Here is a 115,343-nt window from a genome sequence, read left to right as displayed (position 1 = left end):
CGTAAAAAACAAACTTTCGACTTAGAATTGTAGCACAAAACCAGCGTCTTCCCAAATACATTAATCCATGTGCACAAAATAAAAGAAAAATCGAAGGAAGCGGTATTTTATAGGAGACAAAATTTTTGGAATTGTTTTATTATATCCGGAGGGGTATGGTGTTTTTGTGACATGTTTTAATGGATACGTGTGAGGGAAGTGCCCTGTATATTCTCGAAAATATCATGGTGGTAATCAGTTGTTTTCATGCGCTGGAGGGGAGCTTGTGGACGACAGGGGCGGAAGAGGTTTCTGGGTGAAATGTCTGTTTCAGGAAAATTATCGGCTGTAAATGGTGGGTCAGCTCAGCAAAAATCTAGTGTGTACGATTATATCGTGTTATCGAAGCCGCGAGTTATGTCGCTTGTTGTGTTTACGGCTTTTGTTGGATTAGTTGCGTCGCCTGTTTCGATGAATCCATTGTATGGGCTTTTGGCCGTTTTGTGTATTGCTGTAGGCGGTGGCGGCGCGGGTGCACTGAATATGTGGTATGATGCTGATATTGATGCAGTGATGGAACGTACCAAAAATCGTCCTATTCCCGCTGGTAAGATCAGCTCTGGGAGGGCATTGGCTTTCGGTCTGGTTCTCTCTGTGCTTTCGGTATTGGTTATGGGGAGCTTTATTAATTGGATTGCGGCGTTTATCCTTGCGTTTACAATTTTCTTTTATGTCGTGATTTATACAATTTGGTTAAAGCGAGCGACGCCGCAAAATATCGTCATAGGTGGTGCGGCTGGTGCTTTTCCGCCCATGATCGGGTGGGCTGCGGCAACGGGTACAGTGAGTATGGACAGCTTCCTGTTGTTTTTGATTATCTTTATGTGGACTCCGCCACATTTTTGGTCTCTTTCCTTATTTTCAGCTCTCGATTACAGTGCTGCAGGCATTCCTATGATGTCCAATGCTCGGGGCGAGCATTCCACAAAAAAACATATCTTATTTTATACTATTCTTATGGCGGTATGCGTCGTTTTTCCTATCATTACTGGTTTTGCGGGTGCTCTTTATGCTATTTTTTCAACAATTTTGAGTGCTATCTTTGTCTATCTTGCTTACCGTTTGTGGAAAGCTGATGCGCGAGATGAAACTATTTTTATGGCAAAGAAAATGTTTTTCTTTTCGCTATTTTATTTGGCTGCTATATTTGGGGTACTTCTGATTGAATCTCTTGTTTGGTGTCTTACTGTCATCTAGTGCGATGGGATTGAGGATAAAATTTAAAATGGCTTTAACTAGATGAGATATTGGGGCGTATCGCTGTCACAGGGGATAGTTTTCTTGGCTTTCTTCTTCGCGTTGTTTTTCGGAGCGTGTGGCGGCTCGTTGGGTGTATGGTTGGGGCTGTAAATATTGAGGGTATTTTATGTCTGTGCTTCCTCCTCTAACGATACGCCTTTGCGTTCCGCGCGGGTTTTGCGCGGGGGTTGATCGTGCTATTCAGATTGTTCTCCTTGCACTGAAAAAATACGGTCCCCCGGTGTATGTGCGCCACGAGATTGTGCACAACCGCTACGTGGTTGAAGGGTTGCGACAACGGGGGGCCATCTTCGTGGAAGAGCTTGATGAGATTCCGGAAGAGCATCGCGGTCAGCCCGTTGTATTTTCCGCTCATGGTGTACCAAAGTCAATACCGGAAGAGGCTCAGCGCTATAATCTGTTTTATCTTGATGCGACATGTCCGTTGGTCTCTAAAGTTCATAAACAGGCGATTCGGCATCAGCGTTATGGCCGCCACGTTATCTTAGTTGGCCATTCTGGTCATCCTGAAGTGATAGGTACAATGGGGCAGCTTGAAAAGGGCGCCATTACGTTAATCGAAACAGTAGAAGATGCGTTGCATTATCAGCCAGATGATCCAGATAAATTGGGATTTGTTACGCAAACAACACTTTCTATTGAGGATACGGCAGAGATTCTTGGTGTGTTACAAAGACGCTTTCCTATGCTGCAAGCGCCAACTGCAGAGTCAATTTGCTATGCTACTACGAATCGTCAGAATGCTGTCAAAGCAGCTGCATTGGGGAGCGATTTATTTTTAATCGTTGGTGCACCGAACTCTTCTAATTCACGGCGTTTGGTGGAGGTTGCTGAGAAGTTTGGGGCACGGCAGCCTGTTTTGGTTCAGAGGGCCGATGAAATCGATTTTGATTGCCTGGGTCCTCTTTCTGTTGTGGGCCTTTCTGCGGGGGCATCTGCTCCTGAAATCATTGTAGATGAAATCATTTCAGCTTTTCGTGACCGCTACGATGTTAAGATAGAGCTAGCTGAAACTGTCCTAGAAATGGAAACGTTTCTTGTAAATCGCGAATTACGCGATGTTATTTTAACTCCCCAAGATATGGCGTTTGTTAATGGTAAAGCTGAGGCAATAAAAAGCGAGAATCAGGGTGCTCATGTATCTACAATGAAAGCGAGATAATGGCGGTTTATACAGACATTCATCCAAATGATTTAAGGTCGTTTTTGACGCGTTACTCGATAGGCTTGCTTGTATCTTATCAAGGTATAGCGGAGGGTATCGAAAATACTAATTTTATGCTGCAGACAACAACGGGAAAATTTATTCTAACACTTTATGAAAAGCGTATTTCGAGAGACGATTTACCCTTTTTTTGTAATCTTATGCAGCACTTAGGGAAGCGTGGGATTCCGTGTCCTACACCAATAATTCAGAATGATGGGACGATCATCGGTGAATTAGCAGAACGTCCTGCTGCCATCATTACTTTTTTGGAAGGGATGTGGGTGCGCCATCCCAGTGAGCATCACTGCCGTGAAGTGGGCAGAGGCTTAGCGAAGTTGCACTTAGCAGGACAGGATTTTTCATTTAGTCGTAAGAATATCCTTTCTTTTGCGGATTGGAAACCATTATGGAAAAGTTGCCAAACGACGGAAAATACTCTGCTTGACGAGTTTGGAGAAAAGATTGATACAGAGTTGACTTTTTTAGAAAAGAATTGGCCATCTGATTTGCCGGAAGGCATCATTCACGCTGATTTATTTAATGATAATGTGCTTTTTTTGAACCACCGTTTATCTGGAATCATAGATTTTTATTTTTCTTGTAATGATTTTCTTGCCTACGATTTGGCTATTTGTTTGAATGCTTGGTGTTTCGAGAATGATGACTCTTATAATTTCATCAAGGCACGTAGCTTATTGGAAAGCTACCAGGAAATCAGGCCACTAGAATCTTTAGAACTGGATGCACTCGCCCTTTTGGCACGCGGTGCGGCTTTGCGCTTTTTGCTTACACGTCTTTATGATTGGTTTCATACACCATCTGAAAGTTTTGTAGTAAAGAAAAATCCACGAGAATATTGGCATAGGCTTTGCTTTTTTGGTAATGCATGTTCATTGAGTGATTTAGGTTTTTAATTTTATGTTAGCTCAACAAAAGGTCGTTGAAATTTATACAGATGGTGCTTGTTCGGGTAATCCTGGCATTGGAGGGTGGGGGGCGGTTTTGTGCTGGAATGGTTATGAGCGGGAGCTATATGGTGGAAAAGAACGCACAACCAATAATCAAATGGAATTAATGGCAGCGATTTGTGCGCTGAATAAACTTAAAGAATCTTGTTCGGTCGATATCTACACAGATTCAGCTTACGTCAGCAACGGTATATCAAGGTGGCTTGATGTATGGAAAAAGAATAATTGGCGTACTTCATTAAAAGAGCCTGTTAAAAATATGGAATTATGGCAGGCCCTTGAGGATGTTTGTTCTCGTCACACTGTTAGGTGGCACTGGGTAAAAGGGCATTCTGGCCACCCAGGTAACGAACGTGCGGATGCGCTTGCGCGCAAAGCGATTACCGAGTACCGTAAAAATGGATGTTTTTCAGTGTAACTCAAGTTTAACAGTTCCTTCTATTATATCATCACAGGGGTGGTGTGTTGGCCTGTGGTGTGCGGAGTTTGAACGTTCCACTAAAGGCGCGTTCGTTAAAGGAAATTACGTAAAAAACTGTTTGATTTTTTCTGTTTTGTGTAGAGAAGACGGGGGCTCTGAAGAGTGTATACTCTGCGTTGTCGTTTATTTTTTTCGCTGGTCCAATCTGCATTTCTCCTCCATCTAAAAATAGAGATGAGGGTGTGGTTTTTTTGTTATTCCGTATTTTTATGAAAAGGGCGTTTACATTCATTGTAGCGTTTATCTCAAATTCGTGATTTGCTGCATCGGGAAGAGAGGATTGAGCGTCTTTTAGCAAAGATACGGGAAGGTGTTCATTTTTTGAAACAGACGGTGAAAAATTAAAGTGAAGGGTAAGCGGAATGCAGATTTCGTTGCATAGTCCAAGAGTTAAAAAACCGCTTAGATTCTTGCTTGAGTTTGAAACGCGAAATGGAAACATAACCCTATTTTCATAGCCGAACGACCAATCATCTTCTGTTTCATAAAGTTTTGGTACGGGATAGAATATTTCATAAAAGACTTTTTGGTCAAAACTAAAAGATGGCGCCATCCCTGAATTCCCCGGATTCCGCCAGTAAGTTTTCCATCCTGGTTTCAGTACAATTTCAATAACACCGTCGCGGGATCCAGAGGGAGATGGTTTTGTCGCTGCTAGTCTGATACGGCCACCAGCTGCTTCATACCAAGGTGTTGCAAAAAGGTACGATTTTTGCTTTGCTTGGGTATTAGCGGAGAAAATAACCAATCCTAAAAACACGAAAACTGCGCTCGAATTGACAAAAAATTCTCTACGGAAGGAGGAGAAAACGCTTTTTGCGTTTGCGAATATTTGGATTTTTCTCATTTGAGCTTTATGTTTCTGTATTAATCGAACTCTAAATGTAAATTACGGAGGATAATAGTCTGATGAATCAGTGCGGTGGCTTCCTGAGCGGACAATTACTTATAGCAATGCCCGGAATGAATGACAAATGTTTTATTCGTTCGGTTATTTACATTTGCGCACACTCTGACGCCGGCGCCATGGGAATTATCCTTAATCAGCCGCATCACATCGATTTCCCAGACCTTTTGTTTCACATAGGCGTAATACAGGAAAAGCAAAAAACACACCTACCCGAGCCAATAAAGAAGTTCCCCGTACGCTACGGCGGCCCTGTCGAACCCTCCCGCGGCTTTGTTCTCCATTCAGACGATTATATTTGCGAGGAAACCATCCCTGTTACAGACAAAATCTGCTTCACCACAACCATCGACATACTAAAGGCGATCAGTCGCGAACAAGGCCCACAACGTGCACTCATCGCACTAGGCTACACCGGGTGGAAAGCGGGGCAGCTCGAGGCAGAAATCTCCGCTAACAGCTGGCTCATCAGCCACACATCACAGAATTTCCTCTTCGAGGGGAATCTAGATCATAAATATGATAAAAGTTTGATCCGCATGGGAATTAATCCGACCTGCCTTGTTTCTGAAGTTGGTCACGCATAGCGATTTCCGTTTATGATTTATGTTTATTTTCAATATGTTAATTAGATACTTTTTTATGTTTTTATTTTATAAGGAAAATGATTTTGGACGAGAGTCATTAATTCTTCGAGGGCGATTGGTTTTGTGACGAGCGTACTTTGAACGTATTTACATCCTTCTTCGTTCAAGAAGATCGCTTCTTTTTCATTTTCGACACCTTCTGCGATGATCTGGAGATTAAGATTTGTTGCTATGTTGATGATAGACTTAAGAACAAGTTTTTTCTTAGGCGAGGTGATTGAAATGATAGAACGGTCCAGTTTTACCGTATCGAATGGATAACAGATGAGATAGGAAAGTGATGAATAACCTGTTCCAAAATTATCCAGCGCAAGATTTATTCCCAGTGCTTTAATTTGTTCGAGAAAATACGCTGATTGTTCAGGATTTTTTCTCAGAACAGATTCAGATACTTCTACCATCAAACGTCCTTTATCGATCGGGTGGCGAAGCAAGGTGGAGCGTAGCTGACTTATAAAGCTTGGATGAATCATCTCTGGACTTGGCAAATTGATAGAAATAAAAAAGAACCGCTGAGAAAATTTTTCTTGTATATTTCTAAGGTCAGCAACGGCATTGTCTATGACAAATTGTGCTAAATTTGTCACCAGTTGCTCATTTTCTACTGTTTCGATAAAATCATAAATGTTTAAATTTCCGTAATTTGGGTGATGCCATTCTATGATTGTTTCAAATCCAATGACTTGTCCATCTGATAAACTCAGGATTGGGTGGTAGAGGATCTTTATTTGGTTGCGTTTTATAGCATGATGGATATCTTTCTCCATGCTGTTATGCTCGAGTCCCAAGGTGCGAAAACTAGGACGAAAAGGCTCGATGCGATTCCCTCCCATTTGTTTAGCGTGGATCATTGCTAATTCACTGTCACGAAAAATATTTTCAGCTGTTGATCTGCTTTCACTCCATGTAACCAATCCGATCGATGTTGAGAGCGTTATTTTTTTTTCTGAAAGTGAGATGGGTGCTGAGATTGTTTTATGTAAGTTCTCTGCAAATGCTGCAATTTTTTGTGGTTCGGTTTCACTTAACAAAATGATTGCGAAACGATCTGCAGAAAGACGTGACAAGGTGTCCTGAAAATTAATGAGGCGACTTAAACGGCGTGCAATTATGAGCAAAACGGTGTCGCCGATAGCTATGCCCAATTTGTGATTAATTTGACAAAAATTATCAAAATCAATCATAAAAACTGTTGGCCTGATTTTAATATTTGCTTTTGCTAAAGAGGTATAACTTTGTAATCTATCGAAGAAAATTTGTTTATTAAGAAGTCCCGTTAAACTGTCATGGATAGAGTCGTGTAATAGGCGTTCTTCGGCTTTTTTATGGTTTGTGATATTGACAATGGTTCCAATGATGCGAGTGATTTTTCCATCTTTTTGCATAGCAGGGCGTGCGCGAAGAGAAAACCACTGATAGTAGCCACCACCGGAAGAAAGACGAAAAATTTGGTCAATGCGTCCTTTTTTATTTTTAAGTATGATGTCTAATATTGACCGAAAGCGCTCACGGTCGTCGTAATGCAAAGCTGAAATCCAGCTGCTCATGGTGCTATTGAGTTTGCAAGTCTCAGTTCCAAATAGGGTTGCCATATCTGGATGAACGATAATTTTGTCACGTTCAACATTCCAGTCCCAAATGATATCTCCAGCCCCCCTTGCTGCAAGCGCTTGCTGTTCAAGATCTGAAAATATTCCTTCGTGGAAAGCGTCATTGGAAAAAGTTTGCTGCATGACAGTAAAGCTGATAAGGAGAACGATAAGCACTAGTCCTCCAGCTAAGGCCGGTTGAATGATATCATTATTCAAGTATCCTGCTATGCAGGCGTATGCTCCAAGGCACCAGAAGCTGATTAGCAGCCATGTCGGGATAAGCATGATCGCGCGATCATAGTGCCGGACTGAAAGGTAACCAATTAAGAGTATACCAATTATGGTTATAAGACCAAACGACAAACGTGCAATTCCAGCGGCTCTAGTTGGATCATAAATAGCAAGCGCTCCCAGGATGCAGAGAGCTATAGTCCAGGCAATCGCACCATAACTGAAACGATAGTGCCAGCGATTAAGGTGCAGATAAGTAAAAAGAAAGATGAAGAGCGTGGTGGAAAGGGCTACTTCTGTGCTTGCGCGCCAAAATGGCTGCATCGCCGGTGTGATAGCAAGGAGTTTATCCAAAAAATTGAAGTCGATTCCGATATAAAAGAGAACAGCCCAGGCAACAGCGGCTGTTGCAGGAAAAAGACCTATTCCACGAACGACAAAGAGAACAGTTAGCAAGAGTGCCAAGAGTCCTGATACACCGAGAAGGATACCATGATAGAGTGTGTAAGAATTTATGGCATCTTTATAAGCTTCTGGCTTCCACAAATAAATTTGTGGTAGAGTTTCAGAATTAAGCTCAGCAATAAATGTAACGACAGCACCAGGATTAAGTGTGATGCGAAAGATATCTGAACTCGCGCTGGCTTGGCGGTCAAGAGAAAAGCCTTCACTCGGGGTGATAGATTGAATTCTAGCCGATCCTAAATCTGGCCAAAGAAAGCCTGAGTGGGCCATACGATAATGAGGTGCGACGATGAGACGGTCAACTTGCTCGTTTGTTGGGTTTGCGAGGGAGAATACTGCCCAGTTTCCGGAAAATTTTTTACTTTTAGCCTGCACTTCAATGCGCCATACGATACCGTCTGGTCCGGGCGCTGTACTCGTCTGAAATATAGAGCTGTTTGTATGGTGAATTTCGACTGCTTTTGAAAGGTCAAGGGCAGTATCTTGTGAAGAAATTTGGATTGGCTCAATTGCTTGCGCAAAGGTGATATAGATTAAAGAGCTAACAATTATAATAAAAATGGTATGAATTAGCCTACGTAAATTCTTCACAATGTGTCACTCTCTGTATTTTTGTCTGTTTAACTTTTACTTAGATTTTTAGAAAATACATCCACTTTTTGCAATTTATTTTGTGTAACCACGTAGCTATCATTTTCTTATGAGAGAATCGTACGATACTATATTAAGTGTAAATTGGGTGTTTGATAAGCGCGATGAGGCCTGAACCAATAAATCTTATATTCGCGGAGGGAGAAATAGAACCGTTAATTCCTAAATATTCACAAATATACATTTTCTCATAAATTTATCTATTATGTGCAATTTTGATAATCTTTTATGCTCTTCGGAGGAGTATTTCGCGAACTTATTTGGTGAAAAAAGTTTCTGTAATGAGTTTCTAAGAGAATTACTATGTGTCGTGAAGACTCTTTTATGGATGTCCGCGTTAGATGCAGGGTGTGCATTAAAGTATTTAGGAGGTACTGCATTCAGTTTCGCTTTATCTTTGTATTGCGCGAGAGAGCTGATGTTAAATCGTCGAAATTCATGAGGGGGCCAACAGGTCCGACAGCCGCTAGTGTTGGGATGGAGTTAATAAAGAGATGATTGGCTAAATCGGCCAGTTTTTTTGGTGTTATGAGCTCCAGACATTCTATTATCTCAGATATTGGGATCAATCTACCATAGAGAAGAATTTGTCGAGCAATGAGGTGTGCTTTGCTGGATGGGTTTTCTTGTGACATTATGAGATTTGCACGATATTGCGCTTGTGCGCGTTGGAGTTCATTAGTGTGGATATTTTTTCCAGGTTTAGATATCTCATCAAGAATTACAGGTAGCAATTCTTTTAGTCTTTCTTGTCCGGTGGCGGCATGAATGCCAAAGAGTCCAGTATCTGAAAAACCCCAGTGGAAAGCATAGATAGAATAGCATAGTCCACGTTTTTCTCTTATTTCCTGAAAAAGACGCGACGACATGCCACCGCCAAGAATAATTGAAAGAATTTGGGCAGCATAAAAATCATGTGTGTGATGAGCATAACCCTCAAAACCAAGAACGACTTGTGTGTCTGCCAAATCCCGATATTCACGAAAATCACCACCGACATAATTGGCAAGACTAGAAAAGGATTCCGTCGGATGGGAGCGAAAAGCGCTGAGACGACTTTCGATTTCTCTAAGAAATTCTTCGTGTTGTACGGCACCTGTAGCGACCACTATCATACGATCCGCGCTGTATTGTTTGTTCATGAAATCATGAAGGTCAGAAGATGTAAATGATTGAACTGTTTTGGGTGTCCCTAAAACGGAGCGACCAATGGATTGATGACGAAAGGCAGTTTCAGTGAAATGATCAAAAACAATATCGTCGGGGGTATCACGGGAAGCACCAATTTCCTGGAAGATTACTTGTTTTTCTCGTTCTAGTTCACCTTCATCAAATTTTGAATGCATTAAAATGTCAGCCAAAATATCAACAGCGAGCGGGACATCATTTTTGAGTACACGCGCGAAATAAGCCGTTATTTCAGTGCTTGTTGTGGCGTTAATTTCCCCTCCTACATCTTCAATATCGGCTGCGATTTGAAAAGCTGTGCGATTTTCTGTCCCCTTAAAGATCATATGCTCAAGAAGATGGGCAATACCATGTTGTGAGAAAGATTCACTGCGTGAGCCGACTTTAACCCATACACCAAGTACTACACTGTCGATTTGTTGCATTGTGTGCGTGGCGATAGTCAAGCCGTTGCTGAGATGACTGATATTTACGCTCATATTTATAACCCCATCATATAATCCAGAAGCTCTATTGTAATAGCACCGGAAGTCTTTTAATTCGCATAACGCAACAAATCTCAGTGAGATGTACGCGATTTTGAAGAAATGTAATCTTTTATTATTTTTTCATCATTAGCAAGACTCACAAAGTGCTCTTTACGTTCCATTAAATCGTTCAGGCAAGGTGGATGCGGCGGACAAGCGCCACAGGCATTTTGGATTGTACCAGGAAATTTTGCAGGATGAGCGGTGGCGAGAGCTATCATCGGAATATGCGGTTTCTTGTTCTCTCGCGCGACCTTAAGAGCAACGGCTGTGTGCGGATCAACGAGGTAACCATTTTCATTGTAAATGTTATTAATCGTTTGTGCTGTTTCGGAGATATTACTTTTTCCAGCGGAAAACAGGGAGCGAATATCTTTAAGCTGTTTTTCATCAAGGCTAAAACGTCCTGATCTTTTCAAGTTTTTCATTGCATTACGAATTCGCGTGGGATCACGGCCTCCGCTTTCGAATAATAGGCGTTCAAAATTGGAAGAGATTTGAATGTCCATGGAGGGTGATGTTGTATGAGTTATGGGGCGTATTTCATACGTGCCGCTAGTTAATGTGCGTGCAAGGATGTCGTTATCGTTTGTTGCAATTACCAGTTGCGCGATGGGCAATCCCATACGAGCAGCTACGTAACCTGCAAAAATATTGCCAAAATTCCCTGTGGGAACGGCAAATGAGATGGCCCTATCTGGGGCACCTAAAGAGAGTGCAGATGAAAAATAATAGACAATCTGTGCCATGATTCGTGCCCAATTTATAGAATTAACTCCTGAAAGTGCTCTTTTTTGGCGAAAATCATGATCATTGAATATTGCTTTGACGAGTGCTTGGCAATCATCGAAATTTCCTTCTACGGCTATGACGTGAATATTTTCACTTTTATTTGTTGTCATTTGTCGCTGCTGAATGGGTGATATACGCCCTTTGGGGAATAGAATAAAAAGGTCCGCGCGTTCTTTTCCAGCAAAAGCTTGCACTGCAGCTCCTCCTGTATCTCCCGACGTAGCTCCAATAATCGTTGCACATGTATTTTTTTTGGTAAGAATGTAGTCCATCAGTTTGGAAAGAAACTGCATTGCAATATCTTTGAATGCTAAAGTAGGACCATGAAAAAGTTCGAGAATGAATTCGTCAGGGCCAGTTTGCAGTAGCGGACAGATTGCTGGGTGATGAAAGGCAGTGTAGGATTCGGTTATTATCGTCTCGAAAGATGTGTACTCGACCTCATTATCTACAAAGGGCCAAAGGACGGTTTTGGCGATTGTTGCGTAAGGCTGTCCACGGAGAGCGCGCAATGCGTCCGGTGATAAGCGGGGGAATTTTTCCGGAAGATAAAGACCACCATCACTCGCTAATCCGGACATGACGGTTTCGATAAACCTTAAAGCAGGGGCCTCGCCCCTCGTGCTGATGTACTTCATATATTTTTTCTCTCACTTTATTTTTGGAAAACTAACAAAACATTTTCCCCATACGCTCAACAATATTGAATTGATTCAGTGAACAGGAATCCACATCTGCTTATTTAGTACTGACTTCTATAACTCTCCTTATTCGATTAGATTGTTTTAACAATGATATAACAAGGCACCATTTTGCGAAGCCTCTATACTACAGATTTTTGGCTGTTATGTTGTTGCTTTGGTTGACAATTTACTGAAAAAAACACCTTCCCCACGCTCATAATTCGGGTGAAGAACCAACACGCCGGGCGTCACTTCAACGACGCTACGCCACAACACTTATGTGCCTGATAAAAGCCTGTCTATATGGGAAACCATTGTAGACTATGTGTTTTCGGATTGCAATTTAAAGCCTGTCTGATTCCCATGGCATCTCATTGTTATTGAAGGGGATAGTGAAATTGCTTACCTTTTGCTGTCGTTAGTTTTTGCTTAATTTTGGCTAAACAATACGAATGATTTGCTGTGTTTGATGTTGTACCTCAGGTGTTTGTTGCATGTAGTGAGTGTGGCGTGGTCTTTATCCAATAAATGCGTTTAAACACGTCGGGGAAGGAGTATTTTAATTTAGAAAGACTTACTAGTTGGTGCGCACTTAGGAAGACTATCACGGTAAATCTTGCCATATTTCCATTGCTTCTAAAACTTCCAGTAAATGGGCGTGTTTTGTCATAGATGTTTCTGCGCCGGCATCTACAAGCGCATTAGAATGACCAAAATAACTGTGTGACCCGCCAGTAAATCCAATAACTCGCATGCCCGCTGCTTTTGCAGCATGCACACCGTGGATTGAATCTTCTATAACGACGGTGTTTCTTGGTTTTGCGTCTAATTGTTGTGCAGCGAAGAGGAAAACGTCAGGGGCCGGTTTGGTTTTTCTTGTCCCGACCTCTGGCGCAGAAAATATTTTATCTTTATTGTTAAAAAGGTCATAAAGTCCAACGGTGGTGAGCATTTCTTTTATATCTAGGCTTGCGGCATTAGAACAAATACAATAAGGGTAGCGGGATTTAATGGCTTCTATCGCTTCTTTTATACCATCGATAGCTTGTAATTCATCTTTAATTTTTGACCGGAAAAGGCCTCTCATTTCATCTAAAAGGTGGGCAGAAATCGGTTTCTCTATCTTTTGTTCGATTTTTTTCAAAATATCAAGAAAAGTCAATCCTGCATAAAGTTGTCCAAATTCTTCAGTTGATATTTCGTATCCTGTTTTCTTTAGCAATTGAGACCCAATTTTTGCTGAGAGATATTCAGAGTCCACCAAGACTCCATCACAATCAAAAACAACAAGATCTATTTTAGGCATGAAATGTTCCTTTACATGTTACTGTATCTCAAAAAAAAACGCACGAAGAGGATACCAAGGAGGTTTTCGTGATAAAAGGATACTCCAAAGCTGATTCCCATCCGTTTTATGAAAAAAAGATACGCCAACAGCATAGTTGAGGAAAGAAAAATAAAAATTTGCGGATGTAGAGCGGATTTATTCTTCGTGAGAGAAAAAACGAGCATCAATTTTAAACGAGCTTAACGATACATTTACTCTATTTTGTGAGTATGGGCCAGAAATGCGAGCCTATAAAGCATTCTGGTTATGTGGCAATTTTAGTTTGTTTCGTTGGGTATTTTATGACAGTTCTTCAGCTTAAAAAAGATTCGGTTTGTACTTCCACTTCTCCACAGGCGCTATGGCGTAATACAATCTTAAAAGGAGACTGTGTTGCGGTACTGGAAAAGCTTCCAAAACATTCGGTTGATATGATTTTCGCGGATCCCCCTTACAATTTACAGTTAGAGGGTGCTCTGTATCGTCCGGATCATTCTCTGGTTGATGCAGTTGATGATGAATGGGATCAATTTGAAAGTTTTGCTGCATACGACGCTTTTACGCGCGCGTGGCTTCTTGCTTGCCGTCGTGTGTTGAAACCTAATGGAACACTTTGGGTTATAGGATCCTATCACAATATTTTCCGGGTTGGTACAGCGTTGCAAGATTTAGGCTTTTGGGTGCTCAATGATATTATCTGGCGTAAAAATAATCCTATGCCTAATTTTCGAGGGCGTCGCTTTCAAAATGCTCATGAGACATTAATTTGGGCCGTTCGTGATTCAAAGGATAAAAAATATACGTTTAATTATGATGCTTTAAAAGCTGCAAATGAAGACACCCAGATGCGTTCAGATTGGCTTTTCCCTCTCTGTACAGGTGCTGAACGTTTAAAGGATGAAGCAGGCCGTAAGTTGCATCCAACACAAAAGCCACAAGCATTGTTAGCGCGTATCATTATGGCTTCTAGCAAACCAGGCGACGTTATTCTTGATCCGTTTTTTGGTTCGGGAACTACAGGTGCTGTTGCCAAGCATTTGGGGCGTGATTTTGTAGGTATCGAACGTGAACAACACTACATTGATGCCGCACGGGAGAGAATTGCGGCCGTTGAACCATTAGAGAGACAAGAGTTGACAATTTTTTGCAGAAAAAAGGCAGAACCACGTGTGGCGTTTAGTGGTCTGCTTGAATCTGGTTTATTACGTCCCGGGGAGGTTCTTTATGATAGGAAAAAGCGGGTATCTGCTGTTGTGAGAGCTGACGGTACTATAACGAGCGGCAGCGAATCTGGTTCTATTCATGCAGTTGGGAGAAAGGCTCAAAATTCGCAGAGTTGTAATGGTTGGACGTTTTGGTATTACGAGGAGAATGGGCGGTTAAAGTCAATCAATGAATTAAGATCGGTAATACGTTCGCAGATGTTAAAAATGGGTATTTCATAGAACTCATGCTCCATAAGTCTAAAGAGATGCGTTCACATTGAGTGGGTTGTTTTTTTGTGCGGGTATCTATTTCGATTCAAAAGAATGAGGGATTGCCGTAGAAATGGCTTTTTTCATGACAGTGGGGAGTGCTTCTTCTGCAAGATGATTGATGTCACACCACCAGCCGTTTTTGGTTTTTGTCTCATTGATGCCATCGATATAGTATACGTCGAGTTTTAGAGAAAAATGGGTAAAAACATGAGTGATTTGCCCTTTGAATTGCCAGTTAGCGGCAAAGGGGGCGCTTTTGAGTCCGTCTCCTTGGTCCCTTCCGATAGTGTTAGGGATTTGAGTCATTCCACCGAGTAGTTTTTCACCTTGCCGCTTTTCTAAGTAGATTTGGTTGTTTTCATTAAGGATAATGAAAGCAACGCCGGCTTTTGAAGGGCGCTCTTTTTTAGGAGCTTTAACTGGGAAAGATTCCGCTTTTTGCATTTTTTTAGCTTCACATAAATTTTGAAGAGGGCAGAGCGGGCAAGATGGTTTTCTTGGTCTGCAAATTGTTGCACCCAGATCCATCATGGATTGAGCGAAGTCGCCGGGGCGGTTTAACGCGATAATTTTTTTTACTTTTTCCCTAATTTCAGATTTTGCTTCAGGTAACACTGAGGTAATGGCAAATAAACGGGTGATGATGCGTTCAACGTTACCATCAATGACAGCTACGGGCTGGTTAAAGGCGATTGCGGCAATGGCTGCCGAAGTATAATCTCCAATGCCTGGTAAAGTGCGCAGCGTTTTGACAGACCGTGGAAATTGTCCTCCGTAGTCTTTAATAAGCTGCTGAGCGCAATTTTTGAGATTTCGTGCGCGAGAGTAATAGCCAAGGCCAGCCCACGCTTTCATAATATCGTTTTGTGGAGCGTTTGCCAAAGAAGGGAGATCTGGCCACAATTTTAAAAATTTTTGAAAATAGGACTTAACTGCTTCGACGGTTGTTTGCTGCAGCATGACCTCAGATAGCCAGATTTTATAAGGGTCAGGGCGGATGCCTTGTGCTTGCTCTCTGGGAGTAATCCGCCATGGCAGGTGCCGGTGTTTTTCATCATACCAAGAGAGGAGGAGCAGTGAAATTTCGTGCATAATTGCCCTTGATTGTAGAAAGGTGTAGAATGCGAAAAAATTTGTTTCTAAATTTATAGCTTGTTTTTGTTTTTTTATCATGAACTTTTAGATTAAGTGAGTTCAGTTGTCATCGATGATTTACCAATTCTGGGAGGGAAAAGCTCCTTAAATGGGATTGTTTGGGTTCGATAATTATTCTGGTGATAAGCAAAAAACAGGTGGGAAGATCGTTTTAAAGATATTGGCTTAACTCTCTATTTGGGAACTCCATCTGAAACGGTTTGACTCAATTTCACGCGAACGCTAAGACCTCAACGCGGCATACACGAAGCGCTGGTTGCCAAATTGCAGAGAGAGTATCTGGCGAATGTGCGGCGCCGCTCGGTTATTTGGAAATGTTGTGTTGATCGATGCAAAATTTTTGCTTCTGCAAGATTCATCGTTGCATATGGAGAATTTGCTGCGTTGAAGTTGGTTTGTGAAACAGACCCTATTCGTGTTTCTGCCGCTTGTGCCGAGAGTTGGGTGAAGAGGCAACCACCGTTTTCCGTTCGTTGTTTGCTGACAAAGATACTGGCTCCGAGTGAAAAAGATAAAAAAATGCAATGAAATCTCGCGAGAATTACGGATAAAAGCTCCCACTCACCATTTCGCGAATTTGGTTGTTGCATTTTCGAAGAAAAAAATAATAAATAAGGCTGAATAATGCACAATAAACCACTATAAACTGAGAGAATGTTGAATTTTCGTCCGTTTAGTAAGAAAAGAGAAGTATTTATGGTAGATGGTCGTTCTTTTATATCTTCAGCGATAATTTTTGTTTTAACAGTAACTGCGCAAATAGGTCCAGCAGCTTCCTCGTCTGCTGGACCTAAGCCGGTTGCAGTTGTTGATATGGGAAAGGTTCTCCAATCGAGAAAGGTAAAAGATAAGGTTGAGGGAGAGGAGAATGCACCGGTAACAATCGTTGAATATGCTTCGTTAACGTGCTCTCATTGTGGGTATTTTTATAATGGTGTATTGCCAAAAATTCGCGAAAAATATATAAAAACGGGGAAAGTCAGGTTTATTTTCAGAGATTTTGCTTTTGATCCTCGAGCGACTGCGGGGTTTATGTTAGCGGAGTGTGTGCCGGCGGATCGTTATTTTCCTTTGATTGAGGTTTTATTCCAGAGACAGCAGGAATGGGCTTGGGGGCGGGATGCTTTGACGCCGTTGAGAAAAATTGGCTTCATGGCAGGCCTTACTGAAGAAGGTTTTAATGCTTGTTTGAGTAATCAGTCCATTTTAGATGAAATCAATGCGTCTTTTGAACGCGGGAAGGCTCTTGGTGTTACGGTTACGCCCACCTTCTTCATTAACGGCAATAAGTATGAGGGTGCGATGGCTGCGGAGTCTTTCTTTTCGGTGATTGATAGTTTTCTTTAAAAGATGGACGTTAATTTTCTCGGTTGTTATTTTCTTGCTTCAGGGAGAAAAAGGTTTCGCGTATCACTGCTTTTGAGGATTAAGTTTGGTCATATGATGTTTTGATATCAATGATAGGAGGAGTTGCGTGGCGACAAAATGGGTTTACAGTTTTGGTGATGGCAGTGCAGAAGGAGACATGAGCGAGCGCAACCTTCTCGGTGGAAAAGGGGCGAATTTGGCTGAAATGAGTAATCTTGGGTTGCCTGTGCCTCCTGGATTTACCCTCACGACGGAGGTTTGTAATTTTTATTATACGCACAATAAATCTTATCCAGAAGGGCTACAGAAAGCTGTTGAACAGGCGCTTAGACAGGTTTTTGAGCAAACGGGGCGTGAATTCGGTAGTAAAAAAAGGCCTCTCTTACTTTCTGTTCGTTCCGGAGCTCGGGATTCTATGCCGGGGATGATGGATACAGTTCTTAATCTTGGCATGAACGATGAGACTGTCAAGGCAATTGCTCTGCAAGCTAATGACGAACGCTTTGCTTATGATAGTTATCGCCGTTTTATCCAAATGTATTCTCACGTTGTGTTGGGGTTGGATCATTCGTATTTTGAAGAGCTTCTTGATGAAGCAAAAGTGCGCGGTGGTTACGATATTGACACGGAAATGACGGCAGCTGACTGGAAGAATATTATTGTTTCTTATAAAGCATACGTTGAAGAAAAATTGGGAAAACCTTTTCCACAAGATACTGAGCAACAGTTGTGGGGTGCAATTGGAGCGGTTTTTTCAAGTTGGATGACCGCGCGTGCGGTTACTTACCGCCGTTTACATAATATTCCCGAAAATTGGGGGACAGCGGTTAATTTGCAGGCGATGGTGTTTGGAAATATGGGGGAGGATTCAGCAACGGGTGTTGCTTTCACGCGTAATCCTTCCACAGGAGAAAAAGAGCTTTATGGTGAGTTTTTGGTTAATGCGCAAGGTGAAGATGTCGTAGCAGGAATTCGAACTCCTCAAAATATAACGGAAAATGCGCGTGTTGCTGCGGGTTCAAGTAAATCGTCTTTAGAAAAGATCATGCCAGGAGCTTTTTCGGAATTATGTCAGATATCTCAAAAACTTGAGAGACATTATCAGGATATGCAGGATCTTGAATTCACAATTGAAAAAGGCAAGTTGTGGATATTGCAGACTCGTTCTGGAAAACGGACAGCGCGCGCAGCTTTAAAGATAGCGACTGAGATGGTTGAGGAGGGATTGATAAGCCGTGAAGAAGCAGTGATGCGAATTGATCCAAAATCTCTCGATCAACTTTTGCATCCAACACTTGATCGTAAGGCAGCGCGTTTTGTGGTGGGGCGTGGTCTTCCTGCTTCTCCTGGGGCGGCAACGGGTGAAATTGTTTTTACTTCGGAAGATGCAGAGACTGCGTCTAAAGAGGGTCGTAAGGTTATTTTAGTACGCACAGAAACAAGTCCAGAAGATATTCATGGTATGTATGTTGCAGAAGGAATTTTAACGACGCGTGGCGGTATGACAAGCCACGCTGCTGTTGTTGCGCGTGGTATGGGGAAGCCCTGTGTTTCTGGTGCAGGGGGTGTACGAATTGATTACGGTACAGGCACAATGTTCGCTTCAGAACAAAGTTTTAAAAAGGGCGATATTATTACGATCGATGGAGGAAGCGGGGAGATTTTTAGGGGAAAGGTTGCTATGTTACAACCTGAACTTTGTGGAGATTTTGCAAAGTTGATGGAGTGGGCCGATGAAATGCGGCGTATAAGAGTTCGGGTTAACGCTGAAACGCCTTCTGATGCAACCATGGGTCGCTCTTTTGGGGCTGAGGGTATTGGCCTTTGTCGTACGGAGCACATGTTTTTCTCTGGTGAGCGTATTATCGCTGTGCGTGAGATGATTTTGAGCGACGATGAGAATGGGCGTCGTAAAGCTCTGGATAAGCTTTTGCCAATGCAGCGTTCGGATTTTACAAAATTGTTTGAAATTATGTGCGGTTTGCCTATCACTATTCGTTTGCTAGATCCCCCGCTACACGAATTTTTGCCAAAGACGAGTGCGGAAATTTCTGAAGTTGCGACAGCTATGGGAGTTTCTTCTGAAGTGCTCAGTGAGCGTGTTCGGCAATTGCATGAATTTAATCCTATGTTGGGATTACGGGGATGCCGTTTGGCTATTACTTATCCTGAAATTGTTGAAATGCAGGCTCGTGCAATTTTTGAAGCTGCGGTGGAGGCCGCTAAAGAGTCTGAATCATCTGTTATGCTTGAAATTATGGTTCCGCTTGTTGCGTTAAAATCTGAGTTAGATTTTGTGAAGGCGCGTATTGATGAAGTTGCTAGCGAAGTAATGAAGGAAAAGGGAAGAGATATTCAATATGTAGTGGGGACGATGATTGAACTTCCTAGAGCGGCTATTCGGGCGGATGAGATTGCTGAAACTGCAGAGTTTTTTTCATTTGGGACAAACGATCTGACACAAACCACTTTTGGTATTTCACGCGATGATGCCGCTCCCTTTTTGGCGACTTATTTTCAAAAAGGGCTTTTAGAACAAGATCCTTTTGTATCCATCGATCGTGATGGTGTAGGAGAGCTTATCGCTATTGCTGCGCAGCGCGGGCGTTCACAGCGCGCAAAAATTAAATTGGGGATTTGCGGTGAGCACGGAGGCGATCCTGCTTCTATTGCTCTGTGCGAAGAAAATAACTTAGATTATGTTTCGTGTTCTCCTTTTCGAGTGCCGATTGCGCGCTTAGCGGCGGCGCAGTCGTCGATTGCAAGAGGACAGAAGATTTCTGAGATATTTTCACCGTGCGGTGATTGAAATTTAGGAGAATAAATCTTTGTTCGTTTCTTTTTTACTTTGTTGAAGGGAGAATAAGATTCTTGAAAGTACAGTGTCCGCTGGTTGCACGCATTAAGAGGAGTAAATCGTATCCTTAATGCGTCGTTTGCGAAGGAAGGTGTGTGATGCGGGGTGGCGTGTGTTTATGGTTGGCTTATGTTTGTCGTTTTACATTTTATTAATGCTGGGGGGCTGTTCAATTAAACAAACCAATTTCGCGCATTTTTGCTAAAATCGTTTTATCAATCTTCCCTGTTATAGGAAGATTAAATGCTTCTTGAAATTGTTTTACAGCGTCCGTTGTCTTTTGATCTTCCACACCCGTGATAGCTACTTCTTGGTGACCGAAGGCACGCAGAGCTTTCTGTACTTGCTCAATTTCGGCAATAGGATGCTCTAAATTGGTTCCTTTTGGACGAAGTAGGCTTGTTGTCATTTCTATCTCGCTGCGTTTAATTATTTCTGCAATCTCATCTGTCTTTGCTGTTGATGAGATAGCGTTTTGCATTCTGCTAGCAGTTTGTTGTTTCCGTAATGCTATTGCACGACGCGTTTTAGGTCCATCTATTCCATCTAAAGGACCGTCATAAGATTCTGGTTCTGCTAACTTTTTTTGCATGTTGGGTATGGATTGTGTAGGTGGGTTGGTGTGCAGATTATCTAAAGGTTGCGTGAAGCTGGTGTAAACGCGCGTACGAAGGTTTGTTCCCTTCGTGGATAAAGTCGTGCGTCGTTCTGCGTTTGACGCAAATACGGACTTCGTTTTAACCAATATATCTTGATACGCCACTAATTGTAAAAATAGAGCATTAACTGATATGAATCCAACGCTAATGGTGAAGATAATAATTCCAATAAAAAAAATAGTATTTTTTTTCGCAAAGAAATAAAGTTTTCTTACCAACCAGAAGAGCAGACGGCAGATTATGAAGAAAAATGTTACGACAAAACTTCCTCTTGCACGTTGTTTTGCAGGTTTTACTTTGCGAGATTTTGGTTTTTTTGTCATTATTTTATTTTCTAGTTTCGGTTTCTTATTGCAAAAGAAATAAACATAGACCACCTACGTTTTAGTCAGAGAAAAAAAACTGTGTCATCATTCTTTATCTACAAAGCTACAAAAACGAGTGGTCTGTCTCACTAATGTATAAGCTTGTGGATCAGCAATGGCCTTCACCTATTTCTTCCAATTTTCCATTTTATGTTGCGTGCATTTTTAAGTACATGCAAAGACAGAATTGTGCTACGCATCGCTGTCTCCTCTGCCCTCAATTGCGCCCCTATGTGCAATCTAAGCCTCGTGGATACAGAACGCGAACAAACTGACACCACCTTTACGCTCATACCCCGTACTTCTCACATCTGAAATTACGTCGGAACATTTTATAATGCCGTTTGGTTGGTGGCAATACGGTCAGTGGTATACAATATCTCTTCCAAACATCCAATGTGCAGGCCAGCCCGCGCTTTCAAAAAACGGCATCGATGCTCGGCGTTTGTATTATTTCAATGTTTTGTGTTGGTATAAATTCACTCTACTGATATCCAATAAATTTTGTAAATTTTAGAAAGAGTTACCTTCAAAATGTCTGCAAGATAACGAGCAACTTTATTAGTTTTTTTGACCCTATATTTAAGCCTCCTTATATTTTCTAATATTGAATTTCCGGCAAGAACGTGATCCGTACGTATACAGCTTCTTACATAAATTTTAATCGATAAATGATCCATTTTATAGAATGATAATTGTATAAATTTTTTATAAAGAAGATAGGGTGTAGACTGTGGTTTTGTTTCATCTGCAATTATGATACATTGGCTGCCTATGATACGCTTTTTGGTAAAATTGTCGTTTTTTTTATTTTTTGTTTTTGTCACCATTTCGTTCTTTGTGACAAAACCAGATAGTGATCATCCTTCTGCTCAAAAAGGTCAAGATACGAGGGCGGGTGATGTATTTACTGCTTTGAAAGAAGTTTTAGGTGACTTGGGGGCATTTTGTGAACGTAATGTAGAAACATGTGAAAGGGGGAGATCCATTTTAAGTTCACTTAGTGAACGTGCATATCATGGAGCAAAAGCAGCTTATGAATATCTCGGACGGTATGTTGAGTGACAAAATGCGGTTTTATGGGAAAATGCAGGAAGGTTCGTATAACAGAATACATAAGCGATGGTGCTAATTTGAAACAAAAGCTTACATATTTGCCATTGGCTTCATACTGAGCGGGGGGTGTTTTTTCACAAAATAAGCCAACGTGTTCGTCAAATTAAACAAAATCAAAATAGGTATGGGGTTATGGTGGAAACGATTGATGACATTATAGAGAATTTTTCTCTTCTTGATAATTGGGAAGATCGCTATCGTTACGTAATTGAACTTGGTTATGAATTACCACCTTTTCCGGAAAGTGCTAGGAACGACGCTCATAAGGTTTCCGGTTGTGTCAGTCAAGTTTGGCTCTTGTCTTCACATGATCATTCAGAAAATCCAATACTAACATTTCAGGGTGATTCTGACGCTCATATTGTGCGCGGACTTATTTATATCCTCCTTGCTTTCTATTCTGGTAAAAGAGCTTCTGAAGTTTGTAGCGCTGATGCTGAAGGGCTCCTCGAGCGGCTCGGTTTGAGCGAAAATCTTACGCCACAACGATCAAATGGTCTCAAATCAGTGATAAGACGAATCCGCAACGAAGGTATTCTACAAGCACCATCCCCCTCACAATGATAATGATACACGGGAACTGCGAGAAGAATATTTAGGAAAAAAATCCTCCCTTACTAAGTGTATACTAGATTCCATTATTCTCTGAGAAACACAGCTACTTGATTTTTTTCTGTTGGCTTTTGCGTCCAAGCCCCATTTCCTTCGCTAAAGCCGAACGCGCTTTAGCATAATTAGGTGCAACCATAGGATAAGAACTATCTAATTGCCATTTTTCACGATATTCTTCAGGCAACATCCCATAATGCGTCATAAGGTGACGTTTCAAGGATTTAAATTTCTTCCCATCCTCGAGGCAAATGAGGTAATCCGGAAATACTGATCTCTTCGGGTTGACGGCAGGCCTCTGCTTCTCAACTTCAACCTCTGCTAACTCCGTATTCCCCATTTTAAGGAAAGCAGCATGAACATCGGCGATTAAATTGGGCACTTCAGTCGGTCGAATTGAATTATTACTCACGTAAGCAGCGACAATATCAGCAACCAATGTAATAACTAAATTGCTTTCAGCCTCTAAGACTGGGCGATGTTCCATTCTTATTTCCTTTAAGTTAAAATCGACACATCATTCGCATTCACACTCATGATACAGAGATCCCATGCACGTAGATTTCATATTGTACAAAAATCTTTTTTGTCAATTCAATTATTTTATAAAATCGCTTAAACACAAAAAAATCAAACAAATTCCTCTTTTTTGTCATAATATATAATAAGAAAAATTGAGATATATCCTTTTGTATTATAGTTTTGTATTGCAGAATATCATAGCTAAAAATAGAATATATTGTGGAATTAACTAAATTATATTTACTCTAAAAACAGATTTACTATATAGAGAACTACAATATACAAAATAAGTCTTTCATTTTATATATTATTATTACAGCGTATGCGTTTATTCTAAAAGAATTAACTCTGATATCGCGAAATGAGCTCTTACAAGCACGAAAATCTGCTCAGAGGATTTTAAGATTTCAGTAAAAATACAGAGAGTAAAGCAAAAAAGAGAAGTGTAGATAATAAACGCAGGGAGTGATAAAAAAATTAACATTGGCATAGCTACAGTCACATATCAGTACAATTGCAGAGGGTAGTTTCTTCCCTAGATTGTAGCGCCACCATTCTGGGCGCATTCAGAGTGTATATGCTTGGTAGCCGATTCTACCAGTTTGAAAAAGTATGATTCCATCACAAAAGGTTTGCATTTTTTATTCTATCCACCATTATAATGATGTGGTATTTGCGGAAGCAGCACTTATGGTGCGCGTGATGTACAGAGTTTAGGGCACTGCTGCCGCGCTTCGTTTCGGTTACATCTTTTGCAACTGGGTGAAATGCGTGGGTTTATTGTGTTGATTTGGGATGATTCTGATACATAAACTAAATGAAACCATTGATATTTTAATGTAGGATCGTGTATGACAGGCTCATCTGTGTTTCCCCCTAAAGCAAAAAAAATTATCCATAAGGAAGTGTATCACGGTATTTGTCGTGATGATCCTTATCATTGGTTGCGTGCTCCCAATTGGCAAGACGTTTTTAAGAATCCCGATTGCCTTGATGAAAGTATTCGACGTCACCTTGAAAAGGAGAATGCTTATCAAGCATTTCAAATGGATGATACAAAGTCGTTACAAGATTTGCTCTTTACTGAAATGAAAGGTCGTATTCAAGAGAATGATAGTTCTGTTCCTATAAAGCACGGACCTTTTGCATATGGGTTTTCTTATGTCACAGGGGGGCAGCAGCCACATTATTTTCGTACATTAAGAAATGGAGGAGAGAAAAAAGTTTACCTTGATGGTGATGCTTTGGCTGAGGGTAAGGATTATTTCAATTTCGGTTCTGTCCAAGAATCTCCTGATCATACGCATGTTGTATGGACCTACGATGACAAAGGGTCTGAATTTTATGTAGCTAGAGTCCGCAATTTGGAGACATTGTCTGACTGTTCGGATATGATTATTGATGTGTCAGGGCAGATTGTGTGGGATGCGAAGTCTGAAGGCTTTTTTTACACTAAGCTAGATAAAAATCACCGGCCTTCTAGGCTCTATTATCATCGATTAAATACTAATCAATCGCAGGATAAGCTTGTTTTTTTTGAAGATAATTCAGGTTTTTTTCTACGCGTGAGCGGTTCTAAGTTGAATGATGTTATTTATATTACTCTTAGTGATCATGAAACATCGGAAGTTTGGATTATTCCGGCTGAGGCTCCTTTGACGACTCCGGAATGTGTACGGAAGCGACAAAAGGGTGTGGAATATTCGCTTACTGAGGGCGGTGATGTTTTCTATATTTTGACTAATTTAGATAATGCTAAAGATTTTAAGATTATGGTAGCGCCGTATTCATCTCCGCAATCAGAAAATTGGTCAGAGCTTGTTCCACATCAGCTTGGGCGTTTGATTGTATCTCATGATGCTTATGAAGATTTTATCGTATGGCTTGAACGTTTTGATGGGCTTCCTCGTATACAGATGATGGAGCTTGCTACAAGAAATGTTCACTCTATCGCTTTTGCAGAAGAGGTTTACTCTTTGGGTTTACAAGGTGCAGCAGAGTACAATAGCTCAAGCATTCGTTTTTCTTATTCGTCTATGACAACACCTGATCAGGTTTTTGACTATGAGGTGAAAAGCCGCACACGTACGATTTTAAAAACGCAAAAAATTCCTTCCGGGCATAATCGAGACGAGTATGTGGCAAGACGTATTATAGCACTTGCAAACGATGGTGAAAAGATTCCTATTTCGCTTTTTTATCACAAAAATACCACTCTTGATGGTAGTGCGCCTTGCTTGCTTTATGGTTATGGTGCTTATGGAATTTCCGTTCCCAGCAGCTTTAATAGCAACGTGCTTTCCCTGGTGAACAGGGGGTTTATTTATGCGATCGCCCATGTTCGCGGAGGAAAAGAAAAGGGTGTTGAATGGTATGAAAAAGGAAAACACCTCTTTAAATGTAATACATTTACAGATTTCGTTGCTTGTGGACGTCATCTTGTAAATAATAAATTTACTGCTCACGATCGGTTGGTCGCTCAAGGGGGGTCAGCGGGAGGTATGCTGATGGGCGTTATTGCAAATATAGCCCCACAGGATTTTGCCGGAATCGTAGCGAATGTGCCCTTTGTTGATGTTTTAGCAACTATGTTAGATGCTTCGTTGCCATTAACACCTCCAGAGTGGCCGGAATGGGGAAATCCTCTTGAGTCACAGGAAGATTATAATCTCATCGCTTCCTATTCGCCCTACGATAATGTTAAACCTCAAAGATATCCCTCTATTCTCGCTATTTCTGGATTGACTGACCCCCGTGTGACTTACTGGGAACCCACAAAGTGGGTAGCAAAGTTACGGGATTTAAAAACAGATGAGAATATAATTTTACTGCGCACTAATATGGATTCAGGACACTCCGGTGCAGCAGGACGTTTTTCCAGGCTGGAAGAGACCGCATACATCTACGCGTATATCCTAAAAACAGTGGGAAAAACCGAAAAGAGCTCTTGTTAGCTGCAGCATTTCTCCTTTTATAAAAGGCTCCATAATTTGACGAAAATATGGAGCCTTTAAGAAATTGTCGTAGATAATTTAAAATCCGTAACCTTCATAAAGTTGCAAAACATAATCCCAATTGATTAGGTTATCTACGAAAGCTTCGAGATATTTTGGACGTGCGTTGCGATAATCGATGTAATAAGAATGCTCCCATACATCTACGCCTAAAATAGGTTGAGCGTCGTGAATTAAGGGGTTTTCACCGTTGGGTGTTTTTATAATTTCAAGCTTTCCGTTTTTTACGGCAACCCACGCCCATCCGGAACCAAACTGAGTGCCGGCAGAAGCGATAAAGTTCGCACGAAATTCGTCATAACCACCCAGATCAGATTCAATGGCTTTTGCCAATTTTCCGGGCAGCTTCTGACCGCCACCATTTTTTTTCATCCAACGCCAAAAATGATCATGATTGTAGTGCTGAGCTGCATTGTTAAACAAAGCAATATTCTGTTTGAAACTCTTCTTTATAATATCTTCAAGGCTTTCGTTTTCTAAGCCTAAATCTTTTACAAAATCGTTTGTTTTAGTAAGATAAGCAAGGTGGTGTTTATCATGGTGGTATTCAAGTGTTTCGCGCGACATATAAGGCGAAAGAGCATCGTAATCGTAAGGCAATTCGGCCAATTTAAAAGCCATTTAAAAATCTCCTCAATTTTAGTTTATTCAATTCACTCTACAAACCTAATTTGCCATCTGTGGCATCTAAAAGCAAATGCTGAATATCTGTTTGATTTAGTTTTAATAATTCATCCATTTGTAAGGTATCTGTTTGAGAATACGCTTTTTTCAATTAATAAAAATATCGTTGTTTTACACAATTTTTCTTCTTAAGAGTTTTCGCATGTGTTGTTCTGCAGAAATTATAATTGTTTTTCAATAAAAGTAAAAAGTGAATCCAAACAGCTTTGGGCACTCGCTTTGATAATCGGATACTTGTTTGAATGTTGTGCAGGATTCCTTTATCCATTTTGCAAAGGTTGTTCTCGTTTGTTCATTTTTGGGCGCGCTGCAGCTTGTATCATAACATTTTAGATCGATTGCTAACAGCCAGATTCTGCGCATGTTGATTCAAAATAGAATTCATTTCCGATATTCTTTATACACTATTGATTTAATTCATCGATATAACGGGAAGCGCTTTGATATGCTGGGTTTTAAGTCTTTAAATGCCAAAAAAGTGGTTTTATTAACTACATTTATGAATTATAAGCTTTGTATTCTGCTCCGTCGGTAAACATAAATGGATAAAATAGTGAAATACGACAAAATAAAAAAACTTACGGGTGATTGTTACTTGTCCAGGGGGCGAGCTGAATGTTCATTTTTGCTGCGGGTTTTGTATGAATTGCACGATACTAATAGAATTTCAAATTTTATTGATGAAAAAGCATGAGCTTTAATTTTCAGATGTTGCGTGCAGTCTCAGGAATCGCTATAAGATGCGAGTATTGGTGCGGTCTTTTTTGGGGTATAGCCAAGCGGTAAGGCACCGGTTTTTGGTACCGGCATTCCCTGGTTCGAATCCAGGTACCCCAGCCAGCTTTGGAGAAGTTTGTTGATTACACGAAGGTTGGATTCTTGGATTCTCTGATTTTGTTGGTTTGCTTTTCTCAATCTCGAGTTTTAGGGATTTTTGGGTTGCTTATGTTATAGGCCTTCTTCCTGTTTGTTCTTGATAGGGGGTATTGGTCCGTCCGTGGTTCGGCTGGAGGTGCTTTCGGTTGTGGGGGGTGTTTGGGTTTATCCTATGGGCGTTCGCTAGTTCGTTTGTCCATATGTCCTTTTTCTTTATTTTCGCTGCATCATAAGCTCTGTACAGCAGGTTGGGTACTTGTTTCCAGACTCTTTGCCGCTTTTACTGCAAGTGGATATTTGTCGTTAACAATAGTGCTTTCGCTAATTCTGGCAAAATGGTGGTATGAAAATCCGTTTGATATTGGCTTTTTCCTGTTTTTTAATGGACTACACTGTTTGCTGTATTTTTCTTCTTAACGTAGACTGCGTCAGTGTGACATAATTTCACATATAAAAGCTCGTCAATTTAGGGACACCTCACAGATATTGCACGGACGTGCATTGTTGTGTATTTATTGGCATCATGTACGGATTATTTCGGTCTAAAAGGTTATGGCGATTTTATTTATGCAAAAAGCGGGATTTTCATTTATAAAGCTATCCGATTACTGAATTGAAGAGATTCACTAAAGCTGTTAAAGGGCAATTTTTTGCCGTAGGAGTGAGACGCCTTCGTTATAGCATCGAGCATGTTCTTCTCTCTCGATTCTTTTGCAAACACAACCGCACGGCAGGGTATACCTGCTTTCTGCTCCGTGGGTATTCGCGCGACTATAAATTGGAGGGACATTCTACAGATTTTCCGTGTTCCACGTTTTTTGGTTCATTTTATAGCAAGTGCAACTGTCAGAAAATTCCTTCGGTTTATGGGTTTCGAATATTTTCCACTGTGGTTTATTATTAATACGTACATAAAAAATGATTATGTTTACAATAAAAAATAAAGGTTCAATTGCGTGCTGTTAGATAAATGATATCTATAGCTCCCATTATTTTTAGAAATAAAAGACATTGGCTTTTACCGAGCTTTTGCACATTTTCTGTTACAAAATATATAGAAAAATTCCTTGTTTTACGCTTTAATTTTCTGTCTGCGATATCATTGAAGCATTTCGGGTTAGGTTAAATAAAGCGAAGACTGTAAAACTTTAACTGCAGAATCAGAATGTATTTTAGAAAATTTTGTTGAAAAACCTTCTTGAAGTCTCACAGGAGATGTGTGCTTTCCCGCCTTTTGAAAGGCGGGAAAGGGGTCACACCGTATTTGTTACCGTGATGACCACTCGTTTGCCAAGGACGGCCAAAGCTCGCTCCAATGTTTGAAGCTTGGTCGGATAATTTGGATCGAGAATGCGTCTTGCCTGTGTTTCTTTCTTACCTAGACGGTTGGCTAATTCTCTTTTTGTGATATCAGCTTCATTAAAAGCTTCTACTACTGCTAATTTGAGAGTATTCCAGGCATCTACCGTCACCGTTATGAGGTTTTTATATTGCTTCGGTGTGGGCAACGGCACATTATCCATACAGTAACTACGTAACGCTAGCCCCAAAGCTTCGGCGGCGTTTTCCAACGCTTCAGCTCGATTTGCTCCAGCCGTTACTGCTTCCGGAATGTCTGGGAAGGTTACTATAAAGCTACCATCTGGGTCAGCTTCGAGTTTTGCGTGATATGTATACTCCATTTTTCTTTCCATCTTTTTTGTTTTTTTTGTGTCACACGTACATATTTGAAGCGGGGGGCAATAAAAGCAATCGGAGATTCATATTTTTAATTGCTTTTTTACGTGATCCAGGGCTGGTTTATCATATTTCATGATGGTTGCTGTGTTTCATAAAGTTACCAAATATTGTGATATTTCATCTGCATTAGGACTTTTGTGGTAAACTTCTCCGATGGTGCCCTTTAAGGAACGATTCTTGCTTTATTCGTGTATTCTGTTAGATTGTACAGAGTGAACAATGCACGAAAAATCTGAAACATCTTTTAAAGGGATGGTTGTTGGATCGTGATAAACAGAAAGAAAAATTGCGAAAACAAAATCAGAACATAATCTATAAAAATCCCCTTTTTTTGCAATATCGTAGATCTCTTTGTTTAAAAGTATGAGAAATATTGTGGTTTTTTAGTACGGTTGAGGTGATCATTTTTTATCTTCGTCCTGCTTGAATATTTTATTTGAAATAGATAATTTTTTTTCTCAAAGAATATAAAATATGTTCGATAAGGTATTGGTTCATTGGGTATCTTTAGGTTTTCATCGAAAGGAAGACGGTGTCTTCTATGGTTAATGTGGTAAATTTTTCGTGGCTGTTTTTGATAACAAACAGGCGAAATGTTAGTCAGAAGATAGAAAAAATACAGCGGTATTTTGTGGTGATTGTTTAGTCTTGTTTTTATCGAGGGTGCTTTTTTGTGTTCCAAAGCAGAAGAAAAGTTAGCGTTGGATGACGGTTGTGGACGCATAAACGGCGAGACGAAACGATACTAACTGCTGCCGCTAAGGCCGTCGCCTTATTGCGACTGGAAGGCAGGTTGCGTTTCCTTGGTGTAAAGAAAAGCGAGCAACACCCCCACCGGGAGCATTCTTCATAACATGCCGCTCAAAAATAGGCACAGAACCACGCTCCGCCCGCACTGACGATATTACTTTTTTATTGAGGAAATACGGCAAAAAGAAAAAAATTTAAAAATGTGGAGAGCTGTGGATTAAGATAAGCGGGAAAAACGGATATGTTTTGTGTGTTTAAAACGCTGCATATTTTCCGAGCTAATTGACAATCAAGGACGTGTGTTGGATGCGCCCGCTTGATTGATAAGGTATAAGAAACCGCCGGCGCCTACAGCAGGGAACTCGTCCTGCTTAGATGCAAGCAAGATGTGTCAGGGGGGGAACCCAACCAAAACCGATGTAATCTAGAACAAACGTATCTACAAGTTAGAAATGATCATTTATTGCGTACGAAGCCTTATCGAGGTTCTTCTCTGTGGCGGAAAATGTTTTCATTTTCTGATGATGAATAAGAACAACGGAAAAAATATACAAAATCACAATTTTCTTTTTTGTGTCAGCAGTGCATGAAAAATCACGCATTGTTGTAATGTGCAGTTCTGTGTCGGCGAGATTCTGTTTAAAATTAAAGCAAAATAAAGCCTTCAACATCTTATCAATTATAAAAAATATTTGGATCATCTCACGATCGGCATTCGCTTGTCTGTTTATTCCCATTCGCATTAAGACGCCCGAAAATCAGCCATTTTTTCAGATACAATTTTGCTTCTCTGTCCTATAAGCGGGGCAACGAAGATATTTCTGTATCGAGCGCATCCATAAAATCTATAATAAAAGCAGCGTTTGCACCAAAATCTTTTGGCGTGTAGCGTGAGGCAGAGCGCATATCAACGAAGATCGTATCTCCTTCATTTTTTAAGCGAATCATTATATCTGAAATGAAGCCAAGACAGAGAGTTTTTGCTATTGCTCCAATATAAAGCTCATCTTCTTCACCGGAAAACTTTTGTTGATCTAGCATAGGCCAATTATGAGCATCTAAGACATTGAGAACCGACTCTTGAATGCGTTCAAGCGAGCCATCATAACGACGTCCTGACATTTCTGGCCATTTTGATATTTGCAATGCCGCTTGTTTGGTTAAGATACTCTCAAGTGGCAGAGCATCATCGGGACGAATGGCCTGAAAAAAAGATGGTGGCTTTTGTGTATCAGTAGAAATATCGTAAACAGCAGGTGATAAAAACCAAAGTATGAAAAATAATGCTAATGGTACGGCTGTGATTAACGAATACACAATTCCTCTTAAAGCTTTCATCCCGCCCCGAGAACCGTACATCCACAAACTTTGAAGTGCTTTTGCACCGAGAAAGATAGAAATAACGACAAAGAAAAAAGAAATTTTTATCAAAGCCATGAACTCAGCTACGTATATTACAGAAAAGCGCTGTAAAAGTACCGAAAATAATAAAATTAGGAACGCCAATCCGCCAAAACGGGGAGACCACACTGCTGCTTTTGAGTTTAATCGAAAATATCTTTTTTTCACTGAGTTCTCTTTTCATAAACCGTTGATTGTAAGTAAAGGCTTTTTGGGATTCGTGATTCTACGATCTTGCAATTTGGTTATAAAGGTAAAGCACTTATTTCGAGGGGCAAGGATGTTCGCAATGTCGGTTTCCCGATAGTTAGGCAGTTGATTCCTGCGGGGAGTTGTTATTCCCTCCATAAGTTTTTGTGTAATTGACTAATTTTTACGGAAAATTTTGGCAACTAGGTATGGATAATTTCGCGTAGATATGTGCTGTTGAGAACTATTATCTAGAATTTTTTGCTTGCTATTTTACATCGTGATTAACAGCTAATTTGCTCTGAATTATTTTTGCGGATTTATGTGTTAACAAGAAAATATTAAGTTCTACGGTAATCAGGGGAGAGTAGAGTGTGTCCTGCTCATTGGATGAGGGAGATATCTGTTGTGCGCAATCGTGATACTTGTGCAAGATGAGCGTTGAGCATTGGCCGGTCAGTGTCGTTGACTCTGATAAAAGAATAGGATCTTTTTAAACTGTGGTTTTTCAGGATGTGGGCGTTTTGTTACTGTAATTGGACGGTTCATTCATAACAGAAATATTTGAAAGTGACCGTTAAATTTGGATGTTTCGTGGTCTGGTTGTTCTGGCTCATAGTTGGGGTAGGGCTAAAAGAGCAGGCGGGGAAGATTACGGAGATGGAAAGAAATTGCAAAAATGGCACGATCTCTGGCGAGATAAAGCTAATGCTGTGGGGTGAGGTTTATCTCGTTGCGGTGTTCTTTTTTCTTACGGAGTGCGTCGTTGGCAGTCTATCCGGGATACCGCAATGAGAGTTGCCTTAAGTGCTTTCCTCTAATTTTCCCTCTTAATCCTAATAGAGCTTGTGCGTCTCTAAGTCGGAATAAGATCCGCGTTTTTGTCTTGATGCCCGAGTGAATTATGTCAAAAATCTACTTTCGCACTCTTGCTTTTATTCTTAACTAGAATAGGGCGGTTTAAGGGTGGATGGAATCAATGTAGTTTTTACTCATTGAACACGCGGCAAGTTGCAGATGAGAGGAAGATTTCACTTTCTTTTTCCGTGATCGGAGAAGGAGAAAAGGCGCGTAAAATAGCAAAGCCTTCGTTAAGGTCTTTGGCAACTAGGACTGAATTTGTACTATTTTTAGGTTTTGATTTTTTGAGTTCTATTATTTGTATGGGTTTTCCAATTACAAGGTTGAGTGTAGCATCAGGGGCTGTTCGATCATTAACGCTGTAGAAAATAATTCCGTTACTTGTGTAAGCTGATAGCGACCACAGTCGTGTTGTTTCCATGGCTCTTAAATGGACAGGGCCGTTTGCGAGATTAAATCTGCAAACTTTAATGATAAAGAGCGGATCAGAAGACTGATAAATGGGATCGCTAGGATCAAGATAGGCAAATTGATGGTAATTTGCTGATTTTTTGAGGTGTTCCCATATGCTGCTTTGCGCATAATAGGGAATTGAGAATAAAATAAAGATGTGAGAAATGATAGCGCCGAGGCTTATGAGAAGCACAATGCGGATGAATTTAGTCACAGTTTCTTTGTCCTGATGGAATTTGTTTTACAGATGGCATGGTAGGTTTTTGTAATATAGTCGCAGAGATGATGGAGGTGTCATACAAAGTAAGAATAAGCCCGAATTTTTTTTTACTGATTATGGCAAGCCAATTGCCGGCTTGTGGCTCTTTTGAAATATAGATATGGAATGAGCCGTCGCTTTCATAAACAATGTTATCGGTATGAAGCTCAAAGGGGAGCTTTGAAGACGATGTGTAAGGTTTTAGTAATTTGTCGGCTGTGTAAAGGGTAAAAAGACGGGCTTTGGGAATATGCCCTTTTAGTAGATAATTGCAATGAGAATAAAGAGGTCGGCCGCGGTTATCTTTCCATATTTGGAAAACAAGTCCTTCCGCACGCCCAAGTGAGATGTCGCCTCGTTTAGCAGTGCGTGCTCTGGTATAGGGGTCCGTTTTTTTTGTCCCTACTTGTGGGTAAGCTCTCCACCCCCCGATTGTGAAACTTCCAAAATTGTCGGAGGAGTTAATCATATAATCAACACTTAATGCTCCACATAAAATTGAAGCAGAAACGATAAAAGAAGTGAGGGCAATATTCACAAACATTGTAGAATGCCTCTAAATTAAAATGTTTGAGTTTCGGCAGTTTCCGTCTTTGATAGCAAAAACAGACTTTCTAGATCTTTGTTGATGAGTCGAACAATATTTAATGTTTTTGGTGAAGGAACGTGGGGTATTTGGGACGGAAGTACGGAATTATTTTGAGAAGAAAGAGTTTTTGATTGGTAAGGGAGAAGGGAATGTTCGACACCATAGAGCTTTTTGATCATTACATTTTGGTGAGCATAAAGCATGATATCGTGCCATATCATAGCGGGGATGACACCACCAAAAGCACGATTCATCGGTGAAAAGTCATCATTGCCCATCCATACAGCTCCAGTATAATTTCCGGTGAAACCAACAAACCAAGCGTCGCGGTATGCTTGCGATGTTCCAGTTTTTCCAGCGACAAGCGTCATGGGTAAAGCAGCGCGTTTTCCAGATCCTCTTGTTGTGACGCCAACCATCATTTGATTCATATACGCTGCTGATTGCTTGCTGATAACCCGATGTGGCTTATTCCCATCTGTTTTCCAATCCCATACAATGCGACCATTTGTTGTGCTAATTTTCGTAAAACCATGACGATTCCCAGCTATGCCTCCGTTGGCGAAAACATTAAAGCCTGTGGCTTGGTCCATTGGTGTCATATTGGATGTGCCAAGAACCATTGTCTTATGCGGCAAAATATGAGCGGTAATTTCCATATTTTTGATCAAATTTATAATTGGTTGGATGTCATGGTTAAGATATTGACGCGTAATATAGACTGGTACTGTGTTGATAGAGAATGCTAGAGCGGTTGCTAAATCAATTTTTCCAAGATAGCGACCGGAGTTATTTTTAGGTGACCATCCGCCCCAATTGATGGGTGCGTCTAAGACTATTGTTGAGGGGGACAATCCACGTTCCATTGCCACTGCATATACGTAAGGTTTAAATGAAGAGCCAGGTTGTCTTCCACCTTGCGTTGCCCTGTTAAATTGGCTTTTTTCGTAATCTAGTCCTCCAACAATTGCGCGCACAGCTCCATCATTATCTAAAATTACGGAAGCTGCTTGTGTTGCTCGGTATCGTGGGCCGTACCGGTATAAGTAGTATGCAACTGATTCTTCTGCCGCTTTTTGAATATAAGGATCAAGCGTGGTCTGAACGATCAGAGTATGAGTTGGTAGTTTGCTGCTTATCTTTTTAACTTCACTGAATGCCCAATCAAGAAAATAATTGGGCTGGTTGTTTTTCGTTTTTGCTGTGGCTTTTGCGGGATAGCGGCGAGCTTTAATAATTTGACTGTCTGTCATGAATCCGCTGTTAACGAGATTTGATAGCACTACATTGGCACGTTTTTGAGCAGCAAGCGGGTTGGTATGGGGAGCATATTTTGTTGGGGCTTTAAAGAGTCCCGCTAGCATAGCGGATTCACTGAGGGATATGTTGCGTATATCTTTTCTAAAATAAAACTTTGCTGCTGCGGCGATGCCGAAGTTGCTTCCTCCCATGTATGCACGGTCGAGATAAAGTTGTAATATTTGTTTTTTGTTGAAATTTGCCTCCAGCCAAAGGGCAAGATAGGCCTCTTTGATTTTTCGTGTTATGGTTCTTTCGTTTGTTAAAAACAAATTTTTAGCTAGCTGCTGTGTGATAGTTGAACCGCCTTGGATTATGCTGCTGGCTTGTATGTTTTGTAAGATTGCCCGTGCGAGACCGTGTAGGTCGATTCCCCAGTGATTGAAAAAACGTCGATCTTCTGTAGCGAGGACTGCTTTGATGACATGGTCCGGCATTTCTTCAACAGGGACAGATATAGTTGACAGTACGCCGCGGTTGCCAATGGGGTTTCCATAACGATCTAAAAAAAGTATAGAGAAATTTTTGGGAAAATATCGGTCTTGTTTAGCCAGTTTAAAAATAGAAATTCCGGTGATGGTAAAAAAAGTAAGTCCAATCAACCCCAAAGTTAGAGCCTCATCAAGAGCTTCAATTATAAATCGTTTCCATCCTCGTATATGGAAATATTGTGAAGTGATTTTTGCTTTATTCCAAAAAAAATTATTAGCAGAACGGATATGATAGAATACAGTGTCTAACCATGCATCCAATTCAATAGGTGCAGGACTTCGGAATGGCTTATTGTGTTCTGGTTTATTTTTTTTAAAAAAAATAGACATGGCGTAAAAATATACTCATAACAAAGTTATGCAATCGAACAAATATATAATGAATATGGAGTGCAATCGTTTTTTTTCTATAGTTTAAACAAAAATAATTTACTATTATTTTTTTAATTTTATACTTTATATATTATATTAATTATTATAAGACTTTTAATTTTTTATTTAGTTATAATACATAAAAAATATTTTATTCAAAATGAGTGATATTTTTGGTAATTCTTTTCATATAAAAGATGACTCATTCTTGGTGTGTTATATATAAACGGATGGTTCAGTTTACGTTCATTTAGAACGGATTATAAAGTGTCCATGATGAAAAAAGTTTTCTTATTGGTAACGATTGCGTCTTTCCTGGGTGCGGGTTCTGTTTTAGCTGCTGAATGTACCAAAGTTGGTAGAGAGATTGCCACTCAACAAAGAGGAGTGTTGCTGCGTTCAAAATCTGTCGTTCAGGATGGTAGAGATATGTGTGTTGTTGTAGTTGTAGTGCCTGCTCGTGACGGTAAAAATTTGCGTCGCATCGAGATTTTTGTCCCTGCAGATTAGTGTTTAGCAGGTGTGAATGCGTATTTTGATTGTTGAAGATGATAAAAACCTCAATCATCAGTTAGCGGAAGCCGTAAAGAAGGCGGGCTATGTTTCGGATAGTGCTTTTGACGGAGAAGAAGCTTACTTTTTGGGAAGTACAGAGTCTTATGATGCCGTGATCCTTGATATTGGTTTGCCGCGTCTAGATGGAATCAGTGTCGTTGAAAAATGGCGCAAAGGGGGGGTTCTTGTGCCTGTTTTAATGTTAACAGCTCGAGACAGTTGGTCTGATAAGGTAGTTGGTATTGATGCGGGAGCTGACGACTATGTCGTCAAGCCATTTCATCTGGAGGAAGTAATAGCTAGACTACGGGCGTTGATACGCCGCGCCGCCGGTCACGCGATGAACGCATTATACTGCGGCAGGGTGTTACTGGATACCAGAACTTCTCGTGTTTTTGTTGATGGCCAGTTCATTAAATTGACATCGTATGAATATAGGCTTCTTTCGTATCTCATGCATCATCGCGATAGGGTGGTTTCGAAAACCGAGCTTATTGAGCACCTCTATGATCAGGACTTCGACAAGGATTCTAATACTATCGAGGTTTTTGTGAGGCGGCTGCGTAAAAAACTCGGTGCGGGTTTAATTGAAACCGTTCGCGGGATGGGTTATAGGGCAAGGATATCAGATAATTGATGGCGGTTCTGCAGGGCGATAATTGGCTTGGGAAAGGGATTTCTCTTGTTGGCAGGTCTCTCAGTCTGCGCGTCATGTTTTTTTCAACACTGTGGGTTGTTGTCTCTCTTTCGTCGATTTCTGCAGTTAGCATCTTGTTTTATCAGCGTTCAAGTGAAGAAAGTCTGAGGCGTGTTCTTTCTGCTCAGCTTTATAGTCTTATCGCGACAGTGAGTGTGTCAACTGATGGAAATTTGGTAGGGAATTTTGGGGTTGATGATATTCGTTATTCGGATCCGACATCGGGTTGGTATTGGGAGGTCGTCGCTATATCTCCTAATTTGCAGGGGCGTCTGGCGTCTCCGTCATTGGGAACTGGAGAGATGTTTCCATTGAGCAATGTTGATGTACCTTTTGATAATAAGTTTTTTCGATTTTATAGAATTAAGGGAAAAGATGGTCAGAATTTGCAAGTGATTGAGAGTGATGTTGTTCTTGATGATCAAAACCATATTGCGCGTTTTCGCCTCGTTGGGAATATCGATGAAGTGCATGCGCAGGTGCGGGAGTTTAAGAAAATTTTGCAAATTTTTCTCTGGAGTTTTGGTACGGGTAGTGTTCTTATAAACATTGCTATTATTTTCTTTAGTTTTCGACCGTTGAAGCTCATTCGAAAAGCATTGAATGATATCCGTGGGGGTCGGGTTGACTACGTGAACACGGATTTGGTGAGTGAAGTTATGCCATTAGTGCAAGAGACAAATGCCCTAATCAGCGGTAATCGGCGTATTATTGAGAGGTTTCGGACACAGGTTGGTAACCTTGCTCATTCATTGAAAACTCCTCTGTCAGTTATTGTGAATGAGGCTGATAAGATGCATGGAGAACAGGCCGTTCTACTGAGGGAACAAACTAAATTGATGCAGGCACAAATAAATCATTATCTGCGACGTGCTCGGATTGCCGCACAGCGTGACAGCGTCGTTTGTCACACCCCTGTCCGCGGAGCAATAGATCGTTTGATGAGGGTTATGGGGAGGCTTAATCCTGAAAAACAGTTTCAATTTGTAATGAGCGTTGATGATATTATTTTTGCTGGCGAAGGGGAAGATTTAGAAGAAATTGTTGGCAATTTGATTGAGAATGCCGCCCAGTGGTCGCGTACAAAAGTTCTGATATCTTGTTATTTAGAAGGTAATGTTGAAGAAGGAGAATTTGTTAATATCGTTGTTGAAGATGATGGTCCTGGTTTGACGGAGGAACAAATTAATGAAGCTCTTAAAAGAGGACGCCGGTTTGATGAAAGCAAACCAGGGACGGGCTTGGGTTTGGCAATTGTTTCAGATATGGTTGGAGAATATGGTGGAAGTTTCTTTTTGTCGCGCTCTGATTTTGGCGGGTTGTCTGCAAAGGTTTTATTACCGAGACGGTGAATTATTGTTTTTATTCGTGTAAACAACGTACAGAGTAGGAAGCATTTTGTGTCTCGGTTAGATGGGGCGGCCCCTTGCTTTATGATTTTTTGCATATGCGGTAGAAGAATTAGTGGCAGATTGTATGAATTATACTGCGTGCGTCGTGATGGTTTCTGGCCTTATTTAAAGCGCTTCAGTGGATGAAGGGGAAAGCGGTGGGAATGGTGTTTTTTTGTTTTCGTGCAGGTATCCAAGCAGTATGTTTTTATTCCTTTTGGTTATGGTTTCCTTTCTATCTCTGACTATTGTTCTATCTTTTTTCTGTGTTTTGATAAGGCAAAAAGAAAAGGGTGGGTGGTCTTTTGTCTCTAGTATTTATAAAAATTGCACGAGCAAAATTGAATTCGATGCGCTTTTTACGAATTTTAAAAATAGGTATATCTTTACGACTCTCAGTGTTCTATTTGTTGTTTTTGTGACGTGGGGTATTTACAGCTTTGTGGGAAATCCAAAAGTTAAAAGTTATTTTTTTCGCGAGCTGATGGATAAGGGTCCAAATACTCTCAGTAGGCGTGAGCAGCTTGTCCGCCTGCGGGCGCTTTTTTTTCGTTCACCTAATGATGGCGAGTTGGCTGATGCGTTGGCAGTGAGATATCTTGAGGATGGGTACTTTCAAGATGCTGTAAACATTTATTTAGATGCACTCCGCTTAAATGGAGAATCGGCTCCAAGACTTTTGGGATACGGCTTGGCACTAGTTGGCTATGAAGGTGGAGTGATTACGCAGGAAGCACAACGCATTTTTCAAAAAGCTGCAGATTTGGCGCCGAATGACTTCTATTCTCGTTTATTTTTGGCCGATGCACTTCGCCAAGCAGGAAAATCCGCACAGGCGGCGCAATTTTTGCAAGACTTTCTCGATACAATGCCAGAGGATTTTGTATGGCGATCGCGTATTGAGGAAATGATGGTTCGGTTATGCGATTCATCCAATTAGGGTACTCGGAAAACTGCTTTTAAAGACTATTAATTCAAAGGGGAGGTTATCGAGAAGAAATAGGTATTGGATAAAAATTTGCTCCTACGAGAAAGATGTGCGAAACTACCCAAAATAAGAGCGTATAAATAAATAGGGCGTACGAATAATGAATTGATGCCCGTGCAGCGTGTTTACAGAAATGATTTCGTAGATGTTTTATGAATGATCGATCTTTAGAGAACATTCCTTCATTGAAGATTGTTTTAAAGCAGCGAAAAAAAAAGCGATTGCTGATGGTTTTTTTGTGCCTTTTTATCATGTTAGTTGCAGTAGGTCTCATTGTGTATGCAGTGCGCAATACGGTGAGTTTTTTTCGAATGCCGTCCGAAATTACAAGAGAAGACATTCTAACGGGTCGTCCTCTACGCTTGGGGGGCTTTGTTGAAAAAGGAACAGTCCGGTATATTGAAAAGATGAAAGTTACTTTTTTCGTGACTGATAGAGTGAAACGCGAGAAAGTTATTTTTGATGGTATATTGCCGGATCTTTTCCGTGAAGGACAGGGTGTTGTCGTAGAAGGATATTTTGATAAAGAAGGTCTTTTTATTGGTACGCGTGTTTTAGCAAAGCACGACGAGACTTATATGCCTAAAAAAACGGTTGGTTGCCTAAAAAAACGTTACAATATGGAAGGAAAATTAGATTGTGTTCGTTGAATTGGGTAATATTTTTTTATCTGCAGCGTTTGCAATTAGTTTGCTACAAGCCATTTTATCCATTTTTGGTATTCTCCGGCAAGAGCTCGCTTTGGTGCGAGCTGGGAGGCGGTTGACGTATATCGCTTTTATATTGATATTATTGTCTTTTTTTACTATGGTTCACGCTTATGTGGTATCCGATTTTTCCGTTGTGAATGTCGTTGAAAACAGCCACTCAGAACAACCAATGCTTTATAAAGTTACAGGAGTCTGGGGTAACCACGAAGGTTCTATGTTATTATGGGTCTTGAGTTTGGCTTCTTTTAGCACATTGGTGGCGTTATCTGGTCGGAATTTGCCTGAACAATTTAAGGCATTAGTTTTGGTTTGCCAAAGTTGTATTACAAGCGCCTTCCTTTTATTTACCCTTTTTGTATCCAACCCGTTTTTGCGCGTCAGTCCGCCGGCATTGCAAGGAAATGATCTGAACCCTCTTTTACAAGACGTTGCTTTAGCGATTCATCCACCGCTCCTTTATTTAGGCTATGTTGGTTTTTCTGTTTGTTTTTCTTTCGCAATAGCAGCGTTGGTTATGGGGAATATTGACAGGATTTGGGCGCGTTGGGTTCGTCCTTGGATTCTTCTTTCTTGGATTTTTTTGACATTGGGTATTACTGTTGGATCGTATTGGGCTTATTACGAATTGGGGTGGGGGGGCTATTGGTTTTGGGATCCAGTTGAAAATATTTCGCTTATGCCTTGGCTTTCGGGAACAGCCTTTTTGCATTCTTCTCTTGTTCTTGAGAAGCGGGAAACGTTAAAAATTTGGACTTTATTTTTGGCCATTTTTACTTTTTCCCTTTCTCTCATGGGAGCTTTTCTCGTTCGTTCAGGACTTTTAATTTCCGTTCATAGTTTTGCTGTTGATCCAGCACGTGGGCGAGCGATCCTTGCTATTTTCTTTTTTTTTACGGGCGGAGCTTTTTTGTTGTTTGCTTGGAGGGCATCTATTTTGAAAATAGGGCGGTTGTTTCAACCAATCTCGCGTGAAGGTTTTATTGTTTTAAATAATTTATTGCTAATAACAATGACTGCAACAATATTGATTGGCACGCTCTACCCTTATTTCCTTGAAGCGCTAATCGGGCAAAAAATTTCTGTAGGTGCTGCTTTTTTTAATATCACTTGCGGAACTTTAATGTTACCGCTGTTGTTATTGGTTCCATTTGGATCAATGATGGCGTGGAGGCGTGGCGACTTTTTTGCAGTTTTTGAACGTTTGTGGTTTGTCTTCGTTTTGGTCTGCATCGTTTGTTTCGTAACATTTTATACGGCATTTTTGCGTGATATTTTTGCAGCCTTGGGAACTGGACTTTCTGCTTTTGTTTTTTTGGGAAGTTTAGCTGATCTGTGGGAAAAAAGTGGGTGCCGTAAGATGGCTATTTCTGTGCGGATTAGGAGATTTTTTAGATTGCCATGGTCAGTTTTTGGCGCTGCTGTGGCACATATGGGGTTGGGAGTTACGTTATTCGGTATCGTTTTCGTTGCAGCTTTTACTCAGGAGCATATTCTGATCATGCGCACAGGAGATACGGTTACAGTGGCAGATAAAATTGTCCGCTTTGATGGAATGCGGGAAGGTGCTGGTCAAAATTATTCTGCTGTGGAGTTTAATTTTTCAATAGGTGAAGACAAACATACGGTGCGCAATAATGTAGTGGCATCAAAGCGATTTTATTCGAGCCAAAATACATTAACAACGGAAGTTGGTATCAAAAGTTATGGCCTGTCTCAGCTGTATATTGTACCGGGGCGTGTAGATGACCGAGGGCTTGCTGTACATATACGGTGGAAGCCTTACGTGATTTGTATTTGGTTAGGCGCACTTATGATGGCTATGGGTGGGTGTTTTTCTCTTTTTGGTTATTTGTTCCGCGCTGGATTGCATAAAAGGGTAGCCTCCTATCCCAAATTTGTTAAAAAGGTATTGAGATGAAAAAGATGTTATTTTGGATTTTTCTTTTTTTAATCGCCAGCTCTTCTCTGTCGTTAGCGGTAGCAGTGGAGCCGGACGAAATTTTAAAAGATGCAGCACTTGAGTCTCGTGCGCGTGATATTTCATCAAATTTGCGCTGTCCAGTTTGCCAAAATCAATCTATTGACGATTCAGAATCTGTATTAGCCCGTGATTTACGGCTTTTTATTCGTGAACGATTGAAAATGGGCGACAGTGATCAGCAAATCATTGATTTTCTCGTTGAGCGGTATGGTGAATTTATTTTGCTGAAGCCGCCCCTAAAAAAAATAACGTGGTTTTTATGGTTTTCACCCCTCATAGTGATGATGATTGGTATAGGTATCATCTTTTTGGGGGTTAGGCGGTGCAGGCACGAGAAAGCGATTGCCTATGATACTGGGAAAAATAATTAAAAAAATTTAAAAAAAATATTGTTGAATTGAAATAAAGTTTGCGGAGGAAATTTTGGTGCGTTGAGGTTGATAATTTTATCCCGGTTATGATTAACGAGTTACTGTTTATTCAACCTTACAGAACTTTAATGATTTAGACAGAAAACGGTAAGGTCCGCTGTTTTATAGTTTGGTGCGATTGAGATAAGAGTATTACAGAGTAGGAGCGTATAGAAGATGGTCGAAAAAACTTTTTTTAGAACATTTGCTGCTGTCAGTTTTTTTGCAGCTTTGGAGACTACATTATTATTTGGTGGGGCTATGTCAAATTTGGGAATGGCTACAGCTCATGCGAGTTCCATATTTTCTTCGTCGCAACCGCAGAGTTTTGCAGATATTGTCTCTCACGTGAAACCTGCAGTTGTTTCGGTGCAAGTAAAGGGTAATAAAAGGAAAAAGGAGGAGCGTTCTTTTGGTGATTTTTTTAGCGGTCCAGGGCTTGATTTATTACCAGATCAACATCCTTTGAAAAGGTTTTTTCAAGAATTTATGGATCGTGGTAGTCCACGTACTAGACCTCCTCATCGATCGCCTAAACTTGCTCCTATAGCTTTTGGATCGGGTTTTTTTGTTTCGTCTGATGGTTATATCGTGACTAATAATCATGTTATTTCTGGTGGAAAAAGTTATTCTGTTGTTCTTGATGATGGTACAGAACTGAGTGCGAAACTTATTGGTACTGATCCGCGCACCGATCTTGCAGTGTTGAAAGTAGATGAAAAAAGAAAGTTTTCGTATGTCGATTTTGGTGATGATTCAAAGCTTCGCGTTGGTGATTGGGTTGTCGCTATTGGTAACCCATTTGGCCTTGGTGGGACTGTGACAGCAGGTATTGTTTCGGCGCGCGGGCGTGATATCGGTGCCGGCGTTTATGACGACTTCATTCAGATTGATGCTGCTGTTAATCGCGGGAATTCTGGTGGTCCGACTTTTGATCTAAACGGAAAGGTTGTCGGAGTTAATACGGCAATTTTTTCTCCTTCTGGAGGAAATGTTGGTATTGCTTTTGCTATTCCAGCAGAAACAGCAAAACAAGTTGTGCAACAACTCATTGAAAAAGGCTCTGTGCAGCGCGGTTGGCTTGGGGTCCAGATTCAATCTGTGACAAAGGAAATTTCTGAGTCAATCGGCCTAAAAGATGCTAAAGGTGTTTTGGTTACTGACTCGTTAAAAGGACCTGCGAAAAAGGCTGGAATTAAGGCAGGTGATGTGATTATTTCGGTGAATGATGAAAAGATTTCCGATGTTCGTGATTTAGCGAAGCGCATTGCGAATATTAAGCCAGGAGAAACAGTGACTTTAGCTGTTTTTAGGTCTGGTAAAGAAGAAGTTCTGAAGGTCAAACTCGATGTGATGCCCGAAGATGAGGATGTAATAGAAGGTTCAAAACACCAAAAAGGGATGAGTAATTCAGATGAGACATTAGAAGATTACGGTTTGGTTGTTGCTCCTTCTGATGATGATATAGGCTTGGTTGTAACAAGTGTAGACTCGGATTCAGATGCTGCTGACAAAGGGATACGCCCCGGTGATATCATTGTTACAGTTAATTATAAAGCTGTTAAAAAAGTATCTGATATTACCAATATAATCAAAGAAGCGCAAAAATTAGGGCGAACAGGTATACTCTTACAGCTGCAAACAAATGGTCAAAATCGTTTTTTAGCTCTTCCGATTTTTAAAAAGTAATTTGCCCTCGGTAGGACGGAGGCCTTGCGGGCCTCTGTCCTATAATTTTATTTTGTAAAATAGTGGGGATACGTTTTATGAAGATACTTGTTATCGAAGATGATCGTGAAACAGGACGTTACCTCGAAAAGGCTTTTTTGGAAGCAGGTCATTTAGCTGATGTCGCGTATGACGGAGATAGTGGATACACTCTAGCTGAAGCGGGAAACTATGATGTCATGGTCGTTGATCGGATGCTTTTGCATCGTGATGGTCTTTCTATAATTTCTGAGTTACGTTCTAAGGGCAATAAAACGCCAATTCTTATCCTCTCTGCTCTGGGACAAGTTAGTGATCGTGTGACAGGCTTGCGTGCGGGGGGTGATGATTATTTGACAAAGCCTTATGCTTTTTCTGAGCTTCTTGCTCGTGTTGAAGTGCTGCAGCGGAGGAAAAATCATGAGAAAGCTGAGACCGTTTATTGTGTAGGAAATCTTGAGCTTGACCGATTAGCACATACTGTAAAACGTGGCGGTAGGAATATTGCATTACAACCACGAGAGTTTCGCTTGCTTGAGTATTTAATGCGATGTGCGGGCCAAGTCGTCACACGCACTATGCTTTTAGAAAATGTTTGGGATTATCATTTCGATCCACAGACAAATGTTATTGACGTTCATATATCTCGGTTAAGGGCAAAAATTGAGAAAGATTTTGATATTCCGCTTCTTCACACTGTTCGCGGGGCTGGGTATATGTTGAAAGCACCAGATAACAGCGCATGAATCGTCTGATTAACATAATGCGTACGACTGCGCTGAGGTTGTCGGCGCTTTATATTTTATTATTTGGGTTAGTCGCGGTGGGGCTCTTTGCCTACATGACGGCGTTTTTTGCTTCATTGTTAGTGAAGCAGAGTGAGCAGACTTTGCGTGAAGAGCTGAAGCGCATTGAAGGCGCTTATAGCTATGGCGGACTACCTTTATTGGTGCGTACTATTGATTATCGTTCACGACATCCGGGAGCTTTTCTTTATCTTGTCACTGACCCCATGGGGCGCATTCTAGCGGGGAATGTTGCGCGTATTGAACTTGGTCTTCTGAGTTATAATGGCTTTCTTCCTGATTCTTTTTTATATTCGCGTTTTGGAGAACACGACAAAGCGGGAAAACACCGTGCTCTAGCCATCGTTGCTGATTTACCCAATGGTATGAAACTCCTTGTAGGACAGGATCTGGATGAACCGGAACGTTTTATAAAGGTGACGCGTAAGGCAGTTATAATTGCTATTACAGCAATGGTTGGAGGAGCATTATTGATATGGTTCTTCGTTGGCAGGCGGGCATTACAGAGGATAGATCAGGTAACAGCTGCTTCTCAGCGCTTGATGGAAGGTGATTTTAGTGGGCGTTTGCCTGTTTCAGGAGTAGGTGATGAATTTGATAGATTATCGGCTAATCTTAATGTTATGTTGGATCGTATCGAAGAATTAAGTGTTGGTTTGCGCCAAGTGTCGGATAATATTGCTCATGATCTTAAGACACCGCTGACACGTCTCAGAAATCGCGCTGAAGAAGCGCTTTTGGGACAAAAAACTGAGACTGAATATCGGCAGGTACTTGATGGTGTTATCGCTGAATCAGATCAGATCATTCGTACTTTTAATGCTATCTTAATGATTTCTCGTATTGAAGCGTGCAGTACAATTGAGCACCTCGAAACTATGAATATGAAGCTAATTCTTGAAGATGCAGTTGAGCTTTATGGACCTTTTGCTGAAGAATCGGGCGTCCTTCTTCAATTAGGGGATACATTTGATAAAGAACTTATGCTAAATCGTGAGCTAATTGCACAGTCAATTTTTAATCTTATCGATAATGCTATAAAATATGCGTCCGAAGATGAAAGGAAAGCAGAGGTTTCCTTATCGATGGAACGTCGTGGCAAGAATCTACTCGTGGTTGTTGGTGATAACGGTCCGGGAATTGCAGCAGATAAATGTGAAAAAGTAACAGAACGATTTGTTCGGCTTGAGGAAAGCCGCACACAGCCTGGCTTTGGTATCGGGTTAAGTATAGCAAAAGCCGTTATGAAGCTTCACGGAGGTGAACTTTTGCTTGAAGATGCAAAACCAGGACTCAGAGCGGTTCTATTATTTCCTTAAAATCAATCACGTGTCCTTGTTATTTCTACACGTGACTGATTTTTTTGTTGATGTGGCAAGATGGGTTAGGAAGCTGCCTTTGCAAAAGAAAGTAGATGGAGAGTGTTTAAAAAAATGGCCCATTTCTTCGAATTTCGTTGATGGGAGCAGTTTCCGTGAGCTAGTGAAAGATATTAAGGGATCAGCAAAAAAAATAGAGCACCCCATCTTCGGCATTTCAGGCGGAAAAAACGGGCTGGCTTTTCAAGAATGGGCGCAGCTTTGTCGCATCGCTTTTTTTACGGTTCGCTCTGCCGAATCGGCATTGTAATAATTACAGTTGTACCCTCCATCTCTTTAGAAGTAATTTCAAGCGTTCCTTTGTGTAATTCTAATAGAGAGCGCGAAATGGCCAGTCCAAGTCCTGAACCGGTATGGGTTTTGGTAAACTGGTTCTCAACTTGTTCAAAAGGTTGACCAAGCTTTTTGATCGCTGATTGAGGAATACCAACTCCTGTATCTTTAATTTTGAAAAAAAGATTGTCTTTTTTCTGGAAGGCACAGACATCAATATTACCGCCGGAAGGTGTAAACTTAACAGCATTAGAAATAAGATTAAGAAAAATTTGTCTCATGGCACGACAGTCAACTTCCGCGTGAAGTTCTGGAGAAATATTCGTTGTAACAGAAATATTTTTTTCTTGTGCTTGCGGTGTTAATGTACGTACTGCTTCGCTGATGATGGGCTCGAGGTCACTATTCTGACAATCAAGGTTGAATCTTCCAGCTTCAATTTTTGACATATCAAGGATATCATTGATGAGCGTCAGAAGATGGTTTCCTGAGCTGTAGATATCGTGTACATACTCTGTATAGCGTTGTGAGCCGAGTGGACCAAAGGTGGACTGTAACATGATATCTGAGAAGCCAAGAATGGCATTAAGGGGTGTACGCAGTTCGTGTGACATATTGGCCAAAAATTCTGATTTAGCTTTGTTGGCACTCTCTGCACGCTCCTTTTCTGCTTTCAAACTTTTGTTAAGCTTTTCAACTTCTGTTGCACGTTGTTGAGCACTTCCTCGTGCTCGTTTGAGCTCTTGAATAAAAGAGAAAAGGCGTTTTTCACTGTCTTCAAATTTTTCTTGTTGCTGTTTGAGCTCAGAAATATCTGTCCCTGTGCAAACGAGTCCCCCATCTTGGGTACGTCGTTCATTAATTTTAAGCCAACAACCATTTGCAGTTTGACGAATACTGGTTAAATTGCCAGCACCATCATCTCTGAGGAGATGCTCACTAATTGCGGGTCGTGCCATGGCTTCAACGGTTGTGCGTTGGATTCCAGATTGTAGAATTTGTTTAGGGATGGCTGCATATTCGCAAAATTTGCTATTAGACATAACCAAACGGCCCTCTGAATCCCATAATACGAAAGATTCTGAAATATTTTCAATGGCATCACGGATACGAAGGTCTGCTTGAGCAGTTTTCTCAGCTAATTGACGTTGTTCGCTAATATCGAAGGAAATACCAACCAAATGAGGTTCTTCTTCCTCTTCAATAATTTCCGCACGAATGCGCATCCATACATAATGACCATCGGCATGACGCATGGGGACGTTGATATCGATATATTTTTGTTTACCACTCATTAATTCTTGAGCAAGGTCAAAAAGGTTAGCGTCATTTGGATCGATAATTGCAGTGATTTGGGAAATTGATAGCAGTGCATTTTGAGGTACATAGCCGAGCATTTCATACATCGCTCGCGACCAATAAACACGCCCGCTTGCCATGTTCCAATCCCACAATCCGCAGCGCCCACGGATCATTGCCATATCAATGCGGTTTTGGATTTTTTCTGAGATCGCGTCTGTGTTGCGTGCTCGCACAGTTTGGTTGTAATAAGCGTAAAGAAGAGCGAGGACAATACCAGCAGTTCCTGTAAGCAGTGTTACATTTAATGAAAAAAGTTTGCGCCATTCTGCGTAAAGGTGTTGCACTTTCTTGCCAACAAATACGCCATATTGTCCGTTTTTTGTTTGGTCAAACGAAGCAAGAGCAGGGTCATCCTTTCCTATTGTTATTTGCATTGCACCGGCGTGCCGCCCTAGAGACTGTAAAATAGCACCCTCAGAGGTAAAATCTTGTAAAGGCTTCCCCAAATTTATCTCTGAGTTTGATGATGCGAGGACTCCACCTTCTTGATCTGTTATGGCGATAAACATGTCGGAATCAATGAGATTTTTGTTGCTAAAACTGGTAAGGATATTTTGCAAATGATCACGGGAAAGAATAGAGGTTTTGTTCATTTGGGTGGCAGCAAGTAGGTCATGATCAATTACATTGGCAATATGGCTTGCTAAGAGAGGAATTGTGGAGCGTGCATTTTTGTCAATTGTATTGCGCCAATCGTAAATTAGTGCAAAGCGGATTGCTGCCAACACAAAAAGAAACACGATAATCACAACGGGAACAGCGCGCCGTAACCAAGGTTCAAGGAATAAAAGTTTTTGGTAAGCTGAACCAGAAAGTAAATTAGCATACGCTGCACGCATTTTGCGACTTTGAGCGCTTGAGTTTGAAGCAACATGCACTTCCGCCGGCGCGTCATATGCGTCTAATTCAGCCATTTCTAGTTCCTCTAATTACAAAATAATGTGACTGAAAAACTTCTTTGACATTCACAATAACTCCGTGGGTGCAGTGAATCAAAACAGGAGTCTTCTGTCCAGTCTTTTTTTAGAAAAAGCTATTTTATTCTTATGAATACGATGGGTAAAACAAAGGAGGAACAACGACACCCCCCACAAGTAGATCGAAGAATTCTGCTCATGGCTTCAACTTCTAGCGGGGATTGTGTCGTTTCAAGATGACATAATTATGTCGTTTGTAGGCGATTTTTCTCTCAAGCAAGTATGCGGTTGATGACTTCTGCTACGTCGCTTGATAATTGGGGAGCAGCTGCGATCATATTTAGTGCCGTTTCGAGTTTTTGTCGTCGGATGGGCTCTAATTGTCGCCAAGAACTCATTGTTGTTAATAATCGTGAAGCAAGCTGTGGGTTTTTCTTATCGATTTCTAAAATGATTTGGCAAAGAAAATGGTAGGATGCACCGTCAGCTCGGTTGAAACCAGTTAGGTTATTAGACGCAAAGACACCAATTAAGGCGCGTACACGATTGGGATTGTCTCGCGAAAAAAGCGGGTGCTGCGTAAGTTTTTGAATCCGATCAAGTGTTGATGTTCCTGCGACCATTGCTTGAACAGAAAACCATTTATCAAGAACTAGGGGATCGTGCCGATGCCGAGCTTCGAAATTACTCAGAGTTTCTTGTGCTTCTTTAGTTTCGTTAAAGCGTTTTACCAACACGGTCATACTGGCTATGCGGTCCGTCATATTATCCGCTAAGGCGTACTGTGTGACGGCACGGTCTGGTTTAGCTTCGGCAATAGAAAGATAGTCCAGTATAATGTTACGTAATGCTCGTTTTCCAATTTGTTCAGTGCTTGGTGAATAAGGCTCTTTGACCTGCATCTGTGCGTACATTTTTGTAAAAAGCTCTTGGTGTGTGCGTGCGATAGACACTAAAAACTGATCGCGTATGTAGTGGATGCGATCTGGATCGATGTCTTCGCCAATTATACGTGCAAGCTCAACTTCGCTGGGTAAATTCAAGCAGAACGCTCGGAATTCGGGCTCGAGACTTTCATCCATAACGATTTTTTCAATCAGTTTTAATAAAGTAGAGGGCATCGCTTCTTTTGCTACTGCTTCATTTTGAATGGCTTGGATAAGTGCGTTCGTTATCAATTGGTTGAGCGATTGCCAGCGATTAATGTGATTGCTGTCATTTTGAGCAAGAAAAATAAGTTCGCTTTCATTTAGGGGAGTTTGCAAAATAATAGGCGCAGAAAAATCCCTGAGTAGCGATAAAACAGGTTTTTCACGCAATCCCTTTAATGTAAACGTCTGGTTTTCTTCTGATATGAGCATAACATCTGATTGGATATCCGAGTCAGTTTCATAGGTTAACGATTCTCCATTATGCCCCAAAAGGCCAAAGGTAATAGGGATAAGCATAGGCTTTTTTGTGTTTTGCTGCGGCGTCGCTGGAATATGTTGCTTTGCGTGAATTGTTAAGACACCATCGCTGTAATGATCTTCGATTTTTACACTAGGTGTGCCTGCTTGTTCATACCACAGCATGAATTGAGAAAAGTCTCGATCGGAGACTTCAGCAAAACAGGAGATAAAATCCTCAATTGTACAAGCTTGTCCGTCGTGACGCTGAAAGTAAAGATCCATACCTTTGCGAAACAGAATTGGGCCTAAAATTGTGTGTATCATACGCACCACTTCTGCTCCTTTTTCATAAACAGTCGTGGTGTAGAAGTTATTTATTTGACTATACTGGCGAGGACGTACTGGGTGGGCGAGTGGTCCGGCATCTTCAGTAAATTGCGTGGCTTTTAATGTTTTTATATTTTCAATCCGCTGTAGGCTGCGCACATTTTGATCTGACGAAAATTCTTGGTCACGATACACTGTTAATCCTTCTTTTAGGCAAAGTTGGAACCAGTCACGGCAAGTAATGCGATTACCGGTCCAATTATGGAAATATTCGTGTGCAATAACGCGCTCGACATTTTTGTAATCACGGTCGGTTGCTGTTTCAGAATCTACGAGGATGTATTTGTCATTAAAGATATTGAGACCTTTATTTTCCATTGCGCCCATATTGAAGTCGGAAACGGCGACGATGTTGAAAACATCAAGATCGTATTCGCGTCCAAAATGTTGTTCATCCCACTGCATTGAACGTTTGAGTGCGTCCATCGCGTAGGCTGCTCGCGCGGTTTTTCCTTTTTCCACATAAATTCCAAGTTTTACATGTCGGCCGGATATAGTTGTGAAATAATCTTCTAGTTTATCAAGATTTCCACCAACTACGGCGAAGAGATAGGATGGTTTTGGGTGAGGATCTTCCCAGATCGCAAAATGACGATTACCATCAAGAAAGCCTGTTTTAATGAGGTTTCCATTGGAAAGCAAAATTGGTGCTTTCTGGGAATCCGCTTCAATTCTTACTGTATAGGTAGAAAGAATGTCTGGGCGATCATAAAAGTAGGTAATACGACGGAATCCCTCTGATTCACACTGCGTACAATAAACACCGTTTGAAAGGTAAAGTCCCATGAGTTTACGGTTGCTCTCAGGGTTCAGTTCTGTGATCAGTTGCAGTGTGAAGGGGGCTACGGGTGGGGCTATAATTTCTAAGTATGAAGGAGTACTCTTGTAAGCGTTTTTATCTAGTATTTCTCCATTGATGGCAACGGAAATTAGAGTAAGCTCATCGCCAGAAAGTACGAGGGGCTCTGCTTCTTTCGTATTTTGACGAGCTCCGACCAGCAATGTTGCAGTTACGCGGGTTTTTGTTGGTTCTAAATGAAAGTGAAGCTCAGTTTTGGGAACAACATAGGGGGTCTGTTTGTAGTCTTCTAAGCGATGAACAGGTGTTATCAATTTTTCCATAATTCTTCCTAACCGCATTTTGATTATAGATGAGCTAAAGAGCTCTTTAATGTTTTGGGAAAAGTAAAATTGAAAAATCACGGGAGGCTATTTAGGTAATTTTTCACTTCTAAAAAGTCCATCCACGTTAACTTTTTTTGGCTTGGTGTCCGTAAAAGATAGGCTGGATGAAATGTCGGCATAATGGGGATCTTTTTTTCTCCTTCCCCTGTATAGGTAAGCCACTTTCCCCTCGTTCGGATAATTCCATTTTGAGTCCCAGTGAGGCATTGTGTAGCGACACCTCCCAACGCTACAAGGACACAGGGATTTGCTAAGTAAATATGCCGTTCAACAAAAGGGCGGCATAAGGCAATTTCTCTTTGTGTTGGCGTACGATTTCCTGGTGGACGCCATGGAATGATATTGGTTATGTAAACATTCTGTCTTTTCAGGCCAATCGATGCCAATATTTTGTTAAGCAACATACCAGCTTTTCCTACGAAAGGAGTACCTTGTATGTCTTCTTCACGTCCTGGTGCTTCTCCGATAAGCATAAGCTGACTCCCCGCTGTTCCGTCTGCAAAACAGGTATTTTTAGCTGTTAATTTTAATGAACATCCATCAAAAGCTAAGAGTGCAGATCTCAATTCATCGAGTGTGCGAGCACTCTTCGCCATTTCTACAGCAGAGAGCGTGTGCTGTGTAATTTTGAAACTCTGCAGTGGATAGCTGTACTGTTTTACGGTCGACGGCACCTGTTTTTGATCAGAAGTGTCTGTTTCTTGCTCTAATTGTTTTTTTGTAGAAACAGTTTGATCAAAGTGATTAACGGGCGTATTGCTCAGCGCAGCATCAGCGCCACTTTCTTTGTAAAAGTTCAAAAGTTCTTCACAAGAGATTGAGTACTGAGTTTGGTTTGACATTTTGCTTTTTTTATAACTAATCTGACCAATGGATAAACCAGACTAAATTATTCTGCAAGCTTTATAATGCTTTGTTGCGAATCTTTGTGTAAGAATGCTGGTAGAGTGCGCATTAAAAAATGAATAATGCTCATTTAGTTTTCCTTTTGTTGGTGGTTTAAAAGCAATGTGTGGACGTATGTTTTTGCTTTTTTAACGGATTCAATTATAGGCTCGTTTAATGCTAAATGCGATGCGATAGCAGTTGATAGGGCGCACCCTGTCCCGCGCATCTCTCCTTGCAAGCGTGGGGCGGGAATATTTTCTATTTTAATTTTATTGATTAAGCTATCGATTGCAAGAGGGCCATTTGTGTGTCCACCTTTTACCAGTATGTAGCGTGGACCAAATGAGAGAAGTTTTTTTGCTTGTTTTACAGCCTCTTTGTTGTGGGAGGCTAAGGAGCTTTCGCTAAGAATGGCAAGTTCTTCTATATTGGGTGTTAAAAGGTCAATGTGAGGGAGTAGTTGCTTTATCATAACCTCTATAATTATTTCCGTCGTTAATTTTCCTCCTGATGATGCAATGAGCACAGGATCAAAAACGACAGGAATATGAGAATAGTCTTTGAGTACATCGCAGATCGCTATTATGCTTTCCCGGGTACCTGTCATACCAATTTTTATTGCACTTATTGAGTTAGACTCTAGAGCTATACGCATTTGCGCTGCGATGGTTTTTCCGTCCATGGGAATAATTCGAACAACTTTATCATCATTTTGCACGTTAACAGAGGTGACCGCCAGACTCGCTTTTATTTGAAAGTGTGTAGCGGTTTCTATGTCGCGGACAATACCAGCGCCTCCTGTTGGATCGGTACCGGCAACAATGAGGATGGAGGGCGTTATCGCCATGCTTGTGTTGCCTTTATCCATTGTTTAGTGCGTTCTTCGGGGTTATTATGGAGAATGATATCGGTCACAACAGCAGCGCTATTTGCTCCTGATTCTAAAACACTGACTGCACGCTTCGGTGTTAAACCACCAATGCCGACCAAAGGGAGTGTGCCAATTTGGTTTTTCCACTGCGTTATTTTTTTTAATCCTTGTGGCATCCATTTCATTTTTTTTAAAATGGTTGGATAAATAGGGCCAAGAGCAACATATTCAGGATTGACGGATACAGCGATATCTAATTCGCATTGGTCGTGGGTGCTGAGGCCAAGTTTTATACCATTTTTACGAATTTCTGAAAGATCTGCGTCGCTCAAATCTTCTTGTCCAAGGTGGACAAAATCGCATTTTTCTTCAATTGCTAGTTTCCAATAATCATTAATGACCAATTGTGCTCCAAATTTTTCACATATGTTTTTTGATCGCTTGATGTGCTGACTAATTATTCTCGAAGGTTCATCTTTTACACGTAATTGTACGAGTTTAACTCCAAGAGGAACTAAGCGCTCGACCCAATCTGCACTATTAACAATGGGATAAAATGGATCCAGTTTCATGAAAATACCGCTTTTCCAATAATTGGTGTTGAGGGAATTGCCATATTTCTTGCCTCAAGAATACCGGCTTTATATCCCATACGTCCTGCTTGGATGGCTTTAGAAAACGCTTCAGCCATGAGGGCGGGGTTACTTGCTTTTGCAATCGCGGTGTTGAGGAGCACTGCGTCGTAACCAAGTTCCATGGCGATAGCTGCGTGTGATGGGCGTCCGATACCGGCGTCAATGACAAGAGTAGCGTCAGGGAGGTAGGCACGAATAGAGCGCAGTCCGTCGGTGTTATGGGGGCCTTTTGCGGATCCAATGGGGGCACACCAAGGCATAATAACGCGGCAACCGGTATTCAAAAGTTTTTCGGCAACGATGAGGTCGTCTGTTGTATAGGCAAAAATTTCAAATCCTTCATCGTTCAAAATTTTTGCCGCCTCTATTAAAGAAAAGACATTTGGCTGTAGGGTATCTGGGTTTCCAATAACTTCGAGTTTGATCCAGGCCGTTTTGAAAAGGTCTCTTGCCAATCTGGCGGTTGTTACGGCTTCTTTGACAGTGTAGCAACCAGCGGTATTTGGTAGTATTGTCACGTTTAATTCTTTAAGAAATTTCCAAAATTGTCCGCTTTGTTTGTTTCCTGCGGTCTCTCGGCGTAATGAAACTGTCACGATTTCTGTGTTTGAATGGTGAATAGCTTCACGAAGAATTGCTGGTGAAGGGTATTGGGCTGTGCCCAATAACAAACGAGAAGAAAATTTTTTCCCATAAAAATCCAACATAATTTCAGCCTCCTTGCATTGGGCTCAAAATCTCAATTTTATCTCCTTCGTGCAGAACAAATTGGCTCCATGCTACCACAGGAATGACTTCGGCGTTAATAGCGATCGCTAGCCAGTCACCTTCATAACCTAATTCTTTGAGTAATGAATTAAGATAAGTAACTTCTGTTCGAATATTTTCGCCATTGACAAATACCTGCATGTTTCACTCCAATGCCAATTGTACAGCTCGTTTTGCCATTTCTGGAGATAAAAGAAAACCATGCCTATATAGTCCATTGATAAAAATGTGATTGTCGTGTTTGTATATACGAGGAAGGTTGTCGGGATAGCACGGTCTTATACCGACACCAGATTCTATAATTTCCGCTTCACCAAAAGCGGGATGTAGAGTGTAAGCTGCGTTAAGTAATTCCATCATTGACCGCGCTGAGATAGCGCGAGTAGACTCACTCTCGATCATCGTAGCCCCGATCATAAAAATATTGTTTTGTTGAGGCACGATGTACAGGGGGATACGTGGGTGAAGCAGGCGGATTGGACGAGAAATTTTAATATCCGTGCTCCGTACGAGGAGCATTTCTCCGCGTATACCTCGTATATTTTTGTCTTTCCCCAAACGGGCTATTCCTGTTGCATCAATGACAATATCAAAATCGGTTTCAGGTGTTTCTGAATCCACAAAATACACGCCGTTTTTTATGAGATTTTCTTTCAAACTGGTGAGTGCTTTTCGAGGATTGATATGTGCCTCACTTTTATAAAAAAGGGCGCGATCGAAACGTTCTGCGATATCTGATTCAAGGTGGGCTATCTCTGTATTATTAATGGTTTTGTGATTATTTGTGCGCGCTGAAAATCGCTCAAGCTCTACTCTGTCTCGCATTGGTGCAACGACTAAAGTACCTTTTTGTTTTACGAGATCTGGAAGCGTCTTCTTCCACCAATTTATCGCTTGGATGCCGAGCTCTTCAACGGTTTGTTCGGCATTTTCTCTTTCACAGTGGGGTGCCAACATTCCTCCCGCGTACCAGCTTGCAGTTCCCATGGGTGAATGAGGTGGGGCTGATACAGTGACGGAAGCGCCTTTTTGTTGCAGTGTAAGAGCGGTTGTCAAACCAGCTACCCCTGCACCTTTGATAAGAATATTTTTCAACTGTTTATCATCTTTTTTTGGGTAGAAGTAGCTTCTAAATAAAGTTCGCCATTTTCTTTATAATTTTCTGCCATGGCGGCCATTCCTTCGTCTTTTTCTTTTTGTTTTGCGGCATCCCGAATATCATGAGAAATCCGCATGGAGCAAAATTTGGGACCACACATAGAACAAAAATGTACTAATTTGTGGGCTTCCTTAGGCATTGTTTCATCATGAAATGCATAGGCCGTCTCTGGATCAAGGGAAAGGTTAAACTGATCATTCCACCGAAAATTAAATCGCGCACGTGAGAGGGCATCATCGCGTAGTTGCGCTCTTGGTAGCCCCTTAGCAAGATCAGCTGCGTGAGCGGCAATTTTATAGGTAATTACACCAGTTTTGACATCATGCTTATTGGGAAGTCCTAAATGTTCTTTAGGTGTTACGTAACACAGCATAGCGGTTCCAAACCATCCAATCATAGCAGCGCCAATTGCTGATGTAATATGGTCATATCCGGGTGCTATGTCGGTTGTGAGAGGTCCCAAAGTATAAAAGGGCGCTTCATGACAGAGATCTAATTGTTTATCCATATTTTCTTTAATTTTGTGCATTGGCACATGGCCCGGTCCCTCAATCATAACTTGTACGTTTTTTTTCCACGCGATTTTTGTCAATTCGCCTAAAGTTTGGAGTTCGGCAAATTGGGCTTCATCATTGGCATCAGCGATAGAGCCGGGGCGTAGTCCATCTCCTAATGAAAGAGAAATATCGTACATGCGTGCAATATCGCAAATTTCATCAAAATGTTCATATAGAAAGCTTTCTTTGTGATGGTGAAGACACCATTTTGCCATAATTGAGCCGCCTCGTGAAACAATACCTGTCGTACGATTAATTGTTAGTGGAACAAAAGGTAATCTCAGCCCTGCATGAATAGTGAAATAATCAACACCTTGTTCCGCTTGTTCGATGAGGGTATCGCGAAAAATATCCCACGTTAAGTTTTCAGGTATACCCCTTACTTTTTCAAGGGCTTGGTAAATCGGGACAGTTCCGATGGGAACCGGGGAATTGCGGATAATCCACTCTCGGATATTATGGATATCCCGACCAGTTGAGAGATCCATAATGGTATCTGCTCCCCAGTGAATAGCCCAAACCATTTTATCAACTTCTTCCTCCATAGATGAACTGACTGCTGAATTTCCAATGTTGGCATTAATTTTAACGCGAAAATTACGTCCAATAATCATTGGTTCGCATTCAGGGTGGTTAATGTTTTTAGGGATAATGGCGCGTCCACAGGCAATTTCATTGCGAACAAATTCTGCAGTATAAATTTCTGGGATTGATTCACTAAGTACTTCATACGGCTGTTTTTTTTGTTTATTTTCCGCTACTAGTCCTTCATTTTCTCGTATAGCTACATATTCCATTTCTGCGGTAATAATTTTTGCACGTGCATAAGCCATTTGTGTGATCTCTTTGTCACCTTTTGCTCGCAAAATGGGGCGATTTTGTTCAAAAGTCGGAGCAGAATTTTTATCATGAACTGGCCCATTGTCCTCGGGTTGAACTGGTCTTGCAGAATAAGATTCAGTATCGGCACGTTCAGCCAGCCAAGATGAGTTAATTGCGGGCAATCCTTTTGCAATGTTGGTGTTCATGTCTTCATCCGTGTAGGGACCAGAAGTATCGTAAATGGTCAAACATTTTTCATCGCTGCTATCGGATAACGAAATTTCACGGAATGGCACGCGCACATCGGGGAAAAGAAAACCTTGTTGATAAATTTTTCGTGAAGCTGGAAAGGGATTACAATTGGTTAGTGGAGCATTTTTTTTCACGGAATTCCTCCTCATAAAAACACGGCTTAAAGACAGGTTAGGATGTTGGTGGGAGTACATTCAAATCATCAATTCGTGCATGTTTAAGCTGAAAAGTGCACAATCCGATCTTAGATAAAAATGCCCCCAGTGAAGATTAAAAAAATAAATGTAATATCTTCACTCTCCCCTCCTTAAATTACTAGCACTCGGTACGATCATGTTTGGCTTTAATAATAATATTGTCAATCATAAAAATACATTTTTAAAATTTTTAGAAATTTTTTCAGAAAATGAGGCGGATTTTAATAAATTTTTTTGCTAATTTTAGATACGTTTTGGCTACGAGCCAGTAATTATAAAATTTTCTTTTTTAATACCTTTTTATAAAATAGCTAGATGGTTTATAGATAAGCTCTTTTCGTGCAGAAAAATGGTTAGCTGTATGATTTCAGATGTATCCGCAAGAGATAACATCTATTTTCTCGTACAAGAGGAGGTTGTCTGTAAAGAGATTTTTGGTTATTTTGGGTGTGGCGGTTTGGTACAATATTCAACATTGCAACATCATTACTTTAGGATAAGCTTAAAATAGGTACTGTTTTTTATCGTGGGTATGAAAAAAAGGCGAAAAGTATCTGTATTTGTGCAGGTAAATCCTGGTTTTTTGCAGAGAAATAGAAAATATTGGTGAAAATGGTGTGGTGTTTTATCTTGGAAGTTATTAGGTATATAAATTTTTGGTTTCCTCATTATCTAAAAAATTTAATTTGTAAAAGGGGGAGCTTTGTGACGAATAACGGGGTGTATCCTCAATATTTTTTTGAGATGAATGGATACAGCGCCGGTGATCTAAGAGAGTGGCGCTGATTTTGCTGGCGCTGGTATAATTTATTATTCTTGCAAAAAGGTTTTTCGTATATTAAAATACGCGGGAAGGTTGTTTTGTTGAGCGGGTGGGCAAAATGATTGCAGGGGGCTTTCGTAGGCTGGCTGTGTTTTCAAACTTCGTGGGGTATGTGGGGTCTTCTTGCTCCGGCGGGGTGTTTTTTTGGCAGGGCCGTGGATAGGAACCGTTGCGGGGATGTGGCGGTGGAGTGTGGTGTGGTTCTCGCTTTCTGTCTTTCAGTACAGGACAAAAAAGAAAAGGGTTGGTCGGCAAGAATGACAGTGCGTTTTGGGCGGGAAAGCGGAGCGTTTTAGGGGGTGTGTTTCTGCGTGGATTTCTTGTGTATCAGGGTGAGGTATCGGTGCAGGAAATGTGCAATGTTATATTTCATTGAGCGCGTTGCATTAGTTGGTTTTTCAGCGATTTTTTGTCAGTAGAGTTATTACGCTCAACGGTGGGTCTCGTGTGTCCACGGTATACAGGGTTTCATGAAGTGGTATTTGAAAGTTTCACGACAGGAGGGGGGTATTTGCGCAATTTCAGCGAAACGGTGATAGAATATAGCAAAAGAATAATTAATTGCGTTGCAGGGGGGAGTACGTCCATTATTTGACAAAAGTGGATGAGGCTTGGCCCATTCAAGTGGATTAATCGGAACGAAGCAAAATAATTGGGAACCTGGGCGTGTAGAAAGATCTATTAGGCCAATGGTGACAGGGTGTTTTGCATTTTGGTACAGGTTTATAGACTGGATGCCATCGATTGACCTTCAAAAAATTGGTCGGCCATTTTACAGAGTTAGTGAAAAAAATTTGCTAATAAAGTTATCAAGAATAGGGGGGAGATTTAATGTCTGGTATTTACGATTGGTCGCTTACGGCTGATGAAAATGCGAATTCGGATAACATCATTAATTGGGCGGAGGGTCAGCCGCCTAGTTCTATTAATGACAGCGCTCGGGCGATGATGCAGCGTGTGCGTGAATATCTTGCAGATGGTGGCGGTTCTATCGATTCAAAGTTTGTCGTAGATGCAGAAAAGAACACGACATTGATTACGTTGAAGACAATTTCACCCATAGCAAAGTATAAGAATGATATTGTTATACGTTTCAGAGCTCAGAATGTGAACGTTGGTTCCACAGAGATAAATGTTAATAACATTGGAGTGAAGTCACTCTGTAAAGCTGCTAGTACGGGTATCGTGCTATTAGAAGGCGGTGAATTACAAAAGGGCGGAATTTATGAAATAGTCTATAACGATGGGGCGTTAACAAAAGATCGCGGGGGCTGGTGTTTATTAAATCCAACACCTATTCCTCCACCAAAGATAAAAATTTTTCCCTCCGGATTCATTGCCACATTTGCCATGCAGAAAATTCCGAGCGGCTGGCTCTTATGCGATGGTGCTACCTATAAGCGAGCAGATTATCCGCAATTATTTGAGGCAATAGGTGACCAATGGGGGAAGGATAGTAGTACAACCTTTAAAGTTCCAGATTTTAGAGGAATGTTTTTACGTGGCTTTGATGATGGTCGTGGTTTGGACAAAAATAGAAATTTTGCAACCAAGCAAAAAGACAGCATAAAATCACATACGCATGCTTGCACTATTGAAGAAGCAGGGGAGCACAGACATGAATTTGAGTACGTGGGGATTAAGTGGCCCCCTACTACTATTGGTATGAGAAATGAAAATTATAGTTTTCAAATACTCTCAGGAGCGACAAAACCTGCTGGTATACACACGCATGAAGCAATCATTTCTTCAACAGGTGAGGCAGAAACACGGCCTGTTAATGCAGCCGTCGTTTATGCCATAAAATCGTAAGATTTTGTCATACCATGGGCCACTATTTGTTATATTCTTACACGACGTTATTGGCGCGAAATGTGTTCGCGTCAACTCCTGTGTGGGCGGTGTTTCAGCGAATTTTTCATATCAGATTTCAATTTTCTATAGTGGCATACAGTTCGTTGCAAATAAAAATCCGTCTGGGGCTGTTTTCTATAATTGTTTTAATGAATGAACAGTTAAGGCTAGTTAGAATCGATGAGAGATCATTTTTATCACTGCATTAATAAGGTGAGAGACATACCTTTTTACAACTTATAAGAATCTTGATGTATTTTGTTTTATCAAAAAAGCACAATAAATATGGATGATTTTCATGGTGCTACTGTTCTAAAGTCAGAATCTTGTTTTTAAGTTCTTAAGATAGAATGATCCTTGAGTGCGTCTACATCTTCCATTTTGTTGTTTTATTTGGTCTTGAAACTTTGTAAAATAAACAACTTTAAAAAAAATCACTGATTGTGCAAAGAGGATGCCGTTTGCGGCAAAATGAAAGGGGTATCTTCTTTAGGTAATTCGGAAACAGTCAAGGAGCAGTGGTAAGCACAGCGTAGGTTTTGCGTTGTCAAAACAGCGGAAGGGCTTCCTTCGCAATAAATCTCTCCCTGTTTTAATAATATTATTTTATCTGCATAATGTGCAGCAAGATTGAGGTCGTGGAGAATGGCGAGAACACCTCCGCCAGAGCGGGCAAATTTTCTTGCAATATCCATGATCACGAGTTGATGTTGAATATCGAGACTAGCGATAGGTTCATCCAATATCATCCAACGGGGAACGCCGTTATAAATTGGTTTCCAAATTTGGCAAAGTACACGGGCGAGCTGCACTCTTGCTTGTTCCCCGCCTGACAATTGGTGGTAATGCCGCTCACCATAATTGGCTAGACCGACGCATTCTAAAGCTTTATTAGGCAAATTTTGTAATTCAATTTTTGCAACGGTAAATTGGTTCACAGAGAGACCGAGCTCCACCACTTCATGAACTAGAAATGGAAATGCTAATGTTGTTGATTGTGGTAACACTGCGCGCATCATCGCCATTTCATGAACTTTTGTTTGAATGACGTCATAGCCATTTAAGGTCATCCTTCCACTGTAGGGAATTTCTCCGCTCAGTGCTTTGATGAAGGTGCTTTTTCCGGAGCCATTTGGTCCTATGATGACGGTGAGGGAACCACTTTTGGCTTGAAGGTTAATGTGATTAAGAATCTGCTTTTTTCCACGCTGAACGCAGACATTGATTGCCTCTATCATGAAAGATCTATTCCTCGTTTACGTATAAGTATCCAAAGAAAAAAAGGCGCTCCAAAAAACGCTGTGACAATTCCAATTGGTAATTCTGCGGGAGCAACAATTAAACGTGCAAACGTATCGGCAAAAATAAGTAATGCCGCCCCTAGGAGTGCAGAACAAGGTATGAGGTAGCGGTGGTCAGGACCAATCAGTTGGCGCAAAATATGTGGAACAACGATGCCAATAAAACCGATACCACCACTAACAGCGACTGCACTACCACACATGAGAGCGACGAGGAAAATAGCGATATTTTTGACTCGTTGGATATGAAAACCAATATGACTTGCGATAGCTTCCCCGAGAGAAAGAGCGTTAAGCGCTCGCGACAAAAAAGGAGAAAAAAGAAGGCCAATACAGATAAAAGGCAGGATAAGCCAAACTTTCAACCATGTTGCTCCTGCAAGAGAACCAAGATTCCAGAAGGTAATATCACGCAATTGCTGATCATTCGCGATAAAAATTAACATTCCAACAACAGCGCTGCTTAAAGCGCCGAGGGCAATGCCTGCGAGAAGCATTGTTGCAATGGAAGTGCAGCTGCGGCGGGTCGCTATCGTATGCAGAATAATTGTTGATAAAAGTCCACCAAAAAAGGCACCTATTATAACTTTGTAGGGTTCAAGAAAAGGGGCCAGTGAAGCGGGAAATGCAATGCCGATGACGATTGCTAAAATTGCTCCAAGACTTGCGCCAGCTGATACACCTACAATTCCAGGGTCTGCAAGGGGATTACGGAAAAGCCCCTGCATAAGGACACCAGAGACAGCTAATGCTGATCCGACTAATAAGCCCAAGATAACACGGGGCAGCCTTATATCAATGAGTATGAGATAATCGCGAGTTTTACTACTCACTGAAAAATCTTTCGTAAAAATTGTATGTATAAGATTCGCGAAAGAAGCATTTGATGCGCCATGCAAAAGTCCAGAAAAAATGCTGAAGATAAGGAATGCTATCAAGCCTAATAATGAAATTCTTCCTAGATTTGCGCGACTCATCTTCTTATTCTCTTTTCCTTCGAATGTGTGCGCCATAGGTGTACCGCTTACTGTTTCAATCAGTTTTTGCTGTCTTTGTTTTCGCCATAAAGCATATTGATAACTTCTCTTGATGCTTTTGCGGTACGTGGGCCAAACCCTAAAAGATACATGGCATCCATTTGCTTAATGGCGTGATTTTTCGCTGCTGTAGTTGCTTGAATTGCTGGTATAGCTAAAACTTTATCAATATTAACGGATTTTCCACCGTACTTTATGAGCAAAATAGCATCAGGGTTTAATTTTAATAACGCCTCATTATTTAGAAGTTTGTATCCTTTATAGTCAGATACAGCATTGATTCCGCCCGAGAGCTTTATCATACCATCAGCGGCTGTTCCTGTTCCTGAAGCCATGACGCGTCCATTTTGTACGGATAAAATGAAGAGTACGCGCTTTGGTTTCGTAACTTTTTCTAAAAGTATGTCATTATCTACGAAATCGCGGCTCATCTTTTCAATAAGGGTGGCTGCTTGCATTTCTCGGTTAATAGCTTTTCCTACCAGTCGGATTTTCTCTATCACACTTTCACGTGAGTAATTTTCTGGTATAATGACCATAGGTATGGATGTTTTTTTGAGAATCTCAATTGTTGAAGGAGGGCCACTGCCTTCAACGAGTAGTATGCCTTCCGGGGCAAGAGATAAAACACCTTCAGGTGATAGGGTGCGCATGTAGCCGAGTACGGGAAGTTTAAGTGCTTCTTGCGGATAAACGCTTGTACTATCTCGGGCAATAAGTTGACCTTCGGCTCCCAATTCATAAACAATTTCTGTAAGAGATCCGCCAATAGAAACAATTCGAGCGTTTTCAGGAAAATGAGTTGTGGGTTCGGCAATAACCTGTTTTGTCAAGCACGTAAAAGAGAGCAAAGTACAAACAACAAGGAGGCTCGAAAATTTACGTGACAGAGATGTGAACATATCAATTTTCCTCTTAAATTATCATCGCTCATTGATTTTGTGGCAAGCTTTCTAGCAAAGAGCGCCAATCTTCGCGTTCCTTTTGTCCTTCCTTACGCATGCCAAAGAATTGGATGATCGTTTCACCATCTTTATCGAAAACTTCGAGTGAGCTGACGCGATCATTGCCTGTAGGTGTACGAACACGCCATACACTGTCGATTCCAGAAATGAATAAGTGTAGGTGGAATTTTTCGTCTAAAATATTGAACCAAGGTCCCATCTTCTTAATATTTTTTACTTGCCCGTTAAAAATTTGGATACATCCTTTGTTTCCAACAAAGCACATAACGGGGACTCCTCTTTGAGCAACTTGATTGAGCATAATTTCTACAGCATCCATTTTTAGTCTATTAGAGAATTCATTCCCGGCATATTGTACGGCGCTGTGTCGGTTAATGTTTAGCTCAGAGATAGATTCACGAAAGTGGTGCACGTCGGTTGCTTTTCGCCAGCAATCTTGTAGTTTTTCAACGTCAAACTTTATCGCATCGCACTTAGTTGGAATGGGCACAGGTGGTATATCGAGTACAGGTGATTGCTCTTCATGAAGCAATTCATTGACGATTTCATTCCATTTTTCCATATTTGTCGTATCTTTAGAATAAACCTTGAAAATAGAAACACCATATTTATCGAAAAATTGCAGACTTTTTGCGGGGTTCCCGAGGATGGTCATGTCATATTGAAAAGCAAACTTCCATTGTTTTTGAAAAATACGCAAATCAATTTCACCAAGTGTGAGAGGTACGTGCTGGCTGTGGACGATTTTTTCAAAACATCCTGTTATTTCGTGCACGGCATGCTTATTGCGCGTCAATACCATAACTGTCCCGAGTTTAGGAGCATTCTTCAAAAAAGCAGTGACATCAGCTCGCAGTCTTTTGGCTCTCCCGACCTTACAATAGGCTGCAACGAGTTCTAATTCCGATATACCTATTGAATTTGCAAAATCCCGATTATTCGTTCCTTTTTCTTTTTCACGAAGTTTGATGATTTTTTCCGCTGTATGTAGCATGGCTGTCCTTACATTTTTTATGAGAATTAATTTTGGATACTACGACTCCGAATACAACAAGCCGAACTATATGTGCGCCAATAATCCAACTTGTTTCAAAACAAATTATTGCCATTAACAGAGAAGCAACCACCCACCCCCTCATAGTTCCCATTGCCCAGAGAACTATGAGACGAAAACACAATGACCCGTCCGTTATCGATGTAACTCTTAAAGTGGTACGGCACTTAACAAAAGCGGCTAAAACTTTTGTACAAACGATACCTTAAAGTTGCGTCCAGGTTGGCTATAATAGTCCTTTGGTGTTGCACTTTTTCCAGCAGGAAGGTCTGACACGTTCCAATACTTTTCATTAAATAGATTGTAAACACCAGCCTTTATGATAGGGCCCGTTTCACCAAACGGTTTTAACCAGCCCGAGACATCGACGACTTTATAACCTGGAACTTCTTGATCCTCGGATCCTTTGGCAAGTTTGTCGCGTTTAGCCGATAAAGTCAGCACGATGTCTGTTCCCCAAGAGCTCTTTGCATACCCCAATCCAACAACCGCTTTTAGAGGAAAAATTGAGCTAAGATGCTCATCTTTGTCAAGGTCTTTTCCTTGCGAATAGGAAAGGGAAAAATTACTACGAAGCCCACTGTTTAGGATCAGATGTGCTTTTGTTTCGACACCAAAAATACGTACACGAGTACGATTTACGTAATGCCGACGTGAAAACGCAAACTCCTCTGACGGACCTTTATCGATGGTGTCTATAAAATCCTTATATTGATTAATAAAAGAGCTTACAGAACCACCAAAATTTGGACTCCCAAACTGTACACCAATATCATATCCGTTACTCGTTTCGGGTTTAAGATCGGGACTTCCTTTTACATAATAAAGTCCAGGCTTGATATAAGCAAGGTAAAGCTCAGACGCACGCGGCGCGCGAAAAGCCTGTGCCCATTGAGCATAAAGTGTTACCTGATCGCGAATGTCTAATTCTGCACGTAATTTAGGAGAAAAATGCGAACCGCTTTTTTCTGAAGGATACTTTTCGATGCCTATCAACGCTCTATCATAAGAGGCCGTTTTCTGAGGGGTATGTTTATACCAATCGTACCGAATCCCGGGCGTTACACGAAAGCGGTTATCGGAAAAGCCCATTTCATCTTCGAATGCCAAACCAAAATTATAACTATCGGTATCTGGCGATTCTGATCGGTTTGCTGGCAAAAAGGCACATCCCCGCGCATTTTCTTTTAAGTGGCAGTTGTCTTTACCGAACATGTAATGGTGAAATTTTGACAATAGAGCATTCGCGGCAAATTTAAATGTATGGCCAACGGTCCCAATATTCGTACTTTTAAGAGTATTGGCGCTTAAACCATAATTGACATCGCGCACAAGATTATCCCTGAGGTACTCTCCTTCTGGTGCTTTGACACGGTATCCACTCATAATATGGTTATTTGATTGTTTTTGCCAATAAACTTGTCCGTGGAAAGCATCAAAGACAGCATCTTTATCGCCGTTATAATCGTAGGAAAGAGAAAGACGTTCACGGTGTTTGTTATCTTGGTCATAAACAGAGCCTGGAAAATATCTTGCAGATGCATTTAACGAGTGAGTAACATTGCTGTAGCCAAAACGTTCTGCCGTAAAACCGAGTCTGTGATTGTCGTCAAAATATTGATGGACTTTAACCAGCAAGTTGTTTTGGTCAAAATTAGCGGGATTCTTGCGTGTGCGCTCTACGTAACCATCTATAGTCCCCATATTCTTGCGCTCATGACCTTCTGTATGAGATCCCTGGAAAAGCAAAAATGTCTGACGGCTACGCGCTGCAATAGCTTGATCTACGCGCCAACTTCTATCAACAGAATTATAACCACCTTTTACAATTCCACCCCAATTTTTTCCTTCAACGATGATATCTTCAGGATTAAGAGTATGCAGAGCAACAACCCCTCCTATTGCGCCAGATCCGTAAAGACTTGAATCAGACCCTTGAATGATATCAAGAGTGGAAAGTGCATTAAAATCAAATGTTGTATTTCCACCCCTACCACGAACGATATCTTCGAACCATGGAAGAACGATACCATCTATCGTTGTGAGGACACGATCTGCGTTCACCCCACGAATCACAAAGCTGTTTTTCTTTGGATCGTAAGATACGGATGGATCAATACGACTAATATCATTGACATCACTTACTTGCTTTGCATCAATATCCTTGGCAGTTACACGATTGGTCAGGACAGTGACTGAATCCGAGGCGTCTATGATTTTCCCTTTAATAACGATTGGGTTGAGTTCAGTCACAGAATCTTTGTCATTGTTTTGTGCAAGAGCAAACGAAGGTACACAAACTGAAAGCGCGCCTAAAACTACATAATTCTTGTAGATGTTTTTCCGTCTTATTAGCATAACACATCATAACCTTTTTAAAAGTGCCACCCTCCATGGCTTGAAATTTTACATACAAAAATACCCACCCCGCCGATAACAAATTAGCCAGCCAAGCGAGAATGATTTGATGTCAACACAAAATCACGATAAAACCATATTAAACATGACAAAATCAATCAAGAAAAAAATTGCAATTTCCGAATAGCTTGTTCTAATAGAAGCAAGCACCAATTTTAAGCTCAGAATAGCGGTAAGATAAATTATGAATTTTTCAAATATTAGGCAGTTATCAATTCTTTGGGTCTGCGCGTTTATTGCCGCTTTCTCTTTACACGTTGGATTGGGAGCGCGATTTTATTTCCAGAAATCTGGCGTGAGTAACGGTACGCTTTCGCAGACAATTATGTTGACTTTTGTGCAAGATGAAAAAACGATAAATCTAGACGCTAATACAGATTTTCTGGATTCTAATGCGGATATACCGGATGTTAGTACGTATACAGAAGTTTTACATCCTGATTTAGAGCAGGAATCAGAACTGCCGGAATCAGTTAATGAGATTCAATCGGAAGAAGTTCAAAACACCACAGAAAAAGACGATTTTATAACGCCTGTTCCTGAAATAAAGCGTAAAACAACCGTCGAAAAGATAAAAAGAAAATCAAAGGCTGTGACGGAGAAGCTAGATAAAAAGGGAGCACATCTGATTACTGCTGGTAACGTAGTGAGCCCTGAGAGTGCACTGTTGGCGAAATGGTTGGCAAAGGTGCAGGCGCAGCTGGAAAAACAAAAAAATTACGTTGTAAAACGGCGTATTAGTCGTGCAAAGGGAACGGTTCAGTTGGAATTTAAAATAAGCGAACAGGGGGATATTTTTTCTAGCCGTGTTGTACGTTCTTCCGATGATGAGGAACTCGATCGACTCGCAATGACTGCGCTCCAACGCGTTGGCTCAGTTCCTCCACCACCGCCGTCAAAGGTTAACAAAATCATTAGGATATCGTTGATATTTAACTGATTTTTGCCGACTCCCCCGCACCGCCTTTTTTGCGACCATTATTGATGGAACAGCTGCTGGAGAGAGAGGAGACGGTGCGTCTACCGACCGGCGATGAGGTCAGCTTTTATGTCTGTTGTTCCCAAAAGCCTAGCTTTATAAACTTCATAATTTTCCATCACACGCATCACATAATTGCGTGTTTCCGTATAAGGGATACGCTCTATCCAATCGACAACCTTATCGAGAGATTTCCCACGAGGATCACCGTAACGCTTTATCCACTCACTAGCGCGACGGGGGCCCGCATTGTATCCAATGAGAGCCAATACGTAGGATCCATTAAAACGTTCTAATTGATCTCCCAAAAAATGTGCGCTCAATACAGTATTGTAGCTGATATCATTGCTAAATCTTGCAGGTGACCATGTGATCGAATGCTTTTTTGCGAGTGCTTTTGCGGTCGTAGGAAGTAATTGCAATATGCCTTGTGCTCCTGCCTTTGATATAGCCGTTGGGTTGAATTCACTTTCTTGACGTGCAATGGCGTAAACAAGTGCTTTTTTTGCTTCAGAAATATTGACTGATGTTGGGATAGCGCCGATAGGGTGGGAGAGTGGAGTGATATTCTTTCCCTGGAAAGCAGCAGTTTTTCCAATTTGGAGGCTGGTGTAATAATCACCATTTTTTTCAGCCATAACAGCCAGTAGAGCCAGTTCACCGGCACTTTCTATTTTTTTACCAAGTTCTCTGTAAAAAAGTTTAGCAAAATTATCATAGCCAGCTAATTCGAGCCGTTGAATTGCCTGAATAGCTTTCCGTGCGCTGAAACGTTTTCGTTCAGCGATTGTTGGTTTGGGAAAAGGGATATTAGGCTTTTTTAGATTGAGTCGCGAAGCTGCCAATTGACCATAATAGGTTGAATCAAAATGGGCAGCACGGTAAAAGTAGTGTTGCGCGTCTTTACTTTGTCCCAAAATTTCCGACGTTTTTCCCATCCAGTAGTATCCACGAGATATCGAAAGAGGTGCAGAAGATAATTGAGGAATGAGCGAAAAATGGCGCATTGCCAATTTAGGGTCGTGCAAAAATCTTAGTGCATACCACCCTGCGTGAAATTCGACATCTGTGGCAACTGCCAACGAAGATTTCACACCAATGTGAGTTGCCACAAGTCGATAAGCAATTTTAGGTTGGTTTAAATCGAGCATTTCACGGGAAAGAACACGCCGTTCTGTCCACCACGCATCAGGGTTAATCAGACTTAACGAATCCCTTGGGGTCTTCATCATGAGTGCAGCTGCCGTACTATGTTGTCCAATTCTACGAAGATAGCGAATTTGCGTAAACTGCAAGAGAGGATTGTTTCTCCAAAATTTGTCAGCCGCATATATTTTTTGCGCAGCTCTGGGATCATTTTTTTCTACAGCAACAAATGCATCGAAGAGAGATTGGGCTCGAGCAAGCTTTGCAATTCGCTTAGCAGAACTGATTCGATGTGCATAGAGCATGAACTGCATACGCTTTAGGTGATCAATAGGTCTTAACACAGTACTCGCTTTTTTCAGAACAAGCTCTTCTTCTTTTTCGCTGAGTTTTGCTTTATGCCACCAAGGTGCAATGATCTGGTGCGCACGGGCTTTTTGTTTCATTGTGACTAGTGCTCTAGCAAGCGCTGTCATACCTTCAGCTGTGAGGGGGAGGTGATGGGAGAATTTTTGGATGATTAAGCGTGCAGAACTGGTTTCATTGACGAAAGCACGCTCGGCATTGCGCTGTATGATGGCCTGGCCTGGCCATTCCCTTAATTCATTGACTGTGCTGATTAATTCGGAACTTGGAATATTGTTTTTGCTTGATATACCAATCGCCCACGTCAAAATGCGACGGTCAAGGCTCCCTTTTTTCATAGAATCACGAATGTTGATCGTCTTTTTGACGTCGTTATTTGACAGCGCGTGTAACCCCGCCTTTAATTGATTGAATGCGGCAATGTTACCGATTATGAGGGCTCTATTAGTTGCAGAATAGGTCCTTTTCGGTTGTGGGATAGGTGTTTTTTCAACAGCAAGAGTGGTAGGTCGAGCCAAAGGGATTGGCGTCTTCTCGTACGAGGGGATCGCTTGCGCAAAGGCGCTCAAGGACAAGACTTCCGCCGCCAATATAAATGCAGAAAAAGCTGGAAAAAAAAACAAAATAGAAGAAGTGCGCATGGAGAAAAGGACCCTGGGATCTTGTTACCCTTACGACTTCTAAAACAGAAGCATGAACGACAAGTTAACACCCCCCTTTTCACGGAGAAGCATGACACCAAAAAGAGCACACACTCACATCATTTATAGCTCCTACAAAATTGACCTTGCTTCATTAATAGGGCAAGATTATGCTCAATTACCGAGTTATTGGCAGTTTGTAGGGGTAATTTTTGAGTAAAGCTAACATTACAGGGAGTTCATCATGCTCAAGGGAGCCGTGACAGCGCTTATTACACCGTTTGATGACGATGGAGCTATTGACGAGAAAGCGTTTTGCAATTTTGTTGAGTGGCAGGTTATGCAAGGTATTAACGGTGTGAGTCCTGTTGGAACAACAGGCGAATCAGCGACCTTGAGTCATGAAGAACATAAACGGATTATAGAACTGTGCACTAAGCAGGTTGCTAAGCGTGTTCCGGTTATTGCTGGAGTAGGATCGAATAGTACGAGAGAAGCTATGGAGCTTGCGCAGTACGCAGAAAGGGTGGGCGCAGATGCAGTTTTGGCTGTAACCCCCTATTATAACAGACCAAATCAGTGTGGCTTGTATGCGCATTTTTCTTCTGTTGCGAAGGCTGTTTCCATCCCGATTATAATTTATAATATTCCTGGGCGTTCTGTCGTTGATATGGCTGTGGAAACTATGAGAAAACTTCACTATGAATTTAAAAATATCATTGGTGTAAAGGATGCGACCAGCAAAATCGAACGCGTCAGCGAGCAACGCGAAAAATGCGGTAAGGATTTTATACAGCTTTCTGGTGATGACTGTACAGCATTGGGTTTTAACGCGCATGGGGGGATTGGGTGTATTTCTGTTTCCTCTAATGTTGCTCCGAAACTTTGTACAGAATTTCATGCTGCTTGTTATCATGGTGACTATAAAACAGCACTTAATTTAAACGATCGTTTGATGCCTCTCAATCGTGCAATTTTTACTGAGCCGAGTCCTGCTGGTGTTAAATATGCAGCTGCAAAGTTGGGGCTTTGTGGCGATACTGTTCGTTTACCAATTGTTCCACTGGCAGAGACTACAAAACGAATTATTGATGCGGCTTTGCAACATGCGGGTCTTATCAAAGAGTAAAATGGTATTGGTTGCTATGAACAGAAGAAAGAATGCATCAGTACGAAAGATAATTGCCGATAATCGTAAAGCTCGTTTCAATTTTGAAATTCTCAACAATCTCGAGGCTGGTCTCGTACTCCAGGGCGCTGAGGTAAAGTCTTTGCGTTTCAATCATGCTAATATTGCTGAGAGTTATGCTAGCTTTGAAAATGGGGAGTTGTGGTTAATTAACAGTTATATTCCTGAATATACGCAGGCTAATCGATTTAACCATGAACCACGCCGTTTGCGTAAATTGTTAATTTCAAGGCGTGAAATGGCGCGTCTTTTTAATGCGACTTCTCGTGAAGGAATGACACTTGTTCCGCTTAAACTCTATTTTAATGAGCGTGGGCGTGTTAAGTTGGAGATTGCTTTGGCTCGTGGGAAAAAGCTTTACGATAAGCGTGAAGCGGAGAAAAGGCGTGATTGGGGACGCGAAAAAGCAAGACTTTTAAAAAGATATGGGTAAAAAGAATTGATTTTTGTATCCACTTCTTAGTGTCGGTCGGAAAAATCTAACATTGGTCTAGGTATGTTTTTGCTGCTTGAAATATCTGGTGAAACATAGAATCTGTCAATCGCCCGGTATTTGTATTATAACGTGAGCAGTGGTAGCTTGAGAAAATACGTAACTTGCCGATATTACTTATCATCCCATGTCCAAAAGGGTGTGCCAAAACTTTTGCATTTAGGGCACGTATGGTTGAATGGTGTGCAATGGTGCCGAGGGTGATGACGGCTCTAAGCTCAGGGAGGCCCATTAAGAGAGGTGAAAAAAAAGATCGACAAGTGTTTATTTCGGCGCTAGTGGGCTTATTTTCCGGCGGAACACAACGGACTGAATTTACGATCGCTGTGTCAATTAATTCGAGGTTGTCGTCTGCTCTTTCTTCGAAGGTGCCTCGGGCAAAACCGAATTTTTTTAAAGTAGAATAAAGCAATTGCCCCGCATAATCGCCGGTAAATGGGCGTCCGGTTCGGTTCGCTCCGCGCAGTCCAGGAGCAAGTCCAATGATCAAGAGGCGTGTTGTAGTTTCTCCTTTATAGGGGAAAAACGGATTCACTGGCGCATTGTGCCAATTTGGCTCTTTTACACGCCATTCAGAAACAAATCTATGCAAGCGCGGGCATAAATCGCAATTTTTGGGTGGCTCTGGGCAAAGCGGTGTTGATTGGTTGTTCATGGTGATGGGGTTGATCACTTTTCGTAAAGTTCCTTGTTGAGTTATCTATGCGGTAGGTTAAGCTATTGTACAGATAAACCACACTATAGCATAATTTAGGAATAAGGCCATTGCCAGATTATTTGGCAAGGAAGTGGCTTTATCTGTGATTCATTATGTGAATGGGATGTTACTTTAATGGACGTAATCGAACTTAATATTGTAAGAACACTCGCGATAACTTGTTGTTGTGGTTGCTTTTTTTGATGAACTTTTGCATTGTGAAGGTGCAATTTTAGTGAGGAGGAGTTGTGTCAGTGATGGCGTGATTTTCGTAAGTTTTCAAAAGTATTATCGATAGTTTTTTTTGGCGAAAAATATTGATGCTTGTGTTGTTTTTCTTGTGTTTTGTTTTGATTGTTGTATATACAGGAGCAGGCATGGAATTTTAAAATCTTTGAGGAAGAGGCGCAGATGGCTCGTGTAACGGTAGAGGATTGTATTGATAAAGTCGATAACCGCTTTGAGCTGGTGCTTCTGGCGGGACATCGGGCGCGTCAGATATCGCAGGGTGCACAGATTACGGTTGATCGTGATAATGATAAGAATCCTGTTGTTGCTTTGCGTGAAATAGCCGAAGAAACGCTGTCACCTGCAGATTTGAAGGAAGATCTAATTCATTCACTGCAGAAGCATGTGGAGGTTGATGAGCCAGAGGTGGCAAATGAGTTTGTTTCTCACTCAGGCGAAGCGGGGGGTGTTTTAGGCTCTTCGTCGGAAGAAGGGGGTGGATCGTTTGATCACATGTCTGAGGAAGATTTGTTAGCAGGTATTGAAGGGCTGGTCGTTCCAGAGAAGAGTGACGATTATTGATCCTGTAGATTGTGCTCCAAGAGTTAGCGCGTATCATTTTGCGGGGGGTGCTTTTCCTGTTTTGTATCGATAGTGTGTCCAATAAGGGGCGAACGGTGGCAATGTAAGGGATGTGCTTCTATGATGCGTCAGTGTGAGCTTGTTGGGCGTGTTCGGCGTTACAAGTCTGACGTCGATGAGGATTTGCTGAACAAGGCCTATGATTATGCGATGAGGAAGCATGGGCACCAGAAGCGTGCTTCGGGTGATCTTTATTTTTCCCACCCTTTGGAGGTTGCTGCTATCTTGACAGATATGCGGTTGGATGAGGCGACGATTGCCGTCGCGCTTTTGCATGACACAATTGAAGATACGAGCGCTACACGAATGGAGATTGATCAGCTTTTTGGGTCTGAAATTGGCAAATTGGTAGAGGGACTTACGAAGCTTAATAAGCTTGATTTTGTGTCAAAAAAGGCGGTGCAGGCAGAGAATCTACGGAAACTTTTTATAGCTATTTCTGACGATGTTCGCGTTCTTTTAGTAAAGCTTGCAGACCGCCTTCATAATATGCGAACCCTCGCTGTCATGCGCGATGATAAACGTCGGCGGATTGCTGAGGAAACAATGGACATTTATGCACCGCTTGCTGGTCGTATGGGCATGCAGGATATGCGTGAAGAATTGGAAGAACTTGCCTTTTTTTATTTAAATCCTGAAGGTTATAACGCCATTACAAAACGGCTTTCTGAATTATCAGAGCGCAGCCGTGATCTACTTTCGACAATTGAAAATGAGCTGGCTAAGCTTTTTTCTGAGAATGGGATTAAAGCTGATGTTAAGAGCCGTCAAAAAAAATCTTACTCAGTTTTTCGTAAAATGGAAAGCAAGGCGTTATCTTTCGAGCAGTTGTCTGATATTTTTGGATTCCGCGTAATCGTTGAGACAGTGGATGATTGTTATCGTGCGCTTGGTGTGATTCATACTACGTGGTCAATGGTTCCTGGTCGTTTCAAGGATTACATTTCTATACCGAAGCAAAACGATTATCGTTCTATTCATACGACAATTGTGGGTCCTTCAAGACAGCGCGTTGAGTTGCAGATTAGAACTGCTGCTATGGATGAAATCGCCGAATATGGCGTTGCAGCGCATTCCATTTACAAAGATCGTGGATCTAATTATTCAATTTCAAAGTTATCAAATGAAACTAAAGCGTATGCGTGGTTACGTCAGACAGTTCAGTCTTTATCAGATGGGGATAATCCGGAAGAGTTTTTAGAGCACACGAAGCTTGAGCTTTTTCAAGACCAAGTTTTTTGTTTCACCCCAAAAGGTCGGTTAATCGCTTTTCCGAAAGGTGCTACCCCTATCGATTTTGCTTATGCAGTTCATACTGATATTGGGAATTCTTGTGTAGGCGTGAAAATTAATGGCCATATCATGCCTTTAATGACCAAATTAAAAAATGGTGATGAAGTGGAGATCATATGTTCACAAGCTCAAATTCCTCCGGCGGCGTGGGAATTTCTTGTTGTGACGGGGAAAGCGCGTTCGGCCATTCGTAGAGCAACGCGTGCAGAAATACATAAGCAATATTCTGGTTTTGGATACCGTATTCTCGAACGTTCGTTTGAATATATAGGGAAACAATTTTCGAGGGATATTCTCGAACAAGTTTTGCCACGTTTGGCGCGCAAGGATATAGAGGATGTATTGGCAGCTGTCGGTCGCGGCGAATTGCCTTCTACTGATGTGGTTAAAGCGGTTTATCCTGATTACCAAGAGCAACGACGTGCGCTACAGAAATCCTCTTTCAAATCTGGAGAGGAAGGTTGGTTTAACATCGAAAATGCTCAAGGTATGATTTTTAAAGTTCCGGAAAATGAAAATAGTGTGATTGTAGAAAAAGAGCATCAATATAAAGCGCTGCCGATTAGGGGAACGCGAGGAGATGTTCCTGTCAGGTTTTCTCCTGAAGGAACTGTACCAGGAGATCGGATTGTTGGCATCATGCAACCAGGTGAAGGAATTGTAATTTATCCGATACAATCTTCAGCTTTGATGGAGTACGATGATCAGCTGGAGCGATGGATCGATGTACGCTGGGATATCGAGGCTCACACGAATGAACGTTTCCCGGCTCGGATGAGTGTTCTGGCTTTTAATAGTCCCGGTTCTCTGGCAGAAATTACCCGGGTTATTTCAGTAAATGATGCTAATATCCAAAACTTGTCTTTTGTGTGCACAGCACCAGATTTTACGGAGATTGTGATTGATGTGGAAGTTTGGGATTTGAAACATTTAAATCGTATTTTTTCTCAGTTAAAAGATGCGAGTTCTGTCAGTGCGGTGCATCGGATTTATGGGTAAAGAATGAAAGATTTTGCGATGAATACACAAGATGTAATTGATATTTTTAGGCAAGCGGACGCTATTATGGAAGGTCATTTTATTTTAACATCAGGTCGCCACAGTGCTGTTTATATGCAAAAGGCGAAGGTATTTATGCATGCTGGTCTGACAGAGAGATTATGCCGTGGGTTAGCTGAAAAAATTAAAAAGTGTGTCGATGGTAAAATTGATTATGTGGTTGGTCCTGCAGTTGGTGGCCTCATTCCATCTTACGAGACGTCACGTCATCTTGGTGTACCTTCTCTTTGGGTAGAGCGCGTGGGCGGCGTGTTTCAGTTGCGTCGCTTTGAAATTGAGAAACAAGCGCGGGTTGTTGTTATCGAGGATATCGTAACGACGGGACTTTCTATTCGCGAGACGATCGAGGCTCTGGTTGCAGTAGGGGCGGATGTAGTAGCGAGTGCTTGTATTCTTGATCGTTCCGGCGGTAATGTTGATGTTGGAATTCCGCTGATTGCACTTGCTGAATATGAAGTAGCGTCTTATGCAAGTGACTCGCTGCCTGCTGATCTCGTCGCGATTCCAGCGATAAAGCCAGGAAGTCGGGGTATTTAAGATGCTTAATATCTTTATATTTTTTTGTTTTTGTGCAAAAAACTTGCTGCGGTTCACAAGAAACACGCAGCTTGTTTTGTTTTCATAAGATATGTATTGAGAGCCACATGCTTTTTCGTCATCAAGAATCAAAAGCGTTTGCGAAGCGTATACGGGGTTTGTTTTGCCTGCATCGTTCGTCGTTATCTCGCTCGTTTCGTTATATGTATAAGCGTATTCTGCGTATATCTTCAACACCGCACAAAGTAGCATTGGGTTTTTCTATTGGCATTTTTTTGGCTTGTTCACCCTTCTTTGGGGTACACATGATCTTGGCGGTATTTTTTTCTTGGATGTTGCGTGGAAATTTTGCAGCGGCAATTTTTGGGACTGTTTTTTCTAATCCGCTCACGTTTTTGTTCATCGTTACGGTGGATTATAAGATAGGCTATTTATGTTTATCGTTTTTTAGCGATGTAAGTGAGATTTCTCTTTCTCAGGTTCGTGCTCTTTTTTATGGTCTAACGTTTTCGAATGTATCTATACTTTTTAGAGATGCGTGGAATTCGATTATGATGCCGATGATTTTAGGAGGAACTATTTTGGGTTTTATTTTGGGTAGTTTTTCTTATGTCGGTGTTTACAGAGCAATAACCCGTTTTCAAAAAAAACGACGTCAAAAGATTATGAAAAGGAGGCGTTTGTTGCAAGAAAATTGGAGTAGTATTTATGATCGTCGGTCTTGGTAGTGATTTGATTGATATAAGGCGCATCGAAAAAGTATTAATTCGCCATGGTGACCGATTTGTTCAACGTGTTTTTACAGATATGGAGCAGAAAAAGTCTGAAAGAGTTCAGAAAAAATCTCCTTTTTATGCCAAAAGATTTGCTGCTAAAGAAGCATGTGCTAAAGCTCTTGGAACGGGAATCGCTTACGGTGTGAGCTGGAAAGACATGGGGGTTATTAATCTACCGTCTGGCAAACCAGTTATGAAGTTAGAGGATCGCGCGCAAATGTATTTGGAAAAGTTGTTGCTCCCTAATTACGACGCCGTCGTCCATCTTAGTTTGACGGACGATTTTCCTTGGGCGCAGGCTTTTGTCGTTATCGAGGCACTCCCACGTTGCGGGTAGGTGTTGTGGGAGGTGTCGTTTGAGCAATATGATAAAAAATGAGTTATATCTGTGATGAGAAGGTGGTCTGTTATGGTCAAAGAAGAGAAAATGCATAAAAAAGAAGAAAAAGGTGGGATTCTTGAATTTATTTTCGTTTTGATACAGGCATTGCTTTTAGCTGCTCTTATTCGGACGCTTTTTTTTCAGCCTTTCAGCATTCCTTCTGGTTCAATGCGTCCCACTTTGCTGGTAGGGGATTACTTGTTTGTTTCTAAGTATGCATATGGATATTCTCATTTTTCTATACCTTTTTCTCCTCCTATTTTTTCTGGACGTATCTGGGCATCTCAGCCAAAGCGGGGAGATGTTGTAGTTTTCCGTTTGCCGAGTAATTCGGATATTGATTACATAAAACGCGTTGTTGGGTTACCGGGGGACCGCGTACAAGTTCGTCAGGGCGTCCTTTATATAAATGATGAGGCTGTTCCACGTCGCTTCATGGGGCAGGTTAATAATCCTGATATAACGGAAGTTAATCATCCAGTTGATGTTTATCGTGAGACAATGCCTAATGGTGTTAGTTATGATACGCTTGATTTAGGTTTTTTTCCGCAAGTTGATGAAACAAAAGTTTTTGAAGTTCCTTTAGGTCATTATTTCGTAATGGGTGATAATCGTGATAATTCGGATGATAGCCGTTTAGATGTGGGTTATGTTCCGGAGGAAAATCTTGTCGGCCGAGCAAGTTTTGTCTTCTTCTCTATCAGTAATGGCTCGAGTGCTTGGCAAATTTGGCGTTGGCCATTTGATGTGCGTTGGAATCGCTTGTTCTCTTTTATTAATACCGTTCATGATTTGCCGCTTGATAAGCAAGGGATCAACGATGAGTCGTTCAGTAACTGATCAACTAGAGAAGTTGACGGGCCACCATTTCAAGGATGAAAATAGATTAAAAAATGCGTTGACGCATTCTAGTGTGCAGGATTTGGAACAAGGAAATTATGAGCGGCTAGAGTTTTTGGGTGATCGAGTTCTTGGGATTCTGATTGCAGAGATGTTGTATCGGTTTTTTCCGCAGGCGAGTGAAGGTGAGCTATCAGTGCGCTTAAATGGTTTGGTAAATGCGCAGACATGTGCTGATGTCGCGCGAGAGATGGGCTTGCCTGATATGATCCGTGTAGGTTTTGAAATGAGGAATTTAGAAGGCCGTCGACTTACAAATATGTACGCTGACGTGGTTGAGGCTCTAATTGCTGTAATGTATCTCGATGGAGGGTTGGAAAGCGTTCGCCCTTTTATAAAAAAATATTGGCAAAATCGAGCAAGACGAATGGAGGCCGGTCGTCGTGATGCTAAGACGGAATTGCAAGAATGGGCTCATGCGCAGGGTAATGTGCAGCCGCATTATCGTGTTATAGATCGTTATGGTCCAGATCATGACCCTGTTTTTGTAGTTGAGGCGAATGTTCCCGGTTTTTCATCAGAGATTGGACGGGGAAGTTCTAAGCGGTATGCCGAAAGAATGGCAGCTGAGAAAATTTTGCGACGCGAAGGTGTGTGGCAAGTCAAAGGAAAAGATGATCATGGATGACGTTATAAAGACGCGTTCTGGTTTTGTCGCGCTTATTGGGCTGCCTAATGCTGGTAAATCGACACTTGTTAATCAACTTGTTGGAACCAAGGTTTCAATTGTAACGCATAAAGTGCAAACAACACGGACTTTGATTCGTGGTATTGTTATTCATGATGATGCACAAATCGTATTGATAGATACACCGGGTGTTTTTCGCCCTCACAAGCGGTTAGAGCATGCTATGGTGTCTGCTGCTTGGAGTGGCGCTAAGGGTGCTGATGTCCTTTTAATTTTAGTTGATGCTCAGACTGGTCTTTCGGACGAGATTTATATGATGTTAGATGTCGTAAAAAATATTAAACAAGACAAGATCCTCGTCCTCAATAAGGTTGATTCTGTTGCTAAGTCATCTCTTTTAGCGTTAACTGAGAAACTTAACGAACGAGTGTTTTTTTTGCAGACATTTATGATTTCAGCTTTGAATGGTTCTGGGTGCGGGGACTTACTCCGCGCGCTGAGCATGATGATGCAGAGGGGACCGTGGTATTACCCAGAGGATCAAATTTCGGATATGCCTATGCGTCAGCTTGCTGCTGAGATTACGCGTGAAAAGCTTTTTCTTCGTCTGCATGATGAACTTCCTTATTTTTCGACGGTTGAGACAGAGAATTGGGAAGAGCGTCCGGATGGTTCGGTTAAAATTAATCAAGTTATTTATGTAGAGCGAGACAGTCAGAAAAAGATTATTTTAGGAGCGAAGGGTGGTACAATTAAATCAATTGGTCAGGCAGCACGCAGAGAATTAATGGAAATTATGGATAAAAAGGTCCACCTTTTTCTTTTTGTAAAGGTTCGTGATAGTTGGGATACTGATCCGGAGCGTTACCGTGAAATGGGATTGGACTTTTTTAAATAAAGTGTAATGAAATGGAAGGAACAGGCCGTCGTTCTTGGCGCACGTAGATATGGTGAAACGAGCGCCATCCTTGAGGTTATGACACGTCAGCATGGTCGCTGTATGGGGATGGTAAAAGGGGGGCGTTCGCGTCGTATGACGGCCCTTCTTCAGCCTGGAAATTTTGTGGAGGCTGAGTGGTGGGCGCGTCTGGACGAACATTTGGGAGTTTTTCGGATTGAAGCACTAGATTTAAATGCTGCGCGATTCATTTCTTCCCCGGAAGCTCTTTACGCTTTACAGTTGATGGCCTGCCATCTTCGTCTTCTTCCAGAGCGTGATCCTCATCCCGCTTTGTACGATATTTTATATTTTTTTGTGCAGAATTTTTGTGAACTGTTTGTAAATGCGGATTTGCTTGTACGTTTTGAGATGCGGCTTCTTGAAGAATTAGGATTTGGCCTTGACTTGTCTCGTTGTGCTGCGACGGGTCGGAAGGAAAGACTTTGTTACGTATCACCAAAGTCAGGGCGCGCTGTATGTGAAGAAGCGGGGCATATTTGGAGAAAAAAACTTTTGATTTTACCGCAGTTTCTTGTGCAAAAAACTGTTCGTCCTACTAATTTTGATGATATAATAAATGGCTTCATTCTAACGGGTTTTTTTTTAATGCGGCATGTCTGGGAACCGCGGGGAGTAAAGCCGCCGTCGGTGCGTGTGAGTTTTATACAATTGCTTGAGAGGCGGTTTGGTGGCGGTTTGGTGCGCGATCGTTAGTTTGCTGGTTTTATGAAAGTACGAATAGAATAAAAAGATGCGGGTTTTGAGAACAATTGCTGAAGTGCGTTGCTGTATAGCAGAGGAACGGCGTTTAGGGTTTTCGATCGGGTTTGTTCCAACTATGGGGGCGTTGCACGATGGTCACCTCGCATTAGTACAGCGAGCAGGAGAAATGTGCGATCGGGTACTGGTTTCTATTTTTGTTAATCCTAAGCAATTTGGTCCTCATGAGGATTTTGATAAATATCCGAGGGATTTGGTGGGGGATTGCTCTCTGTTAAAAAAAGAGGGTGTTGAATATGTTTTTGCACCTTCTGCGGAAGAAATATGGCCGTCGGGAAATGAAACAATTGTAAAAGTGGAGAAGCTGTCGTGTGTTTTGATGGGGCAATTACGTCCGGGGCATTTTTGCGGCGTGACGAGTGTCGTTGCTAAGCTTTTTAACATTGTTCAGCCAGATAGGGCTTTTTTTGGGGAAAAAGATTTTCAGCAGCTTACGATTATTCGCCGTATGGTTGAGGATTTGGCTTTTCCTATTGAGATTATTGGAGTACCAACTTTACGTGAAGAGGATGGTTTAGCAAGTTCTTCGCGTAATCGATTTTTGACCCCTGGAGATCGTAAAGCTGCAAAAATCATTCCTGAAAGCGGTAAAGCTGCTGAAAATCTTTATCGCCAAGGTGAGCGGTCGATTAACAAATTATGCCAAACTGTTCGTAGTATTTTGCAACAAGAGCCGCGTGCAGTCGTTGAAGCAGTGGATTTGCTAGATATGAGGACTTTGTCTGTGATTGAAGGACAACTGGAAGGACCGGCAGTTTTATTACTAACTGTTCGCTTTGGTGAGGTTAGGCTTATTGATCAATATATATTGCAATAGAAGGTTTGAAAATGAGTATACGTAACACTGTAAAGCGTGTCACTGCTTCTGAAATACGATCAAAAAAGGGGAAAGAACCGATTGTCTCTCTAACATCCTATCAGGCCTATACTGCACGGATCGCCGATCCATATTGCGATTTCCTTTTGGTTGGTGATAGTGTTGGTATGGTTGTGCACGGGTTTGATACGACGCTTCCTGTTAATTTAGATATGATGATTTTGCATGGGAGGGCGGTTGTTCTTGGATCTCAAAGGGCGCTTGTAGTTGTTGATATGCCTTTTGGCTCTTACGAAGGAAGTCGAGAGCAGGCTTTTTCTAGTGCGTCGCGTATTCTTGCAGAAACAAGGTGCGGAGCGGTTAAGCTTGAGGGTGGTATTCATGTGGCCGAGACGATAGATTTTTTGTGTAAGCGCGGTATTCCAGTTATGGGGCACGTTGGACTCACTCCACAAGCGGTAAATAGCTTCGGTGGTTTTAAGACACAAGGGCGCGAGGAGGAGGAGTGGGAAAAGATTCTGAATGACGGAGTGGCGGTTGAAGAAGCGGGTGCTTTTGCTGTTGTTGTGGAAGGGGTCGTAGAACCTTTGGCAGCGAGTCTTACCGAGAAGCTTTCTATTCCTACTATTGGCATTGGCGCTTCTAATCAGTGTGATGGGCAGATATTGGTCATGGAAGATATGCTGGGTTATAATGCTCATGTGCCGAAGTTTGTGCGTCGTTATGGCTCTCTTGGACAAGCGGCAGAGACTGCGATTAGGAATTATGCAGGCGATGTTAGATCACGCGCTTTTCCGGCAGACACAGAGGTTTATAAGTGAAAATAAAGCTTGTCGCGCACAAAATTTCCATGGGAGGTATTTTTCATTAAGCGTTGGCGATCAGCATTTTCCTTCTAGTTCATTTTTCTTATGAACAGATTGCGGTGCCGTTTTGTTGTGCGCCGCTCTGCCTTTTACAGTAGATTGTAGAGAATATTCGAATTCATGGTTGTGTTTGATTTTTTTTACTCTGAGCTACAATTTTCTGTGGAGGGCAGAATTTGTGGATAAAATGAAATGATGAGGTGGTTGTAGAAGAAGCTCTCGTTGTGATTGTTCCAGGCGAAGGTGAGTGGGGATAGAAGGTGGCTAAAAACATTTATGTATCGTGTTTTTTCATTTTAGCGGTTAAGGTGTAGGTGGAAAGCAAAAAATTGGTACATCCTCCATTGATATCATTAAAGCGGAGCAGAAAGGTCTCTTCGGCTTTCTGTGGGGGTTCTGGTCGTGTTCGAATTTGTTTGATAAAATGATTTTAAGGGTCAGAGTGGTGTGGTTTTTTTGGGGAAATCCGGCCGGAGTCGTGGTTTCGTGGAATGCAGCAATATGGTTAGCGTATTTGGTGATCTTGGGAGTTTTTGAGCAAAGGGTAATGGGAAAAGAAAAGCGCGTAATAGCTTTTCTTTGTGTGTTTTCGGGCTAATACGGTCTTTTTATGATGGCTTTAAAGGATGAAATTATGTAACCAATAATGCATATTCTGTTGCATTGCGGGGTGTAGCGTGGGGGTGCGTTCGTTGCTTCGGGATTGTGGAAAAAGCTTTTAAAATATTTACTCTACAAAAAGCTGGTGTTGTAAGATAGAGTGAATATGCTCCCCTCGTGTTTGGTTATTCCAACGCTCAATGCACAAAAGTCTGGGGGTGATATTTTTAATTTCGATATTTGAAGAATGGGGGTTCGATAGATGTAACCGCCAGCTCGGAAAAAGTTTTCTGCCGCGCATGGTTTCTTCGTTTGGTACAATTCGGAATAGGCCCATTAATTGGTTTCTACAGTGCTTCCGGGAAAGGTAAAATCCATATTTTCAGCGATGCTTATTGTTACAGGGGAATCTTTTACTGTAAATGTGCTATTAGTATCCATAGCGTCTTTGATATGATCAATACGCATTAAAGCTAGGGCCTCGTTTGCAACACATGTTCCTAAATGACCGAACACTTTACCTCCTGCTTCAACACTGGATTCTGGGGCCAATTCATGTAGCCCTCTCACTATCAAGATACGTCGGCGCGCTGCGTGACGGTGATGCATTCGTGAAATAACTTCTTGTCCTATATAACAACCTTTGTTGAATACTATTCCACCAATCTGATCATAGTTAATGTCGTGAGGGAAAACCTTTCCTATTTCGTAATCTTGGCCGCTTTCTGCAATTGCATAACGGATACGCAATCGATTCCAATCATCGTGATGTGCATGGGAAAAAAAGGGCATTTTTCCGTATGTTCGTAATATTTTTTCTTTTTCAGGGAATCGCTTATCAATGAAGCTTGAGATATAACTTGAAGTATCTATTTTATTGTTTAAAAAAATCGTTATAACCTCTTGCATTGGTTGTGTAATTTCTACTTTTTTATGTAATTTGTAAAGAAGAAGACGCTTGTAGAGGGTATCAGCTAAAGATGAAGCGATATCAATCAAATAGCCACCGTCTATTCTGCTGATAAGAAAATCAGCGGTAACTTTTCCTTGTGGAGATAAAAGAGCTCCGGGAAAAATTTCTTGCGGGCCGATTTTTTTTACATCTGTTGTAATGAGTACTTGCAGAAAATGTGTTGCTTCTTCACCTGTAATTTTGATAATTCTCCGGTTTTTTAAGCAAACGGCATTTTGTTTTTCGCTCATGGTTATTGCCTTTCTTCGCAAAGTTACATAATCGGTAGAATGGATATGTAAGGAGCACGGTCATGTTTAAAACATTTGATACAATTTTTAAAGGCGCGACGCTCGTGAATCACGATGGAAGCAGTAAACGTGATGTCGGTGTCATAAATGGCCGTATTGCTGAAATTGGCGATCTTACACGTGGATCTGCTGGCGAGGTGATTGATTGTACAGGGCTCCATATTTTACCGGGGATTATCGACAGCCAAGTTCATTTTCGCGAGCCAGGTAGTGAGCATAAAGAGGATTTAGAAAGTGGCTCATATTCTGCTGTTTTGGGGGGCGTTACTTCGGTGTTTGAAATGCCTAATACCAACCCATTGACTACATCAGAGGAAGCATTGGCCGATAAGGTTAAACGTGGACTTCATCGGATGCATTGTGACTTTGCGTTTTGGATTGGAGGGACGCGTGAAAACGCGCATGAATTGGCCGAATTAGAAAGGCTCCCTGGCGCTGCGGGAATAAAGGTGTTTATGGGATCTTCTACAGGGGATCTCTTGGTCGATGATGATGAAAGTGTGCGCCTAATCCTGAAAAACACACGCCGTCGCGCTGCTTTTCATTCTGAAGATGAAACAAGGCTTAATGAGCGAAAAATGTTGCGCATCGAAGGAGATGCTTCGTCGCACCCACTTTGGCGTGATGAAGTTGCTGCACTAAAGTGTACGAGACGTTTGGTTAAAATTGCGCATGAAACGAAGGCTCGCATCCACGTGCTACATCTTTCTACAGAGGAAGAGATTGATTTTTTGAAAAATCATAAGGATATAGCAACAATTGAGGTTACTCAGCATCATTTGACTTTAACTGCTGATGATTATCAGCGATTTGGTACATTAATTCAGATGAATCCTCCTATCCGTGAGAGTCGTCACCGTGAGTCTCTTTGGTACGGTGTCCAGCAGGGTATTGTCGATATTTTAGGTTCGGATCATGCTCCACATACGCTTGAAGAAAAATATAAGACCTATCCTTCTTCTCCTTCGGGTATGACGGGTGTGCAGACGACAGCAGCAATTATGCTTACACATGTAAATACAGGAAAGATATCTATTGAACGTTTTGTTGATCTTACTTCACATGGTCCTAGTCGTGTTTTTGGCATAAGTTGCAAGGGGCGTGTTGCTGTTGGATATGATGCTGACTTGACCATTGTTGATCTTAAGCGGGAAGGGATTATTACCAATGCATTGATTGGTTCACGCGCAGGTTGGACGCCGTATGATGGAAAAAATGTTAAAGGCTGGCCTGTTGGAACTATTGTCCGTGGTATGCGGGTTATGTGGGAAGGTGAAATTGTAACACCTGCACGGGGCGAGCCCATCAAATTTATGGAAGCTTTGGCGTGACCAAATTAAAGCTGATGGAGCGGCTATAGGGTTGTGAATGTAAAAGGTGCTTGTGGCGATGTCATTCATAGATACGAGTGCGTTGAGGGGTTTCTCTCTCGTGGTTAAGGTGATCTTGTCTATACGGGGTTTTCAGATTGTTCCATTCGCCTTTTGTTTCAGGAGTATTCGCAATATAAACTGGGAGCTTGGCGATTATCACGGGCTAATTTCTCGGATTTAAGAGGAGATTCTCGGATAATATTCTGCCCTCTTTGATGTATCTTTGGCTTGCTTCAGCTGCTGATTGCGTGCAATCATGGTAGCTTTCTGAAAAAGCACGATAAGCTTCGTTAAATGCTTGATAGAAATAGGCAAGTCTTTTTGGGGCTGGTTTTTCTGTTTCAATCAATGTTTTCATGTAATTATGCCATCGATTTGTTGGGATACCGCAAAGATTCTGGAGATAATGCAAGGAACCTAGAATTTCTGCGAGTCGTAGCAATTTTGTATCATACAGCGGACGATGCTGCGAAAAAGTTGGCGTTGTGGTTAAAAGAAATGTAAGAATAGTAACACTAATTAACATTTTACGCATTTAATATTCCCCTTTAATAAACAGTTTCTGCTTGATCTTATAGATAGGGTGGATTCGTTATTAAACACATGTTGAAGATGGCGCGAACACCATTACACTGTCAGTAGTGAACCTTTTTATGAGCTCATAGTGTGCGAATAACGCAGGGATGCCTAAACTTTGTCTTCATTTTCTGCGCGAATTTATTTTTCACGTGAGTGTGTATTGTATTTACGCAGCAAAAGTCTCCTCTATGAAAAGTTTTGTTATCGATAAAAGCGTATGACCTAATCAATAGAATGCTATTTTTCAATTTAAATTAGACAAAATGGTATTATTTTTATGGATGGATGATAAACGGTAGGTGCGATATGTATGCAGAACAAAGTAAGGTAACTACGAAATTGTTTACACAGAATATAAAAACTTTTGACCTAAATTCCCCTGATACGATAAACCTTGGATGATACCTACCTATAAAGAGCAGCGATTGGTATTTCTGGCGGAGTATGATTATGAAGGAATTGCGGTTTTATAATACGCTTACACGTAAAAAAGAAAATTTCACACCGATAGACGCTAATAAAGTACGTCTTTATGTTTGTGGTCCAACAGTTTACGATTATGCTCACATAGGAAACGCACGTCCTATAGTCGTTTTTGATGTTTTATTTCGCTTACTGCGTCATGTGTATGGAAGTAATCATGTTGTATACGCTCGTAATATTACAGATGTGGACGATAAAATTAATGCACGCGCGGCTTGCGAATATCCTGAATTGTCACTTAATGATGCCATCCGCAAATTAACTGAGCGTACGTATTTTCAATTTCAACAGGACACAGTGGCGCTCGGCTGTTTACCACCGACTAGTCAGCCGCGTGCGACGGATCATTTAGACGAGATGCGCTCTTTCATTGAAAGGCTGCTTGAAAGGGGACACGCTTATAAAGCAGAAAATCATATATTGTTTTCTGTGAGCAGTATGAAGCGACACCCTCATTACGGTGCATTTGCAAGGCGCCCGTTAGATGAAATGAGGGCAGGTGCGCGCGTTGATGTTGCTTCTTACAAGAGAGAAGAGATGGATTTTGTTTTGTGGAAGCCCTCTGAAGAAGGAGAGCCGGGTTGGGCATCTCCAGCAGGGATTCCTGTTTTAGGGCGTCCAGGTTGGCATATTGAATGTTCTGCAATGTCTATGGCGAAGCTCTTAATTCCCTACGGGGGCGGTTTGGCCTGTGATGATCTGAGAGCAAATATTTTTGATATTCACGGTGGCGGAAGCGATTTGATTTTTCCTCATCATGAAAATGAAATTGCACAAAGTTGTGCGGCTTTTGGAACTGACCGGATGGCTAATTTTTGGATGCATAACGGCTTTTTGCAAATCGAAGGCAAAAAAATGTCTAAAAGTCTCGGAAATTTTATCACTATTCGTTCTATTTTAGAAAGTGATTTTCTTGAATTTAGTGAGGGTTTAACCGATAAAATAAAACAAAATTGGGCCGGTTTATCTATGCGTTTTTCGATGTTACAGACGCATTATCGTGAACCACTAAACTGGACAGTTCAGCGTTTATCACGGTCCAGCGGCGAGCTTTATCGTTGGTATAAGTTACTTCGTCGTAAGAGGGAGTGTTTTGAGAAGCATAAAATTATTGATAATTTTTTTGTTAGTACATTAAGTGATGATCTTAATACTCCGAATGCGATAGCTGTTTTGCGTAAATTTTACAAAGAAGGGAACACTGCAGCTCTCGCGAGCGGGATGAGTTTATTGGGATTATTGCGTCAAGAATGGGTTAAAGAACTAGAGTGTCCATTATTTATGAAAAAAACTTCTCTTGACAAAAAAAATATTGATCGACGCATTGCCGAAAGGTTGCAGTTTATCCATAATAAAGAGTGGGCGGCTGCTGATGCAATTCGTGATGAACTTTCTGTTGAGGGGGTCTCGTTAAAGGATAAAAAAGATCCACAGACTGGTGAGCGCGTGACTGTGTGGGAGATAAAGGGGTCGTAGTCTGCGGTGTGGTGGCTATCCCAAGGAGCGGTAGGCTTTTGGGGTTTTCGTGTTGTCGCCGGTTCTTCTTGTATTCGTTTTGTATCTGTCTCCGGTTTTTGGCAGTTGCGGGAGGGGCGGTGGTTTTGGACAGATTTCGCTGGGTTATTCCGTGAGGAATTTTTGGTGATGGTATTGTTAAGAGAAATATTGTAGGCTAGAGTCTCGGTGGGCGCTTAGTTGTTTTTTGCCCTGTTTGTTTAGGATTTTGCGAGCTTTTTGGTACTGTGTCCCTCACTTCACTGATGGGTTCCCGTCGGTTTTGGGCAGTGTGTTCGTGCTTTCGATGTGCGAAGTGCGAGATCAAGCTCTTGAGGAGCGGCGACGGTTGTCTTGCTATTTTAAAGGAAAGGAAGAGGGACCGCTGCTCTCGTGATATAGTGGTTTTCGAATGAGAGTTCCAGATGTATCGGTAAATTAGGAAAGTAGCTTTAGGTATAATCGAGAAAAAGCATGTAGTGATCGAGGATTTTTCCATAGAAAAATGGCGTGAGGACGCAAAACAAAATGATGATTTTGTTGTAGATTGTTTCTTATTCCTTTTTTGAAACGCTTTAATTTTCTAAGGAGGGCACGCGCGGTTTGCTAAAAGCGTGTGATGTGAAAGAGGCGATATGACCTGCAAAAAGCTGCAGGGGGCTCCGTTGGGCCTATTGGATGTATCGACAAAAAAGTAAGGATTTTATGAAACAAAATACAACGATAAAAACTGTATCATCAGATACAGGTCAGGTTTTTCGCACACTTTATAATTTGTTGCCTTATATGTGGCCTGCAGATCGGCGCGATCTAAAAATGCGCGTTATGTGGGCGGTATTTTATCTTATTTTAGCAAAACTCGTTCTCGTATCTGTACCGTATTTTTTCAAATATGCTACAGATTCAATTGGTGCAAGCTTTAAGCTATCTACGTGGTTATTGTCCAGTTGGGTTGCATCCGTGATGCTCATTTTGGCGTATAATGCTGCACGCGTCGTTCAAGCCGGATTAAATCAGTTACGCGATTCTCTTTTTGCAAGCGTTGGTCAATATGCTATCCGGAACTTGGCTTATAAGACTTTTGTGCACATTCACGGGTTGTCTTTGCGGTTTCATTTGGAAAGGCGGACAGGTGGGCTTTCTCGTGTAATTGAACGGGGTACAAAGGGAATTGAATCTATAGTCAGATTTTCAATTCTAAATACAGCACCGACAGTTTTAGAATTTGTCCTGACAGCGCTCGTATTTTACATAAATTATGGGTGGCGCTATTTCCTCATAATTGTTGTAACAGTTGGTTCGTATACTTGGTTTACGATTAAGGCGAGTGATTGGCGCATCAGTATTCGAGAAAAAATGAATACTGCGGATACTGAGGCTAATACGCGCGCTGTTGATTCTCTCTTAAATTTTGAAACAGTTAAATATTTTGGCAATGAAACTCTGGAAGCTCGTCGGTTTGATTCTTCTATGGCGGATTATGAAAAAGCTGCTACGAAGACTTGGACATCGTTGAGTTGGCTTAATTTTGGTCAGTCCCTGATTTTTAGTATTGGGATGACTATTTTAATGTTGATGTCGGCATATGAAGTTTTTCATGGGACACAGACTTTGGGAGATTTCGTTTTTATTAATGCGCTTTTAATGCAGATTTCTATGCCGCTAAATTTTATTGGTTCGGTTTATCGCGAGATTCGACAGGGGTTAACTGATATCGAGGCGATGTTCGATCTTTTGGACGTTAAGCAAGAAATTGTTGATAAATTAGATGCAAAACCATTGGTTGTAGGTTCCGGTACAATCCGGTTTAACAAGGTGAGTTTTGCATATGATCCAGCACGCCAAATTCTCAAAGGTATTGATTTTGAAGTTCCCGGGGGGAAAACAGTTGCGATTGTTGGTCCATCGGGATCCGGTAAATCAACTATCTCTCGGTTGCTTTTCCGATTTTATGACGTTGATGAAGGAAAAATTACGATTGATGGGCAGGATATCAGAGACGTAACTCAAAAAAGTCTGCGTGAGGCCATTGGTATGGTGCCACAGGATACAGTCTTGTTTAATGGTACAATTGCGTACAATATTCGTTATGGGCGCCCGAATGCTACAGATGAAGAGATGTACTACGCTGCTAAAATGGCACAGCTATCTGAGTTTATCGACAAGCTTCCGGATGGTTTTCAGTCTATGGTGGGTGAACGTGGACTGAAATTATCAGGCGGTGAAAAACAACGCGTAGCTATTGCACGGACATTGCTAAAGGCTCCCCCTCTTCTTATCTTAGATGAGGCAACAGCGGCTCTTGATACTGCGACGGAGCAAGAGATTCAACAAGCACTGGATGCTATGAGTCGGGGGCGCACGACGTTGATCATCGCTCACCGTTTATCTACTGTCATTAATGCTGACGAAATATTAGTTCTCAAAAACGGGCATATTATTGAAAGAGGGACACATGCTAGGCTTTTAAATAAGAAGGGGTTATACGCTTCAATGTGGAATAAACAGCTAGAAGCGTCGCAGGCTGAAGAAAAATTACGTAAAATGCGTGAAGAAGACGAATTGGGTGTTGTTAATCGTAAAGAAGAACGCGCTGATTGATGCAGTCGACCTTGTGTATACTGGAATAGTTGGTCTAATACGCGACGGGGGAAGAAGAGAAGTTTATTACTTGTTGAGTTGTGAATAGGAAATTAAATGAGTATTCTACGATCTATCCATAACGGCTTTGTGCCAATTCATAAAGAAGGTTACCCTTTTATTATAGCGTTTTTCGCTATTTCGCTCGTTCTTGGTTGGGTATGGGGTCCTTTATTTTGGTGTGGTCTTGTTTTAACGATGTGGTGTATATATTTTTTCCGCGACCCGCATCGTGTGGTACCTTTGAATCCAAGTTGGATTATGTCCCCCGCTGATGGGCGTATTTCTTTCGTCGAGCCATGTATTCCACCCGAGGAATTGGGATTAGGTAAGGAGAAAATGGTCCGCGTTTCTGTGTTTATGGATATTTTTTCGTGTCATATCAATCGTATTCCCATAAATGGCACGATAGAGTCCATTGCTTATCATCCGGGTTGTTTTGCCAATATTGAACTTGATAAGGCTAGCAAGTATAATGAGCGAAATGGGATAGTGATTGATAGCAAATACGGCAAAATTGGTGTGGTTCAGATAGCGGGCATGATAGCCAGGCGGATTGTTTGCTGGTCTCAGGAGGATGACTCTGTTGTTTCTGGGCAGCGTTTTGGGATGATTCGTTTTGGTTCTCGCCTTGATATTTACATTCCGATGGGGGTTAAGTTGTACGTTGCCGTTGGTCAGACGGCTGTCGCCGGAGAGACAATTTTAGGTTCTTTTGATGATCAAAGTACGGTAACTGGTTTCAGATTTGATTAGGTTGAATAATGAGAATTTTTTCGCTATTTTCTTCGTTTAATCCTGAAGGGCAGCATGATGATGTTGCGCGGCGGCGTTCTCTTACGTCAATGCGGTATGTCATTCCTAATATTATTACCATTTTAGCGATTTGTGCGGGGATGAGTAGTGTACGTTTGGCTTTTGAGCATCGCTACGAGGCCGCTATTTTGATGGTATTTTTGGCGGCAGTTTTGGATTGTGCTGATGGAAGAATCGCTCGTTTAATGAACGGTAGTTCATCATTTGGAGCTCAGATGGATTCTCTTGCCGATGTTGTTAATTTTGGTGTAGCGCCTGCGCTCATCATTTATTCTTTCATTTTGGCTCAGGTCCATCAAGTTGGCTGGATCGCGTCGCTCGTTTATTGTGTTGCTTGTTGTTTAAGATTAGCTCGCTTCAACGTGATGCTGGATAACGCTGATGTACCTAAGTGGCAAGGTAACTACTTCGTCGGCGTTCCTGCACCAGCTGGGGCGTTGTTGCTTTTATTGCCTATTTATTTGAGAGCTATTGGTTTGACTCCGAGTTGGAGGTGGGCATTGTTTTTCAGCCTCTATACCGTGGTCATAGCTTTTCTTTTTGTTAGCCGCCTGCCGGTATGGAATGCGAAATCAATTGATCAAAATTTGAGGCGGGATATTATTATACCGTTTATGCTCATTATTGTTATTTACGTCGGTTTCTTGGCAACTTATACGTGGCATACCTTATTGATTACAGCGATTAGCTATATGATATTTCTTCCCTGTAGTTTCGTGGCTTATAATAAACGAGCTGCTTTGGAAGAAAAAAACATTGACAATCAACTCACTGAAAAAACGTAAAATTTTTAGTTTTTGATCCGAAAAATGCCTGGCTGAGAGCGTTGACTAACACGGTGCATGATAATTCATAAACTGGTTTTTGTGGACATCAAAGAGTTTTCCCGTTTCTTTTAAATTAGGCGATGATAGAAATATTATTCTTTTTGCAACTTCTCGAGGTAAGGGCAGGGTTGTAGGGTCCTCGTTAGGCAGAGCTTGCGCACGCATGGCGGTGCGTGTTGCTCCTGGGTTGACGCAATTAACTTTTATATTGGTTTGTTTGACTTCTTCTGCCCAGCAGCGAGCAACGATTTCTAAGGCAGCCTTAGAAGCTGCATAAGGTCCCCAAGAAGCGCGTGCAAGATGTGCAACGCTTGATGACAATAGAATGGCTCGTCCAGCGTCAGATCTGTGCAATAAGGGGTCAACCGCTTTTATCAAACGCCATTGGCTAAAAAGGTTTATTTGAAAAACGTCTTCAAAGATCGTGCTGTCGATATCAGCTATTTTTGAAAGTCTTCCGAGGATTCCCGCATTTGCCACCATAATATCAAGTTTGCTCCATTGCTCAGCAATAGAGACGCCGAGAGCATCAATATCTTCCATGAAATGTAAATCAAGTGGAACGAGTGTTGCAGAAGCACCCCTTTTTTGGATTTGGCTTTCAAGTTCAGTCAAGCCGCTAATTGTGCGTGCAATGGCAATGATGTGAGCACCACGTTCTGCTAACTCTAATGCTAAATGATAACCAATTCCTCTTGAAGCTCCTGTGACAAGTGCAACGCGTCCTTGAAGGCTAAAGTCAGTTTTTTTCATCATTAATCTCTTGTTTTAAGAACAGATGATTGGGGAATATTGTGGGTATTTTCCCGATCAACGAGGTATGTAGGATAGTCTCCTGTAAAATAATGGTCAGTAAATTGCGGGGCGGCATTGTTTCGTTTTTGTCCCGTTACAGCAAGATACAAACCGTCTGTTGAGAGAAACTTTAGCGAATCGGCTCCAACAAAATCACACATGGACTTTAAATCTGGATATTTGTTGGCCAAAAGGTTTTCGATCTTGGGTGTATCAATACCATAAAAATCGGGGTAAAAAATCATAGGGCTAGAAATACGCATATGAACCTCTTTTGCGCCTGCGTCTCGAAGCATTTGTACAATTTTGACGGATGTTGTTCCACGTACAATAGAATCATCAATCAAAATGACACGCTTTCCTTCGATAACTGAGCGGTTAGCAGAGTGCTTTAACTTCACCCCAAACGCGCGAATTTGTTGTGTCGGTTCAATAAAAGTACGGCCAACATAGTGGTTACGAATGATGCCAAGCTCAAAGGGAATTCCAATTTCTTGTGCGTAGCCAACTGCTGAAGGTGTTCCACCATCGGGCACGGGGACCACAACATCACCCTCACAGGGTGCTTCTCGCGCTAAATGGGTTCCCATATTTTTACGTACTGCGTACACACTACGCCCCCCAACTATTGAATCGGGTCGAGCAAAATAAACATACTCAAAAATACAAAGCCTCTCTGGCTTTTCTGCTCCTTGTTTTATGACTTTTTTAGTAATTTCTCCGTTTTTTTGTATTTCACATACGATAATTTCTCCGTTTTTAACGTCACGGACGTATTTTGCTCCTATGATGTCTAGTGCACAGGTTTCGGAACAGAAGATAGGTTTTCCATCGAGTTCTCCCATTACAAGTGGACGAATTCCAGTCGGATCACGTGCAGCAATGAGCTTGGTTCGTGTTAATGCTAGCATGGCATATCCACCTTCTACTTGCCGAATGGCGTCGACAAAGCGGTCGGATGAAGATTCATAGCGCGAACGGGCGATGAGGTGAAGAAAAACTTCTGAGTCTGATGTTGATTGGCAGATAGCACCAGAAGCGATGAGTTCACGACGTAATGTAAGACCGTTTGTGAGGTTTCCGTTATGAGCAATCGCAATACCCCCGGCTTTTAATTCGGCAAAAAGAGGCTGCACATTACGTAATGCTACTTCTCCAGTTGTGGAGTAACGGGTGTGTCCGATAGCGCGATCTCCCGGTAAGCGAGAAAGAGTCGCGGGATTGGTGTAGTGGTCACCGACAAGGCCCAAATGTTTTTCTTGGTGAAACATTTTATCATGATATGAAACAATTCCGGCTGCTTCCTGCCCTCGGTGTTGAAGTGCATGGAGACCTAGGGCTGTTAATGTTGCTGCGTCTTTATGCCCAAGAATACCAAAAACTCCACACTCTTCATGAAGAGTATCGTCGTTCAGTGAAAACTCTTGAAAAGGAGTATCGCTTTTCATCATCGTATTCTTTCTATCATGATATGATAAATTATTGACATTCTGTATTATTTATTATTTGAATCTTTTTCCCAATAAATAATAGGTTATCTTTGGTTTTGTTGGGGTATATGTTTTTGAGAGCGACTATCATTTATGTCGTCTCTTTTAAAAAATTGTTCTGCTTTTTCAAATACATAGTCAAAATTTTTGGGAAGAACATTTAAAACTTTTGTGCCCAATAAGTCCAATGTTGGTCTCGTTTTTGCGTTTTTTAGCCAGTCAGATTGTTGTTCAGGTTTAATAAGTGCATCAAGAAGCAACATGCCAATAACTACAATCAATAAACCACGAAGTGCTCCAAAAATAAAACCAATACTACGGTCAAGTATGCCAATTCGACTATCAATGATATAATCAGAAATTCTCATTGTAATAATAGAAGTAATAATCAGAATAATAACAAAAAGCGTGGTTAATGTAACGATTAATGCAATCATTTTATTAGAGATATACTGCTCAGAGAAGGGTAATACGGGCTTGAAGAAAAATAATGTAGCAATAGCTGCGATCACCCAAGAAACTAAAGATAACACTTCACGTGAAAATCCTCTAAGCATGGCAAGAAGGGCAGATAATAAGACGATTACTACAACAACTCCGTCAAGGATAGTTATGATCATTTGTTTATTCCTTGTGCGTAAAATTGTATTCTGTTCGAATAAGTACGCAAGTATATCTAGGTTACGCTATTTTTTGTGCTTATAGCAGGTATCTTTTGCACTTTGTACAATTTTTTCGGTATTGTTATGTGTGCAGAGCAGTTTGTTTTTTTTCTGCGGCAATGGTGGCGATTAATTCGGTGAGGTTGGAGAATGTTTTTTGTTGAAAGTTTTGCGATTTCACTATTTTTGCTGTCGCTATAGGTTCAACAGACCCTCGAAAGCCGAGTTTCTTTGCTTCGTAAATGCGTTGTCCTGAGTGCGCTACAGCGCGGATGTCACCTGAGAGTCCTATTTCACCGAAATATATACAATCAGTGGGGAGAGGGATGTTTGAAAGGGAAGATACTAAAGCTGCCGCAACAGCCATATCTGCTGCCGGCTCTGATATTCGATACCCGCCCGCAACGTTAAGATAAACATCATGCTTGCCGAATCGAATGTTGCAATGGGCTTCCAGGACGGCCAAAATCATTGAAAGGCGATTTCCATCCCATCCGACAACAGCGCGTCGCGGAGTTCCCAGTGATGAGGGAGAAACAAGCGCTTGGATCTCTACTAATATTGGGCGCGTTCCCTCCATTCCAGCAAAAACAGCAATACCTGATGCTTTTTCATTTCGTTCGCTCAAAAAAAGTTCAGATGGATTGGTCACTTCCCGTAATCCTTTATCAGACATTTCGAAAACGCCAATTTCATCGGTTGGCCCAAAGCGATTTTTAACAGTTCTGAGTATTCGATAATGGTGGGCACCTTCGCCTTCAAAGTAAAAAACGCCATCAACCATGTGCTCGACAACCCTAGGCCCGGCAATTTGTCCATCTTTTGTGACATGTCCCACAAGGATAACTGTTGCTCCCGTTTTTTTCGCAAATCTGATCATCGCTTGGGCGCTTATGCGCACTTGTGTAACTGTTCCAGGCGCTGAATCAGCTGCATCTGACCAGAGGGTTTGAATTGAATCAACAATAACCATATCAAGTTTTTTATGTTCGTTTAAGGTTGCAAGAATATCTTCAACATTCGTTTCGGCTGCTAGCTTGACCTCTGTATTTTCAACACCCAGCCTTTGCGCGCGTAAGCAAATTTGTGCAATAGATTCCTCGCCTGAAACATAGATGACGTGGTGCCCCTTTCTTGATAAAGCGGCTGCTGTTTGTGTTAGCAAAGTTGATTTTCCAATACCTGGATCGCCACCAACAAGCAGCGCTGATCCACAAACAAACCCCCCTCCTGTAATGCGATCAAGTTCAGCAATACCAGAATGGATGCGCGGGGTGTCTTCAATATTTTCAGAAAAAGATGTGAGTGTGACAATGCGTCCCTTACGAACATTTTGTGCAGGGCCACCGCCTATGCCGTTATTCGTGCTTTCTTCGGCGAGGGAGTTCCATTTTCCACAAGAGTTACATTTTCCAGCCCATCTTGAATGAACAGTACCACAGTTTTGGCAGATAAATTGTATACGGGAGCGTGCCATGAAAATTTAGCCAGTTTGTTCTGGAAGATATTTTTCGTCTGCCAAATCGCTAAAACGTGTAAAATCGGGTTGAAAAGCAAGCCTAATCAATCCAGTCGGACCGTGGCGCTGCTTTGCAATGATGATTTCGGCTTTTCCAAAAAGTTCTTCCATCTTACGCTGCCAAGTTTTGTGTTCATCAGTTCCCATTTTCGGTTCTTCGTTTTTGGAGTAATACACTTCGCGATACACGAAAAGAACTACATCTGCATCTTGTTCAATTGAGCCGGATTCGCGCAAATCCGAAAGTTGTGGGCGTTTGTCTACCCGATTTTCAACTTGGCGTGAAAGTTGCGAGAGAGCGATAATGGGGATATTTAATTCTTTGGCAAGTGCCTTCAATCCCATCGTAATTTCCGTAATTTCTTGGACGCGGTTTTCAGACGAACGCTTCGAGTTGCTTGTCATTAACTGTATATAATCAATAATCAATACATCTAGGCCACGTTGTCGTTTCAAACGCCGTGCACGAGCTGCTAACTGTGCAATAGATATTCCCCCCGTTTGATCGATATAGATTGGCAAATGTTGCAGGCGGTGCATTACGCCGACTATTTTTGAAAATTGATCTTCTGAAAGATTACCACGCCGAATATCAGAAGAAGAAAGCTCTGCTTGTTCAGAAATAATACGCGTTGCAAGTTGTTCTGATGACATTTCGAGTGAAAAGAAACCGACTATGCCTCCACCATTTTTTAATAAAGGATCATTTGTTTGAGTGCTATTGTAAGCGTTAGCAATATTAAAAGCAATATTGGTAGCGAGCGAGGTTTTCCCCATGCCAGGACGTCCAGCCAGGATAATCAAATCAGATGGTTGCAGTCCGCCCATTTGTTCATCAAGCGTTTTAATGCGAGTAGCTATCCCAGACAATCGTGAAGAACGCTTTTTTGCAGCGTTTGCCATATCAATAGCTTTTTTTACGGATACACTGAAGTTTTCGAATCCGCCACCGTATTTTCCTTTTTCCGCTAATTCAAATAAACGACGTTCGACGGTTTCAATCTGTTGTGCTGTCGTAAGTTCTACAGGAGCTTCGAAGGACGTGTTGACGACTTGGATCCCAAGATTAATTAGGGCTCGCCGAATGAAAAGATCGTAAATAACCCGTCCATAATCTTCAGCGTTAATAATCGTTACTGCTTCTTTTGCCAAACGGACGGCATAATTAAATACTGTGATATCTCCGATTTTTTCTTCGGCTGGAAGAAATGGCTTGATAGTAATTGGATTTGCTAGTTTTCCTTTTTCAATCATCCGAGATAAAATATCGTAGATTCTTTGATGCAATGGTTCAAAAAAGTGTTCCTGTTTTAGAAAATCCGCAACGAGGTCCAGCGCATCGTTGTTGATAAGAATTGCACCAAGCAACGCTTGTTCAGCTTCAATATTATGCGGGGGCTGTCTGAAAGAAGGAGAATCTTCTTTCTGTGAAGAGCTGAGATCGACGATACTTGTTTTTTGCATGGCATGTCTTCCAATCAGCGTGCATTAAAAAGTCAGGGTTAAAGATCTTTATTTATCTCGGATTAGAATATAATTTTAATTTTTACAATACTTTCGTTTTCCGCTGTCTGTTCAGTAGTTTCTACTACCCATACGTAATGCACTTTATCTCTATCTGTTATAATTCAAAATTTAAGAAAAATATTAGATCGATTTTTAAAGCTACTGCTTCCAGTCTCCTTAATGGGTGTTGAATTGTATTTTCATGTTATGTAACAAAGAATCAACATTTTCTGTCAATTATCCGATCTTTATGGTACATAGCACGGGGATACGGGATTTTTTTCTATAGTGTGTTTGGGATTGAAGTGGCCCTTCATCCGCGCGCTAATGGGGTGCTTTTAAGGCATTTGTCGCGCTGTTTTACCATATTTTCAGCACTCAACACTCTGATACAATACGCTGAAGAGGAAAGTATTTTCGCAAAGCTTTATTTTGGTCACCGCAACAAAGAAATACTCAGCTTCTGTAACTGAGTATTCTACGCGTATTGAATAGAGAAGTTGAAGACGAAAAAAGGTAAAAAGCAATTAAATTTTTTTATTCACGCTGTTTTCATCGTTACCATTTTCTTCTTCTGAGAGAAATTCTTCTTGATTTTCTGTCGACGAACTGCCCTGAGCATCGTATGTTGCTTCAATGGAGGTGAGATTTTCACCTTCTTCTTGACGCTTTGCTTCATTCTCTGAACGTGCAACGTTAACGGTAACAGAAACTTGAATTTCTGGGTGTAAGCGGATACTGACAGTGTGAAGCCCGATGGTTTTTATTGGGTGATTAAGCTCAACCTGATTGCGTCCAATAGAGAAGCCATTAGCTGTTATAATTCCAGAAATATCACGTGTCGATACAGATCCGTAAAGTTGCCCAGTTTCCCCAGCTGAGCGAACAACAATGAATGATTTACCATCAAGGTTTTCGGCAATTTTTTGTGCTTCACTCTTGAGTTCAAGATTGCGAGCTTCGAGTTGTGCACGCTGTATTTCAAAGTATTTTTTGTTAGCTTCATTTGCGCGCAAGGCTTTGCCTTGAGGCAAGAGGAAGTTGCGTGCATAACCGTCTTTAACTGAGACAATATCACCCATCTGACCGAGATGGGGGATACGTTCAAGTAAAATAATGTCCATAGTTTTTCCTTTCGAATAGTAAATTTAGTGAAATTTGTTATGTGACCGAAGATGGTATTGGATAGTTGACCAGATGCCCATTAATAGCGTCATGAAAAAAACAGGTGGTGCAAAAATAACGGTTAAAATGCTAATGTACACGAGGGATAGTATGACGATTCGACCATTCACGCCTTTTGTAATATCGTGGAGATATGCTAGACCACTGATTGACAAGGAAACAGTGTACGCGGTGGCGAAAGCGCGTGTGCTCAGGTTCAGAATGAAACCCAGTTCAATCATCGACGCTGCACAAACAAAAATGAAAATAGCAAGCCCAAGAATTGGAAGACGGAAAGTGTGTCCCCAATCGTCGGGAGGCCTCCTCAGCCATTTCATACGTTGTGCTGCTATCATGGAAAAATAGAGGTTACCGATAAGAAAAATTAAACTATAAACAGTCAAAGCAATAGCAGCCAAGGTGGCTGTGTGCGTCATTAAAAGCTCGCTAAAGGCAAGTATATCAGCTCCCTTTACAGATTGGGATTGTTGCACGGCTTGAATCATGTGCGCTGTGATTTTCTTTGCGATAACAGGTGTGGATGGATGAACTTGAATGTAGAAGCCGATGAGGCTCGATGTGAGAGCAATAAAGTTGGTTGAATGAAAAATGACAGATGATAACGGGTACCATATCAGTGTATCTTCTTTGTGCGATGGTCGTGCAAGTCCGAGGAGCCAGGAAGCATAGACGGCAGGAAGAAAAAATAACAACATAGAACCAAAACCAATATAAATGTTGGTGGTTATGATGAGGATGATGGTAGCACTGATTAAAGAAACGAAGCTAGCTAGCGTTCCCCAGCCGAAAGCAACAATAAAAATTGGAAGCGAAAGAAAGCAACAAAGAAAAAACGAGAAATAAGATGCGACGCCTGAAACGCCGATAACGGCCATACCGATAACAACAACAAACAACCCCGCCAGAACACCGGTTGTTACCTTGTAAGCATGAAAGTTTTCCATTTAACTGCTGTCCTGCTTTTGCAGTTAGAGGCGCTGTAACACCCCAACCTCTAGAATATTGTATACACTTCAAAGTACGTGAGCAACCAAAATACGTCACTGAACTAAAGAGAAGAGCAGCTGAAAAATTCTCCAACTGCACAATGTATATCTGATATCTTACTTTATAACGTATGGAAGTAAGCCAAGAAAACGGGCACGCTTGATAGCTTTAGCCAATTCACGCTGCTTTTTCTGACTGATGGCTGTAATCCGTGAAGGGACAATTTTTCCGCGTTCTGAAATGTAGCGCTGCAACAACTTGATGTCTTTATAATCGATCTTGGGAGCATTTGCACCTGAGAAAGGGCATATTTTCCGACGACGATGAAAAGGGCGACGCATTGCAGCTTGATTAGCATCAGTCATCATTCTACTCCTTCCGCAGTATTTTCACGCTGATAACGCTGATAGCGAGGGCGCTCTTCGTCTTGGCCAGCACTGCGATCAAGGCGTGAGAGCATAGGTGATTTCCCTTTTTCGTGCTTTTCTACGCGGATGGTCATATAACGCAAGATATCTTCGCTAATGCGCATTTGACGCTCAACTTCCGCAATCGCTGCGGCAGGTGCATCAATGTTAATCAGTACATAATGAGCTTTACGATTTTTACGAATACGATAAGCGAGGGAGCGGAGACCCCAATTTTCTACACGCCCAACCTTTCCACCGTGCGCTTCAATGACGTCCTTATATACACTCAGAAGTTCATCAACTTGCTGCGGCGCGATGTCCTGTCGGGCAAGAAACACATGTTCATAAAGAGCCATTGTTTTGCCTTTCTTCAATTAAATCCAACCGGTTTTAGCGCAAAGCCTCTGCGACTTGTCTTTTTGGGATATCCAAAGAAGAAATGGCGCGTTCACAATTAGAGACATTCGAGAGCGGAGACACGGGAGGTCGGAAGCATTATACTTCCTGCTTATCAGCCCTCCGTTCAACCCCCAGCCAAAATACCGGCAACGAACATCCGACATTTACAGCTTATCTTTTAAAATAGCAAGTTTATGTTCATAAAAAATGCAATTTATCAGGTTTTGGTACTTTTTTATACGCTTTAGCTTATACAGAGGGCTATAATGCAAAACCAAAAGATAAAGGAAATAAGGATGGATTTCATAGGCCACGTAGACACCGAACTTTTTGGAGTCCTTGCTAGAAACTCGCAGTCACGGGAGGTCTTTGCTTTCTTCGGTATTTTTTGTGCAAAGTTTCTAATTTACATCATCCCCATACACCTCTGTTTACTTTGGTTTTGTGGTGGAAATACGGAACGGCGTACAACGTTAAGTATTTGTGTGAGTATTTGTGCAGCTCTTTTTATAGGCTACCTTATTTCCTTTTTTTATTTTCGCCCACGTCCATTTATCTCAGGTTTGGCGCTGCCACTAATTGAGCATCGAGCAACAGCCTCTTTTCCTAGTAATCACGCTTTGACAGTTGTGTCTTATGCAGCGGGCCTTTACTTTTATCGGTACAGGGTTACCTTTAGATTCGCAGCCGTGTTTTTATGCCTCATTTGCTGGGCGCGTGTCTACGTTGGAGTACATTATCCCTTAGATGTTTTGGCTGGTGTAATTTTAGGAAGTTTCGTGAGTTGGGGTGTTATCCGATTTTTAGTGCCACATTTTCCTGAATTTTTATATCAAATTCCACCATTGAAATATAACTTCAAGGTAGATATTCGGTTCAAATGAGTTACTTTGTTCTGATTCTTATTCGTATGAGATCAAAAGAATTGATGCAATTGTGTAATTTAGGAGACGATTGATGGTGGCAGCATTTACCTTTCCAGGGCAGGGAAGCCAACTTGTCGGTATGGGAAAAGCGCTTGCAGAACAATTTGCTGCAGCGCGCATGGTTTTTGAGGAAGTGGATGATGCTCTAAGCGAAAAATTGTCAGATATCATTTTTGAAGGGCCAGTAGACGTTTTGACGTTAACAATGAATGCTCAACCAGCATTGATGGCTGTATCCATTGCGGTTGTCCGTGTAATGGAAGATCTGGGGCTCGATATAGAATCAAAGGTAAAATTTGTTGCTGGTCATTCTTTAGGTGAATATTCAGCCCTCTGTGCTGCCGGCACATTTGGCCTCACTGATACGGCAAGGCTTTTGCGGATTCGTGGAAATGCTATGCAGTCTGCTGTTGCTGTTGGCGAAGGGGCGATGGCCGCACTCATTGGTCTGGATGAGAATTGCGTTGAAGAAATTTGCAAAATTGTTTCAGGAAATGGGTTATGCCAGATCGCCAACGATAATGGTGGAAAGCAAATTGTTGTTTCAGGAAAAACAAAGGCAGTTGAAGCAGCAGTAGAGGTTGCATCGCAAAAAGGTGCTAAGCGTGCGATTCTTCTCCCGGTTTCTGCACCTTTTCATTCGGCCTTAATGCAGCCTGCTGCTGATATCATGAAGAGTTCGCTTTTGACTGTAGAGAAGAAGTCACCTATTGTTCCTCTGGTTGCAAATGTTTCAGCTGCTCCGGAGAGAGATCTAGAGCGTATTGTAGCACTTCTCGTTCATCAAGTTACTGGAAGGGTGCGGTGGCGCGAAACGATAGAGTGGATTGGTGCTAGTGGAGTCGATACGCTTTTTGAAATTGGTTCTGGGAAAGTATTAACGGGTTTAGCTCGTCGTATTAATAAAAACATAAATGGGTTGACGGTTGGAACTGCCGAAGAAATAGAAGCAGCACTAAGGGTGCTCGGCGCTTAACTTTGAGGAGGCTGAAAAATGTTTAAATTAACAGGTCGTAAAGCTCTTATTACGGGAGCATCGGGAGGGATCGGAGAAGCGATCGCACGTTCTTTTCACGCGCAAGGAGCAGTTATTGGTCTCCATGGAACGCGTGAAGACAAGCTCAAAGAAATCGCTGCTGACCTCGGAAAAGACGTCTTCGTCTTTCCGGCTGATCTTTCTGAGCGAGAATCTGTTAAGCAGTTGGCTGAGGTGGCAGAAAGGGAAATGGCCGGCGTCGATATCCTTGTGAATAACGCTGGGATTACACGAGACGGACTTTTTGTACGCATGCAAGACCACGACTGGGATGACGTTTTAGCAATCAACCTGACGGCTGCTTCAATGCTAACACGTGAATTAATACACTTTATGATGCGGCGGCGTTATGGACGGATTATTAACGTAACGTCTGTTGTGGGCGTTATTGGAAATCCTGGGCAAACGAATTATTCTGCTGCAAAAGCTGGTTTAATTGGGTTTTCTAAGGCGTTGGCACAAGAAATTGCATCGCGGAATGTTACCGTCAATTGTATTGCTCCGGGATTTATCAAGTCTGCGATGACTGATAAACTTAATGAAAAGCAAAAGGAAGGTATCATGGCCGCCATACCAATGAAGCGTATGGGAACGGGGGAAGAGATAGCCTGCGCGGCTGTCTACTTAGCGAGCAATGAGGCAGCATATGTGACAGGTCAAACGATGCATATTAATGGCGGTATGGCAATGATTTAAGTATTTGCTTCATTCCACATTGATTTATAGGTCGTATTATTTTAGTAATAACGAATGAAATAGAAAGGTACGTCTATTTTTTTTGAAATGGTGGGCGGTCAATGTATTATCTGAATATTAGGGTGTTTTGTTTTATAAAGGGTATGCACAAGATGTTTTAAATCACTGCAGACTTTTTTAAAGTAATGCATCTGTTGCTTTATTAGTTTATTAAATGGCCCGGTACAGTTAGTTAGTTATAGGAAAACAAATTTGAGGATTTCAACATGAGTGATACAGAAGAGCGCGTTAAAAAGATTATCGTGGAGCATCTTGGTGTTGATGCGGATAAGGTAGTGGAAAATGCAAGCTTTATCGATGATCTGGGAGCGGATAGCCTTGATACGGTCGAGCTCGTTATGGCTTTTGAAGAGGAGTTTGGCGTGGAAATCCCAGATGAGGCTGCTGAAACAATTTTTACCGTTGGTGATGCAGTAAAGTTCATTGATAAAGCTTCTGCTTAATGGCTGATGGTGGGAGCACGAGGTGCTTTGTCCGTATCGTTTGGGGTATGTTTCGAGAATGTATCCTCGGAGGGGGATTCTTGGTGCAAGGTTGAAAGTATGAGGCGTGTTGTTGTTACTGGTTTGGGACTAGTGTCTCCGTTGGCTGGTGATGTGGAGTGTAGTTGGAGACGGCTTCTTGAAGGGAGGAGCGGTGTTCGGCGTATTACTGAGTTTGATGTGTCTGACTTGCCGTGTCAAATTGCTGCGCGCGTCCCTTTGGGAGATGGAACGAACGGGACGTATAATGCGGATCTGTATATGGAGCCTAAAGAGCAGCGTAAGGTTGATGCTTTTATTGTGTATGCTATGGCTGCTGCTGATCAAGCTCTCGCCGATTCTGAGTGGTATCCAAAGAGTGATGAAGATCAAATTCGGACGGGCGTGTTGATTGGTTCGGGTATTGGTGGCATTGAAGGCATCGTTGAGGCTGGCTATACACTTCGTGACAAAGGTCCGCGGCGTGTTTCCCCTTTTTTTATTCCGGGGCGTTTAATTAATCTCGCTTCTGGCTATGTTTCTATCAAACATGGGTTACGTGGACCTAATCATTCAGTTGTAACAGCTTGCTCCACGGGCGCGCATGCAATTGGTGATGCGGCGCGCTTGGTTGCGCTTGGTGATGCAGATGTTATGGCAGCGGGGGGCACGGAATCTCCGATAAATCGGATATCCCTTGCTGGTTTTTCTGCTTGCCGAGCTCTTTCCACGAGTCGCAATAGTAATCCTGAGCAGGCGTCTCGCCCTTATGATGCTGATCGTGATGGTTTTGTCATGGGGGAGGGGGCTGCAGTTGTTATTTTAGAAGAGCTTGAGCACGCAAAAAAACGGGATGCGCGTATTTACGCTGAGGTTACCGGTTATGGTTTATCCGGTGACGCTTATCATATTACTGCTCCTTCTGAGAGTGGTGAAGGCGCAGAGCGCAGTATGATGGCAGCTCTCAAGCGTGCACGAGTAAATGTGAGCGACCTCGATTATATTAATGCCCATGGTACATCAACCATGGCTGATACCATAGAGTTGGCGGCTGTTGAGCGCGTTTTAGGAAATTATGCATCGCGGGTCTCTATGTCGTCGACGAAGTCATCTATAGGACATTTACTTGGTGCGGCGGGTGCAGCTGAGGCTGTTTTTTGTATCTTAGCTATACGGGATAATATAGCTCCGGCGACACTAAATCTTGATAATCCATCAATTGAAACGAAGATTGATCTTGTTCCCCACAGGCCACGTGAACGGAAAATTAATACGATTCTATCTAATTCTTTTGGATTTGGTGGGACGAATGCATCTTTGGTGATGCAGCGTTTTGAGGGATGACAGACATCTTTAATTATTTGCCTGCGCTTAGTTTTTTCTTTGTTTTAGAATTTTTCATAAAGTTTGAGCAAGAATTTAGAATTGTAGTACCTGAGGTTTTTGAGGCCAATAATTATGTCTGATATAGAGAACAAAAAATCATTAAAGGGTGCGGATGATTCCCTTCAAAATTGTGGAGCGGTCAATAACGATGCCATTCTAGCACATAAAAAACATAAAAAATCGTACATCGTGCGCAGTCCGTTGGTTATTCTTGGCCATTTTTTTTTGATGCTGTTGTTGGTCATTATTTTTGCTACGGGTATTCCTCTTTACATTGGAAAAAGCATTTTTGAAGGAGGAGGGCCCGCTGAAGAAGAGAGTGTTATTCTTATTTATCCCGGCACGGGAATCCGCGAAATTGCTTCATCGCTTGAAAAACGCGGTCTGATTCGATCGTCTGATATTTTTATTTATGGTGTTGGTTATCATCAAAAAACAACGCAGCTCAAGGCTGGTGAATATTTGATTCCAGCATACGCTTCGATGCAGGATATTATGGACATTATCGTGAGAGGGAAATCTATTGAATATACGTTCACAGTACCGGAAGGTTTGACGGTTCAACAAGTTTTCGATCGATTAGCTGTTAATGAGGTTTTGATTGGAGAGCTTCCGGAAGTGTTGCCCCCGGAAGGTAGTTTGATGACTGACACTGTTCGTTTTATTCGAGGCACAACACGCAAAGAGATCATAAAAAGATTGAGTGAAGGACAGGAAAAATTGGTCAATGCAATATGGGCCACTCGTTCGCCTGATTTGCCCATAAAATCTATCGATGAATTTGTTATACTAGCATCAATTGTGGAAAAAGAAACGGGGATTGCAGAAGAGAGGTCGAAGGTTGCCGCAGTATTTTATAATCGACTTTCCAGGCGTATGCGCCTTCAATCTGATCCGACAGTAATTTATGGCCTCTTTGGTGGAAAAGGAAAACCTACGGGTCGTGCGATTTATCGTTCTGATATTGAGACAGAAACACCATATAATACTTACAAAATTTATGGTTTGCCACCAACAGCAATTGCAAATCCAGGTCGGGATTCTCTGAAAGCGGTGGCACATTCACCGAGCAGTGATGCGCTTTATTTTGTTGCTGATGGTTCAGGAGGGCACGTTTTTTCTAGGACATTAGAAGAACATAATACGAATGTTCGAAAATGGCGTGCATTAAAGCGAGAACGTTAAGTCTTTCAATATAAAACATCGTCGGTGAAGTTTTAATACAAAATTTCAGAAAAAATTAAAAAAAAGCAGAGCGATACATGACATTATTTGATAGTGAATCAGGTGCTAAAAAAGCAAATCAGCGGCGCGGTTTTTTATTTGTTCTTTCTTCGCCTTCAGGCGCTGGTAAGTCAACTATTTCTCAATTACTTTTGGAAGATAGGAAATTGGAGCTTTCTGTGAGCATGACGACTCGGAAAAAACGCTCCAGTGAAGTGGATGGCCTGCATTATTATTTTATCTCCAAGGAAGAGTTTGAGCGTAAGCGTGACAGGGGTGAGTTCATTGAGTGGGCAGAAGTTCACGGAAATTATTACGGAACCTTACGTGAAAGTGTTGAAAGTGTGTTGAGTGCTGGTCGAGATATGCTATTCGATATTGATTATCAAGGTACAGAGCAGCTACAAAAAAAAATGCGCAGGGATGTTGTGTCTATTTTTATCCTTCCGCCATCGATGAAGGAGCTTGTTTCTCGTTTACGTAATAGAGCGGAAGATAGTCAGGATGTCATTGATCTGAGATTGAAGAATGCACGAAGAGAAATATTACATTGGTGCTCTTACGATTATATCGTTATTAATGAGGACCTAAATTTATCTGTTTCTCTCATTAAGTCGATTTATGAGGCAGAAACAATGAAGCGTGAGCGGTACCTGTTTTTACAATCTTTTATTGATGGGCTTGCTGCCGAAAAAATTAGCTGACACTCTTGCTATCAGTAAAAATTTTTGGATTTTTAAGGCACCAAATTGGCTAAAGCTACAAATTCAGAGATTGATAGTGTTTCGGCTCTACGTGTTCCTTCAATTTCTGCTTTTTTTAAAAGCTCTTCACCTCCTATGTTTTTAAAATTATGGCGAAGCATTTTTCGTCTTTGTTCGAAGGCAATTTTTGTGACAAAGCCTAGTTTTTGTTGGGAGCAGGCGAGAGGGTGCGCGCGCGGAATGATATGAACGATAGAGGAAGTCACTTTTGGTGTCGGTATAAAGGCTTGAGGAGGTACATCAAAAGCGATTTTAGCAACAGTTCTCCACCCTGCTAACACACTAAGGCGTCCGTAATGGGAAGACTTAGGTACTGCAATGATACGCTTCGCAACTTCACGCTGAAACATCAATGTCATAGATTCATAAAAAGGAGGCCACGGTTCGGTCAAAAGCCAATTTAACAAAAGCTGCGTTCCGATATTATAAGGAAGATTAGCGATAATACGTGGTTTTTCTTGGTGTGTATCAAAGAGCTTTGAAAAATCTTGTTTAAGCGCATCCTTACAAATGACCCTTAACTTTTGTGGGTAGCGTTTTTCTATATCTAATAGAGCTGGTAGGCAGCGTTTATCACGCTCTATCGCTGTCACAATTGCACCCTTTGCAAGCAAAGCGCGTGTGAGTCCTCCAGGTCCTGGGCCAATTTCGATTACAGGTTTTCCTCTTATATCTCCCGCTTGATTAGCAATTTTTGATGTTAAATTAAGGTCAAAAAGAAAATTTTGTCCCAAAGATTTATAAGCTTGCAATCCATATGTATCAATTACTTTACGAAGAGGAGGTAGGTCATCTATTAACATATTACAGAACTGTTTTTTACAAGTTTGTCCGCAAATTTAAGGGCAGCAATAAAGCTTTCAGGGGAAGCTACTCCCTGATTAGCAATATCAAAAGCAGTCCCGTGATCTGGAGAAGTTCGAATGAACGGTAGTCCAAGAGTGACATTGACAGTGGCGTCAAAGTCTAACGTTTTAATGGGAATAAGGGCTTGGTCGTGATACATACAGATAGCTACATCGTACGTTTTTCTTGCAAGTTCATGGAACATTGTATCAGCAGGGAATGGACCTACAATATTTAGTCCTTTATTTTTAAGATGTTCAACAGCAGGAGTAATAATTTCAATGTCTTCTTTTCCTATTGTGCCTTCTTCTCCGGCATGAGGATTAAGTCCTGCGACAGCCAATCTGGGTACGGTTATCCCGAACCGTGTTTTTAGATCGTTTTCAACAATGAGTGCGGTTTGAATGAGTAACTGACTTGTGAGGTACGAGGGAACTTGATTGAATGGGATATGGACAGTAACTGGTACTGTTTTTAATCTAGGGCCGGATAACATCATGACAGGATGATAGCGCTTGTTGGAAGCTCCACGGGCTAAATGGGCTAAAAACTCTGTATGACCTGGAAACTCAAATCCAGAATCATAGAGGACTTTTTTGGAAATAGGACAAGTTACAAGGGCACATGCACGGCCACTTTGTATGAGATGAACACCACGCTTAATTGCTTCAATGATTCCGGCGGCATTATCGGATGAAGGTAACCCTAATCGGTCACTTTGTCGGTTTTTTAATGGTATCACTGGAAGGGCTTTCTGGAAGTTTTTTGCAGGGTTATCCATACAGACAGAATCCACCTCGATACAGATACGCAAAAAACGAGCACGTGAACGGATGACATCCGGGTCGGCTAAAAGTACGAAAGGAGGAATACGACGTACAACGCGCAAACTCCACGCCTTTATAACTATTTCAGGGCCAATACCAGCAGGATCCCCACTACTAACGACGAGTGCGACCATTATGAATTTCGAATATGCGCTTCCCGCCGCAATTCCTTTAAATATTTTTTACCTAAGTTTTCAAGTTCTTGCAAGTTTCTTTGTTTATTATCCTGAATGGAAAACATAAGTCGAGAAACGTAATCATTCGAGACCCTCTTTACTTGACAAACGGCAAGCGCTTCGATGCCATAAGATGTTTCTCGTAAATTCGTCATTTTTCCAGCAGGTGTCGCGTGGAGGTCTTGTTCCCATCCCGTAGGAAGCTGAGGTTCCAAAAATTTCCCCAATTCACGTACAGTAACATCTAAAATACCTTTTGCTTGCTTTTTGGTATTTTTACATCCTCGAAAGTGCGTACGAAAATTGATAGCCTCTCTCCGGCGCTTTTCAAAAATTTCTGAGCGACGATGTGCTGGAATAACAAAAATAATTTGCTGCAGCGTATATTCGTTTGTCGAGGGTTTCACGCCCCCATTTTTCAATACCCTATGCACCGCTTCTTGCTCAGTAAGCGTGCCTGTTTCTGCTTGATAACGGGCGCTGACAAGACGCCCCCAACCTATTTGTCCACGAATGTAATCCTTAAAATGTTGTACTGTTATATCACTCTGGATTAAAATTTGACGGAGTTGATCGACAGTCATACGATTTTGTATCGCAAAATTTTCAAAAGCGCTATCGACTTCACTATCACTAACCTCGATATTACGGCGCTTTACTTCGATGTTCTTAAGGGCTTCGTCGATAAGCTCACTTTTGGCTTGTACAGGGAGATTCCCTCGTTTTTGCTGTAACTTTAGAAAAGCGATGCGTCTCTGAACATCGTAATTCGTGATGGGACTACCATTGACCGTCGTGATAACCGAAACTTGAGCAGAAACTTTCGGAACGAAAAAACCGTTTAAAAACAGACTGCCTACATTTAAAGCCGTAACACAAAACACAGCAGAAATGCGTTTTCTAAATTTGTCCATGTAAACGAGAACCTCGCATTGTTCGCAAAATCTTACTGACTAGCTGAAATATACATTCTTTTTTTATAAAAACAACGACAAATTAGGTTATTCGTATGTTATCCTTTTACGGATTTAATTTATCCTTTTTCCAATATCCGAGATTGTACGCAATGAAAGGGAAAAATTAAAATTTTGTAAAGGTTTTTTTCCTCCTAGATTATTCATTTGTTGATAGCTGAACGTTAATCCAAAACATTCGTCTGTGTAATTCAAACTAATCCCCCGCTTTGTGAATGTAGAAGATTCCAAATCATAGCCAGCGTTGCTGTTAATAGACCAATAAGAAGCTAGTTTAATTCCAGTTTCAAAAGAAATTTCTTGGCGCTTTTTTGTGTATCCATAATTAGGTCGGCTCGGAATGTAAGCATACTGTACGGCCGCCCAAAAATTGTGCCACTTTTTTGATGCTTCAATTTCGTTGCGGCGGATTTTTCCCGTCTTTTTGTCAAAGCGTCCGCGGGATTCCAAGGAAAAACCACTTTTGTTATTTGCACTGAACGTTGCAACGTAGTCTGAAAGCCTTGTTTCAAGACCGGAATGAGTTCCTACGTTAACAAGGTTTTTTTCTGCAAAAGAATTTTTTCCTGTGAGATGAAGGGACTGCCCAATAAGAGCATCAAACGACCAATTATTATTGAAGTTTCCGGAATATCTCAGCCCTATATTGGCTCTCACACCACCTTCTACACGGTCGTAACCAGAGAATTTGTTACGTTGAAATAGAGTGGTTGCGTCAAATATAAAACTTTGCGCGTCTTCATTAGGGACTCGTCCAATATGTTGTTCATTGTTTCGCAAAAAAAACTGCAGTTTCGGCTCTATGATATGCGAAGAGTTTCTGGATGTAATGAGAAGTGGATATCGTAGCTCCAAACCTGCGGTTGCCATGCCCCGTATGGTTGAATTGCATATGTTTGGTGAATAGCCACTCATTATGTAAGAGTCATGGTTTTTGCATGCATTTTTTGCGATGATATCCGTTCGAAAAGCCAGCATGGGGGTGAATATTAATCCACTGTGCGTAGCAAAGCGCTTTTTCCATTCCAACTCGTTTGTTAAACGGAAATTATTCCCGGAAATAGTGGAGAACTGAGTGCCATTATTAATGGGATTATCGTTCCGGACAATAGGATCAAAATCGGCGTGAGGACGATAAATTAATTGCATATTGCTATGAAAGGTAAGCAATCCGGTATAAACTGACCTATCTGGAGTAAAGGAATAATTAATATGGGGTAAGACCCAGGCTTGCTGAGAGGGATTTCTGTTATTGGCGTTATTTGATTCTATATCTTGAACCTTGAAATTGTAAAAGCGCATGTCGAAGTAGTTTTTATCTGCAAGGCCACTCAAATACAGCTGAGAAAGTTGTACGCGGTTGTTGTAGTTTTCAAGCTTATATGTGCGGCTAAAGTCTTTGTCAGATTGTGTGAGGACGTCCCATCCATAAACCCAGCGTGAATTAATGCGAAAATCGCCTTTTGTCGCTAACATATAACGATTTTTTTGCTGTGCATCGATCATGTCGTTATCAAAATGGTGAGGTTTGATTTGGTATATATGGGCAAAACGAATGTTATAATTACCTGTTTCGAAGTTTTGGCGCCATTCCCCTTCGGTTAAAAGTCCTTGCTTGGTATAAACGGTAGAAGATAAGGTGAAATCGTAATGAGGGGCGAGATTCCAAAAATAGGAATTTTTTATGCCCATACCTAAATGATCATTGTAAAAAAAGCGAGGCATGAGTATGCCGCTGGCGCGCCTCACTGTTGGATCATAAAGCTCAAAAGTTGGAAGATTTATAATTGGTGTGCCGAAAATTTCAAAACGGCTATTTTCAAATTGGATTTTTTTGATAGCGCTATTCCATATGATTTTCCTGGCTTTAATCTTCCATAGGACATCTCTGTTTTTTTTATAAGAGCAAGGCTCACACGCTGTGTAAGCAGCGTTATTGAAGATCATTATTTGGTTACGACTGCGTGTAGCGTTTGTTGCTGCAAAATGGATATTACTGACCGTGTCAATGTATAGGGAATTTACAGACCCTTCATCAAAATCTTTGGTCATGTTGATATGACTAGAGCGGATTTTATTACCGTTTTTTTGAATGATTTCGACATCATCATGGGCTATAATGCGCCCTGTTTTTTGGTTGTAAGTAACCTCTTTGGCGACGATTTTGTTGCCGTCATATTCGATTTGTACGTTGCCTCTAGCAGAAACAGTATTTGCGTCGCGATTGTAGATGAGCTCGTCTGCGGACAGCAAAAGGGGAGGGGATGGCTCGTGGATGGGGTTTTGTGCTAGTACGTAACGAGACGAGGAGAAACCCGACAGAAGGACGGCAATGCCCTTTAGGGTTGAGGCGCGGAGTTTTTTTATGGCTTTTTTATTTTTTTGCAATTTCATTTAGCCGTCCTCTTTATGAAGCAAAAAGGAAATTCCAAAAAATAATGCGATGGCGACTGGTGTCCAAGCAGCGATAATTGGTGGGATGTATCCAGCGTTACCGAAGGCCTGAACAAGGATGGATATGACGTAAAGCATAAACCCGGCAATTATGCCGCCGAGGAGAAGTGATCTAGATTGTCCGTGACGAGTAAAATTTAAAGATACTGTTGCTGCGATAAGAGTCATTGCCACAAGTAGCGCGGGCAGTGCGATTAATGATTGTAAATACATATCGAGGCTGTTGGCAGAATAACCGGATAAGCGTGCGGCCATAATTTTTTCCGGCAACTGATAAAATGGGATGGTTGTGGGATCCGCTAAGTATTCGGTCAAGAATTCAGGCTTCAGATTGGTTTTTATCCGTAATTCAGTAAATTTTTTAGGGAGGTGACCTACTTTGTAGATCACTCCATCAGTTAGCAACCAAGAATCGCTCGTTAGTACTGCTCTTTTTGTGTTAATCCAGTTTTTTACTGTTGCATCATCATTGTATTGTACGAAAGTTGCATCAATGAGAGAGAGTCCGTACCCTGTGATGTGCTTAGCGCCGATAGTTGTCCTGCCTGATGCTGTTCGTTGTGTTAACCACGGGATACGTGTATTTTTGGGAGATGTTAGTGCGCTGTTACTACGTAATTGAGTTGTCATTGTTTCTGCTTTAGAATAGCCCCATGTGGCGAGAGGATTGATGAAGAAAATTGAACATAATCCAAGAAGAAAAGCTCCAAAACAAACAGGCATGAGAAACTGCCACGCAGAAACACCTATTGAACGGGTCACGACAAGCTCAAATTTTCGATTAAATGAAGTTAATGTTACCATCGCAGAAAATAGCGCAATAAAGGGGACTATTCGTTGTATGATAAAAGGGATGTGCAGAAGTGAGATAAAAAATGCATTTTTCGTTGTATAATGAGGAAAGTAGCCAAGTCGACCAGAGTTTTCTGTGAAATCGATTAAAAAAACGAGAACAATAATACCCAGGAGAAAATAGCAGGTCACCTTTAGATAACGCACGAAAAAATACCGCCCAAGCGTCCAGCCAATCATGATAAATTACTCGACGAACGTTTGTGTTTTTGACACCTAAATTTATCCATCACTTTTGAGAAAGTAACTTGGACAGCCTCATTTAGTTTTTCAAAGATATTACGATTTGTCAGGAGCATGAAAAAGATCACTGCGCTCATTCCTATCGGTATGATATAAAGAAAAGGGACGTATGCAAGGTCATTTTTTACCTTTTCTGCAAAAAAGTATCCTATCCAATAAACTAAAAAAGAAAAGGAAATTGCAGAAAAATTTGCGGATGTGCGTGTTTGTCGGTGCGAG

The 115,343-nt window shown here is 41.5% G+C and carries 98 protein-coding genes and 1 tRNA gene (1 of these 99 only partly in view); 51 read left to right on the top strand and 48 right to left on the bottom strand.

Annotation, left to right across the window (positions count from 1 at the left end):
- The first annotated feature begins 300 nt into the window (after positions 1-300).
- The 4 genes from cyoE (at position 301) to rnhA (ending at position 3,892) form a co-directional block, all read left to right on the top strand.
- Complete coding sequence (cyoE, locus tag WCP75_RS00775) at positions 301-1,236, top strand: heme o synthase (RefSeq protein ID WP_336276440.1); 936 nt, start codon at positions 301-303, stop codon at positions 1,234-1,236.
- A 169-nt stretch (positions 1,237-1,405) separates the two neighbouring features.
- A complete protein-coding gene (gene ispH, locus WCP75_RS00770) occupies positions 1,406-2,461 on the top strand; it encodes a 4-hydroxy-3-methylbut-2-enyl diphosphate reductase (RefSeq protein WP_336276350.1) in 1,056 nt (351 codons plus the stop codon).
- Positions 2,461-3,420, top strand: a complete 960-nt coding sequence (locus tag WCP75_RS00765; RefSeq protein ID WP_336276349.1) for a homoserine kinase — start codon at positions 2,461-2,463, stop codon at positions 3,418-3,420. The genes ispH and WCP75_RS00765 overlap by 1 nt, the downstream gene beginning before the upstream one ends.
- A gap of 4 nt (positions 3,421-3,424) precedes the next feature.
- Entirely contained in the window at positions 3,425-3,892 is a 468-nt protein-coding gene (rnhA, locus tag WCP75_RS00760) for a ribonuclease HI (protein WP_336276348.1), read from the top strand.
- Between the two features lie 31 nt (positions 3,893-3,923).
- On the opposite strand, the gene WCP75_RS00755 is transcribed toward rnhA, so the two are convergent.
- The gene (locus tag WCP75_RS00755) at positions 3,924-4,802 is read right to left on the bottom strand and encodes a protein-disulfide reductase DsbD domain-containing protein (protein WP_336276347.1); all 879 of its coding nucleotides are present in this window, start codon (positions 4,800-4,802) and stop codon (positions 3,924-3,926) included.
- A gap of 62 nt (positions 4,803-4,864) precedes the next feature.
- Here WCP75_RS00755 and WCP75_RS00750 point away from each other — a divergent pair, with 62 nt between their 5' ends.
- The gene (locus WCP75_RS00750; protein ID WP_336276346.1) at positions 4,865-5,449 is read left to right on the top strand and encodes a YqgE/AlgH family protein; all 585 of its coding nucleotides are present in this window, start codon (positions 4,865-4,867) and stop codon (positions 5,447-5,449) included.
- Positions 5,450-5,502: 53 nt separating this feature from the next.
- On the opposite strand, the gene WCP75_RS00745 is transcribed toward WCP75_RS00750, so the two are convergent.
- The 4 genes from WCP75_RS00745 to WCP75_RS00730 form a co-directional block, all read right to left on the bottom strand.
- Complete coding sequence (locus WCP75_RS00745) at positions 5,503-8,388, bottom strand: EAL domain-containing protein (RefSeq protein ID WP_336276345.1); 2,886 nt, start codon at positions 8,386-8,388, stop codon at positions 5,503-5,505.
- A gap of 440 nt (positions 8,389-8,828) precedes the next feature.
- Positions 8,829-10,115: a M16 family metallopeptidase gene (locus WCP75_RS00740; protein ID WP_336276344.1), complete on the bottom strand. Its 1,287-nt coding sequence runs from the start codon at positions 10,113-10,115 to the stop codon at positions 8,829-8,831.
- Between the two features lie 80 nt (positions 10,116-10,195).
- The gene (gene thrC / locus WCP75_RS00735; RefSeq protein WP_336276343.1) at positions 10,196-11,593 is read right to left on the bottom strand and encodes a threonine synthase; all 1,398 of its coding nucleotides are present in this window, start codon (positions 11,591-11,593) and stop codon (positions 10,196-10,198) included.
- A 649-nt stretch (positions 11,594-12,242) separates the two neighbouring features.
- Entirely contained in the window at positions 12,243-12,944 is a 702-nt protein-coding gene (locus tag WCP75_RS00730; protein ID WP_336276342.1) for an HAD family hydrolase, read from the bottom strand.
- 323 nt (positions 12,945-13,267) lie between these two features.
- Here WCP75_RS00730 and WCP75_RS00725 point away from each other — a divergent pair, with 323 nt between their 5' ends.
- On the top strand, positions 13,268-14,410 hold the full coding sequence (locus tag WCP75_RS00725) for a site-specific DNA-methyltransferase (RefSeq protein WP_336276439.1): 1,143 nt from the start codon (positions 13,268-13,270) through the stop codon (positions 14,408-14,410).
- A 66-nt stretch (positions 14,411-14,476) separates the two neighbouring features.
- Here WCP75_RS00725 and mutY read toward each other — a convergent pair whose 3' ends face one another.
- Entirely contained in the window at positions 14,477-15,535 is a 1,059-nt protein-coding gene (gene mutY, locus WCP75_RS00720) for an A/G-specific adenine glycosylase (protein ID WP_336276341.1), read from the bottom strand.
- A 759-nt stretch (positions 15,536-16,294) separates the two neighbouring features.
- Here mutY and WCP75_RS00715 point away from each other — a divergent pair.
- Positions 16,295-16,945: a DsbA family protein gene (locus WCP75_RS00715; protein ID WP_336276340.1), complete on the top strand. Its 651-nt coding sequence runs from the start codon at positions 16,295-16,297 to the stop codon at positions 16,943-16,945.
- A 127-nt stretch (positions 16,946-17,072) separates the two neighbouring features.
- The gene (gene ppdK / locus WCP75_RS00710; protein ID WP_336276339.1) at positions 17,073-19,775 is read left to right on the top strand and encodes a pyruvate, phosphate dikinase; all 2,703 of its coding nucleotides are present in this window, start codon (positions 17,073-17,075) and stop codon (positions 19,773-19,775) included.
- Between the two features lie 217 nt (positions 19,776-19,992).
- Here the strand turns inward: ppdK and WCP75_RS00705 are convergent, their stop codons facing one another.
- Both WCP75_RS00705 and WCP75_RS00700 read right to left on the bottom strand, forming a co-directional pair.
- Positions 19,993-20,859: a peptidoglycan-binding domain-containing protein gene (locus WCP75_RS00705; protein ID WP_336276338.1), complete on the bottom strand. Its 867-nt coding sequence runs from the start codon at positions 20,857-20,859 to the stop codon at positions 19,993-19,995.
- Between the two features lie 467 nt (positions 20,860-21,326).
- The gene (locus WCP75_RS00700; RefSeq protein WP_336276337.1) at positions 21,327-21,677 is read right to left on the bottom strand and encodes a hypothetical protein; all 351 of its coding nucleotides are present in this window, start codon (positions 21,675-21,677) and stop codon (positions 21,327-21,329) included.
- Positions 21,678-21,687: 10 nt separating this feature from the next.
- On the opposite strand from WCP75_RS00700, the gene WCP75_RS00695 reads away from it, so the two are divergent.
- Positions 21,688-21,912: a DUF5330 domain-containing protein gene (locus tag WCP75_RS00695; RefSeq protein ID WP_336276336.1), complete on the top strand. Its 225-nt coding sequence runs from the start codon at positions 21,688-21,690 to the stop codon at positions 21,910-21,912.
- Between the two features lie 183 nt (positions 21,913-22,095).
- The gene (locus WCP75_RS00690; RefSeq protein WP_336276335.1) at positions 22,096-22,527 is read left to right on the top strand and encodes a SufE family protein; all 432 of its coding nucleotides are present in this window, start codon (positions 22,096-22,098) and stop codon (positions 22,525-22,527) included.
- Positions 22,528-22,621: 94 nt separating this feature from the next.
- Here the strand turns inward: WCP75_RS00690 and WCP75_RS00685 are convergent, their stop codons facing one another.
- Positions 22,622-23,059: a Ros/MucR family transcriptional regulator gene (locus WCP75_RS00685; protein ID WP_336276334.1), complete on the bottom strand. Its 438-nt coding sequence runs from the start codon at positions 23,057-23,059 to the stop codon at positions 22,622-22,624.
- 886 nt (positions 23,060-23,945) lie between these two features.
- On the opposite strand from WCP75_RS00685, the gene WCP75_RS00680 reads away from it, so the two are divergent.
- Positions 23,946-26,048: a S9 family peptidase gene (locus WCP75_RS00680; protein ID WP_336276333.1), complete on the top strand. Its 2,103-nt coding sequence runs from the start codon at positions 23,946-23,948 to the stop codon at positions 26,046-26,048.
- A gap of 78 nt (positions 26,049-26,126) precedes the next feature.
- Here WCP75_RS00680 and WCP75_RS00675 read toward each other — a convergent pair whose 3' ends face one another.
- Positions 26,127-26,729, bottom strand: a complete 603-nt coding sequence (locus tag WCP75_RS00675) for a superoxide dismutase (protein ID WP_336276332.1) — start codon at positions 26,727-26,729, stop codon at positions 26,127-26,129.
- Positions 26,730-27,557: 828 nt separating this feature from the next.
- On the opposite strand from WCP75_RS00675, the gene WCP75_RS00670 reads away from it, so the two are divergent.
- Positions 27,558-27,632: transfer RNA gene (locus tag WCP75_RS00670), tRNA-Gln, on the top strand.
- Between the two features lie 1,289 nt (positions 27,633-28,921).
- Here WCP75_RS00670 and WCP75_RS00665 read toward each other — a convergent pair.
- The 5 genes from WCP75_RS00665 to WCP75_RS00645 all read right to left on the bottom strand — a co-directional run bounded on the left by WCP75_RS00665 (position 28,922) and on the right by WCP75_RS00645 (position 36,030).
- Positions 28,922-29,350 carry a type II toxin-antitoxin system HicB family antitoxin gene (locus WCP75_RS00665; protein WP_336276331.1) on the bottom strand — a complete coding sequence of 143 codons (429 nt, stop codon included), beginning with the start codon at positions 29,348-29,350 and terminating at the stop codon, positions 28,922-28,924.
- A gap of 1,603 nt (positions 29,351-30,953) precedes the next feature.
- Positions 30,954-31,727: a DUF1499 domain-containing protein gene (locus tag WCP75_RS00660; protein ID WP_336276330.1), complete on the bottom strand. Its 774-nt coding sequence runs from the start codon at positions 31,725-31,727 to the stop codon at positions 30,954-30,956.
- 1,009 nt (positions 31,728-32,736) lie between these two features.
- Positions 32,737-33,276, bottom strand: coding sequence for a DUF1254 domain-containing protein (locus WCP75_RS00655; RefSeq protein WP_336276329.1), 540 nt, complete (start codon positions 33,274-33,276; stop codon positions 32,737-32,739).
- The gene (locus tag WCP75_RS00650) at positions 33,269-33,865 is read right to left on the bottom strand and encodes a DUF1214 domain-containing protein (RefSeq protein WP_336276328.1); all 597 of its coding nucleotides are present in this window, start codon (positions 33,863-33,865) and stop codon (positions 33,269-33,271) included. Before WCP75_RS00650 ends, WCP75_RS00655 begins: the two co-directional genes overlap by 8 nt.
- A 17-nt stretch (positions 33,866-33,882) precedes the next feature.
- Positions 33,883-36,030 carry a transglycosylase domain-containing protein gene (locus tag WCP75_RS00645; protein WP_336276327.1) on the bottom strand — a complete coding sequence of 716 codons (2,148 nt, stop codon included), beginning with the start codon at positions 36,028-36,030 and terminating at the stop codon, positions 33,883-33,885.
- A gap of 315 nt (positions 36,031-36,345) precedes the next feature.
- Here WCP75_RS00645 and WCP75_RS00640 point away from each other — a divergent pair, with 315 nt between their 5' ends.
- From WCP75_RS00640 to WCP75_RS00590, 11 genes are all read left to right on the top strand, one after another.
- Positions 36,346-36,582, top strand: coding sequence for a hypothetical protein (locus WCP75_RS00640; RefSeq protein ID WP_336276326.1), 237 nt, complete (start codon positions 36,346-36,348; stop codon positions 36,580-36,582).
- A gap of 16 nt (positions 36,583-36,598) precedes the next feature.
- The gene (locus tag WCP75_RS00635) at positions 36,599-37,264 is read left to right on the top strand and encodes a response regulator transcription factor (RefSeq protein ID WP_336276325.1); all 666 of its coding nucleotides are present in this window, start codon (positions 36,599-36,601) and stop codon (positions 37,262-37,264) included.
- Positions 37,264-38,676, top strand: coding sequence for an ATP-binding protein (locus tag WCP75_RS00630; protein ID WP_336276324.1), 1,413 nt, complete (start codon positions 37,264-37,266; stop codon positions 38,674-38,676). Before WCP75_RS00635 ends, WCP75_RS00630 begins: the two co-directional genes overlap by 1 nt.
- Before the next feature lie 241 nt (positions 38,677-38,917).
- Positions 38,918-39,655 (top strand): tetratricopeptide repeat protein, encoded by a 738-nt coding sequence (locus WCP75_RS00625; protein ID WP_336276323.1) that lies wholly within the window; start codon positions 38,918-38,920, stop codon positions 39,653-39,655.
- A 200-nt stretch (positions 39,656-39,855) separates the two neighbouring features.
- Positions 39,856-40,353 carry a cytochrome c maturation protein CcmE gene (gene ccmE / locus WCP75_RS00620; RefSeq protein ID WP_336276322.1) on the top strand — a complete coding sequence of 166 codons (498 nt, stop codon included), beginning with the start codon at positions 39,856-39,858 and terminating at the stop codon, positions 40,351-40,353.
- Positions 40,343-42,331, top strand: coding sequence for a heme lyase CcmF/NrfE family subunit (locus tag WCP75_RS00615; RefSeq protein WP_336276321.1), 1,989 nt, complete (start codon positions 40,343-40,345; stop codon positions 42,329-42,331). Before ccmE ends, WCP75_RS00615 begins: the two co-directional genes overlap by 11 nt.
- Positions 42,328-42,765 carry a cytochrome c-type biogenesis protein gene (locus WCP75_RS00610; protein ID WP_336276320.1) on the top strand — a complete coding sequence of 146 codons (438 nt, stop codon included), beginning with the start codon at positions 42,328-42,330 and terminating at the stop codon, positions 42,763-42,765. The genes WCP75_RS00615 and WCP75_RS00610 overlap by 4 nt, the downstream gene beginning before the upstream one ends.
- Positions 42,766-42,981: 216 nt before the next feature.
- Positions 42,982-44,493: a Do family serine endopeptidase gene (locus WCP75_RS00605; protein ID WP_336276319.1), complete on the top strand. Its 1,512-nt coding sequence runs from the start codon at positions 42,982-42,984 to the stop codon at positions 44,491-44,493.
- Between the two features lie 77 nt (positions 44,494-44,570).
- Positions 44,571-45,257: a winged helix-turn-helix domain-containing protein gene (locus WCP75_RS00600; protein ID WP_336276318.1), complete on the top strand. Its 687-nt coding sequence runs from the start codon at positions 44,571-44,573 to the stop codon at positions 45,255-45,257.
- On the top strand, positions 45,254-46,636 hold the full coding sequence (locus WCP75_RS00595) for a sensor histidine kinase (protein WP_336276317.1): 1,383 nt from the start codon (positions 45,254-45,256) through the stop codon (positions 46,634-46,636). Before WCP75_RS00600 ends, WCP75_RS00595 begins: the two co-directional genes overlap by 4 nt.
- A gap of 31 nt (positions 46,637-46,667) precedes the next feature.
- Entirely contained in the window at positions 46,668-46,946 is a 279-nt protein-coding gene (locus WCP75_RS00590; protein WP_336276316.1) for a hypothetical protein, read from the top strand.
- Here WCP75_RS00590 and WCP75_RS00585 read toward each other — a convergent pair.
- From WCP75_RS00585 to thiC, 9 genes are all read right to left on the bottom strand, one after another.
- Complete coding sequence (locus WCP75_RS00585) at positions 46,915-49,245, bottom strand: sensor histidine kinase (RefSeq protein WP_336276315.1); 2,331 nt, start codon at positions 49,243-49,245, stop codon at positions 46,915-46,917. The genes WCP75_RS00590 and WCP75_RS00585 overlap by 32 nt on opposite strands.
- 275 nt (positions 49,246-49,520) lie before the next feature.
- Entirely contained in the window at positions 49,521-52,148 is a 2,628-nt protein-coding gene (pepN, locus tag WCP75_RS00580) for an aminopeptidase N (RefSeq protein WP_336276314.1), read from the bottom strand.
- Between the two features lie 77 nt (positions 52,149-52,225).
- Positions 52,226-53,053, bottom strand: coding sequence for a uracil-DNA glycosylase (locus tag WCP75_RS00575; protein WP_336276313.1), 828 nt, complete (start codon positions 53,051-53,053; stop codon positions 52,226-52,228).
- A gap of 134 nt (positions 53,054-53,187) precedes the next feature.
- On the bottom strand, positions 53,188-53,946 hold the full coding sequence (locus WCP75_RS00570; protein ID WP_336276312.1) for a hydroxymethylpyrimidine/phosphomethylpyrimidine kinase: 759 nt from the start codon (positions 53,944-53,946) through the stop codon (positions 53,188-53,190).
- Positions 53,937-54,542 carry a thiamine phosphate synthase gene (locus tag WCP75_RS00565; RefSeq protein ID WP_336276311.1) on the bottom strand — a complete coding sequence of 202 codons (606 nt, stop codon included), beginning with the start codon at positions 54,540-54,542 and terminating at the stop codon, positions 53,937-53,939. The genes WCP75_RS00570 and WCP75_RS00565 overlap by 10 nt, the downstream gene beginning before the upstream one ends.
- Positions 54,539-55,312, bottom strand: a complete 774-nt coding sequence (locus WCP75_RS00560) for a thiazole synthase (protein ID WP_336276310.1) — start codon at positions 55,310-55,312, stop codon at positions 54,539-54,541. The genes WCP75_RS00565 and WCP75_RS00560 overlap by 4 nt, the downstream gene beginning before the upstream one ends.
- A gap of 4 nt (positions 55,313-55,316) precedes the next feature.
- Positions 55,317-55,514: a sulfur carrier protein ThiS gene (thiS, locus tag WCP75_RS00555; RefSeq protein WP_336276309.1), complete on the bottom strand. Its 198-nt coding sequence runs from the start codon at positions 55,512-55,514 to the stop codon at positions 55,317-55,319.
- A 3-nt stretch (positions 55,515-55,517) separates the two neighbouring features.
- On the bottom strand, positions 55,518-56,468 hold the full coding sequence (locus WCP75_RS00550) for an FAD-dependent oxidoreductase (protein WP_336276308.1): 951 nt from the start codon (positions 56,466-56,468) through the stop codon (positions 55,518-55,520).
- The gene (gene thiC, locus WCP75_RS00545) at positions 56,465-58,312 is read right to left on the bottom strand and encodes a phosphomethylpyrimidine synthase ThiC (RefSeq protein ID WP_442894932.1); all 1,848 of its coding nucleotides are present in this window, start codon (positions 58,310-58,312) and stop codon (positions 56,465-56,467) included. The genes WCP75_RS00550 and thiC overlap by 4 nt, the downstream gene beginning before the upstream one ends.
- A 1,702-nt stretch (positions 58,313-60,014) precedes the next feature.
- On the opposite strand from thiC, the gene bgtC reads away from it, so the two are divergent.
- Complete coding sequence (gene bgtC, locus WCP75_RS00540) at positions 60,015-60,995, top strand: gene transfer agent tail collar protein BgtC (RefSeq protein ID WP_336276306.1); 981 nt, start codon at positions 60,015-60,017, stop codon at positions 60,993-60,995.
- A 476-nt stretch (positions 60,996-61,471) separates the two neighbouring features.
- Here bgtC and WCP75_RS00535 read toward each other — a convergent pair whose 3' ends face one another.
- From WCP75_RS00535 to WCP75_RS00515, 5 genes are all read right to left on the bottom strand, one after another.
- Complete coding sequence (locus WCP75_RS00535) at positions 61,472-62,275, bottom strand: heme ABC transporter ATP-binding protein (RefSeq protein WP_336276305.1); 804 nt, start codon at positions 62,273-62,275, stop codon at positions 61,472-61,474.
- Positions 62,272-63,351 (bottom strand): FecCD family ABC transporter permease, encoded by a 1,080-nt coding sequence (locus WCP75_RS00530; RefSeq protein WP_336276304.1) that lies wholly within the window; start codon positions 63,349-63,351, stop codon positions 62,272-62,274. The genes WCP75_RS00535 and WCP75_RS00530 overlap by 4 nt, the downstream gene beginning before the upstream one ends.
- Before the next feature lie 23 nt (positions 63,352-63,374).
- Positions 63,375-64,277, bottom strand: a complete 903-nt coding sequence (locus WCP75_RS00525) for a heme/hemin ABC transporter substrate-binding protein (RefSeq protein WP_336276303.1) — start codon at positions 64,275-64,277, stop codon at positions 63,375-63,377.
- Positions 64,278-64,305: 28 nt separating this feature from the next.
- A complete protein-coding gene (locus tag WCP75_RS00520; RefSeq protein WP_336276302.1) occupies positions 64,306-65,334 on the bottom strand; it encodes a hemin-degrading factor in 1,029 nt (342 codons plus the stop codon).
- A gap of 240 nt (positions 65,335-65,574) precedes the next feature.
- Positions 65,575-67,752 (bottom strand): TonB-dependent hemoglobin/transferrin/lactoferrin family receptor, encoded by a 2,178-nt coding sequence (locus WCP75_RS00515; RefSeq protein ID WP_336276301.1) that lies wholly within the window; start codon positions 67,750-67,752, stop codon positions 65,575-65,577.
- 244 nt (positions 67,753-67,996) lie between these two features.
- On the opposite strand from WCP75_RS00515, the gene WCP75_RS00510 reads away from it, so the two are divergent.
- A complete protein-coding gene (locus WCP75_RS00510; RefSeq protein ID WP_336276300.1) occupies positions 67,997-68,752 on the top strand; it encodes an energy transducer TonB family protein in 756 nt (251 codons plus the stop codon).
- An 80-nt stretch (positions 68,753-68,832) separates the two neighbouring features.
- On the opposite strand, the gene WCP75_RS00505 is transcribed toward WCP75_RS00510, so the two are convergent.
- A complete protein-coding gene (locus WCP75_RS00505) occupies positions 68,833-70,944 on the bottom strand; it encodes a lytic transglycosylase domain-containing protein (protein ID WP_336276299.1) in 2,112 nt (703 codons plus the stop codon).
- A gap of 52 nt (positions 70,945-70,996) precedes the next feature.
- Here WCP75_RS00505 and WCP75_RS00500 point away from each other — a divergent pair, with 52 nt between their 5' ends.
- The 3 genes from WCP75_RS00500 to smpB are packed head-to-tail and all read left to right on the top strand — an operon-like array spanning position 70,997 to position 72,566.
- Positions 70,997-71,164 (top strand): hypothetical protein, encoded by a 168-nt coding sequence (locus tag WCP75_RS00500; RefSeq protein ID WP_336276298.1) that lies wholly within the window; start codon positions 70,997-70,999, stop codon positions 71,162-71,164.
- A gap of 24 nt (positions 71,165-71,188) precedes the next feature.
- Entirely contained in the window at positions 71,189-72,073 is an 885-nt protein-coding gene (dapA, locus tag WCP75_RS00495) for a 4-hydroxy-tetrahydrodipicolinate synthase (protein ID WP_336276297.1), read from the top strand.
- Between the two features lie 16 nt (positions 72,074-72,089).
- Complete coding sequence (gene smpB / locus WCP75_RS00490; RefSeq protein ID WP_336276296.1) at positions 72,090-72,566, top strand: SsrA-binding protein SmpB; 477 nt, start codon at positions 72,090-72,092, stop codon at positions 72,564-72,566.
- 46 nt (positions 72,567-72,612) lie between these two features.
- Here smpB and WCP75_RS00485 read toward each other — a convergent pair whose 3' ends face one another.
- Positions 72,613-73,281, bottom strand: coding sequence for a uracil-DNA glycosylase (locus WCP75_RS00485; protein WP_336276438.1), 669 nt, complete (start codon positions 73,279-73,281; stop codon positions 72,613-72,615).
- A 453-nt stretch (positions 73,282-73,734) separates the two neighbouring features.
- On the opposite strand from WCP75_RS00485, the gene rpoZ reads away from it, so the two are divergent.
- The 11 genes from rpoZ (at position 73,735) to panB (ending at position 83,126) form a co-directional block, all read left to right on the top strand.
- Entirely contained in the window at positions 73,735-74,133 is a 399-nt protein-coding gene (rpoZ, locus tag WCP75_RS00480) for a DNA-directed RNA polymerase subunit omega (RefSeq protein ID WP_336276295.1), read from the top strand.
- Between the two features lie 120 nt (positions 74,134-74,253).
- Positions 74,254-76,485, top strand: a complete 2,232-nt coding sequence (locus WCP75_RS00475; protein ID WP_336276294.1) for a RelA/SpoT family protein — start codon at positions 74,254-74,256, stop codon at positions 76,483-76,485.
- A gap of 18 nt (positions 76,486-76,503) precedes the next feature.
- Entirely contained in the window at positions 76,504-77,082 is a 579-nt protein-coding gene (gene pyrE / locus WCP75_RS00470) for an orotate phosphoribosyltransferase (RefSeq protein WP_336276437.1), read from the top strand.
- 107 nt (positions 77,083-77,189) lie between these two features.
- Positions 77,190-77,810: a DUF2062 domain-containing protein gene (locus tag WCP75_RS00465; protein ID WP_336276293.1), complete on the top strand. Its 621-nt coding sequence runs from the start codon at positions 77,190-77,192 to the stop codon at positions 77,808-77,810.
- Positions 77,791-78,195: a holo-ACP synthase gene (gene acpS, locus WCP75_RS00460; RefSeq protein WP_336276292.1), complete on the top strand. Its 405-nt coding sequence runs from the start codon at positions 77,791-77,793 to the stop codon at positions 78,193-78,195. The genes WCP75_RS00465 and acpS overlap by 20 nt, the downstream gene beginning before the upstream one ends.
- Before the next feature lie 72 nt (positions 78,196-78,267).
- On the top strand, positions 78,268-79,080 hold the full coding sequence (gene lepB / locus WCP75_RS00455) for a signal peptidase I (protein WP_336276291.1): 813 nt from the start codon (positions 78,268-78,270) through the stop codon (positions 79,078-79,080).
- Positions 79,061-79,768, top strand: a complete 708-nt coding sequence (gene rnc, locus WCP75_RS00450) for a ribonuclease III (protein ID WP_336276290.1) — start codon at positions 79,061-79,063, stop codon at positions 79,766-79,768. Before lepB ends, rnc begins: the two co-directional genes overlap by 20 nt.
- Complete coding sequence (era, locus tag WCP75_RS00445; RefSeq protein ID WP_336276436.1) at positions 79,761-80,666, top strand: GTPase Era; 906 nt, start codon at positions 79,761-79,763, stop codon at positions 80,664-80,666. The genes rnc and era overlap by 8 nt, the downstream gene beginning before the upstream one ends.
- Positions 80,667-80,672: 6 nt before the next feature.
- Entirely contained in the window at positions 80,673-81,422 is a 750-nt protein-coding gene (recO, locus tag WCP75_RS00440; RefSeq protein WP_336276289.1) for a DNA repair protein RecO, read from the top strand.
- Between the two features lie 37 nt (positions 81,423-81,459).
- Positions 81,460-82,305, top strand: a complete 846-nt coding sequence (panC, locus tag WCP75_RS00435) for a pantoate--beta-alanine ligase (protein WP_336276288.1) — start codon at positions 81,460-81,462, stop codon at positions 82,303-82,305.
- An 11-nt stretch (positions 82,306-82,316) separates the two neighbouring features.
- Positions 82,317-83,126, top strand: a complete 810-nt coding sequence (gene panB, locus WCP75_RS00430; RefSeq protein WP_336276287.1) for a 3-methyl-2-oxobutanoate hydroxymethyltransferase — start codon at positions 82,317-82,319, stop codon at positions 83,124-83,126.
- Positions 83,127-84,107: 981 nt separating this feature from the next.
- Here the strand turns inward: panB and ygfZ are convergent.
- Positions 84,108-84,974 carry a CAF17-like 4Fe-4S cluster assembly/insertion protein YgfZ gene (ygfZ, locus tag WCP75_RS00425; RefSeq protein ID WP_336276286.1) on the bottom strand — a complete coding sequence of 289 codons (867 nt, stop codon included), beginning with the start codon at positions 84,972-84,974 and terminating at the stop codon, positions 84,108-84,110.
- A 62-nt stretch (positions 84,975-85,036) separates the two neighbouring features.
- Between ygfZ and WCP75_RS00420 the strand changes: the two genes are divergently transcribed.
- Positions 85,037-86,365, top strand: a complete 1,329-nt coding sequence (locus WCP75_RS00420) for a dihydroorotase (RefSeq protein ID WP_336276285.1) — start codon at positions 85,037-85,039, stop codon at positions 86,363-86,365.
- A 205-nt stretch (positions 86,366-86,570) separates the two neighbouring features.
- Here the strand turns inward: WCP75_RS00420 and WCP75_RS00415 are convergent, their stop codons facing one another.
- Positions 86,571-86,942 (bottom strand): TIGR02301 family protein, encoded by a 372-nt coding sequence (locus WCP75_RS00415; RefSeq protein WP_336276284.1) that lies wholly within the window; start codon positions 86,940-86,942, stop codon positions 86,571-86,573.
- 494 nt (positions 86,943-87,436) lie between these two features.
- On the opposite strand from WCP75_RS00415, the gene cysS reads away from it, so the two are divergent.
- The 4 genes from cysS (at position 87,437) to pssA (ending at position 93,204) form a co-directional block, all read left to right on the top strand.
- Positions 87,437-88,945, top strand: coding sequence for a cysteine--tRNA ligase (gene cysS / locus WCP75_RS00410; RefSeq protein WP_336276283.1), 1,509 nt, complete (start codon positions 87,437-87,439; stop codon positions 88,943-88,945).
- Positions 88,946-89,668: 723 nt separating this feature from the next.
- On the top strand, positions 89,669-91,564 hold the full coding sequence (locus WCP75_RS00405) for an ABCB family ABC transporter ATP-binding protein/permease (RefSeq protein WP_336276282.1): 1,896 nt from the start codon (positions 89,669-89,671) through the stop codon (positions 91,562-91,564).
- 96 nt (positions 91,565-91,660) lie between these two features.
- On the top strand, positions 91,661-92,359 hold the full coding sequence (locus tag WCP75_RS00400) for a phosphatidylserine decarboxylase (RefSeq protein WP_336276281.1): 699 nt from the start codon (positions 91,661-91,663) through the stop codon (positions 92,357-92,359).
- 8 nt (positions 92,360-92,367) lie between these two features.
- Positions 92,368-93,204, top strand: a complete 837-nt coding sequence (gene pssA / locus WCP75_RS00395; protein WP_336276280.1) for a CDP-diacylglycerol--serine O-phosphatidyltransferase — start codon at positions 92,368-92,370, stop codon at positions 93,202-93,204.
- Between the two features lie 45 nt (positions 93,205-93,249).
- Here the strand turns inward: pssA and WCP75_RS00390 are convergent, their stop codons facing one another.
- The 9 genes from WCP75_RS00390 to rpsF form a co-directional block, all read right to left on the bottom strand.
- Positions 93,250-93,999 (bottom strand): SDR family NAD(P)-dependent oxidoreductase, encoded by a 750-nt coding sequence (locus WCP75_RS00390; RefSeq protein ID WP_336276435.1) that lies wholly within the window; start codon positions 93,997-93,999, stop codon positions 93,250-93,252.
- A gap of 2 nt (positions 94,000-94,001) precedes the next feature.
- A complete protein-coding gene (gene purF / locus WCP75_RS00385; protein ID WP_336276279.1) occupies positions 94,002-95,492 on the bottom strand; it encodes an amidophosphoribosyltransferase in 1,491 nt (496 codons plus the stop codon).
- Positions 95,493-95,575: 83 nt separating this feature from the next.
- Positions 95,576-96,151 (bottom strand): CvpA family protein, encoded by a 576-nt coding sequence (locus WCP75_RS00380; protein WP_336276278.1) that lies wholly within the window; start codon positions 96,149-96,151, stop codon positions 95,576-95,578.
- Between the two features lie 124 nt (positions 96,152-96,275).
- Positions 96,276-97,670, bottom strand: a complete 1,395-nt coding sequence (gene radA / locus WCP75_RS00375; RefSeq protein WP_336276277.1) for a DNA repair protein RadA — start codon at positions 97,668-97,670, stop codon at positions 96,276-96,278.
- A 6-nt stretch (positions 97,671-97,676) separates the two neighbouring features.
- Positions 97,677-99,176 (bottom strand): replicative DNA helicase, encoded by a 1,500-nt coding sequence (locus WCP75_RS00370; RefSeq protein WP_336276276.1) that lies wholly within the window; start codon positions 99,174-99,176, stop codon positions 97,677-97,679.
- Between the two features lie 569 nt (positions 99,177-99,745).
- Entirely contained in the window at positions 99,746-100,342 is a 597-nt protein-coding gene (gene rplI / locus WCP75_RS00365; RefSeq protein WP_336276275.1) for a 50S ribosomal protein L9, read from the bottom strand.
- Between the two features lie 24 nt (positions 100,343-100,366).
- On the bottom strand, positions 100,367-101,347 hold the full coding sequence (locus WCP75_RS00360) for a hypothetical protein (protein WP_336276274.1): 981 nt from the start codon (positions 101,345-101,347) through the stop codon (positions 100,367-100,369).
- Between the two features lie 159 nt (positions 101,348-101,506).
- The gene (rpsR, locus tag WCP75_RS00355) at positions 101,507-101,755 is read right to left on the bottom strand and encodes a 30S ribosomal protein S18 (RefSeq protein WP_336276434.1); all 249 of its coding nucleotides are present in this window, start codon (positions 101,753-101,755) and stop codon (positions 101,507-101,509) included.
- Entirely contained in the window at positions 101,755-102,156 is a 402-nt protein-coding gene (gene rpsF, locus WCP75_RS00350; RefSeq protein WP_336276273.1) for a 30S ribosomal protein S6, read from the bottom strand. The genes rpsR and rpsF overlap by 1 nt, the downstream gene beginning before the upstream one ends.
- A gap of 339 nt (positions 102,157-102,495) precedes the next feature.
- On the opposite strand from rpsF, the gene WCP75_RS00345 reads away from it, so the two are divergent.
- The 7 genes from WCP75_RS00345 to gmk all read left to right on the top strand — a co-directional run bounded on the left by WCP75_RS00345 (position 102,496) and on the right by gmk (position 108,692).
- Positions 102,496-103,083 (top strand): undecaprenyl-diphosphatase, encoded by a 588-nt coding sequence (locus WCP75_RS00345; RefSeq protein ID WP_336276272.1) that lies wholly within the window; start codon positions 102,496-102,498, stop codon positions 103,081-103,083.
- 73 nt (positions 103,084-103,156) lie between these two features.
- Entirely contained in the window at positions 103,157-104,101 is a 945-nt protein-coding gene (gene fabD, locus WCP75_RS00340; protein ID WP_336276271.1) for an ACP S-malonyltransferase, read from the top strand.
- Between the two features lie 18 nt (positions 104,102-104,119).
- Positions 104,120-104,857, top strand: coding sequence for a 3-oxoacyl-[acyl-carrier-protein] reductase (gene fabG / locus WCP75_RS00335; RefSeq protein ID WP_336276270.1), 738 nt, complete (start codon positions 104,120-104,122; stop codon positions 104,855-104,857).
- 266 nt (positions 104,858-105,123) lie between these two features.
- A complete protein-coding gene (locus WCP75_RS00330) occupies positions 105,124-105,360 on the top strand; it encodes an acyl carrier protein (RefSeq protein WP_317993046.1) in 237 nt (78 codons plus the stop codon).
- A gap of 99 nt (positions 105,361-105,459) precedes the next feature.
- The gene (gene fabF / locus WCP75_RS00325) at positions 105,460-106,722 is read left to right on the top strand and encodes a beta-ketoacyl-ACP synthase II (protein ID WP_336276269.1); all 1,263 of its coding nucleotides are present in this window, start codon (positions 105,460-105,462) and stop codon (positions 106,720-106,722) included.
- A 114-nt stretch (positions 106,723-106,836) separates the two neighbouring features.
- Entirely contained in the window at positions 106,837-107,949 is a 1,113-nt protein-coding gene (mltG, locus tag WCP75_RS00320; protein WP_336276268.1) for an endolytic transglycosylase MltG, read from the top strand.
- Positions 107,950-108,026: 77 nt separating this feature from the next.
- Positions 108,027-108,692: a guanylate kinase gene (gene gmk / locus WCP75_RS00315; protein WP_336276267.1), complete on the top strand. Its 666-nt coding sequence runs from the start codon at positions 108,027-108,029 to the stop codon at positions 108,690-108,692.
- Between the two features lie 32 nt (positions 108,693-108,724).
- Here the strand turns inward: gmk and rsmA are convergent, their stop codons facing one another.
- The 6 genes from rsmA to lptF form a co-directional block, all read right to left on the bottom strand.
- Positions 108,725-109,555, bottom strand: a complete 831-nt coding sequence (rsmA, locus tag WCP75_RS00310) for a 16S rRNA (adenine(1518)-N(6)/adenine(1519)-N(6))-dimethyltransferase RsmA (protein WP_336276266.1) — start codon at positions 109,553-109,555, stop codon at positions 108,725-108,727.
- Positions 109,549-110,559, bottom strand: a complete 1,011-nt coding sequence (gene pdxA, locus WCP75_RS00305; protein WP_336276265.1) for a 4-hydroxythreonine-4-phosphate dehydrogenase PdxA — start codon at positions 110,557-110,559, stop codon at positions 109,549-109,551. Before pdxA ends, rsmA begins: the two co-directional genes overlap by 7 nt.
- Complete coding sequence (locus WCP75_RS00300) at positions 110,559-111,515, bottom strand: SurA N-terminal domain-containing protein (protein ID WP_336276264.1); 957 nt, start codon at positions 111,513-111,515, stop codon at positions 110,559-110,561. The genes pdxA and WCP75_RS00300 overlap by 1 nt, the downstream gene beginning before the upstream one ends.
- A gap of 114 nt (positions 111,516-111,629) precedes the next feature.
- A complete protein-coding gene (locus WCP75_RS00295) occupies positions 111,630-113,969 on the bottom strand; it encodes an LPS-assembly protein LptD (protein WP_336276263.1) in 2,340 nt (779 codons plus the stop codon).
- Positions 113,970-115,061, bottom strand: a complete 1,092-nt coding sequence (gene lptG, locus WCP75_RS00290) for an LPS export ABC transporter permease LptG (protein ID WP_336276262.1) — start codon at positions 115,059-115,061, stop codon at positions 113,970-113,972.
- Positions 115,058-115,343, bottom strand: the end of a protein-coding gene (gene lptF, locus WCP75_RS00285; protein WP_336276261.1) for an LPS export ABC transporter permease LptF. The gene runs 899 nt beyond the window's last position; 286 of the gene's 1,185 nt are visible here — the last part of the coding sequence; its start codon lies beyond the right edge, outside the window — the gene reads right to left on this strand; its stop codon occupies positions 115,058-115,060. The genes lptG and lptF overlap by 4 nt, the downstream gene beginning before the upstream one ends.

It is taken from the genome of Bartonella numerosa (assembly GCF_037070845.1).
Classification (GTDB): Bacteria; Pseudomonadota; Alphaproteobacteria; order Rhizobiales; family Rhizobiaceae; genus Bartonella.
The sequence above is the reverse complement of the archived record's forward strand: the minus strand, read 5'-3'. Positions and strand labels throughout refer to the sequence as shown.

Excerpts from the sequence above, each read along its gene's own strand:
- cyoE (WP_336276440.1), top strand. The coding sequence starts at position 301 with ATGTCTGTTTCAGGAAAATTATCGGCTGTAAATGGTGGGTCAGCTCAG.
- ispH (WP_336276350.1), top strand. The coding sequence starts at position 1,406 with ATGTCTGTGCTTCCTCCTCTAACGATACGCCTTTGCGTTCCGCGCGGG.
- WCP75_RS00765 (WP_336276349.1), top strand. The coding sequence starts at position 2,461 with ATGGCGGTTTATACAGACATTCATCCAAATGATTTAAGGTCGTTTTTG.
- rnhA (WP_336276348.1), top strand. The coding sequence starts at position 3,425 with ATGTTAGCTCAACAAAAGGTCGTTGAAATTTATACAGATGGTGCTTGT.
- WCP75_RS00755 (WP_336276347.1), bottom strand. The coding sequence starts at position 4,802 with ATGAGAAAAATCCAAATATTCGCAAACGCAAAAAGCGTTTTCTCCTCC.
- WCP75_RS00750 (WP_336276346.1), top strand. The coding sequence starts at position 4,865 with ATGAATCAGTGCGGTGGCTTCCTGAGCGGACAATTACTTATAGCAATG.
- WCP75_RS00740 (WP_336276344.1), bottom strand. The coding sequence starts at position 10,115 with ATGAGCGTAAATATCAGTCATCTCAGCAACGGCTTGACTATCGCCACG.
- thrC (WP_336276343.1), bottom strand. The coding sequence starts at position 11,593 with ATGAAGTACATCAGCACGAGGGGCGAGGCCCCTGCTTTAAGGTTTATC.
- WCP75_RS00730 (WP_336276342.1), bottom strand. The coding sequence starts at position 12,944 with ATGCCTAAAATAGATCTTGTTGTTTTTGATTGTGATGGAGTCTTGGTG.
- WCP75_RS00725 (WP_336276439.1), top strand. The coding sequence starts at position 13,268 with ATGACAGTTCTTCAGCTTAAAAAAGATTCGGTTTGTACTTCCACTTCT.
- mutY (WP_336276341.1), bottom strand. The coding sequence starts at position 15,535 with ATGCACGAAATTTCACTGCTCCTCCTCTCTTGGTATGATGAAAAACAC.
- WCP75_RS00715 (WP_336276340.1), top strand. The coding sequence starts at position 16,295 with ATGGTAGATGGTCGTTCTTTTATATCTTCAGCGATAATTTTTGTTTTA.
- WCP75_RS00700 (WP_336276337.1), bottom strand. The coding sequence starts at position 21,677 with ATGGTGACAAAAACAAAAAATAAAAAAAACGACAATTTTACCAAAAAG.
- WCP75_RS00690 (WP_336276335.1), top strand. The coding sequence starts at position 22,096 with ATGGTGGAAACGATTGATGACATTATAGAGAATTTTTCTCTTCTTGAT.
- WCP75_RS00685 (WP_336276334.1), bottom strand. The coding sequence starts at position 23,059 with ATGGAACATCGCCCAGTCTTAGAGGCTGAAAGCAATTTAGTTATTACA.
- WCP75_RS00680 (WP_336276333.1), top strand. The coding sequence starts at position 23,946 with ATGACAGGCTCATCTGTGTTTCCCCCTAAAGCAAAAAAAATTATCCAT.
- WCP75_RS00675 (WP_336276332.1), bottom strand. The coding sequence starts at position 26,729 with ATGGCTTTTAAATTGGCCGAATTGCCTTACGATTACGATGCTCTTTCG.
- WCP75_RS00665 (WP_336276331.1), bottom strand. The coding sequence starts at position 29,350 with ATGGAGTATACATATCACGCAAAACTCGAAGCTGACCCAGATGGTAGC.
- WCP75_RS00650 (WP_336276328.1), bottom strand. The coding sequence starts at position 33,865 with ATGTTTGTGAATATTGCCCTCACTTCTTTTATCGTTTCTGCTTCAATT.
- WCP75_RS00645 (WP_336276327.1), bottom strand. The coding sequence starts at position 36,030 with ATGTCTATTTTTTTTAAAAAAAATAAACCAGAACACAATAAGCCATTC.
- WCP75_RS00640 (WP_336276326.1), top strand. The coding sequence starts at position 36,346 with ATGATGAAAAAAGTTTTCTTATTGGTAACGATTGCGTCTTTCCTGGGT.
- WCP75_RS00635 (WP_336276325.1), top strand. The coding sequence starts at position 36,599 with ATGCGTATTTTGATTGTTGAAGATGATAAAAACCTCAATCATCAGTTA.
- WCP75_RS00630 (WP_336276324.1), top strand. The coding sequence starts at position 37,264 with ATGGCGGTTCTGCAGGGCGATAATTGGCTTGGGAAAGGGATTTCTCTT.
- WCP75_RS00625 (WP_336276323.1), top strand. The coding sequence starts at position 38,918 with ATGTTTTTATTCCTTTTGGTTATGGTTTCCTTTCTATCTCTGACTATT.
- ccmE (WP_336276322.1), top strand. The coding sequence starts at position 39,856 with ATGAATGATCGATCTTTAGAGAACATTCCTTCATTGAAGATTGTTTTA.
- WCP75_RS00610 (WP_336276320.1), top strand. The coding sequence starts at position 42,328 with ATGAAAAAGATGTTATTTTGGATTTTTCTTTTTTTAATCGCCAGCTCT.
- WCP75_RS00605 (WP_336276319.1), top strand. The coding sequence starts at position 42,982 with ATGGTCGAAAAAACTTTTTTTAGAACATTTGCTGCTGTCAGTTTTTTT.
- WCP75_RS00600 (WP_336276318.1), top strand. The coding sequence starts at position 44,571 with ATGAAGATACTTGTTATCGAAGATGATCGTGAAACAGGACGTTACCTC.
- WCP75_RS00595 (WP_336276317.1), top strand. The coding sequence starts at position 45,254 with ATGAATCGTCTGATTAACATAATGCGTACGACTGCGCTGAGGTTGTCG.
- WCP75_RS00585 (WP_336276315.1), bottom strand. The coding sequence starts at position 49,245 with ATGGCTGAATTAGACGCATATGACGCGCCGGCGGAAGTGCATGTTGCT.
- pepN (WP_336276314.1), bottom strand. The coding sequence starts at position 52,148 with ATGGAAAAATTGATAACACCTGTTCATCGCTTAGAAGACTACAAACAG.
- WCP75_RS00575 (WP_336276313.1), bottom strand. The coding sequence starts at position 53,053 with ATGTCAAACCAAACTCAGTACTCAATCTCTTGTGAAGAACTTTTGAAC.
- WCP75_RS00570 (WP_336276312.1), bottom strand. The coding sequence starts at position 53,946 with ATGGCGATAACGCCCTCCATCCTCATTGTTGCCGGTACCGATCCAACA.
- WCP75_RS00565 (WP_336276311.1), bottom strand. The coding sequence starts at position 54,542 with ATGAAACTGGATCCATTTTATCCCATTGTTAATAGTGCAGATTGGGTC.
- WCP75_RS00560 (WP_336276310.1), bottom strand. The coding sequence starts at position 55,312 with ATGTTGGATTTTTATGGGAAAAAATTTTCTTCTCGTTTGTTATTGGGC.
- thiS (WP_336276309.1), bottom strand. The coding sequence starts at position 55,514 with ATGCAGGTATTTGTCAATGGCGAAAATATTCGAACAGAAGTTACTTAT.
- thiC (WP_442894932.1), bottom strand. The coding sequence starts at position 58,312 with ATGAGGAGGAATTCCGTGAAAAAAAATGCTCCACTAACCAATTGTAAT.
- bgtC (WP_336276306.1), top strand. The coding sequence starts at position 60,015 with ATGTCTGGTATTTACGATTGGTCGCTTACGGCTGATGAAAATGCGAAT.
- WCP75_RS00535 (WP_336276305.1), bottom strand. The coding sequence starts at position 62,275 with ATGATAGAGGCAATCAATGTCTGCGTTCAGCGTGGAAAAAAGCAGATT.
- WCP75_RS00530 (WP_336276304.1), bottom strand. The coding sequence starts at position 63,351 with ATGGCGCACACATTCGAAGGAAAAGAGAATAAGAAGATGAGTCGCGCA.
- WCP75_RS00525 (WP_336276303.1), bottom strand. The coding sequence starts at position 64,277 with ATGTTCACATCTCTGTCACGTAAATTTTCGAGCCTCCTTGTTGTTTGT.
- WCP75_RS00520 (WP_336276302.1), bottom strand. The coding sequence starts at position 65,334 with ATGCTACATACAGCGGAAAAAATCATCAAACTTCGTGAAAAAGAAAAA.
- WCP75_RS00515 (WP_336276301.1), bottom strand. The coding sequence starts at position 67,752 with ATGCTAATAAGACGGAAAAACATCTACAAGAATTATGTAGTTTTAGGC.
- WCP75_RS00510 (WP_336276300.1), top strand. The coding sequence starts at position 67,997 with ATGAATTTTTCAAATATTAGGCAGTTATCAATTCTTTGGGTCTGCGCG.
- WCP75_RS00505 (WP_336276299.1), bottom strand. The coding sequence starts at position 70,944 with ATGCGCACTTCTTCTATTTTGTTTTTTTTTCCAGCTTTTTCTGCATTT.
- WCP75_RS00500 (WP_336276298.1), top strand. The coding sequence starts at position 70,997 with ATGAACGACAAGTTAACACCCCCCTTTTCACGGAGAAGCATGACACCA.
- dapA (WP_336276297.1), top strand. The coding sequence starts at position 71,189 with ATGCTCAAGGGAGCCGTGACAGCGCTTATTACACCGTTTGATGACGAT.
- smpB (WP_336276296.1), top strand. The coding sequence starts at position 72,090 with ATGAACAGAAGAAAGAATGCATCAGTACGAAAGATAATTGCCGATAAT.
- WCP75_RS00485 (WP_336276438.1), bottom strand. The coding sequence starts at position 73,281 with ATGAACAACCAATCAACACCGCTTTGCCCAGAGCCACCCAAAAATTGC.
- rpoZ (WP_336276295.1), top strand. The coding sequence starts at position 73,735 with ATGGCTCGTGTAACGGTAGAGGATTGTATTGATAAAGTCGATAACCGC.
- WCP75_RS00475 (WP_336276294.1), top strand. The coding sequence starts at position 74,254 with ATGATGCGTCAGTGTGAGCTTGTTGGGCGTGTTCGGCGTTACAAGTCT.
- pyrE (WP_336276437.1), top strand. The coding sequence starts at position 76,504 with ATGAATACACAAGATGTAATTGATATTTTTAGGCAAGCGGACGCTATT.
- WCP75_RS00465 (WP_336276293.1), top strand. The coding sequence starts at position 77,190 with ATGCTTTTTCGTCATCAAGAATCAAAAGCGTTTGCGAAGCGTATACGG.
- acpS (WP_336276292.1), top strand. The coding sequence starts at position 77,791 with ATGATCGTCGGTCTTGGTAGTGATTTGATTGATATAAGGCGCATCGAA.
- lepB (WP_336276291.1), top strand. The coding sequence starts at position 78,268 with ATGGTCAAAGAAGAGAAAATGCATAAAAAAGAAGAAAAAGGTGGGATT.
- rnc (WP_336276290.1), top strand. The coding sequence starts at position 79,061 with ATGAGTCGTTCAGTAACTGATCAACTAGAGAAGTTGACGGGCCACCAT.
- era (WP_336276436.1), top strand. The coding sequence starts at position 79,761 with ATGGATGACGTTATAAAGACGCGTTCTGGTTTTGTCGCGCTTATTGGG.
- recO (WP_336276289.1), top strand. The coding sequence starts at position 80,673 with ATGAAATGGAAGGAACAGGCCGTCGTTCTTGGCGCACGTAGATATGGT.
- panC (WP_336276288.1), top strand. The coding sequence starts at position 81,460 with ATGCGGGTTTTGAGAACAATTGCTGAAGTGCGTTGCTGTATAGCAGAG.
- panB (WP_336276287.1), top strand. The coding sequence starts at position 82,317 with ATGAGTATACGTAACACTGTAAAGCGTGTCACTGCTTCTGAAATACGA.
- ygfZ (WP_336276286.1), bottom strand. The coding sequence starts at position 84,974 with ATGAGCGAAAAACAAAATGCCGTTTGCTTAAAAAACCGGAGAATTATC.
- WCP75_RS00420 (WP_336276285.1), top strand. The coding sequence starts at position 85,037 with ATGTTTAAAACATTTGATACAATTTTTAAAGGCGCGACGCTCGTGAAT.
- WCP75_RS00415 (WP_336276284.1), bottom strand. The coding sequence starts at position 86,942 with ATGCGTAAAATGTTAATTAGTGTTACTATTCTTACATTTCTTTTAACC.
- cysS (WP_336276283.1), top strand. The coding sequence starts at position 87,437 with ATGAAGGAATTGCGGTTTTATAATACGCTTACACGTAAAAAAGAAAAT.
- WCP75_RS00405 (WP_336276282.1), top strand. The coding sequence starts at position 89,669 with ATGAAACAAAATACAACGATAAAAACTGTATCATCAGATACAGGTCAG.
- WCP75_RS00400 (WP_336276281.1), top strand. The coding sequence starts at position 91,661 with ATGAGTATTCTACGATCTATCCATAACGGCTTTGTGCCAATTCATAAA.
- pssA (WP_336276280.1), top strand. The coding sequence starts at position 92,368 with ATGAGAATTTTTTCGCTATTTTCTTCGTTTAATCCTGAAGGGCAGCAT.
- WCP75_RS00390 (WP_336276435.1), bottom strand. The coding sequence starts at position 93,999 with ATGAAAAAAACTGACTTTAGCCTTCAAGGACGCGTTGCACTTGTCACA.
- purF (WP_336276279.1), bottom strand. The coding sequence starts at position 95,492 with ATGATGAAAAGCGATACTCCTTTTCAAGAGTTTTCACTGAACGACGAT.
- WCP75_RS00380 (WP_336276278.1), bottom strand. The coding sequence starts at position 96,151 with ATGATCATAACTATCCTTGACGGAGTTGTTGTAGTAATCGTCTTATTA.
- radA (WP_336276277.1), bottom strand. The coding sequence starts at position 97,670 with ATGGCACGCTCCCGTATACAATTTATCTGCCAAAACTGTGGTACTGTT.
- WCP75_RS00370 (WP_336276276.1), bottom strand. The coding sequence starts at position 99,176 with ATGCAAAAAACAAGTATCGTCGATCTCAGCTCTTCACAGAAAGAAGAT.
- rplI (WP_336276275.1), bottom strand. The coding sequence starts at position 100,342 with ATGGACATTATTTTACTTGAACGTATCCCCCATCTCGGTCAGATGGGT.
- WCP75_RS00360 (WP_336276274.1), bottom strand. The coding sequence starts at position 101,347 with ATGGAAAACTTTCATGCTTACAAGGTAACAACCGGTGTTCTGGCGGGG.
- rpsR (WP_336276434.1), bottom strand. The coding sequence starts at position 101,755 with ATGACTGATGCTAATCAAGCTGCAATGCGTCGCCCTTTTCATCGTCGT.
- rpsF (WP_336276273.1), bottom strand. The coding sequence starts at position 102,156 with ATGGCTCTTTATGAACATGTGTTTCTTGCCCGACAGGACATCGCGCCG.
- WCP75_RS00345 (WP_336276272.1), top strand. The coding sequence starts at position 102,496 with ATGGATTTCATAGGCCACGTAGACACCGAACTTTTTGGAGTCCTTGCT.
- fabD (WP_336276271.1), top strand. The coding sequence starts at position 103,157 with ATGGTGGCAGCATTTACCTTTCCAGGGCAGGGAAGCCAACTTGTCGGT.
- fabG (WP_336276270.1), top strand. The coding sequence starts at position 104,120 with ATGTTTAAATTAACAGGTCGTAAAGCTCTTATTACGGGAGCATCGGGA.
- WCP75_RS00330 (WP_317993046.1), top strand. The coding sequence starts at position 105,124 with ATGAGTGATACAGAAGAGCGCGTTAAAAAGATTATCGTGGAGCATCTT.
- fabF (WP_336276269.1), top strand. The coding sequence starts at position 105,460 with ATGAGGCGTGTTGTTGTTACTGGTTTGGGACTAGTGTCTCCGTTGGCT.
- mltG (WP_336276268.1), top strand. The coding sequence starts at position 106,837 with ATGTCTGATATAGAGAACAAAAAATCATTAAAGGGTGCGGATGATTCC.
- gmk (WP_336276267.1), top strand. The coding sequence starts at position 108,027 with ATGACATTATTTGATAGTGAATCAGGTGCTAAAAAAGCAAATCAGCGG.
- rsmA (WP_336276266.1), bottom strand. The coding sequence starts at position 109,555 with ATGTTAATAGATGACCTACCTCCTCTTCGTAAAGTAATTGATACATAT.
- pdxA (WP_336276265.1), bottom strand. The coding sequence starts at position 110,559 with ATGGTCGCACTCGTCGTTAGTAGTGGGGATCCTGCTGGTATTGGCCCT.
- WCP75_RS00300 (WP_336276264.1), bottom strand. The coding sequence starts at position 111,515 with ATGGACAAATTTAGAAAACGCATTTCTGCTGTGTTTTGTGTTACGGCT.
- WCP75_RS00295 (WP_336276263.1), bottom strand. The coding sequence starts at position 113,969 with ATGAAATTGCAAAAAAATAAAAAAGCCATAAAAAAACTCCGCGCCTCA.
- lptG (WP_336276262.1), bottom strand. The coding sequence starts at position 115,061 with ATGATTGGCTGGACGCTTGGGCGGTATTTTTTCGTGCGTTATCTAAAG.